General features: G+C 59.0%; 100 protein-coding genes and 3 pseudogenes (1 of these 103 running past the window's edge). 63 read left to right on the plus strand and 40 right to left on the minus strand.

The window, feature by feature from the left end:
• Positions 1–133: 133 nt before the first annotated feature.
• Positions 134–1,231 carry a polyamine ABC transporter substrate-binding protein gene (locus tag ACP3TY_RS14510; RefSeq protein ID WP_159812438.1) on the plus strand — a complete coding sequence of 366 codons (1,098 nt, stop codon included), beginning with the start codon at positions 134–136 and terminating at the stop codon, positions 1,229–1,231.
• Positions 1,232–1,476: 245 nt separating this feature from the next.
• Here the strand turns inward: ACP3TY_RS14510 and thpR are convergent, their stop codons facing one another.
• Positions 1,477–1,998: an RNA 2',3'-cyclic phosphodiesterase gene (gene thpR, locus ACP3TY_RS14515; protein WP_426617785.1), complete on the minus strand. Its 522-nt coding sequence runs from the start codon at positions 1,996–1,998 to the stop codon at positions 1,477–1,479.
• Between the two features lie 107 nt (positions 1,999–2,105).
• Between thpR and ACP3TY_RS14520 the strand changes: the two genes are divergently transcribed.
• Positions 2,106–2,300, plus strand: coding sequence for a hypothetical protein (locus ACP3TY_RS14520; RefSeq protein ID WP_426617786.1), 195 nt, complete (start codon positions 2,106–2,108; stop codon positions 2,298–2,300).
• 108 nt (positions 2,301–2,408) lie between these two features.
• Here ACP3TY_RS14520 and ACP3TY_RS14525 read toward each other — a convergent pair whose 3' ends face one another.
• Positions 2,409–2,762 carry a DUF1428 domain-containing protein gene (locus tag ACP3TY_RS14525; RefSeq protein ID WP_053119325.1) on the minus strand — a complete coding sequence of 118 codons (354 nt, stop codon included), beginning with the start codon at positions 2,760–2,762 and terminating at the stop codon, positions 2,409–2,411.
• 2 nt (positions 2,763–2,764) lie between these two features.
• Positions 2,765–3,847, minus strand: a complete 1,083-nt coding sequence (locus ACP3TY_RS14530) for a hypothetical protein (protein WP_426617787.1) — start codon at positions 3,845–3,847, stop codon at positions 2,765–2,767.
• Positions 3,848–4,131: 284 nt separating this feature from the next.
• Here ACP3TY_RS14530 and ACP3TY_RS14535 point away from each other — a divergent pair, with 284 nt between their 5' ends.
• Positions 4,132–4,404, plus strand: coding sequence for a hypothetical protein (locus ACP3TY_RS14535; protein WP_426617788.1), 273 nt, complete (start codon positions 4,132–4,134; stop codon positions 4,402–4,404).
• A gap of 38 nt (positions 4,405–4,442) precedes the next feature.
• Here the strand turns inward: ACP3TY_RS14535 and ACP3TY_RS14540 are convergent, their stop codons facing one another.
• Positions 4,443–4,646: a hypothetical protein gene (locus ACP3TY_RS14540; RefSeq protein ID WP_282358419.1), complete on the minus strand. Its 204-nt coding sequence runs from the start codon at positions 4,644–4,646 to the stop codon at positions 4,443–4,445.
• Positions 4,647–5,081: 435 nt separating this feature from the next.
• Here ACP3TY_RS14540 and paoA point away from each other — a divergent pair, with 435 nt between their 5' ends.
• The 3 genes from paoA to paoC are packed head-to-tail and all read left to right on the plus strand — an operon-like array spanning position 5,082 to position 8,850.
• Positions 5,082–5,705 carry an aldehyde dehydrogenase iron-sulfur subunit PaoA gene (gene paoA, locus ACP3TY_RS14545; protein WP_159812444.1) on the plus strand — a complete coding sequence of 208 codons (624 nt, stop codon included), beginning with the start codon at positions 5,082–5,084 and terminating at the stop codon, positions 5,703–5,705.
• Positions 5,702–6,655, plus strand: coding sequence for an FAD binding domain-containing protein (locus ACP3TY_RS14550; protein ID WP_426617789.1), 954 nt, complete (start codon positions 5,702–5,704; stop codon positions 6,653–6,655). The genes paoA and ACP3TY_RS14550 overlap by 4 nt, the downstream gene beginning before the upstream one ends.
• A complete protein-coding gene (paoC, locus tag ACP3TY_RS14555) occupies positions 6,652–8,850 on the plus strand; it encodes an aldehyde oxidoreductase molybdenum-binding subunit PaoC (RefSeq protein WP_426617790.1) in 2,199 nt (732 codons plus the stop codon). The genes ACP3TY_RS14550 and paoC overlap by 4 nt, the downstream gene beginning before the upstream one ends.
• A 112-nt stretch (positions 8,851–8,962) precedes the next feature.
• Here the strand turns inward: paoC and ACP3TY_RS14560 are convergent, their stop codons facing one another.
• Positions 8,963–9,439 (minus strand): (R)-mandelonitrile lyase, encoded by a 477-nt coding sequence (locus ACP3TY_RS14560; protein ID WP_212545966.1) that lies wholly within the window; start codon positions 9,437–9,439, stop codon positions 8,963–8,965.
• A 98-nt stretch (positions 9,440–9,537) separates the two neighbouring features.
• On the opposite strand from ACP3TY_RS14560, the gene ACP3TY_RS14565 reads away from it, so the two are divergent.
• On the plus strand, positions 9,538–10,431 hold the full coding sequence (locus ACP3TY_RS14565) for a LysR family transcriptional regulator (RefSeq protein ID WP_401239039.1): 894 nt from the start codon (positions 9,538–9,540) through the stop codon (positions 10,429–10,431).
• 145 nt (positions 10,432–10,576) lie between these two features.
• Here ACP3TY_RS14565 and ACP3TY_RS14570 read toward each other — a convergent pair whose 3' ends face one another.
• Complete coding sequence (locus tag ACP3TY_RS14570) at positions 10,577–11,521, minus strand: aldo/keto reductase (RefSeq protein ID WP_426617791.1); 945 nt, start codon at positions 11,519–11,521, stop codon at positions 10,577–10,579.
• Positions 11,522–11,633: 112 nt separating this feature from the next.
• Here ACP3TY_RS14570 and ACP3TY_RS14575 point away from each other — a divergent pair, with 112 nt between their 5' ends.
• A complete protein-coding gene (locus ACP3TY_RS14575; RefSeq protein WP_426617792.1) occupies positions 11,634–12,404 on the plus strand; it encodes an alpha/beta hydrolase in 771 nt (256 codons plus the stop codon).
• A gap of 215 nt (positions 12,405–12,619) precedes the next feature.
• Positions 12,620–13,483: a CAP domain-containing protein gene (locus tag ACP3TY_RS14580; RefSeq protein WP_426617793.1), complete on the plus strand. Its 864-nt coding sequence runs from the start codon at positions 12,620–12,622 to the stop codon at positions 13,481–13,483.
• 117 nt (positions 13,484–13,600) lie between these two features.
• Here the strand turns inward: ACP3TY_RS14580 and ACP3TY_RS14585 are convergent.
• A pseudogene (locus tag ACP3TY_RS14585) lies at positions 13,601–14,232 on the minus strand (PQQ-binding-like beta-propeller repeat protein).
• 30 nt (positions 14,233–14,262) lie between these two features.
• Positions 14,263–15,474, minus strand: coding sequence for a helix-turn-helix domain-containing protein (locus ACP3TY_RS14590; protein ID WP_426617794.1), 1,212 nt, complete (start codon positions 15,472–15,474; stop codon positions 14,263–14,265).
• A 690-nt stretch (positions 15,475–16,164) separates the two neighbouring features.
• On the opposite strand from ACP3TY_RS14590, the gene ACP3TY_RS14595 reads away from it, so the two are divergent.
• Positions 16,165–16,593 (plus strand): nuclear transport factor 2 family protein, encoded by a 429-nt coding sequence (locus ACP3TY_RS14595; RefSeq protein WP_159812453.1) that lies wholly within the window; start codon positions 16,165–16,167, stop codon positions 16,591–16,593.
• Between the two features lie 240 nt (positions 16,594–16,833).
• On the opposite strand, the gene mqo is transcribed toward ACP3TY_RS14595, so the two are convergent.
• The 3 genes and pseudogenes from mqo to ACP3TY_RS14610 all read right to left on the minus strand — a co-directional run.
• Positions 16,834–18,480, minus strand: coding sequence for a malate dehydrogenase (quinone) (gene mqo, locus ACP3TY_RS14600; protein ID WP_426617795.1), 1,647 nt, complete (start codon positions 18,478–18,480; stop codon positions 16,834–16,836).
• A gap of 509 nt (positions 18,481–18,989) precedes the next feature.
• Positions 18,990–19,853, minus strand: a complete 864-nt coding sequence (locus ACP3TY_RS14605) for a methyl-accepting chemotaxis protein (RefSeq protein WP_426620490.1) — start codon at positions 19,851–19,853, stop codon at positions 18,990–18,992.
• Positions 19,848–20,753, minus strand: a pseudogene (locus ACP3TY_RS14610) (MCP four helix bundle domain-containing protein); the annotation flags it as partial. The gene ACP3TY_RS14605 and the pseudogene ACP3TY_RS14610, both read right to left, overlap by 6 nt.
• Positions 20,754–20,850: 97 nt before the next feature.
• Between ACP3TY_RS14610 and sodC the strand changes: the two are divergent.
• The 3 genes from sodC (at position 20,851) to ACP3TY_RS14625 (ending at position 22,312) form a co-directional block, all read left to right on the plus strand.
• Entirely contained in the window at positions 20,851–21,372 is a 522-nt protein-coding gene (gene sodC, locus ACP3TY_RS14615) for a superoxide dismutase family protein (protein ID WP_159812454.1), read from the plus strand.
• 143 nt (positions 21,373–21,515) lie between these two features.
• Positions 21,516–21,830: a DUF2388 domain-containing protein gene (locus ACP3TY_RS14620; protein WP_053119287.1), complete on the plus strand. Its 315-nt coding sequence runs from the start codon at positions 21,516–21,518 to the stop codon at positions 21,828–21,830.
• Between the two features lie 80 nt (positions 21,831–21,910).
• A complete protein-coding gene (locus tag ACP3TY_RS14625) occupies positions 21,911–22,312 on the plus strand; it encodes a hypothetical protein (protein WP_426617796.1) in 402 nt (133 codons plus the stop codon).
• On the opposite strand, the gene ligD is transcribed toward ACP3TY_RS14625, so the two are convergent.
• Genes ligD through ACP3TY_RS14640 form a run of 3 tightly spaced genes read right to left on the minus strand, consistent with a single transcriptional unit; the run spans position 22,313 to position 27,275 of the window.
• Entirely contained in the window at positions 22,313–24,916 is a 2,604-nt protein-coding gene (gene ligD / locus ACP3TY_RS14630) for a DNA ligase D (protein WP_426617797.1), read from the minus strand. It abuts the gene before it with no gap.
• 17 nt (positions 24,917–24,933) lie between these two features.
• A complete protein-coding gene (locus tag ACP3TY_RS14635) occupies positions 24,934–25,887 on the minus strand; it encodes a methyltransferase (RefSeq protein ID WP_426617798.1) in 954 nt (317 codons plus the stop codon).
• Between the two features lie 11 nt (positions 25,888–25,898).
• A complete protein-coding gene (locus ACP3TY_RS14640) occupies positions 25,899–27,275 on the minus strand; it encodes an iron-containing redox enzyme family protein (protein ID WP_053119279.1) in 1,377 nt (458 codons plus the stop codon).
• Between the two features lie 401 nt (positions 27,276–27,676).
• Between ACP3TY_RS14640 and ACP3TY_RS14645 the strand changes: the two genes are divergently transcribed.
• The gene (locus ACP3TY_RS14645; RefSeq protein WP_426617799.1) at positions 27,677–28,135 is read left to right on the plus strand and encodes an REP-associated tyrosine transposase; all 459 of its coding nucleotides are present in this window, start codon (positions 27,677–27,679) and stop codon (positions 28,133–28,135) included.
• Positions 28,136–28,442: 307 nt separating this feature from the next.
• A complete protein-coding gene (locus ACP3TY_RS14650; RefSeq protein WP_426617800.1) occupies positions 28,443–29,438 on the plus strand; it encodes an IS110 family transposase in 996 nt (331 codons plus the stop codon).
• Positions 29,439–29,500: 62 nt separating this feature from the next.
• On the opposite strand, the gene ACP3TY_RS14655 is transcribed toward ACP3TY_RS14650, so the two are convergent.
• Positions 29,501–30,280, minus strand: a complete 780-nt coding sequence (locus ACP3TY_RS14655; protein ID WP_426617801.1) for a tellurite resistance TerB family protein — start codon at positions 30,278–30,280, stop codon at positions 29,501–29,503.
• A gap of 260 nt (positions 30,281–30,540) precedes the next feature.
• Between ACP3TY_RS14655 and pcsA the strand changes: the two genes are divergently transcribed.
• The gene (gene pcsA, locus ACP3TY_RS14660) at positions 30,541–31,263 is read left to right on the plus strand and encodes a phosphatidylcholine synthase (protein WP_053119275.1); all 723 of its coding nucleotides are present in this window, start codon (positions 30,541–30,543) and stop codon (positions 31,261–31,263) included.
• A gap of 140 nt (positions 31,264–31,403) precedes the next feature.
• Here pcsA and ACP3TY_RS14665 read toward each other — a convergent pair whose 3' ends face one another.
• Positions 31,404–32,216: a class I SAM-dependent methyltransferase gene (locus ACP3TY_RS14665; protein ID WP_426617802.1), complete on the minus strand. Its 813-nt coding sequence runs from the start codon at positions 32,214–32,216 to the stop codon at positions 31,404–31,406.
• Between the two features lie 240 nt (positions 32,217–32,456).
• Between ACP3TY_RS14665 and ACP3TY_RS14670 the strand changes: the two genes are divergently transcribed.
• The 3 genes from ACP3TY_RS14670 to ACP3TY_RS14680 all read left to right on the plus strand — a co-directional run bounded on the left by ACP3TY_RS14670 (position 32,457) and on the right by ACP3TY_RS14680 (position 35,117).
• Positions 32,457–32,918: a GNAT family N-acetyltransferase gene (locus tag ACP3TY_RS14670; protein ID WP_426617803.1), complete on the plus strand. Its 462-nt coding sequence runs from the start codon at positions 32,457–32,459 to the stop codon at positions 32,916–32,918.
• Between the two features lie 249 nt (positions 32,919–33,167).
• On the plus strand, positions 33,168–34,214 hold the full coding sequence (locus tag ACP3TY_RS14675) for a class I SAM-dependent methyltransferase (protein WP_426617804.1): 1,047 nt from the start codon (positions 33,168–33,170) through the stop codon (positions 34,212–34,214).
• 60 nt (positions 34,215–34,274) lie between these two features.
• Positions 34,275–35,117 (plus strand): NAD-dependent protein deacetylase, encoded by an 843-nt coding sequence (locus ACP3TY_RS14680; RefSeq protein WP_401239085.1) that lies wholly within the window; start codon positions 34,275–34,277, stop codon positions 35,115–35,117.
• A gap of 169 nt (positions 35,118–35,286) precedes the next feature.
• On the opposite strand, the gene ACP3TY_RS14685 is transcribed toward ACP3TY_RS14680, so the two are convergent.
• A complete protein-coding gene (locus ACP3TY_RS14685) occupies positions 35,287–36,171 on the minus strand; it encodes a LysR substrate-binding domain-containing protein (protein ID WP_426617805.1) in 885 nt (294 codons plus the stop codon).
• 267 nt (positions 36,172–36,438) lie between these two features.
• Here ACP3TY_RS14685 and ACP3TY_RS14690 point away from each other — a divergent pair, with 267 nt between their 5' ends.
• The 3 genes from ACP3TY_RS14690 to ACP3TY_RS14700 are packed head-to-tail and all read left to right on the plus strand — an operon-like array spanning position 36,439 to position 39,020.
• Positions 36,439–37,137 (plus strand): CoA transferase subunit A, encoded by a 699-nt coding sequence (locus tag ACP3TY_RS14690; RefSeq protein WP_053119263.1) that lies wholly within the window; start codon positions 36,439–36,441, stop codon positions 37,135–37,137.
• Positions 37,138–37,161: 24 nt separating this feature from the next.
• The gene (locus tag ACP3TY_RS14695; RefSeq protein ID WP_105709018.1) at positions 37,162–37,827 is read left to right on the plus strand and encodes a CoA transferase subunit B; all 666 of its coding nucleotides are present in this window, start codon (positions 37,162–37,164) and stop codon (positions 37,825–37,827) included.
• Positions 37,828–37,838: 11 nt separating this feature from the next.
• On the plus strand, positions 37,839–39,020 hold the full coding sequence (locus ACP3TY_RS14700) for an acetyl-CoA C-acetyltransferase (protein WP_212549166.1): 1,182 nt from the start codon (positions 37,839–37,841) through the stop codon (positions 39,018–39,020).
• A 226-nt stretch (positions 39,021–39,246) separates the two neighbouring features.
• Here the strand turns inward: ACP3TY_RS14700 and ACP3TY_RS14705 are convergent, their stop codons facing one another.
• The gene (locus tag ACP3TY_RS14705; protein WP_426617806.1) at positions 39,247–40,566 is read right to left on the minus strand and encodes an Nramp family divalent metal transporter; all 1,320 of its coding nucleotides are present in this window, start codon (positions 40,564–40,566) and stop codon (positions 39,247–39,249) included.
• Positions 40,567–40,678: 112 nt separating this feature from the next.
• On the minus strand, positions 40,679–41,215 hold the full coding sequence (locus tag ACP3TY_RS14710) for a chalcone isomerase family protein (protein ID WP_426617807.1): 537 nt from the start codon (positions 41,213–41,215) through the stop codon (positions 40,679–40,681).
• A 147-nt stretch (positions 41,216–41,362) separates the two neighbouring features.
• On the opposite strand from ACP3TY_RS14710, the gene ACP3TY_RS14715 reads away from it, so the two are divergent.
• Both ACP3TY_RS14715 and ACP3TY_RS14720 read left to right on the plus strand, forming a co-directional pair.
• On the plus strand, positions 41,363–42,145 hold the full coding sequence (locus ACP3TY_RS14715; RefSeq protein ID WP_426617808.1) for a hypothetical protein: 783 nt from the start codon (positions 41,363–41,365) through the stop codon (positions 42,143–42,145).
• 213 nt (positions 42,146–42,358) lie between these two features.
• Positions 42,359–42,922 (plus strand): hypothetical protein, encoded by a 564-nt coding sequence (locus tag ACP3TY_RS14720; protein WP_426617809.1) that lies wholly within the window; start codon positions 42,359–42,361, stop codon positions 42,920–42,922.
• Here the strand turns inward: ACP3TY_RS14720 and ACP3TY_RS14725 are convergent.
• The 4 genes from ACP3TY_RS14725 to ACP3TY_RS14740 form a co-directional block, all read right to left on the minus strand.
• On the minus strand, positions 42,912–43,628 hold the full coding sequence (locus ACP3TY_RS14725) for an alpha/beta hydrolase (protein WP_426617810.1): 717 nt from the start codon (positions 43,626–43,628) through the stop codon (positions 42,912–42,914). The two genes, ACP3TY_RS14720 and ACP3TY_RS14725, sit on opposite strands and share 11 nt — an antisense overlap.
• Positions 43,629–43,810: 182 nt before the next feature.
• Positions 43,811–44,923, minus strand: a complete 1,113-nt coding sequence (locus tag ACP3TY_RS14730; protein WP_426617811.1) for a succinylglutamate desuccinylase/aspartoacylase family protein — start codon at positions 44,921–44,923, stop codon at positions 43,811–43,813.
• A 182-nt stretch (positions 44,924–45,105) separates the two neighbouring features.
• The gene (locus ACP3TY_RS14735; RefSeq protein ID WP_053119245.1) at positions 45,106–45,885 is read right to left on the minus strand and encodes an ABC transporter substrate-binding protein; all 780 of its coding nucleotides are present in this window, start codon (positions 45,883–45,885) and stop codon (positions 45,106–45,108) included.
• Positions 45,886–46,224: 339 nt separating this feature from the next.
• The gene (locus tag ACP3TY_RS14740) at positions 46,225–46,653 is read right to left on the minus strand and encodes a rhodanese-like domain-containing protein (protein WP_426617812.1); all 429 of its coding nucleotides are present in this window, start codon (positions 46,651–46,653) and stop codon (positions 46,225–46,227) included.
• A gap of 101 nt (positions 46,654–46,754) precedes the next feature.
• Between ACP3TY_RS14740 and ftrA the strand changes: the two genes are divergently transcribed.
• Complete coding sequence (gene ftrA, locus ACP3TY_RS14745; RefSeq protein ID WP_426617813.1) at positions 46,755–47,729, plus strand: transcriptional regulator FtrA; 975 nt, start codon at positions 46,755–46,757, stop codon at positions 47,727–47,729.
• Between the two features lie 110 nt (positions 47,730–47,839).
• Here the strand turns inward: ftrA and cobF are convergent, their stop codons facing one another.
• Positions 47,840–48,595: a precorrin-6A synthase (deacetylating) gene (gene cobF, locus ACP3TY_RS14750; protein ID WP_053119239.1), complete on the minus strand. Its 756-nt coding sequence runs from the start codon at positions 48,593–48,595 to the stop codon at positions 47,840–47,842.
• Positions 48,595–49,164, minus strand: a complete 570-nt coding sequence (locus ACP3TY_RS14755; RefSeq protein WP_426617814.1) for a histidine phosphatase family protein — start codon at positions 49,162–49,164, stop codon at positions 48,595–48,597. The genes cobF and ACP3TY_RS14755 overlap by 1 nt, the downstream gene beginning before the upstream one ends.
• A gap of 329 nt (positions 49,165–49,493) precedes the next feature.
• Between ACP3TY_RS14755 and ACP3TY_RS14760 the strand changes: the two genes are divergently transcribed.
• From ACP3TY_RS14760 to ACP3TY_RS14795, 8 genes are all read left to right on the plus strand, one after another.
• Entirely contained in the window at positions 49,494–50,348 is an 855-nt protein-coding gene (locus ACP3TY_RS14760) for a MurR/RpiR family transcriptional regulator (protein WP_426617815.1), read from the plus strand.
• A gap of 2 nt (positions 50,349–50,350) precedes the next feature.
• Complete coding sequence (locus ACP3TY_RS14765) at positions 50,351–50,995, plus strand: isochorismatase family cysteine hydrolase (RefSeq protein ID WP_426617816.1); 645 nt, start codon at positions 50,351–50,353, stop codon at positions 50,993–50,995.
• On the plus strand, positions 50,992–52,323 hold the full coding sequence (locus ACP3TY_RS14770) for a glutamine synthetase (protein ID WP_426617817.1): 1,332 nt from the start codon (positions 50,992–50,994) through the stop codon (positions 52,321–52,323). The genes ACP3TY_RS14765 and ACP3TY_RS14770 overlap by 4 nt, the downstream gene beginning before the upstream one ends.
• Positions 52,307–53,059, plus strand: coding sequence for an N-formylglutamate amidohydrolase (locus ACP3TY_RS14775; RefSeq protein ID WP_426617818.1), 753 nt, complete (start codon positions 52,307–52,309; stop codon positions 53,057–53,059). Before ACP3TY_RS14770 ends, ACP3TY_RS14775 begins: the two co-directional genes overlap by 17 nt.
• A gap of 79 nt (positions 53,060–53,138) precedes the next feature.
• Positions 53,139–54,488: an APC family permease gene (locus ACP3TY_RS14780; protein WP_159812482.1), complete on the plus strand. Its 1,350-nt coding sequence runs from the start codon at positions 53,139–53,141 to the stop codon at positions 54,486–54,488.
• A 118-nt stretch (positions 54,489–54,606) separates the two neighbouring features.
• Positions 54,607–55,623, plus strand: a complete 1,017-nt coding sequence (locus ACP3TY_RS14785; protein WP_426617819.1) for an arginine N-succinyltransferase — start codon at positions 54,607–54,609, stop codon at positions 55,621–55,623.
• A gap of 34 nt (positions 55,624–55,657) precedes the next feature.
• Positions 55,658–56,692, plus strand: a complete 1,035-nt coding sequence (astA, locus tag ACP3TY_RS14790; protein WP_282358769.1) for an arginine N-succinyltransferase — start codon at positions 55,658–55,660, stop codon at positions 56,690–56,692.
• 402 nt (positions 56,693–57,094) lie between these two features.
• A complete protein-coding gene (locus tag ACP3TY_RS14795; RefSeq protein WP_053119221.1) occupies positions 57,095–57,964 on the plus strand; it encodes an isocitrate lyase/PEP mutase family protein in 870 nt (289 codons plus the stop codon).
• A gap of 161 nt (positions 57,965–58,125) precedes the next feature.
• Here ACP3TY_RS14795 and ACP3TY_RS14800 read toward each other — a convergent pair whose 3' ends face one another.
• Positions 58,126–59,199: a diguanylate cyclase gene (locus ACP3TY_RS14800; RefSeq protein ID WP_159812485.1), complete on the minus strand. Its 1,074-nt coding sequence runs from the start codon at positions 59,197–59,199 to the stop codon at positions 58,126–58,128.
• Positions 59,200–59,471: 272 nt separating this feature from the next.
• Here ACP3TY_RS14800 and ACP3TY_RS14805 point away from each other — a divergent pair, with 272 nt between their 5' ends.
• The 6 genes from ACP3TY_RS14805 (at position 59,472) to hglS (ending at position 67,298) form a co-directional block, all read left to right on the plus strand.
• Positions 59,472–60,926 (plus strand): flavin-containing monooxygenase, encoded by a 1,455-nt coding sequence (locus tag ACP3TY_RS14805; protein ID WP_426617820.1) that lies wholly within the window; start codon positions 59,472–59,474, stop codon positions 60,924–60,926.
• A 21-nt stretch (positions 60,927–60,947) separates the two neighbouring features.
• Positions 60,948–61,877 (plus strand): alpha/beta fold hydrolase, encoded by a 930-nt coding sequence (locus tag ACP3TY_RS14810; protein ID WP_212546123.1) that lies wholly within the window; start codon positions 60,948–60,950, stop codon positions 61,875–61,877.
• Positions 61,878–62,061: 184 nt separating this feature from the next.
• A complete protein-coding gene (glcD, locus tag ACP3TY_RS14815; protein WP_426617821.1) occupies positions 62,062–63,561 on the plus strand; it encodes a glycolate oxidase subunit GlcD in 1,500 nt (499 codons plus the stop codon).
• Positions 63,561–64,601 (plus strand): glycolate oxidase subunit GlcE, encoded by a 1,041-nt coding sequence (gene glcE / locus ACP3TY_RS14820; protein ID WP_426617822.1) that lies wholly within the window; start codon positions 63,561–63,563, stop codon positions 64,599–64,601. Before glcD ends, glcE begins: the two co-directional genes overlap by 1 nt.
• Before the next feature lie 2 nt (positions 64,602–64,603).
• Entirely contained in the window at positions 64,604–65,824 is a 1,221-nt protein-coding gene (glcF, locus tag ACP3TY_RS14825; RefSeq protein ID WP_426617823.1) for a glycolate oxidase subunit GlcF, read from the plus strand.
• Between the two features lie 88 nt (positions 65,825–65,912).
• Positions 65,913–67,298, plus strand: coding sequence for a 2-oxoadipate dioxygenase/decarboxylase HglS (gene hglS, locus ACP3TY_RS14830; protein ID WP_426617824.1), 1,386 nt, complete (start codon positions 65,913–65,915; stop codon positions 67,296–67,298).
• 92 nt (positions 67,299–67,390) lie between these two features.
• On the opposite strand, the gene ACP3TY_RS14835 is transcribed toward hglS, so the two are convergent.
• Positions 67,391–68,068 (minus strand): type 1 glutamine amidotransferase domain-containing protein, encoded by a 678-nt coding sequence (locus tag ACP3TY_RS14835; RefSeq protein ID WP_426617825.1) that lies wholly within the window; start codon positions 68,066–68,068, stop codon positions 67,391–67,393.
• Positions 68,069–68,478: 410 nt separating this feature from the next.
• Here ACP3TY_RS14835 and ACP3TY_RS14840 point away from each other — a divergent pair, with 410 nt between their 5' ends.
• The 9 genes and pseudogenes from ACP3TY_RS14840 (at position 68,479) to ACP3TY_RS14880 (ending at position 82,234) form a co-directional block, all read left to right on the plus strand.
• Entirely contained in the window at positions 68,479–68,994 is a 516-nt protein-coding gene (locus ACP3TY_RS14840) for an Hcp family type VI secretion system effector (RefSeq protein WP_007919523.1), read from the plus strand.
• A 91-nt stretch (positions 68,995–69,085) separates the two neighbouring features.
• Complete coding sequence (tssI, locus tag ACP3TY_RS14845; protein ID WP_426617826.1) at positions 69,086–71,128, plus strand: type VI secretion system tip protein TssI/VgrG; 2,043 nt, start codon at positions 69,086–69,088, stop codon at positions 71,126–71,128.
• Positions 71,121–72,020 carry a DUF4123 domain-containing protein gene (locus ACP3TY_RS14850; protein ID WP_426617827.1) on the plus strand — a complete coding sequence of 300 codons (900 nt, stop codon included), beginning with the start codon at positions 71,121–71,123 and terminating at the stop codon, positions 72,018–72,020. The genes tssI and ACP3TY_RS14850 overlap by 8 nt, the downstream gene beginning before the upstream one ends.
• Positions 72,017–75,337 (plus strand): toxin VasX, encoded by a 3,321-nt coding sequence (locus ACP3TY_RS14855; protein ID WP_426617828.1) that lies wholly within the window; start codon positions 72,017–72,019, stop codon positions 75,335–75,337. Before ACP3TY_RS14850 ends, ACP3TY_RS14855 begins: the two co-directional genes overlap by 4 nt.
• A 36-nt stretch (positions 75,338–75,373) precedes the next feature.
• Complete coding sequence (locus ACP3TY_RS14860) at positions 75,374–76,456, plus strand: DUF6708 domain-containing protein (protein WP_426617829.1); 1,083 nt, start codon at positions 75,374–75,376, stop codon at positions 76,454–76,456.
• 334 nt (positions 76,457–76,790) lie between these two features.
• Positions 76,791–77,486: a hypothetical protein gene (locus ACP3TY_RS14865; protein ID WP_426617830.1), complete on the plus strand. Its 696-nt coding sequence runs from the start codon at positions 76,791–76,793 to the stop codon at positions 77,484–77,486.
• Positions 77,422–79,380, plus strand: a pseudogene (locus tag ACP3TY_RS14870) (RHS repeat-associated core domain-containing protein); the annotation flags it as partial. The gene ACP3TY_RS14865 and the pseudogene ACP3TY_RS14870, both read left to right, overlap by 65 nt.
• Positions 79,381–79,763: 383 nt before the next feature.
• Positions 79,764–80,096 (plus strand): hypothetical protein, encoded by a 333-nt coding sequence (locus ACP3TY_RS14875; RefSeq protein ID WP_426617831.1) that lies wholly within the window; start codon positions 79,764–79,766, stop codon positions 80,094–80,096.
• Between the two features lie 1,310 nt (positions 80,097–81,406).
• Positions 81,407–82,234 carry a glycosyltransferase gene (locus tag ACP3TY_RS14880; RefSeq protein WP_426617832.1) on the plus strand — a complete coding sequence of 276 codons (828 nt, stop codon included), beginning with the start codon at positions 81,407–81,409 and terminating at the stop codon, positions 82,232–82,234.
• Between the two features lie 323 nt (positions 82,235–82,557).
• Here the strand turns inward: ACP3TY_RS14880 and ACP3TY_RS14885 are convergent, their stop codons facing one another.
• The 6 genes from ACP3TY_RS14885 to ACP3TY_RS14910 all read right to left on the minus strand — a co-directional run bounded on the left by ACP3TY_RS14885 (position 82,558) and on the right by ACP3TY_RS14910 (position 88,006).
• Positions 82,558–83,142 (minus strand): hypothetical protein, encoded by a 585-nt coding sequence (locus tag ACP3TY_RS14885; protein ID WP_426617833.1) that lies wholly within the window; start codon positions 83,140–83,142, stop codon positions 82,558–82,560.
• Positions 83,143–83,227: 85 nt separating this feature from the next.
• On the minus strand, positions 83,228–83,407 hold the full coding sequence (locus ACP3TY_RS14890) for a hypothetical protein (RefSeq protein ID WP_053119175.1): 180 nt from the start codon (positions 83,405–83,407) through the stop codon (positions 83,228–83,230).
• Positions 83,408–83,418: 11 nt separating this feature from the next.
• A complete protein-coding gene (locus ACP3TY_RS14895; protein WP_426617834.1) occupies positions 83,419–83,661 on the minus strand; it encodes a hypothetical protein in 243 nt (80 codons plus the stop codon).
• 166 nt (positions 83,662–83,827) lie between these two features.
• Positions 83,828–84,895: a lipocalin-like domain-containing protein gene (locus ACP3TY_RS14900; RefSeq protein ID WP_426617835.1), complete on the minus strand. Its 1,068-nt coding sequence runs from the start codon at positions 84,893–84,895 to the stop codon at positions 83,828–83,830.
• A complete protein-coding gene (locus ACP3TY_RS14905) occupies positions 84,885–87,356 on the minus strand; it encodes an ABC transporter permease (RefSeq protein ID WP_426617836.1) in 2,472 nt (823 codons plus the stop codon). Before ACP3TY_RS14905 ends, ACP3TY_RS14900 begins: the two co-directional genes overlap by 11 nt.
• Positions 87,353–88,006, minus strand: a complete 654-nt coding sequence (locus tag ACP3TY_RS14910) for an ABC transporter ATP-binding protein (protein WP_212546137.1) — start codon at positions 88,004–88,006, stop codon at positions 87,353–87,355. The genes ACP3TY_RS14905 and ACP3TY_RS14910 overlap by 4 nt, the downstream gene beginning before the upstream one ends.
• A gap of 138 nt (positions 88,007–88,144) precedes the next feature.
• On the opposite strand from ACP3TY_RS14910, the gene ACP3TY_RS14915 reads away from it, so the two are divergent.
• Complete coding sequence (locus tag ACP3TY_RS14915; RefSeq protein WP_426617837.1) at positions 88,145–90,127, plus strand: alkyl/aryl-sulfatase; 1,983 nt, start codon at positions 88,145–88,147, stop codon at positions 90,125–90,127.
• A gap of 84 nt (positions 90,128–90,211) precedes the next feature.
• On the opposite strand, the gene ACP3TY_RS14920 is transcribed toward ACP3TY_RS14915, so the two are convergent.
• The 5 genes from ACP3TY_RS14920 to ACP3TY_RS14940 form a co-directional block, all read right to left on the minus strand.
• Positions 90,212–91,588, minus strand: coding sequence for a DUF1254 domain-containing protein (locus tag ACP3TY_RS14920; RefSeq protein ID WP_426617838.1), 1,377 nt, complete (start codon positions 91,586–91,588; stop codon positions 90,212–90,214).
• Positions 91,585–92,934 (minus strand): DUF1254 domain-containing protein, encoded by a 1,350-nt coding sequence (locus ACP3TY_RS14925; protein WP_426617839.1) that lies wholly within the window; start codon positions 92,932–92,934, stop codon positions 91,585–91,587. The genes ACP3TY_RS14920 and ACP3TY_RS14925 overlap by 4 nt, the downstream gene beginning before the upstream one ends.
• A 131-nt stretch (positions 92,935–93,065) precedes the next feature.
• The gene (locus tag ACP3TY_RS14930; RefSeq protein ID WP_053119160.1) at positions 93,066–94,403 is read right to left on the minus strand and encodes a DUF1329 domain-containing protein; all 1,338 of its coding nucleotides are present in this window, start codon (positions 94,401–94,403) and stop codon (positions 93,066–93,068) included.
• A gap of 11 nt (positions 94,404–94,414) precedes the next feature.
• A complete protein-coding gene (locus ACP3TY_RS14935; RefSeq protein ID WP_212546142.1) occupies positions 94,415–96,241 on the minus strand; it encodes a DUF1302 domain-containing protein in 1,827 nt (608 codons plus the stop codon).
• Positions 96,242–96,339: 98 nt separating this feature from the next.
• Positions 96,340–97,170: an AraC family transcriptional regulator ligand-binding domain-containing protein gene (locus ACP3TY_RS14940; RefSeq protein WP_426617840.1), complete on the minus strand. Its 831-nt coding sequence runs from the start codon at positions 97,168–97,170 to the stop codon at positions 96,340–96,342.
• A gap of 108 nt (positions 97,171–97,278) precedes the next feature.
• On the opposite strand from ACP3TY_RS14940, the gene ACP3TY_RS14945 reads away from it, so the two are divergent.
• Positions 97,279–98,199, plus strand: a complete 921-nt coding sequence (locus ACP3TY_RS14945; protein ID WP_426617841.1) for a LysR family transcriptional regulator — start codon at positions 97,279–97,281, stop codon at positions 98,197–98,199.
• Between the two features lie 391 nt (positions 98,200–98,590).
• On the opposite strand, the gene ACP3TY_RS14950 is transcribed toward ACP3TY_RS14945, so the two are convergent.
• On the minus strand, positions 98,591–99,526 hold the full coding sequence (locus tag ACP3TY_RS14950; RefSeq protein WP_426617842.1) for a LysR family transcriptional regulator: 936 nt from the start codon (positions 99,524–99,526) through the stop codon (positions 98,591–98,593).
• A gap of 71 nt (positions 99,527–99,597) precedes the next feature.
• Here ACP3TY_RS14950 and ACP3TY_RS14955 point away from each other — a divergent pair, with 71 nt between their 5' ends.
• A complete protein-coding gene (locus ACP3TY_RS14955) occupies positions 99,598–100,614 on the plus strand; it encodes a helix-turn-helix domain-containing protein (RefSeq protein ID WP_053119149.1) in 1,017 nt (338 codons plus the stop codon).
• Positions 100,615–100,811: 197 nt separating this feature from the next.
• On the opposite strand, the gene ACP3TY_RS14960 is transcribed toward ACP3TY_RS14955, so the two are convergent.
• Positions 100,812–102,518, minus strand: a complete 1,707-nt coding sequence (locus ACP3TY_RS14960) for a sulfatase-like hydrolase/transferase (RefSeq protein WP_426617843.1) — start codon at positions 102,516–102,518, stop codon at positions 100,812–100,814.
• 390 nt (positions 102,519–102,908) lie between these two features.
• Between ACP3TY_RS14960 and ACP3TY_RS14965 the strand changes: the two genes are divergently transcribed.
• The 12 genes in view from ACP3TY_RS14965 to ACP3TY_RS15020 are tightly spaced (at most 21 nt apart) and all read left to right on the plus strand, a layout consistent with a single transcriptional unit that may run on beyond the window.
• Positions 102,909–104,261, plus strand: coding sequence for a UDP-glucose dehydrogenase family protein (locus ACP3TY_RS14965; protein ID WP_426617844.1), 1,353 nt, complete (start codon positions 102,909–102,911; stop codon positions 104,259–104,261).
• Complete coding sequence (locus ACP3TY_RS14970) at positions 104,258–105,295, plus strand: NAD-dependent epimerase (protein ID WP_426617845.1); 1,038 nt, start codon at positions 104,258–104,260, stop codon at positions 105,293–105,295. Before ACP3TY_RS14965 ends, ACP3TY_RS14970 begins: the two co-directional genes overlap by 4 nt.
• 18 nt (positions 105,296–105,313) lie before the next feature.
• Positions 105,314–106,060 (plus strand): sugar transferase, encoded by a 747-nt coding sequence (locus ACP3TY_RS14975; protein WP_053119140.1) that lies wholly within the window; start codon positions 105,314–105,316, stop codon positions 106,058–106,060.
• On the plus strand, positions 106,060–106,707 hold the full coding sequence (locus ACP3TY_RS14980; protein ID WP_426617846.1) for a CpsD/CapB family tyrosine-protein kinase: 648 nt from the start codon (positions 106,060–106,062) through the stop codon (positions 106,705–106,707). Before ACP3TY_RS14975 ends, ACP3TY_RS14980 begins: the two co-directional genes overlap by 1 nt.
• 21 nt (positions 106,708–106,728) lie before the next feature.
• A complete protein-coding gene (locus ACP3TY_RS14985) occupies positions 106,729–107,754 on the plus strand; it encodes a polysaccharide biosynthesis/export family protein (RefSeq protein ID WP_426617847.1) in 1,026 nt (341 codons plus the stop codon).
• Positions 107,755–107,770: 16 nt separating this feature from the next.
• The gene (locus ACP3TY_RS14990) at positions 107,771–109,363 is read left to right on the plus strand and encodes a GumC family protein (protein WP_426617848.1); all 1,593 of its coding nucleotides are present in this window, start codon (positions 107,771–107,773) and stop codon (positions 109,361–109,363) included.
• The gene (locus ACP3TY_RS14995) at positions 109,360–110,451 is read left to right on the plus strand and encodes a glycosyltransferase family 4 protein (protein ID WP_426617849.1); all 1,092 of its coding nucleotides are present in this window, start codon (positions 109,360–109,362) and stop codon (positions 110,449–110,451) included. Before ACP3TY_RS14990 ends, ACP3TY_RS14995 begins: the two co-directional genes overlap by 4 nt.
• Positions 110,448–111,818, plus strand: coding sequence for an O-antigen ligase family protein (locus tag ACP3TY_RS15000; protein WP_426617850.1), 1,371 nt, complete (start codon positions 110,448–110,450; stop codon positions 111,816–111,818). The genes ACP3TY_RS14995 and ACP3TY_RS15000 overlap by 4 nt, the downstream gene beginning before the upstream one ends.
• Complete coding sequence (locus ACP3TY_RS15005) at positions 111,815–112,783, plus strand: glycosyltransferase (RefSeq protein ID WP_400646246.1); 969 nt, start codon at positions 111,815–111,817, stop codon at positions 112,781–112,783. Before ACP3TY_RS15000 ends, ACP3TY_RS15005 begins: the two co-directional genes overlap by 4 nt.
• Entirely contained in the window at positions 112,776–113,912 is a 1,137-nt protein-coding gene (locus ACP3TY_RS15010; protein WP_426617851.1) for a glycosyltransferase, read from the plus strand. Before ACP3TY_RS15005 ends, ACP3TY_RS15010 begins: the two co-directional genes overlap by 8 nt.
• Before the next feature lie 13 nt (positions 113,913–113,925).
• A complete protein-coding gene (locus ACP3TY_RS15015) occupies positions 113,926–114,927 on the plus strand; it encodes a polysaccharide deacetylase family protein (RefSeq protein WP_426617852.1) in 1,002 nt (333 codons plus the stop codon).
• A protein-coding gene (locus ACP3TY_RS15020; RefSeq protein ID WP_053119195.1) for a lipopolysaccharide biosynthesis protein crosses the window boundary here: on the plus strand, positions 114,924–115,343 show its 5' end (the start). The gene runs 888 nt beyond the window's last position; the window shows 420 of its 1,308 coding nt (coding positions 1–420); its start codon is at positions 114,924–114,926; its stop codon lies off the right edge, out of view. Before ACP3TY_RS15015 ends, ACP3TY_RS15020 begins: the two co-directional genes overlap by 4 nt.

The raw sequence follows: 115,343 nt of genomic DNA on the forward strand, positions 1-115,343 counted from the left end.
ATCGCAGCCTCGTTTCACTCGACAGCTCCTACAAAAATGTAGTCAGCCCCTCGGTCAGTCCCCTCTCCCTCCGGGAGAGGGTCAGGGTGAGGGGGTTTTGCGTAATGTGAATAAAAAGAATGGAGTTGTACCGATGAAAATGTTTGGCAGGACTCTGCTGACACTGTCCTTAATGGGCGCAATCGTCATGGGCGCCCAGGCCAACGACAAGGTGCTGCGTGTTTACAACTGGTCCGATTACATCGCGCCGGACACCGTCAAGAAATTCGAAGACGAAACCGGCATCCGTGTGACCTATGACGTCTTCGACAGCAACGAGACCCTTGAGGCGCGCTTGCTGGCGGGCAAATCCGGTTACGACATCGTCGTGCCGTCCAACAGTTTCCTGGCCAAGCAGATCAAGGCTGGCGTCTATCAGACGCTGGACAAATCGAAGCTGCCGAACTGGAAGAATCTCAACCCGGTGCTGCTGAAAAACGCCGCCGCCAGTGATCCGGACAACGCTCATGCGTTCCCGTACATGTGGGGCTCGATCGGCATCGGTTTCAACCCGGCCAAGGTCAAGGAAGTGCTCGGCGCCAACGCCCCGACCAACTCCTGGGACTTGCTGTTCAAACCGGAAAACGCTGAAAAGCTCAAAGCCTGCGGCATCAGCTTCCTCGATTCGCCGACCGAAATGCTCCCGGCCGCCCTGCACTACCTGGGCTACCCGGTGAACGACAAGGACACCGCGCACATCGCTGAAGCCGAAGCGTTGTTCATGAAAATCCGCCCGTATGTGGCGTATTTCCATTCCTCGAAATACATCTCCGATCTGGCCAACGGCAACATTTGCGTGGCGGTCGGTTACTCGGGTGACGTGCTGCAGGCCAAGGCCCGCGCGGTGGAATCGGGCAACAACGTGGTCATCGACTACAGCATTCCCAAGGAAGGCGCCGGCAGCTTCTACGACATGGTCGCCATCCCGCGCGATGCCAGCAACGTCGACAACGCCTACCTGTTCATGAATTTCCTGATGCGCCCGGACATCATCGCCGAAGTCACCAACAGCATCGGCTACAGCAACGCCAACGCGGCGGCCACGCCACTGGTGGATGAAGCGATCCGCAACGACCCGGGCTCGTACCCGACAGACGCGGTGATGGCGACGTTGTACGCCGTGCCGGATCAACCGATTGCCACGCAGCGCATCATGACGCGCGGCTGGACCCGGGTGAAGCTCGGTAAATAACTGATACGCGCGATGATCGTTCCCACGCTCCGCGTGGGAACGCAGCCCGGGACGCTCTGCGTCCCAAAGCGTGACGCGGAGCGTCACAAGAGGCATTCCCACGCAGAGCGTAGGAACGATCAGTGTAAAAATTTCCCGTTCGCGCAGCGCCTTACCACCGCTGCAACCTCTCTATGAACGGCCTCACCTGGCTCCCTCGGCTCAGGTGAATTCTCAGGCGCCTTCGGGCGCCTTTTTTTGTCGCGTCAGGTCAGCGGCCAATCCTGCAAAACGCGATAACGGCCCTTGTGCGATTCAAACAAGGCAAAGCGTTCAGCTCGCAAAAAGAACTCCGGTGGCGTAGCGGCTTCCGGCTCCGGCGCGCGGTAGTCACGGGCCAACGTCAGGTGCGGGCGAAACTCGCGGGGCGTCTCTTCAAAACCGAAAGGCAACATCGCCTGTTCCAACGCGTAAACCAAGCGCAATAACGCCTGCGGTGCCTGCTCAGGCGCCAGCGACAACACGCCCGGACGATGCCAGACCTGCAAGCGATCCAGCGAAATCCTCAACGCCTCCCCGGGCGTGCGCACTTTGCTGGCGGCTTGGCAAACTTCATTGATCTGCGCCAACGGCACCGCTCCGAGAAACAACAGCGTCAGGTGAAAGTTATCGGCCGGCACCGGTTTGCCAGTGCGCAAACCCAACTCGCCGCGCCACTGAGCAATCGCCTTGCGCTGCACCGGCGGGCAATCGAGGGCGAAAAACAGTCGCTTCGCTTCATCGGTCATGGCCCTGCTCCCCTGTTCATGGTAATCCGCCGGATTCTACACAGCCTGAACTGACGACTCGCGACAGGCAGCTATAGTTCAAGGATTGCCATCAACCGGAGGCCGCCATGCGCGAGATCCTCAGCAAAGAGCCATGGTGGGCCCGACCGCCGAGTCCCGGGCAGGATGAAAAGGAACTGGAATGGGGCTGGCTGGTGCATTACAGCGAGGGTGAACCGCGTTTTGAATTCGTCCGCGAACGGCCAAGCGACGAAGAAATTCGCCAGCGCAAAAGCTGCCGAATCACCCCCTCACCCGAGTGACGATATCCCTGTAGGAGCTGCGGCACGCTGCGATCTTTTGATCTTGTTTTTAAAATCAAAATCAAAAGATCGCAGCGTGCCGCAGCTCCTACAGGGGATGGTGTGGGGTCAAGGTTCGAGGAGGTATTGGAAGCCGCCGTAGATCATGCGCTGGCCATCAAACGGCATCGGGTTGACGTCGGGTTGCATGCGCGGGTCTTCCATCATTTTTGCCATGCCGGCGTCGCGGGTGGCTTTGTCGGGCCAGATCAGCCAGCCAGACACCACGGTTTCGCCTTCTTTGAGTTTCACCGCCATAGGAAACGACGTGAGCTTGCCGTCCGGCACGTCATCGCCCCAGCATTCAGCCACGCTGAGCGCACCGTATTCCTTGAACAGTTTTGCCGCGATCACGCAGTGTTGTTTGTACTGTTCACGATTGGCAGTCGGCACAGGCGCCACGAAAATATCGATGTAAGCCATGATCATTCTCCTTGTACGTTGGGTTCGATCTGCTGAGTAGTCGAATCCGGCGGCTGCCATTCGACACGGTTCACGCCCAAGCCGACCGACGGTTCCTCCCGCGCACCCAGATTGCGTTCGACCTGACCGGCCATGTGCAGCGTGCCGGCCATGACGCCGGTCGTCGGGTTCTGCACCAGTTTCAGCCAGGCCTTATCAAAGGTGCTGCCGAGACTGTTGCGGATCAACGCTTCGCTGTCGGGGCGATCATTGGCCTGAATGATCGCGCGGATCCCCGCGACACCCACCGAAATCAGTCCACCGGCCAACTTCCCAGCGGCGGCTGCCACGGCACTGGCAGCTCCGCGCGGGGCCATCTCCGCTTCCATGCGCTGGCTCGCGCGTTTGGCCACCGGCGCCATGCCGGCGTCCGTCGAGGCAATCCCCTTGGCGCCGCCGTCGGTATGGATCTTGTCGATGAGCGCGGCATACGCCGGCAGCGTGTTCAGCGGTTCGCTGCTGATGACTTGATACAACGAAGCATCGCGCGCTGGCGGAGGGCCGAGCGCGATCGCCGGAATCTTCTGCAACCGCCCATTGAGCTGAGCAACCGGCACCCCATGACGCTGGGCGATGAGCGGCATCTGCTGGGCCATCAACTGCGCATAGAACGCCGTGGCCTGACCGAGAATCGCGTCCGGGTCGACCTCCACCGCCACCGGCGCCAGCACTTTTTTCTGATATTGCTCAAGCAGATACGCCGCCAGACGCTTGGCGGAAGCGTCCTGTTCGCCACCGGCACTGACGGTGTACCAACTGACCTTCATCGACAGCCATTCCTGCGTCCAGTAGCTGCTGAACCACGGGATGAAATTTTCTTCAGTTTGCTCATAGACGCGAATGCGCCAATGTTCCATCGAACCGCGGGCAAACAGCTTGACCTGCTCGGTGGCCTGCTGAGAGACGCTGACGATCTCGCGGTCGATCTGCTGCCAGGTTGCAGGCGAGACGAACACGGCTTTAGGCGCTGACACCGGGGCACGGGCCGACGTGGCGCAGCCGGCCAGCAGAAACAGTGCGGCGACGAGCAGCGCACGCAGGTTCACGGTGGTGGAGTCCTTTGAACAGGAAGAGGCAGATTTGAGTATAGGTGCGGGGGATGGCCGTTGGTCTGGTTGTGGCTGCACCGGCCTTTTCGCGAGCAGGCTCGCTCCCACATTTGAAATGCAATCCCCTGTGGGAGCGAGCCTGCTCGCGAAGAGGCCATCAGCAGCAACATATACCGCAACCATCACTGCCATCGATATCCACCATCGCCACGATTGCCTTCCGCCCACCGCCCATCAAAGGCACGATTGCCACATCCGAGACGCAACGAGGAGTTCACATCATGATTCACACCATCACACTCTCCGTGAGTTTCCCGGTGTTCGGCAGCAACTACTACGACCAGCAGTACGTGTCGCACAAGACGCAGGCGCTGGTGTTCAACGAAGCTTTCGAAGATCTGCTGATGCCCGCCGCGATCAATCACTTCAGCAATGAAGTGGTCGGCATCAACGATCAGTTCCGCTTTCTGAGCGACATTCTCGCCACCCATTTGCTGGACATCGAGGCCTCCGTGCCTACGCGATCCCGCGTCCAGGCGAGCGCTCACTTTTAACAACAAGGGCGTCCCACGGGACGCCCTTTTTCATTCAATCAATCATCATCGCGATCACGGTAGTAGCGACGGCCGTCGCGGTGATCATCGCGATCGTCCCAGCGCCGGTCATGGTCGTAATCACGGCCATGATCCCGGTCGTAGTGCCGGCCATGGCGATGGTCATCATCAAAATCCGCCACACAACCACCGAGCAAAACGGCGGCGGTCACGGTCAGCAATATCGTTGTAGCGCGCTTCATTCAACACTTCCCTAAAACCAAGGTCTTGACGACGGAATCGGCCACGCTGCCCACGCCTTCAGGACGCGGTGCGCGCAGCCGCAGATACGACCGGACAAAACCGTGTTGATTCAGTGGCCACTATCGACCGTTAGTCGGCCTGTCGGATCGGCGTAGCGCCCTTCGCGAGCAAGCTTTGCTCCTACAAAGCGCATCGCATCGCCGCTTTCCTTGCAGGAGCCGAGCTTGCTCGCGAAGAGGCCAGCCCCGTGACCGCAAAATCCAAACCCGCCAAAAGATTGCCGAACACCGCACATAACAGTCTGGCGCAAATCCAACAAAACCTTTCCCTCCCCCCCGCGGTCACTCCTTAACGAGACCGGCGATCACGCTGGCTGCCCGTTTGGGCCATTCGCAACCCCGCTGCCCTGATTGAGAGAGACAAGGAATCGAACCATGACGATTTCCCGACGCAGATTTTTAATCCTCGGCGCCGTGACCGCGACAGCCTTCGCGATGCCCCCGTTTATCAGCCTCAAGGCCTATGCGGCCAACCTGGAGCAACCCGCCATGAGCAAAGTGACGATTCAAGTCAACGGCAAACCCCAGGCGCTGGAGGTCGACAACCGCACCACTCTGCTCGACGCCCTGCGCGAACACCTGCACCTGACCGGCAGCAAAAAAGGCTGCGACCACGGCCAGTGCGGCGCCTGCACGGTGATTGCCGATGGTCGGCGGATCAACTCCTGCCTGACCCTGGCGGTGATGCACGAAGGCAGTGAAATCACCACCATCGAAGGCCTTGGCATGCCCGACCAGTTACACCCGATGCAAGCCGCGTTCATCAAGCACGACGGTTATCAGTGCGGCTATTGCACGCCCGGGCAAATCTGTTCGGCAGTGTCGGTGATCAAAGAAATTCGCGATGGCATTCCCAGCCATGTCAGCCCCAGCCTGACGGATTCCCCGCAACTGATCGCCAGTGAATTTCAGGAGCGCATGAGCGGCAACATCTGCCGCTGCGGTGCTTACTCGAACATCATCGAAGCCATGACTGAAGTCGCGGAGGTGCCGGCATGAGACCGTTCAATTACAGCCGCGCCGACTCCCCCGCTGCCGCTGCGCAAGCGGCGCAGATTGAAGGCGCCAAGTTCATTGCCGGCGGCACCAATCTGCTGGACTTGATGAAGCTCGACATCGAAACCCCGCTGCACCTGATCGACGTCAATCACTTGGGGCTGGATCAGATCGAAGCCACGCCCGAGGGTGGTTTGCGCATCGGCGCGCTGGTGCGCAACACCGATCTGGCTGCCGACAGCCGCGTGCGCAAGGATTACGCTTTGCTCTCACGCGCCTTACTCGCCGGCGCGTCCGGCCAGTTGCGCAACATGGCAACCACCGCCGGCAACTTGCTGCAACGCACACGCTGCCCGTACTTCTACGACACCAATCAGGCGTGCAACAAACGCCAGCCCGGCAGTGGTTGCGCAGCGATTGGCGGGGTCAGTCGGCAACTGGGGATCATCGGCGTCAGCGACGCCTGCATCGCCACGCACCCGAGTGACATGGCCATCGCCATGCGCGCCCTCGATGCACAGATCGAAACAGTGAAACCCGACGGCAGCACCCGCAGCATCGCCATGGCCGATTTTCATCAGTTGCCCGGCAACACGCCGAACATCGAAACCAGCCTCGCGCCCGGCGAATTCATCACCGCCGTGACCTTGCCCGCACCCGTCGGCGGCACGCACATTTATCACAAGGTGCGTGATCGCTCGTCGTACGCATTTGCGCTGGTCTCGGTCGGCCTGATTCTGCAAAAGGATGGCAGCGGCCGCATCGCTGTCGGCGGGATCGCGCCGAAACCGTGGCGCGTCGAAGCCGCGGAAGCGCTACTGCCCGACGGCGCGAAAGCCGTCAGCGCACGCCTGCTCGATGGCGCGACGCCGACCCACGACAACCAATTCAAACTGACCCTGGTCGAGCGCACGCTCGGTTCGGTGTTGGCGCAAGCGAGGGAAAAAGCATGAAATTCGACACGCCCGCCACCACCAACCCGATCGACCAGTTAAAGGTCATCGGCAAACCCACCGACCGCATCGAAGGCCCGCTGAAAACCAGCGGTCAGGCGCCGTATGCCTACGAGCAACACGAGGCAGTGGCCAATCAGGCTTACGGCTTCATGGTCGGCTCAGCCATTGCCAAAGGCCGGATCAACAACATCGACCTTGAAGACGCGAAAGCTGCGCCGGGCGTGCTGGCGATCGTCACTGCCGCCAACGCGGGCAAGCTCGGCAAGGGCAAATACAACGCCGCGCACCTGCTCGCCGGGCCGGAAATTCAACACTATCACCAGGCTGTCGCCTTGGTCGTTGCGGAGACTTTCGAACAGGCGCGCGCCGCCGCGCAAATGGTCAAGGTTGATTACGTGGCGGCCACTGGCGAGTTCGATCTGGCCAGCGTGCGCGACAAAGGCGTCGAGCCGAAAGAAGAGTTGCCAGACGTCAGCCACGGTGATTTCGCCAAGGCGTTCGAAGCCGCGCCGGTGCAGTTCGATCAGACCTACACGACGCCGGATCAGTCACACGCGATGATGGAGCCGCACGCCACATTGGCCGCGTGGAAAGGCGATGAGCTGACGCTGTGGACGTCCAATCAGATGATCGCCTGGAGCGTCGACGATATCGCCACCACCCTCGGTTTGCCGAAGGAAAAAGTCCGCCTGATTTCGCCGTACATTGGCGGCGGATTCGGCGGCAAACTGTTCATCCGCGCCGACTCCATCCTCGCTGCACTCGGCGCACGAATGGCTGGCAGACCGGTGAAAGTCGCCCTCGCCCGCCCGCAAATGGCCAACAACACCACCCACCGCCCCGCCACCATTCAGCGCATTCGCATGGGTGCGACGGCGGACGGCAAACTCACGGCAATCGCCCACGAAGGCTGGTCGGGCAACCTGGAGGACGGCAAAGTCGAGGTCGCGGCGCAGCCGAGTCAATTACTCTACGCCGCTGAAAATCGACTGGTCACGATGCGCCTCGCGCCGCTTGATCTACCCGAAGGCAATTCCATGCGCGCCCCCGGCGAAACGCCCGGGCTGATGGTGTTGGAAATCGCCATGGACGAAATGGCCGAGCAGCTGAAACTTGATCCAATCCAGTTCCGCATCCTCAACGACACTCAGGTCGATCCGGTGAAAACCGAGCGGCCGTTTTCCCAGCGCCGCTTGATCGAATGCCTGCAAACCGGCGCCGACAAGTTCGGCTGGAGCCAGCGCAATGCTCAGCCGGGCACCCGCCGCGAAGGTCGCTGGCTGATCGGCATGGGCGTGGCGGCGGCGATCCGTAACAACCTGCTGGTCAAATCGGGCGCGCGGGTGAAGCTGGAACGCGACGGCAAGGTCACCGTGGAAACCGACATGACCGACATCGGCACCGGCAGCTACACGATCATCGCGCAGACAGCCGCCGAGATGATGGGCGTGGGTTTGAAGGACGTGACGGTGCACTTGGGCGATTCGAGCTTCCCGGTTTCGTCGGGTTCTGGCGGCCAATTCGGCGCCAATTGCTCGACCGCCGGGGTGTATGCCGCATGCATGAAACTGCGCGAGGCCGTGGCGGGCAAGCTCGGGTTGGCGGCGGATCAGGCTGAGTTTGTCGACGGTGAAGTGCGCGTCGGCGACAAGCGTGTGCCGCTGCGTAATGCTGCGCAAAACGGCGTGTTGGTGGCCGAGGACAGCATCGAATTTGCCGACCTTGCCAAGCAATATCAGCAGTCGACGTTTGGTGCGCATTTCGTTGAGGTGGCTGTGGACGCGGCGACTGGCGAAATCCGCGTGCGGCGCATGCTCGCGGTGTGTGCGGCAGGACGGATTCTTAACCCGAAAGCGGCGCGCAGTCAGGTGATCGGCGCGATGACCATGGGCGTCGGTGCGGCGTTGATGGAAGAACTGTCGATCGACAAGAAGCTCGGTTTTTTTGTTAACCATGATCTGGCGGGATACGAAGTGCCGGTGCATGCCGACATTCCCCATCAGGAGGTGATTTTTCTTGATGAAACCGATCCGATTTCTTCGCCGATGAAGGCGAAAGGTGTCGGTGAGTTGGGCATTTGCGGGGTGAGTGCGGCGGTGGCGAATGCGATCTATAACGCCACGGGCGCGCGGGTGCGGGAGTATCCGATTACCCTCGACAAAATCCTGTCGTCACTCCCCGAAATGACCTAAACAAAACCCCTGTAGGAGCTGCCGAAGGCTGCGATCTTTTGACTTTGATTTTTAAAAGCAAGATCAAGAGATCGCAGCCTACGGCAGCTCCTACATGGATCACGGGGTAGTCTCAGTCGATCTGCGGGTATTGCTCAGCGCTCACCTGCTCCATCCACTCCACCACCTTGCCATCAAGCACTTCCGCAATCGCGATATGCGTCATCGCCGTGGTTGGCGCCGCCCCGTGCCAATGTTTGGCACCCGGCGCAATCCATACAGTATCCCCCGGGCGAATCTCGCGTACCGGTTGCCCCCATTCCTGCACGAAACCCACCCCAGCGGTGACGATCAATGTCTGCCCCAGTGGATGGGTGTGCCACGCCGTGCGCGCGCCCGGCTCGAATGTCACCGTCGCGCCACTGACCCGCGCTTCATCAGATCCCTTGAACGGTGCATCAACGCGCACGGTGCCGGTGAACCAATCCGCCGGGCCACGGGCCGAAGGTTGCGAGCCGTTGGGCGTAACGCTCACGCGAGGATTTTCATTGGCCTGCACTTCACCTGCCAACAGGGACAGGGTCAGAGCAGAAGCAGCAATCGGGTTCATGGCAAGTTCCTCCAGAGAATCAATGCCATCACTTTACCGACCCGCACTCTTCAGATAATCGACTAGAATTCGAAAAAACTTATGCGAGACACTCATCAATGCTTCGGGAAAACGCCACCGACCTGCTCGCCTTCCTCGCCGTGGCCCGCGAACGCAGCTTCACCAAAGCTGCCGCCAAGCTCGGCGTCTCGCAATCGGCGCTGAGCCACACCATTCGCGCCCTCGAGGCGCGCCTTGGCCTGCGCCTGTTGACGCGCACCACACGCAGCGTCTCGCCCACCGAGGCCGGCGAGCACCTGCTGCAAACCATCGGCCCGCGCTTCGAAGAGATCGAAGTGGAACTGGCGGCCCTGAGCAACTTGCGCGAAACCCCGGCGGGCAAAATCCGCATCAACGCCACTGACCATTCGCTGGACTGGCTGCTGCGCCCGGTACTCAAGGAGTTCCTGCCCAAGTACCCCGACATCGCCGTCGAAGTCAGCTGTGATTATGGTTTCGTCGACATCGCCGGCCAGGGCTTCGACGCCGGCATTCGGTTGGGCGAAGACGTTGCGCAAGGCATGATCGCCACGCGCATCGGCCCGGACATGCGCATGGCGGTGGTCGGCTCGCCCGCGTATTTCGCCCGCTGCCCCGCCCCGCAAACCCCGCGCGACCTGACCGACCACGCCTGCAACAACTTGCGCCTGCCCACCAACGGCGGGCTGTATAGCTGGGAGTTCGAGAAGGATGGCGAAAGCCTGAAGGTGCGAGTATCCGGGCAGATCACGTTGAACGGCGTCTACCCGTTACTTGATGCGGCGCTGGATGGGTTCGGTTTGAGCTACATCCCGGAGAACATTGTCGAGCCGTATCTGGCCGATGGTCGCTTGCAGCAAGTGCTTGAGGATTGGTGCCCGACATTCGCCGGGTATCACCTCTACTACCCGAGCCGGCGTCAGGCGGCACCGGCATTTGCGTTGTTGCTGGAGGCGTTGCGCTATCGCCCCTGACCCCAACCGCCAACCTGCTTTATGCAGGAGCAGAGCTTGCTCGCGAAGAGGCCATATCAGTCGATTTTTTCGCTGACTGATACACCGCTTTCGCGAGCAAGCTCGGCTCCTGCAAGATTCGTCGCAAGCTGGATATCGCCACGGACTAACCCACCAACGCAATTAACTGATGCCGCTGCGCGTCGGTGAGCATCGGCCCGAATCCGGCCCTGACGTTGTCGGCCATATAACGCGGATTGCTCGTCCCCGGAATCACACAGGTCACCGCCGGATGCGCCAGCAGAAACTTCAGCGCCAGTTGCGGCCAGCTGTTGACCTGGACGTCCGACACCCACGCCGGCAAAGGTTTGCCCTTGAGCCGGCCCAGCAAAGCACCGCCACCAAACGGCCGATTGCAGATCACCGCCACCCCGCGCTCACGGCACAGCGGCAGGATGCGTTTCTCCACACCTCGATCATCGAGGGCGTAGTTGATTTGTAGAAAATCCAGTTGCTCATTCTTCAACACCGCTTCGACTTCATCGTAAGCCGAGGACGTGTAATGGGTGATGCCGATGTAGCGGATGCGCCCCTGTTCTTTCCATTCGCGCAGGGTCGGCAGGTGGGTTTGCCAGTCGAGCAGGTTGTGGATCTGCATCAGGTCGATGCGTTCGGTGCGCAGCAGGCTGAACGACTGCTCCATCTGTGCGATGCCTTCCTCGCGCCCGCGTACCCACACCTTGGTCGCCAGAAACGCCGGCGAACGCGGTTCATGGATCGACAGCAGTTCGCCGGTGGTCTGCTCGGCGCGGCCATACATGGGTGAGCTGTCGATCACCGTGCCACCCTTGGTGAACAGCTCATCGAGCACCGCCGGCAGCTGCCGATAAGCCGGGTCGCCCGGCGCGACATCGAAACCGCGATACGTGCCCAGACCGACCAGGGGCAATGACTCGGAGCTGGAGGGGATGGCGCGGGTCTGCATGGCTTGGCCTCGGATAGTCGCGGGTGGCGCGGCAGTGGCCAACGCCCGATCAAAAGTGAAGACTGCCGAAACCCCGGCAGCCAGCGTGAGCAATCGGCGACGGGAGTAACCCTCAGTGTGGCTCATGCTGGTTCCCCTGCTGCGTGAATCTGTTGCATGTTGTGTGCGCAGACCGTCTGGCGAAATCGCTGGACTACACTGCGACTGCCGACTTCCTTACCCCGTTAAAAGTAGCCGAATGTCCCGAACCCTGATGTTACTCGTCGCATTGATCGTCGCTGTGTACCTGGTGCTGTGCGCGGCGCTGTTCGTTTTTCAGCGCTCGCTGATCTATTTTCCGCAGGCCGGCACGGTGGAGTCGGCGGAGTCACGGCTGAAATTGTCGATGGCGGATGCCGACGTCTGGGTGACCACCCGCGAGCGTGTCGGGCAGCGGGCGCTGATCTATTTCGGCGGCAATGCCGAGGATGTCTCGCACAACCTGCCGGAGTTCGCCGCGGCGTTCCCGGATTACGCACTGTACTTTCTGCACTATCGAGGGTTTGGTGGCAGCGGCGGCAAGCCTGCCGAGGAGGCAATTGCCGAGGATGCGCTGGCATTGTTTGATCAGGTGTACGCCAGCCATCCGCAGGTGGCGGTGATCGGGCGCAGTCTGGGTTCGGGCGTCGCGGTGCGTCTGGCCAGTCAACGGCCGGTGCAGAATTTGATTCTGGTGACGCCGTACAACAGCCTCGAAGAAGTCGCCGTGAAGCAATATCCGTGGGTGCCGGTGAAGTGGTTGCTCAAGGATCGTTATGAATCAGGCAAATACGCGGAGCATATTCGCGTGCCGACGTTGTTGCTGGCGGCGAGTGATGACGAAGTGATTGCGCGGGACAGTACCGAGCGGCTATTGAGGAATTTTCCCGAGGGGGTGGCGGTGCTTAAGGTGGTGCCGGATTCGGGGCATAACTCGATTTCCGAGCGGGGGGAGTATTTGCGGTGGATGGGCGATGTGTTGAATCGCTGAGTTTTGTGTTGGCGGGTCTGGCCTCTTCGCGAGCAAGCTTTGCTCCTACAAGGGCTTGAGCTCCACACAATGCCGTAGGAGCAGAGCTTGCTCGCGAAGGGGCCGGCCAAATCACATCAATACCCCAGAAAAAAACCACACCTGCCACCCTGAACCAAGTCCAAAAAGCCCAGTCCTACACGCGCCGCTTTTTCCTCTCCTGAGCCGTCCACTCCATGCGCCACACCGCCCACCCACTTCGTCTGGTTTCGCTGTGCCTGCTGCTTTCGCCTTTGTTTGCTCAATCCGCCCACGCCGGCGCCGAACGCCAACTGGTCGCGGCCATCAACGACTACCGCGCCCACCCGCAACGCTGCGACCGACGCCCCGCGCAGCGCCTGGCTCCGCTGGCGTTGAAAGATAATCTCGCGCTGCCCATCGGCTATGGCTCCGGCGGCGGCATGCGCGAGGCGCTGAAATCGTCCGGATATGCGGCGGTGACCGTGCGCAGCATCCGCATCGTCGGTGCAGAGGATGCCGACGAAGCCTTCGACCAGCTACAAGACCACTACTGCGGCGCATTGCTCGACAGTCAGTACGCCGACATCGGCATCAGCCGTTCGCGCAGTGAATGGCAAGTGGTGCTGGCGCGGCCGGTGCTCGACAACCGTGTCGGCGATAATCGTAGCGTCGGCAAAGCGCTGCTCGCCGAGGTCAATGCCGCTCGCGCCCGGCCACGGATGTGTGGGCGTCAACGCTTCGCTGCCGCCCGACCGCTGAGTTGGAACGCTGCGCTGGGCGCGGCCGCACAAGGGCACAGTAAGGCCATGGCTTATGGCAATTATTTTGCGCATCGTGATCCGGACGGTGATTTGCCGGCAGATCGCGCTAGAGCGGCGGGTTATCGTGGCCGGCAAATTGGTGAAAACATTGCCGCCGGACAGAGTTCGCCGGGCAAGGCGATGGCCGGGTGGCTGGCCAGTCCGGGGCATTGCGCCAATTTGATGAACCCGATGTTTACCCAGGTGGGAGCGGGTTTTGCCAGCGAGGCGCGTAGTGATGAAGGGGTTTACTGGACGATGCTGTTTGGTGCGCCTTGATTTTTGATTTAAAGCAAATGGCCCTTTCGCGAGCAGGCTCGCTCCCACAGTAGATCGGCGTACACAGGCCGAAGTGGGAGCGAGCCTGCTCGCGAAGAGGCCAGCAGTGTCACCTCATCACTTGGGCCGACGCACCGCCCGCACCCGCCCGCTATTACCACCGCCACAATAGAACCGATCCTTGCCATCCGCCTCCAGCCCCGACACGCCAGTCCCGTCGGGCATCGTCAGGCTTTCCAGTACCTCCCGTTACCCGGATCGATCCGCCGCAGTTCGCTCTCCTCGCCTTCCCACGTGCCATGCCACAGCGCGCCATCAACCCACGTCACGCCGGTGACAAAGCGGTTCGACTCCAGCGTGCGCAAAATCTCGCCGGTTTCCGGGTTGATCTGATGGATTTTACGGTCGCGATACTGACCAACCCATAACGAACCCTCAGCCCAGGCCATGCCGGAATCGTTGCCACCACCGGGTGCGGCGATGGTGTTGAGGATGCGCCCCGTGGCCGGGTCGATTTTGTGGATGTGGCGGTCGGCAATCTGGAACAGATGTTTGCCATCGAACGCGGTGCCGCCATCAGCGCCGACCTTGAGCGTGCGCACGGTTTCGCCGCTGGCCGGATCCAGCGCATTGAGTTGACCATCGCTGGCAAACCAGACTTGCTGACCGTCGAAGGTCACGCCGTGAATGCCGTCGATCCCTTCGAACGGGCCGTACTCGCGAAGGATTTCTGCGTTTGCGTGTTTCATGGGGGCTTCCTCGTGTTGGTTGAGACCAGCCTAGCCATTGCCCAGCGACACCGGGAGTAACAAGATCGTCGCGAAACCCGGCACCGGTGGCGTCATCCAGCGCCGTGATCGGCCCAGACCGAAGGACTGGATTTTGTTTTCCGAGGCCAGTGTCTCGAGCGCTCGTTGCACTTGGCGTTGACTGCTGCCCAATGCGAATGCCAGTGCTGAGCTCGACCACGCTTCGCCATCCGCGAGCAAGGCCAGCAGCGCCGCATGTTTGTCCTCGACCGGCAAGGTCAGCAGCGCCACCTCTTCGGCCACCAACGTAAACCCGCGAGGCGTGGCGCGGATGTTCGCCAGCGGTTGCAGCGCTGAGCGCAAGCGGCCGATTTCAACGCGTAGCCGTGCTCGGTGCGATTCATCGTTGAGTTGCAAACGGAAAGCCTTGGCAATCAGCGCCTCTCGCGAGACATCGCCCGGCCAGGCTTCGGCCAGCAGTCTGGCGAGACTGAATAAAATCGGTCGGCTGGCCAGCCCAACCGTCATGCCGGCGCCGCGCACGCTGTAGCGGCAGGCATCGATGACCAGCGCTTTTGAAGCGAACATGGTTTCTACTTCTGCGAGTTTCAGCGGCTGCTCTTTTCCGCTGATGATCAATCTGGCAACCGGCGCCTCAAGGATTTGCGCGGCGTGCTCGACTTCAACGCTCAACGCCTCAATGCCAGCCTCCCGCGCCGCGTGTTGCGCGCGAACCAGCGCCGCCTGCGCCCTGTGCGCCTGAACCCTGCGCAAGGCGATGCCCGCCGCCACCAGTTCATGGGCGGCACGCAAGGCTGGCGGAAGTGGTGCAGGATCCTGTTCAGCGAGCAACCGTTCAGCGTCATCCAGCTCACCGATCAACAACAATCGACGAATCTGCAAGTAACGCGCGTGCGCCGCGTTGAGCCGGTCACCGTGATCCTCCAGCAACCGACGCGCCGCCTCCAGCGCCTCCACCGGCCAGCCCAGATCGCGCGCCGCCAGCGCCACTTCGGCCTCGGCAACAAGACACCGCGCCCGCGACAGCGGCTCATTGCGACCGAACGCCTTCACCGCTCGCTCCAACAACGCCTTGGCACGCGGCAGATCACCCAACTGCGCCATGGCGATACCGCGCAACGCCAGCGCCGGCGGGTCTTCGCGCAGGGCGACGAAATTCAGTGCCGCCAACGGATCCCCCGCCGCAAGCGCACGGCTGGCGGCGGTGATCAGTGAGTCCATGGTGAATGACGCATGGCGGAGGTTCCCCCAAAGGTTAAGGACGACGCCGAACCTGTGGCGAGGGAGCTTGCTCCCGCTGGAGTGCGAGCGGCCCCCCGCTCTTCAGTTCAAAACAGGGCCTGCTGCGCAGTCCAGCGGGAGCAAGCTCCCTCGCCACAATGGATCGGGGCTCAGCCCTAAATAAAATTGGAGCTTCAGGGGAGTCTAATACCGGTCACTTGAGCTGTTCGGTTTTCTTTAAAAGTTCGAACAACCCCTTGGGGTTTGTTGCTGGATCGGGTCGTGAAAACTGTTCACAACGCGTTTCAAACCGGAGAAATTGTCGCGAGCACGCCGATCAGAATGGTCAGTGTCAGAAATCCACCCAGGAAAATCGCCATCTTGAACATAGAGCTCTCCTCAATGCAGGGTTTGCGGTGCACTGGACGCTTCGGAATGAAGGACTGCCGTGAGTGACCGCACTGCCGGGGTATTTTGAGCCGGTGACTGAACCGGTTACAGGGGCAGATAGAATCGAAAAAAGCGTATCAGATGACATCTGATCTGTAGGAGCTGCCGAAGGCTGCGATCTTTTGATCTGGATCCTTGAACATCAAGATCAAAAGATCGCAGCCTCGTTTCACTCGACAGCTCCTACAGGCTAGAGTGACTGCGGTCGTGCAAAAACAATAAAAACTCTGGGGTAAATCCATGTCCGAATTGAACCTGCAGCCCAACGTTGCCGAATCGCTGAACCGCTGGCACGAGATGATCCGCACCGGCAACTTGAGCGCCCTGCCCGAGTTGCTTGACGCCAAAGCCGTATTCCGCTCACCGATGGCGCACACGCCCTACCCCGGCGCGCCGGTGGTGTCGATGATCCTCAATACGGTGTTCGAGGTGTTTCAAGACTTTGAATATCACCGTGAGCTGGCGACGGCGGATGGTTTGAATGTGATTCTGGAGTTCAGCGCCAAGGTCGGAACGAAGGAACTGAAAGGCATCGACATGATTCGCTTTGATGAGCAGGGCAAGATTGTCGAGTTTGAAGTGATGGTGCGGCCGTTGAGCGGGTTGCAGGCGTTGGGCGAGGAAATGGGGCGGCGGCTTGGCGCTTATCTGGCCTCCGCGAAACCCTGACATCTGAACATCTGAACATCTGAACGTCTTAACGTCTTAACACCGAAACAATTCTGTAGGAGCTGCCGAAGGCTGCGATCTTTTGATTCTAAAACAAGATCAAAAGATCGCAGCCTTCGGCAGCTCCTACAGGGACTACAGGGAATACAGGGAATACAGGGAATACAGAGGGATATCGAGGGATAAAAAAAGCCCACTGACCGTCGCCGGTGCAGTGGGCTTTGTGTGTCAGGGGTCTAATTACAGAGCCATGTCACGTGCAGCGTTTTCCTTCGGTGCTTCAGCTTTTTCAGCCGCAGGCGCAGCCGGAGCAGCGACCTGACCGATCACTGGAGGCGTCGGCAGTTCGAGGATCTTGGCGGTGTAAGCCCATTCTTCAGCCACTTTCGCTGGATCGCTGTTCAGCTGAGTGCCGTAGCTTGGCACGATCTGGTGCAGCTTGGTTTGCCACTCTGGGCTAGCCACTTTGTCTTTGAAGACTTTCTGCAACACGCTCAGCATGATCGGTGCAGCGGTCGACGCGCCTGGCGATGCGCCTAGCAGGCCGGCGATGGAGCCGTCTTGTGCCGCAACGATTTCGGTGCCCAGTTTCAGCACGCCGCCAGCGGCTTCATCACGCTTGATGATTTGCACGCGTTGGCCGGCTTGCCACAGGCGCCAGTCTTCGGCTTTGGCGTTCGGGAAGTATTCCTTCAGCGCGTTCAGACGGTCTTCATCCGACAGCATCAGTTGGCCAGCGAGGTACTCGACCAGCGGGTATTCCTTGATGCCGACCTTGGTCATCGGCCAGATGTTGTGGGTGGTGGTGCTGGTCAGCAGGTCCAGGTACGAGCCTTCTTTGAGGAACTTGGTGCTGAAGGTCGCGAATGGGCCAAACAGGATAACGCGCTTGCCGTCCAGAACACGGGTGTCCAGGTGTGGAACCGACATCGGTGGCGCGCCAACCGAAGCTTTACCGTAGGCCTTGGCCAGGTGCTGTTCAGCGATGGTCGGGTTATCGGTCACCAGGAACGAGCCGCCTACCGGGAAGCCTGCGTATTCCTTGGCTTCAGGAATGCCCGACTTCTGCAACAGGTGCAGTGCACCACCGCCCGCGCCGATGAACACGAACTTGGCGTCGGTTTCGGTTTTGCTGCCGTCTTTCAAGTTTTTGTAGCTAACGCGCCAAGTGCCATCGGCATTCTTGGTGATGTCCTGCACTTCGCTCGACAGTTTCAGATCGAAGTTAGGCTTGGTTTGCAGGTGGGCAGCGAACTGGCGGGTGATTTCGCCGAAGTTCATGTCGGTACCCAGCGGACTCCAGGTGGCCGCGATTTTCTGGTTCGGGTCACGCCCTTCCATCATCAGCGGAACCCACTTCTTGATCACAGCCGGGTCTTCGGAGTACTGCATGCCGGCGAACAGCGGGCTCGCTTGCAGGGCTTCGTAGCGCTTTTTGAGGAACTTGATGTTGTCATCACCCCACACGAAGCTCATGTGCGGTGTGGTGTTGATGAACGAGCGAGGGTTCTTCAGAACGCCTTGCTGAACCTGCCAGGCCCAGAACTGACGGGACACCTGGAACGCTTCGTTGATCTCGACAGCTTTCGGGATCGTCACGTTGCCTTTGTCATCTTCCGGGGTGTAGTTCAGCTCAGCCAGAGCCGAGTGACCGGTACCGGCGTTGTTCCAGCCGTTGGAGCTTTCGAGGGCGACGCCGTCGAGGCGCTCGACCATTTCCATCGACCAGCTTGGCTCCAGCTCATTGATCCACACACCCAGGGTGGTGCTCATGATGCCGCCGCCGATCAACAGCACGTCGACTTTCTTTGCTTCTTCAGCATTGGCGGACGACATCCCCATCGCCAAAGCCAGCCCCAGCAGAGCTGTGTTCACTTTCTTAAACATCCGTAGCACCTATGATAAAACGCCTTCCGCCCGTCGCTGTTATCAGCATGCGATCCGCTTTGGTGACGCTCAGGCTGGCGTCGCAGATTCCGGCACACTGCAATTTTGACGGGTGGGCACACAAGGCCGACGTACCGCATCGACCTCAGTTAATGTCCCTTCTGAACTGGTTTCTTATCATTATTGGCATCAGCTACTTGAGCGACAGGGATTCCGTCAGCTCGCCACGCGGCAAGCAGACTGAATTAGGTCAAACCAAGTTGGCGCGAAGAATATCACGTCAGGACAAACCCGCGCGTCTGTTCCCGACTTGATAGTCCTTTTACGTTCAGGGACTTATCGGCTGGAGGGGGTTGAACATGAATCTTGGGGCGGGCATTTAAGTATTGGGGTGACTGGACGGGCCTCTTCGCGAGCAAGCTCTGCTCCTACGAAAAGCGGGTATCAACGATCCCCGTAGGAGCAAAGCTTGCTCGCGAAAGCGGCCGCTCAATCACTGCAAAACTCTGTTACAACCGAAACCGATCCACCGACTGCGCCAACTGCCCCGCCAGACTCGACAGCTCATCCGTAGTCGTCGCCGTCTGCCCGATCACCCGGCTATTGCCCTCGGACATCTCCGCAATCATCTCGACCTGATGAGCAATCTCGTTACTGGCCAAGCTCTGTTCACCAATCGTGCGGGTAATGTCATTGACCAACTGTGTGGTACTTAATGTGGCCTCCAGAATCTCCCGGATCGCCCTCTCCACCTCTGCCGTCACCGCCATGCCCTTGTCGACCTGCGCCACACCCGCTTCCATGCTGCTCACCGCCTCGCGGGTGCTGTGCTGAATGCGCGCGACCATCGCAGCAATTTCCTGGGTCGAGGCACTGGTGCGTGCCGCCAGACTGCGCACTTCATCCGCCACCACGGCAAAACCACGACCCTGTTCGCCCGCCCGCGCCGCTTCGATCGCAGCGTTAAGCGCCAGTAAATTGGTCTGGTCGGCGATGCTTTTGATCACTTGGATAATGTTGAAAATGCCTTCGGATTCCTGATCCAGCGTGCGGATCACTTGCGCCGACTGTTGCGCCGAACGAGCAATGTCGTCCATATCGCTGACCACTTGATGAATCACCCCGCCGCCCTCCTTCGCCAGGTTTTCTGCCTGATTGGCCATGCTCAGGGCGCGTTCGGCGTGGCGAGTGATTTCCTCGATACTCGCGGTCATCTGGCTGGCAGCAGCGGCCATGGTGCTGGCGGCGACGCTTTGTTGCTGGCTGCTGTCGGCGACTTGATGGCAGCCGTGGCTGAGTTGCTCGCTCATGCCGCTGACGCCGTGGGCGTTGCTACGCACCACGTCGATCATGTTGCGCAAATCGCGTTGCATGGTCGCCAGCGTGCGAATCAAAGCGCTCGCTTCGTCCTTGCCGGACGGCTCGGTGATAGGTTCACTGAGGTTGCCGTGGGCGATGCTTTCGGCGATGCGGCTGGCGGTTTTCAACGGCCCGAGAATGCTGCGGATCACCCAGCGCCCCTCGACCAAAAGCAGCAACAGCCCCGCCAGTAAGACCACGCCGAGGGCAATGTTGGCGTTGCGGATCGCGGCTTCGGTGCCAGCGCTGGTCTCACGGGTATTGGCTTCAATCAATTCACTCAACGCGGCCATCTGCGTTTCCAGCTGGCTGAACGCCGCATTGAACGTGCCCAGTTCCTGCTGCGCAGCGTCCGGGTTATCCAGCGCCAGGCCGACAATGCGTTCCCCGGCATTGATGTAAGTTTCAAGGCTCGGTTTGATCTGCTCCAGCGCCGATCGCAACGTCGGGTTGATCGGCAGTTTCAGGTTTTCTTCCAGCACTTCACGAAAATGCCGCGCATGCTCCTCGATCGAACTGCGTGCCTCGGCCGGCGTGCTGGTGCTTTTGCCCAGCCCCACCAACATTGCCGAATAGACGTCGGCACGCAGGGCGTCGTGCATCATGTCCGCTTCCATGTGGTTGCGCAGCGCGCTCATGCTCACCGCGTTGTCGCTCACCGCCGAAGCCATGTGCAGGTTACCGACGTAGCTGACCAGACTCACGAGCAATGCCGTCAGCAGACTGGTAACAATCAGCAACACTAAACGCAGTTTGATCGACACCGTGGGTTTCTCCTTGGGGGACGCCGGTAAAGGCCTGTCAGTCCTAGAGTTAAGCCTATTTGCGCCGGTCTGCCGCGCCAGAGCGTGTCGGCAGATGTCTGCGCGCAGGGCAACGGCGATAAAACTTTCAGTTTGAGCGGCAAGTCTCATTTTTCAACGCACGCGGACATGGCCTTCATCGCCGGTTAATGCCGGCAGGCTATTGAGTCCGTCGTTCTGAAAACTCATGCAGCACAAGGAAACGCTTATGAAACGCGCATTGTGGTTAGGTCTGCTCGGCACCTTCGCAATCGGCACTGCTCAGGCAGCGACGGAAAAAGTCGCGATCAATCTGGTCAGCGCCGACGGTGCACCGCAGGCGATCGGCTCGATTACCGTCAGTGAGACGCCGTATGGCCTGTTGTTTACCCCTGATCTGAAATCCCTGCCGGCCGGCGTGCACGGTTTTCACGTGCACGAAAACGGCAGTTGCGAGCCGGGCATGAAGGACGGCGTCAAAGGCGCGGCACTGGCAGCTGGCGGGCACTTCGATCCGCAGAAAACCGGCAAGCACCTCGGCCCATACGCAGACGGCCATCTCGGTGACCTGCCGGCGGTGTACGTGACCGCTGACGGTATCGCCAATTACCCGGTGCTGGCGCCGCGCCTGAAGAAAATCTCCGAGATCAAGGGCCACGCGCTGATGATTCACGCCGGTGGCGACAACCATTCCGACATGCCAAAACCTCTGGGTGGTGGCGGTGATCGCATGGCCTGTGGCGTGATTTGATAGAACTCGCGTCAAGACCGGGCACCCGCCATGGCGTGCCCGCGTCTGCAGAATTAACGCCTCACGGAACTCCCGCCCTCCGCGCACCTCTCACATTATGCAGTCCTTCCCTTTTTGCTTAGCGCTTGTGGAGGAACCCCGTCATGCGCAAGTTATTGCTCGTTTCTTCTTTACTCTTATGCCTGCCCGTCGGCTCCGCTATGGCCAAGGTCGATGCGGGGGATGTGGCCACTTCGGCCGGCGTTTCCGCTTCGCTGTACTCGACCTTCAAGGATCACAAAATGGTGATCCCGGCGCGTGACGACTTGTCTGCCTTTGTCGCCAGCGGCGGAGCCATTCGCGGGGTTTATCTTGAGTCGGTGTTGCAACAGGTTCGTCAGGAAAATCCCGGCATCAACGCCAGCGATGAAGACCTCGCCAACGCCATTCTGGTGCATTACGAAGGCCTGAATCAGTAGCCAGCACGGAGCAAGCAGCCGATGGATGGCCGCTGAAGGCGCATAGGCAAAACTGTCCGACGGCCTCTATGATGGAGGCCATGACGACGACTGCGCCTTTGCGCTCCCCCTGCCCACCCGGCGCCTGCGATTGCGGGCGCGACCCGTTGCTGGACACACCCGGTGCGGACTTGCGCATCCTGCGCCTGACCCGCGAGGAAGAAAAAGTCCTGCTCGCGCGCCTCGAAAAACTGAAAAACCTCGACGACCTCCGGCACCTGCAAAGACGCATGTTCGAGCAGTTGGGCATTCGCGTCGACGTCACACCGGGTTTTCACGAAGTGCGCACCATGCTCGGCATCGAGATCGAAATCGACGCGCTGCCGGGTCTGTGCCGTAAAACGCGCAAGTCGATTCCAACGGCGATTAGACGGGGCCTGAACAACAACCCCGAAATCGCTTTTGAATTGCTTAACGCCCACGACTTGCTGCGCGACACCTGATCACTTTTTCATGCCGACTCGTTTGCGCATCTCGGCGGTGATGCTCTGCCGGGTTTTCTTCATGTCAGCCCAAGGCTCATCGCCAACCTCGGCCAACCGTTCGTGGACGTTATGCACGTTCCATTGGTTGCCGCCCTTGATCTCCCCAACCTCTTCACGAAACAGCGGTACCGACACCGGTAGCCCTTCGCGCGTACGCGCCGAGTAAGTGCAGATGGTGGTGGCGCCGAGGCCGTTGCGCAGGTAGTCGATGAAGATCCGCCCGACACGGTTTTTCGGCCCGGACACCGCCGAAAATCGATCCGGCAACAGCTTGGCCATATGGCTGACGATCGCGTGGCTGAAATCCTTCACTTCATCCCAGCCGAGCTTGCGGGTGATCGGCACCACCAAGTGAATACCCTTGCCGCCACTGGTTTTCAGAAACGCTTTCAAGCCCAGTTCATCGAGCACGGTCAAGGTCAGCGCAGTGGCTTCGACCATGCTTTTCCATGGCAGCGCCGGATCAGGGTCGAGGTCGAGTACGAAGCGATCGGGTTTATCCAGATCCACCGTGGTTGCGTTCCAGGTGTGCAACTCGACCGTGCTCATCTGCACCGCGCCGATCAGCGCTTCAGCGTTGTTGATCAGCATCACCGGTTGGCCGGTGACGTCTTTGTCCAGCGTGCTGATGCCGGGGATCGCCAGGCGCTCAGCGTTCTTCTGGAAGAACAGTTCACCCGCAATGCCATCCGGCGCGCGCACCAGCGCCACCGGGCGATCCTTGAGTTGCGGCAGAATCCATTCGGCAACGCTGGTGTAGTACTCGGCCAGTTGCATTTTGGTCGTGCCGCTGACCGCGTCGATCACCCGATCAGGGTGAGTAATACGGACTTTGCCGTTGGCCAGACCGAGTTGCGACGGCGCAGTCTCAGCCTTTTCCGCGGGCACTTTTTTCGCCGGTTTTTTCCCAGGGCTTTTCGCTGCGGATTTCGTCTCTGAAGTCTTCACCGGTTTCGCTCGCTCCTCAGTAATGTCCTTGGCCGGTTTGTCATCGCGCAAACCATGGAACACGGCGTGGCGCACCGAGCCGTCCTTGGTCATTTCAGCGAAGGCGATTTCGGCCAGCAATTTCGGTTTGAGCCAGTGCACGCCTTTGGCCTCGAAACCGCTCGGCGGATTGACCACGGCAGCCTTCTTCACCTGCAACGGTTTCAGCTGCGCCAGAATGCTTTTCAGCGTCGCTTCGTTGAAGCCCGTGCCAACCTTGCCGGCGTAGCGCAATTCGCCGCTGTCGCGATCATGCAGACCGAGCAGCAAGGCACCGAAGGCACTGCGCGAACCTTTCGGATCGGTGTAGCCGACGACGACAAATTCCTGCCGATGCTTGCACTTCAGTTTGATCCAGTCACCGCTGCGTCGCGACACATAAGGCGAGCCGAGGCGTTTGCCGATCAGGCCTTCCATCTGCATCTGACAAGCGCTGTTGAGCAATGCATCCGGGGTTTCGTCGAAGGCTTCGGAATAGCGCAGCAGCGGATTTTTCTGCGCGCCGAGGATCGTCGCTAGCGCGGCTCGACGCTCTTCAACCGGCACCTCACGCAAGTCGACGCCGTTGAGATACGGCAGATCAAACAGGTAGTAGAGAATGTTGCCGCTGCGCCCAGCCTCGAAAGCATTTTGCAGCGCCTGAAAATCCGGCACGCCATGTTCGTTGGCGACGACCATTTCGCCGTCCAGCCAGGCCGATTCCAGACCCAGCGCGGCCAAGGCTTCGGCCTGTTGCGGCAACTTGTGCGTCCAATCGTGGCCGTTGCGGGTGAACAGTTGCACCTGGTCGTGATCGATCCGCGCCATGATCCGGTAGCCATCGAATTTGATTTCGTAGCTCCACTGCCCTTCAGGCGCGCTGTCGACCAGTGTGGCCAATTCGGGTTTGAGCTGCGCCGGCAGCTTGGCTTTATGCGCGCCCGTCAGCGTGCCGGTGGCTTTTTTGCGCGATTTGGCGGCGGGTTTCTTCACCGGTTTGCTTTGCTCGGCGGCGAGTTTCGGTTTGTCGACGAGGGTGCGTTCGCTCAACACGCTGTCCGGCTCAGCGACCAGAACGTCGTAATCATCCTGAGGCCGCGCCGCGCCGTCCTGATGTTTGATCAGGAACCACTGCTCCTTTTTTCCCGGCATGTGCGTGCGCACCAGATTCCAGATCCCGCCGAGTTTCTCGCCTTGCAGCTCGAACTTGAGCTTGCCTTTCGCGTAGGCCTGTTGCGGATCCTCCTGCGGAATCCACACGCCGCGATCCCAGACAATCACATCGCCCGCGCCGTAATGCCCTTCGGGAATGCTGCCCTCGAAGGTCGCGTAGTCCAGCGGATGATCCTCGACGTGCACCGCCAGGCGCTTGACCTTGGGATCCAGCGACGGCCCCTTCGGCACTGCCCAACTCTTCAACGCGCCATCGAGTTCCAGGCGAAAGTCATAATGCAGGTGCGAAGCGTCGTGCTTCTGGATGCAGAACTGCAAGGCGTGCTCGGCGGCGGTTTTGCGGCCCGAGCGTTTGACTGCCGCCGGTTCCGAGGTTGCCGAGAAATCGCGCATGCGGTTGTAGTCGTCGAGGTTCCTGTTCATCGTGCACCTGCCTGATTTCAGCCCATTCGGGTGACGGTCAACGCCACCACGGCGATCCGGTCGACCCGTTGATATCCGGGGTTCAGCAGCTCTTCGCCAAAGACATCCGGATCGATTTCACGGTACGTCCAGGCGAAGCGTTTTTCATCGAGTCGCGGCAGCACCGTGTCGAGGAATGGATCACGGCCATCGACCATCGCCACGCCGGTATAGAGCAGCAGCGAACCACCGGGAGCCAGCCTATTCAGCGCCTGCTCGACGATCCGTAGTGACAGTCCCGCGCCAAGTGTTCCGCCACCGTGGCGATAGGCGCGCTCCGCCGGATCGGCCATGTACGGCGGATTGGCGACGATCAGATCGAACTCGCCGTCGACGCCGTGCAACAGATCACTGGCGTGAACTTCAACGTTGGCGACTTCCGCCAGCGCCGCATTAATTGCAGTCAGGCGCAGCGCGGCGGGATTAATGTCCAGCGCCAGGACTTGCGCCTCGCGACGGGCTCGGGCGATCACGATCGCACCGACGCCCGCGCCACAACCGATGTCGACCGCGCGATGGATCGGGGCGAAGTTCTGTTGCAGATGAGCGTGGATCATCTGGGCGAAACGGTAGGTGTCGGGGCCGAAGAACACCGAGTCCGCCGCGTCGGTCGGGAACGCCGAATGCACGAACAACAGATCATCCAGGCTCGACCAGCGCACGCGACTTTTCAGCTGGCCTTCGTAGGTGTCGATGACTTGCGCCTCCTGTAACTGGCGCTGTTCGTCGGCGGAGAGCAAACCGGGTTCGAATGGCCGCGACCAGCCAAACACATCACGCAGGCTGTCAGCCATTTGCCCTTCGTCGCGCTGATTAACGCGCTGATGCGTCAGCGGCGTCGGGGTGATGAAACGGTAGCCATCGGCCTGAAGGCGCCGGCCCAGTTGCAGCAGCGCCAGATCATGGCTGCTGAATTGTTCTTCCTGACTCATTGAAAATTTCCTTACGGCTGGCGTGATTTGAGTTCGATGAATCGTCGGGTGGCGAGCAACCCGGCCGGGTGTGCATGGCGATCCGGGGCGAGCCACGGAATCAGCGTCGCGATTTGCGTGAGACCGTCCTGACCTTGCAACGCCGCGTTCAATTGCTGCACATCGGGATCCTGCTCGGGCACCGCGATCGATGCCGCCGTTTGAGGCCGGCGCCGAGCGACTTTCGGCTTTTCCGAAGATTTCCAATCGCCGGCAATCCAGTCATGCACCAGTTGTTTTTCATAGGCGTTGAACACGCCGAACATCGCCGCACCGTCACCCGCGATCAGTTGCCAAAAGCGGCTGTTCTGTGGGTCTTCGTTGCGTTTGATCCAGCCTTTGTCCTGCAGCGCTTGCATGAAGCCGGGCAATTGCTCAGGTGTCGACAGCCATTGATTGACGGTCTGGCCTTCAAAGCGGCAGTAGTCGGAATGCATGTGCTGGCCGAACGGCCGCTTGCGCTCAAGCATCGCCAACAATTCACGCTCAAGGTCGAAGCCTTCGATGATCGCGCGACTGCCCTGCCCCAGATCATTAAGGCGATAACCGAGCGATACACGACGCAGAAAATCGGCGCGATCAGCCTCCAGTGGCAACAGGTCGAGCACCGCCTGCACGGCTTTTTGCGCATGGCCGGTGCTGGCGTTGTCGATGGTCACGTGCAGAGTGAAATAATAGGGATCGATGCCCAGCTCGCTGAGTTCGTAACTAGTGATCAGCAGGTGCAATGGCAGCTGCTCGTAACCCAGGTTGTAGCCGATCACTTCTGGCAAGCAATCGACACCGGCGATGCCAAGCGCCAGTTGCAACGCGCCTTGCAGATAGTGTTCATCGGCGATCGCGGCGCTGTCCTGCAAGTCGTGTTCGGCAAGGAGTTTGCGGTAGATCACCACATGGTTTTGCGCGGGGTTGCCGTCGCCGAGTTCTTCCAGATAGGTGGTGAGCAAACCGGCGAAACGCGGATCCTGCCACTGCGCCAGCAAGCCATACAACCACGCGCCGTCGACCAGTTTGGTCGGCGCCACTGCTTGCAGAAAGTACAGCGCCTGCGCCTTGCAGGTGAAGAATTGCCGAGCCCCGCCGGCTTTACGTTGTTGCAGATATTCGGCGTATTGCTGCGCGACATCGGTGCAATGTTCGGCCACCCAGGCGTGCCACGTCGTCGGGTCTTGCGGCAGCGTATCCGGAAGTTGCCCGGCGTTTTGCAGTTGCTCGTGCAGGAATGACTGCGCCAACGCCTGCGGATTTTCATCCTTGAGCAACGCGTCATAAATGCAGCGGATATTCCCGGCAGGATTGATCGCCTGCGGCTGGGCAGGCGTGGAATGCAGGCGTGTCAGGACGGTCATGGCAGTTTTCTCGGTCGATTGGCAGGACGCTGTTCACGCGCCTCTACAGCAGCAGAGGCGTCGCGCCTGTGAAAAATTCAATCGACGTGAAAATTGCCCGGACGGACGGCCCTTTCGAAGCGTTTGCAGCCAATGAATCTCCTGCGACACCTGAAACCACTGAAACTGCTGAAACTGCCGAAATTGCCGAAATTATCTGTAGGAGCTGCCGAAGGCTGCGATCTTTTGATGTTGATTGTTTAGGATCAAAAGATCGCAGCCTTCGGCAGCTCCTACATGGGCAAACATCGTATTACGGGGTTAGATCTTGTAATTGGGGTTACATCGTGCAACGGGTTGGATTCGCGTTTGGGCGAGGGATGGCTAGGGTTCAAAGACGATGATTTTTGGAGGGCAAAGGAATGCCTGTTGCGGCAAAAGGATGTGGATTGAGGAAGGGGCGGTATTCGGAGTCAGGGCAGGTTTATCTGTTGACGGTGGTGGTTGATCAGCGTCGGCCGGTTTTTGCCGATTTTTCATTCGGACGGTTGTTGGTTGAACAATTACGCTTGGCAGAAGAATCAGGATCGGTTCAATCACTGGCATGGGTCGTCATGCCGGATCACTTGCATTGGCTGGTTGAGCTTAAACAAGGTTCATTGGCGCAACTGATGTGCCGCGTCAAATCGCGGAGTTGTCGTTCGATCAATCTCAGACGGGGCAGTCAGGGGCGGCTGTGGCAGCGTGGGTATTACGATCGGGCATTGCGGCGGGATGAGGATTTGAAAGCGGCTGCGCGGTATATCGTGATGAACCCTTTGCGGGCCGGGTTGGTTGCGCGGTTGGGGGATTATCCGTTGTGGGATGCGGTTTGGGTTTGAAAATCCAGATCAAAAGATCGCAGCCTTCGGCAGCTCCTTGTATGTTGCCCTCACACCAGTCAATTGAGATCTAGGCTCACTGGTGCGGACATACGAAGATGTTTTTCTGGGGGAGACCGATCGCTCCTAAAGGCAGGACTTGCTCCTGACCTTGTCTGTAGAGAGGTCCCCCCGCCTCATTGCCCACCACGAAGAGTATCGAGAAGCCGACGAGTCGGACTTCGCATTACAAGGTTGCAGTGGCATGAAGTTCGAGGTCAGGGGAACCAGGAAGCATTTTTAACCCAGTTCACTCGGAGTTGAAAGCATGAGCATGCATGTCGGTTTGGATGTGGGGTCTCGCACGACCGCCATGGGTTGGCGTAACGACGGTCGTTTTGCAGGCGCCTGCAACATCGACCAAACACCCGCAGGGCGTAAGGCGGCGATCAACAAGTTGCTCGAACTCAAGCCTTTATCCGTGGTGATGGAAGCCACCGGCATCTATTACCTGGATTTGGCCATGGAGCTCGCTGCGGCGGGTTTGCCCGTTTCGGTTATCAATCCGAAGAGCTTTCATAACTTCGCCAAGCTGATGCTGAAAAACAGCAAAACCGATGCAATCGATGCCCAATTGCTAGCTGAATACGGCGAGCGCATGAGCCCAAGATTGTGGACTCCACCTACAGCCATACAGCTGGAGTTGCGGGCTATCGGAAGGCATATCAATCGTCTGACATGTCATCGCACCCGAGCCAAGAACGAGCTGCATGCGCTGAAGGCTACTCAAACAACCCTGACGATGTTGATTGAAGACGAAGAAGAAGCCATTGAGGCCTTCGACAAGCGAATCGAGCGTTTCAGGCTCGCAGGCCGGGCACTGATCGACAATTGCCCGACGTTAAGCGCCCAGTTCGGGCACATGATCGCAGCGCCGGGGATGGGCGAAATTTCAGTATTTGCGGCACTGGCTGAATTGACGACTTTGCCGGTGACGCTTAAATCCGCGCAGGTCAGCCGACATGCAGGACTCGATGTGCGGCTTACGCAATCAGGTACCAGCATCGATAAACCTGGGCGGATAAGTAAGGGCGGAAACGCCTACCTACGCTCAGCGATGTATATGCCAGCGCTGACCGCCATTCGTTGCGACAGCAACGTGAAAGCCTTTTACGAAGCGCTGATCGGGCGAGGAAAGAGAAAGATGCAGGCGATCGTCGCCGTCATGCGCAAATACCTGACCGGTCTGTGGGCTTGCATGCAAGCCGGAGAAGATTTCGATACGGCCAAGCTTTTTAGCGCAAAAGACCTCGCAAAAGCTTGACCGTAAACAGAGTATCTACAGGGACAAATATACCCAATGTGCTGCGATCTTTTGACGTTGGCTTACGCCTGCCCTTTGGCCTGCTGCTCGAGATGCACCTGCAAATCCGGATCGATCTGCAACGCTGCTGCCAGTTCATCCAGATAGCTGCGTTCGGCATCCTGCTGGTCATCCACCAGCAACACGCTGGACAGATACATTTCGGCCGCGATGGCGGGGTCACCGTTTGCCGACTGGGCGACTTCACTGGCGTCCAGCGGTTTGGCGACTTCGGCGTCGAGCCATTGCTGCAATTGTGGATCGTCGGTGTGCTTGCCGATTTCTGCGCTGATCAGGTGTTTTTCCGATTCATCGATACGCCCGTCTGCCTTGGCCGCTGCGATCAAGGCGCGCAGCACTGCGTGGCTGTGTTCTTCGACGTCCGGGCCCGCGAGCAGGTTGGCCGTTTGTGGAATCTGTTGTGGCGCGGTGCTGGCCTGGCTGCGTTGCCAGGCTTGATACGCCTGAAACGCCATCATCCCCAGCGACGCCAGTGCCGCGTAATTGGTGCCGCCGCCGGAACGACTTTGCGTGCCGCCACCGCCGCCCAGCGCGCCTCCCAAGGCGCCGCCCAACCCACCACCGCCAGCCGAACCGCCGCCGAGCAATCCACCGAGCAAACCGCCCAGTCCGCCTAGACCACCGGCAGACCCGCCGCCGCTGGCCGCGCCCGAGCCGCCACCAAGCAGACCACCCAGCAAGCCCCCGAGCCCGCCCAGACCGCCACCGGCCGAGGCGTTACTTTGTTGTCCCGCCGAGGCCTGGCCTCGCAGCAGTTGTTCGAGTAAATCAGTGGTGTTCATGGCGTCATCCTCAGACATTGGCAGTGACTGCGTCTGGCAACTCTAGACCCCTGCAGCCATTGCGCCAGCACCGTTTGGCCGACACTCAAGGCCCTCGCCGGTTTGCCCCGGGAATTTTTCCATCGGCCAGCTAAGATTCAAGGGTGGTGAACCTTATCCCGGCCAGACCGGTCGATAGCTGCAACCCCGACCCGGTTTGCCGGCGCCCTTGCCACTCAAGGGTGATACCCGGCTTGCTTCACTTTCTGGAGAACGCCCCCGTGATATCGACCGTACACATCGCCAGGCTCAAAGCATGGGGCGCCCATGGTTTTACCGCGACCGGCGTGGTCACTGCTTTCCTTGCTACCCTCGCCCTATTGGAAAACCAGCCGACCCACTGCCTGATGTGGCTGGGCGTGGCGCTGATCGTCGACGGCCTCGACGGCGCCCTCGCGCGCAAGGTTAATGTGCAATCGGTGCTGCCGAGTTTCGACGGTTCGATCCTCGATCTGGTGATCGATTACCTGACCTACGTGTTTATCCCGGCGCTGTTCATCTATCGCTACATTCCGCTGCCGGATTACACCCTGCTGCTGACTGTGTCGCTGATTCTGGTGTCGTCACTGTTCTGCTTCTGCAACGTCAATATGAAGAGCAAGGACAACTACTTTGTCGGGTTTCCGGCAGCGTGGAATGTGGTTGCGTTGTGTTTGTACATCATCGGCCCTGGGCCTTGGATCACGTTTTTGACGGTGATCGGGCTGGCGCTGTTGACGGTGACTCGGATGAAATTTTTGCATCCATTCCGTGTGCGCCGGTTTATGCCGATCAACATTGCGGTGACGGCGATCTGGCTGCTGTGCAGCTTGTCGCTGGTGCTCAATCACCCGGTGATCAACCCGTTGGTGATGGGGTTGTGGTTGCTGATGTCGGCGTACTTTCTGGGGATCTGCATCTGGCGCACGGCGCTGGAATGGTTTGATCGGGCGCATCAGAAGTAGCACCTTAAACCCAACACCAAACCCTGTGGGAGCGAGCCTGCTCGCGAAAGCGATATGTCAGCAAAGAACTATTTAACTGACAGTCCGCTTTCGCGAGCAGGCTCGCTCCCACATGGCCTGCGTTGATCTAACAAATAAGTCTAGCGTTTGCTGATCACCACCTCCAGATACTCACTCGGCACCACCAGCGAATCCTCTCCTGCTCGATTCATACGATTGAGCAAATCCGCCAGATCACTTTCCAGCGCCTGCCCACTCTCCGGCGGCAGCGCGGCGAACGCCTTGTGCACCGGCCCGTACCAATGGCGGAAGATATCGATAAAGTGCGCCGCCGAGCGATAGCGGAAATTGAACTCGCGGCGTGTTACCTGCACGACAAAATCGTGATCATCGAAATGCTCATGCAGCCAAGCTTCCGCGCCCCAGTTCGACGGTGGCTGGGCGATCGCCGGGGGCGGCAGATGCCGGCCGAGGGTTTTGAACATCTGGCCGACGAAACCTTCCGGCGTCCAGTTGGCCAGGCCGATCCGTCCACCTCGGCGACAGACCCGACCCAGCTCAGCGGCCGCTTTGTCCTGATCCGGCGCAAACATCACGCCGAACGTCGACAGCACTGCGTCGTAACTCTCATCTTCGAACGGCAGATCCTCAGCGTCAGCGACTTGGAAGGTCACGTCGAGATGTTCGGCGCGCGCCCGATCCTGTCCACGCTCCAACAGCGCTGCTACGTAATCGGTGGACGTCACCAATGCGCCCCGCCGCGCCGCTGCCAGCGTGGCATTGCCGTTGCCGGCCGCGACGTCCAGCACCTCTTCATCGCAACGCAGATCACAGGCTTCGGCGAGGTTTTCACCGACGATTTGCAGGGTGGTGCCGATCACGGCGTAATCGCCACTGGCCCAGGCGACCTTCTGGCGTTCTTTCAAGGCAGTCAGATCAATCGGTGCAGTCATGAATTCGAGCTCCGCTGCGTTCTTGTTATGGACATGGGGAACCGGGCCGGCAGTGACCCCGCTCAATCACTATCGCGCCGCGTCTGCCTGGCGTCCCGGCCAATCGTCCGGCAACCCGTCAAAACCGCTGCTTTGCCGATGAATGGTGGAAATCTGTAAAGCCGCTGCAACAGCCTCGGGATTGCCAGCGACGGTGGATTGGTTTTTGATGCACGACCGCCTCTGGAACGGACTCGACCGATGTCACTGCAAATCGATTGGCTCGCACATCACATGCAACACAGCGACCGCTATGCCGAGTGGATTCATCAGCAATTTCACTACGAATATGCGCATCAGCCCTTGGCCGATTGGCAGCGTGAATTTGCTCAAGGGCAAAGCAACGGTGAATGGTCGTGCCTGATTGCTCTGGACGGCGAACGGCTGGTCGGCGGCGCAGCGTTGGCCCGCGATGATCTGGCCCATCGGCCGGATCTCGGCCCGTGGCTGGCGTGTGTATTCGTCAGCACCGAAGCGCGCGGGCAAGGCTTGGCGGAGCGTTTGATTGACGGGATTTGTCAGGAGGCGAAGGACTGCGGGTTTGCGCGCTTGTACCTGCACACGCAATCCAAGCAGGACTACTACGCCAAACGCGGCTGGCAAGTGATGGAACGCTTCCGCGCGTGGGACAGTGAACACGCGCTGATGGCCCGCGACCTCTAATACACACCCATTCCCCTGCAGGAGCTGACGAGTGACACGAGGCTGCGATCTTTTGATCTTAAAAATCAGCATCAAAATCAAAAGATCGCAGCCTCGTTTCACTCGCCAGCTCCTACACTCATTTATACCCAGTCGAGGGGGCCGCAGGGCGCAGCGAACGCCCTGCCCGAATCCCCGACCACCGCCCGGTGGCGCATGCCTCGACCGTCAACGCCGCCGGACTGTGATCCTGTTTCAGGAGCACACACAATGGACGAGGCCCGACTCAACGACTTCATGGGCAAACTGGTCAACGACATGGGCGGCGCGGCGATGCTGGCCAATGTCATCGTCGGCGAAGAGCTCGGGTTGTACCGGGCGATGGCCGACAGCCAACCAATCAGCCCCGAAGCCCTCGCCGCAAAAACCACCTGCAACCCACGTCTGGTGCGCGAATGGCTCAGCGCCCACGCGGCGTCCGGCTACATGGAGCACCTCAACGGCCAATTCCGTTTACCGGAAGAACAGGCACTGGCGCTGGCCGTGGAGGATTCGCCGGTATACGTCGCCGGCGGACTGGGCGTGGTGGCGTCGTTTTTCCACGACAAAGACAAACTGGTCAAAGCCATGCGCGGCAACGGCGCCCTGCCCTGGGGCGATCACCATCCGTGCATGTTCACCGGCACCGAGCGCTTCTTTCGGCCTGGCTATAAGGGTCACCTGATCGCCGAGTGGTTGCCGGCACTGGACGGCGTGGTCGCCAAACTGGAGGCCGGCGCTAAAGTCGCTGATGTCGGCTGCGGTCACGGCGCCTCGACGGTGATCATGGCGCAGGCGTTTCCCAATTCACGTTTCGTCGGTTTCGACTACCACGCGCCGTCGATCACCGTCGCCACTCAGCGCGCTGAAGAAGGTGGCGTCAGCAGTCGGACGACGTTTTTTCAGGGCACCGCGAAAAGTTACCCGGGCGATGACTATGACCTGATTTGCTATTTCGACTGCCTGCACGACATGGGCGACCCGGTCGGTGCTGCGCGACATGCCTACGATTCGTTGAAGGATGACGGCACGGTGCTGCTGGTCGAGCCATTCGCCAACGATACGCTGGACGACAACATCAACCCGGTCGGGCGGTTGTTTTACGCGGCGTCGACGTTTATTTGCACGCCGAATTCGTTGTCGCAGGAGGTGGGTTTGGGTCTCGGTGCGCAGGCTGGGGAATTGCGTTTGCGAAAGGTGTTTACCGAGGCAGGTTTCAGGCATTTTCGCCGTGCTACACAAACACCGTTCAACCTGATACTCGAGGCGCGTAAATAACCCAGCCAGAAAAGTCAGTGCTAACCTGCATGTCATCCTCCAGCCTTCGGAGCGCTTGCCATGCTCGACAGCCCGACCCGCGAACACCTCGACACGCTGCAACAGGCGATGGCCGATGGCGATTTTCTGGTACTGACCGGCGCCGGCATCAGCACGCCTTCGGGCATCCCCGATTACCGCGACAGCGACGGCGTGCGTCGGGGTCGGCAGCCGATGATGTATCAGGAGTTCCTCGCTGCGCCGGAATCACGCCGCCGCTACTGGGCGCGGGCGATGCTGGGTTGGCCGCGAGTGCGTCAGGCCCGGCCGAATCCTGCGCACGAGGCGCTGGCCACGTTACAAAGTCACGGGCGAATCAGCGGACTGATCACGCAAAACGTCGACACCCTGCACGATCAGGCCGGCAGTCACGATGTCATCGAACTGCACGGCAGCCTGCACCGAGTGTTGTGTCTGGATTGCGCCCAACGCAGCGAGCGCGACGCCATTCAGCAGGTGATGGAAGCGCAGAACCCGTACCTGGCCGGCGTCGATGCGGTACAGGCACCCGATGGCGATACCCTGCTCGACCCGGCGTTCGAAGCACGCTTTCAATCGCCGCGCTGCCCGCATTGCGACAGCGAACGGCTGAAACCGGATGTGGTGTTTTTCGGCGAAAACGTCGCGGCCCATACGGCGGCACGGGCGATGGCCGCAGCGGAAAGTGCTGCGGGTTTGTTGGTGGTGGGGTCGTCGTTGATGGCGTATTCGGCGTTTCGCTTGTGCCGGGTGATCGCGGATCGGGGCAAGCCGTTGATTGCGATTAACCTGGGCAAAACGCGGGCGGATGATTTGCTCGATCTGAAAATCGAAGCGTCTTGCGAACAGGTTTTGCCCCTGCTAACACAACATCTCACTCCCTGACACCGCATTTTCCCCTGTGGGAGCGGGCTTGCTCGCGAAAGCGTCCTGTCAGCCAAAATCCCCTTCACTGACACACCCCTGTAGGAGCTGCCGAAGGCTGCGATCTTTTGATCTTTAAAACCAAAATCAAAAGATCGCAGCCTTCGGCAGCTCCTACACAGGATGCGTTTCAGGCATAGTTTTCCTGCTGGAGGAGAATATCGAACAACGCCTGCGCCGCCGCCGAGCGTTCATTCCCCGGTTCCGTCAGCACGCCAATCGCCCGCTCAACCGAATCAATCAACGTCAAACAATGCGCGCCCAATTCCTGCATTTGCTCGGCACACAACGCCGGCACCGCGCTCACCCCCAACCCACTGGCCACCATGCGCCCCACCGTCGCCAGTTGATGACTCTCAAACTCCACCGGCAATTTCATACCGCGCGCTTGCAAGTGCTCTTCAAGCATCACCCGCACCGTCGAGGGTCGTTGCAAGGTAATGAACGGCTCCTGCAACAACGTTTGCCAATCGATCTCGCTAAGCCGGGCCAGCGGCGAATCCTTCGGCACCACGGCGACGAAGCGATCCATATACAGCGGCGTGAACGTCATCGAGGTGTTCTGCATCGGCTCGAACGCTACACCCAATTCCACCTGACGATCACGCACCATCTCCAGCACTTGCTCGTTGATCACGTCGTTGACCGTGACGTTGACGTTCGGATAGCGCGCACGAAACGTCTTGAGGATCGGCGGCAGCAAGTTGCCGGCAAACGACGGCATCGCCGCCAGCGTCACGCGCCCGCGTTGCAGGCTGAAGCGCTGGCGCATTTCGTCTTCGGCGTTGTCCCAATCGGCGATCAGCCGTCGCGCCAATGGCAGCAGCGATTCACCCTCCGGGGTCAGCGCGACGTTGCGTGTGTTGCGGCTGAACAGGCGCCCGCCCAAACCTTCTTCCAAAGCTTTGATGGTCAGGCTCAACGCCGATTGCGACAGGTGCAGCCGCTCGCAAGCCACGGCGAAACTGAGGCTCTGCGCCACGGCGAGAAAGGCGCGGATCTGCTTAATGGTCATAATAAAACCTCTGAGCATGAAACCCGATGCATGATCGTTCCCTCGCTCCGCGTGGGAATGCAGCCCCGTAACGCTCTGCGTCACTGGACGCGGAGCGTCCATGGAGGCGCTACCACGCGGAGCGTGGTAACGATCAGCCATAACGTGGTGATTATTGAGCTTTATCAATCAATCAACCTTAAAAATCAACTTAACAAATATATCCCCCAGCGCGACACTCCAACCATTCGGCTAGCCAGCCGCCCGCAAATAATAAAAGAGGTGCATATGGCAGGTTTCGACAAGCGCGTGAGTTCTTACGAGGAAGCCCTGGCCGGGCTTGAGGACGGCATGACCGTCATCGCCGGCGGCTTTGGTCTGTGCGGCATTCCGGAAAACCTGATCGCCGAGATCAAACGCAAGGGCACCCGCGACCTCACCGTCGTTTCCAACAACTGCGGCGTCGACGGTTTCGGCCTTGGCGTGCTGCTCACCGATCGCCAGATCAGCAAAGTCATCGCCTCCTACGTCGGCGAAAACAAGCTGTTCGAAGAGCAACTGCTCAAAGGCGAAATCGAAGTCATCCTGACCCCGCAAGGCACCCTCGCTGAAAAAATGCGCGCGGGCGGAGCCGGCATCCCGGCCTTCTTCACCGCCACCGGCGTCGGCACTCCCGTCGCCGATGGCAAGGAAGTGCGTGAGTTCAAGGGTCGCAAGTACCTGATGGAAGAGTCCATTACCGGCGACTTCGCCATCGTCAAAGGCTGGAAAGCCGACCATTTCGGTAACGTCGTTTACCGTCACACCGCGCAGAACTTCAACCCGCTGGCCGCCACCGCCGGCAAGATCACTGTGGTCGAAGTCGAAGAAATCGTCGAACCCGGCGAGCTGGATCCGACGCAGATTCACACCCCGGGCATCTACGTCGATCGGGTCATTTGCGGCACGTTCGAAAAACGCATCGAACAGCGCACCATCCGCAAATAATTCAGGCTGACGGAGAATAACAACATGGCACTTACCCGCGAACAAATGGCTCAGCGCGTCGCCCGCGAAATGCAGGACGGCTTCTACGTGAACCTCGGTATCGGCATTCCGACCCTGGTCGCCAACTACATTCCTGAAGGCATGGAAGTCATGCTGCAATCGGAAAACGGCCTGCTCGGCATGGGCCCGTTTCCGACTGAAGAAACCATCGATGCCGACATGATCAACGCCGGCAAACAGACCGTGACGGCACGCATCGGCGCGTCGATTTTCAACTCCGCCGAATCCTTCGCGATGATCCGCGGTGGCCACGTCGACCTGACCGTGCTTGGCGCGTTTGAAGTCGACGTCGAAGGCAACATCGCCTCGTGGATGATCCCTGGCAAACTGGTCAAGGGCATGGGCGGCGCGATGGATTTGGTGGCCGGAGCCGACAACATCATCGTGATCATGACCCACGCATCGAAAGATGGTGAGTCCAAGCTGCTGTCCAAATGCAGCCTGCCGCTGACCGGCGCCGGTTGCATCAAGCGTGTGCTGACCGACCTCGCCTATCTGGAAATCGAAAATGGCGCTTTTGTCCTCAAGGAACGCGCACCTGGCGTCAGCGTCGAGGAAATCGTCGCCAAAACCGCTGGTAAACTGATCGTCCCGGATCACGTACCGGAAATGCAGTTCGCTGCCGAGTGAGGAATTCGAAAATGCAAGACGTCGTCATTGTTGCCGCCACGCGTACCGCGATCGGCAGTTTCCAGGGTGCCCTGGCCAGCGTTTCTGCGGTGGATCTGGGCGCGGCGGTGATCCGCCAGTTGCTCGAACAAACCGGTCTGGACGGTGCCCAAGTTGATGAAGTGATCATGGGCCAGGTGTTGACCGCCGGCGCAGGTCAAAACCCCGCGCGTCAGTCGGCGATCAAGGCTGGCCTGCCGCACGCGGTACCGGCGCTGACCCTGAACAAAGTCTGCGGTTCGGGCCTCAAGGCCCTGCACCTCGGCGCGCAAGCAATCCGTTGCGGCGACGCGGACGTGATCATCGCCGGCGGCCAGGAAAACATGAGCCTGTCCAACTATGTAATGCCGGGCGCCCGCACCGGTCTGCGCATGGGCCACGCGCAAATCGTCGACACCATGATCAGCGATGGTCTGTGGGATGCGTTCAACGATTACCACATGGGCATCACTGCCGAGAACCTCGTCGACAAATACGAAATCAGCCGCGAGCAGCAAGACGCCTTTGCTGCCGCGTCCCAGCAGAAAGCTGCCGCCGCCATTGAGGCCGGTCGCTTTGTCGATGAAATCACGCCGATCCTGATTCCACAGCGCAAAGGCGATCCGCTGGCGTTCAAGGTCGACGAGCAGCCACGCGGCGACACCACCGCTGAATCGCTGGCGAAACTGCGTCCGGCGTTCAAAAAGGACGGCAGTGTCACCGCCGGCAACGCTTCGTCGCTGAACGACGGTGCTGCCGCTGTGATCCTGATGAGCGCGGAAAAAGCCAAAGCCTTGGGTTTGCCAGTACTGGCGAAAATCGCTGCTTACGCCAACGCCGGCGTTGACCCGGCGATCATGGGCATCGGCCCGGTATCGGCGACTCGCCGCTGCCTGGACAAGGCTGGCTGGAACATCGACCAGCTCGACCTGATCGAGGCCAACGAAGCGTTCGCTGCACAGTCGCTGGCGGTGGCCAAGGATCTGCAATGGGATCTGAGCAAGGTCAACGTCAACGGCGGCGCCATTGCGCTGGGCCACCCGATCGGCGCATCGGGCTGCCGCGTGCTGGTGACGCTGCTGCATGAAATGATCAAGCGTGATGCGAAAAAGGGTCTGGCGACCTTGTGCATTGGCGGCGGTCAGGGCGTGGCATTGGCGCTGGAACGCGCGTAAGCAAGAGTTCAACGGCAGGCGGCGGATCCACGACATCCGTTGGTTGCTGGCAACAAAAAACCCGGTGCAGCGTTGGTTGCACCGGGTCTTTTTTTGTCTGTTCAAAATCTGCGCTGAATGTTCTGGCCCCTTCGCGAGCAAGCTGGGCTCCTACAGGATCGGGTTCACACATCCAATGTAGGAGCAAGGCTTGCCCGCGATGGGGCCAGCTCAAACACCTCAAAACTCAGCCAGCCAACTGCAGGATCAACCAGGCATTCGCCCCACTGATCACCGCAAACAACCCCCACGCCAACACCCTTGTCGGCCACCGATTCACAAACGGCCCCATCAGCTGTTTGTCATTGGTCATGCGAATCAGCGGATACAGCGCAAACGGCAGCTGCAAACTCAGCACCACCTGACTCATCACCAGCAGTTTCCCCACCGCGTTATCGCCCATCAACCACACGCCAATAAACGCCGGAATCAGCGCCAGTCCGCGCGTGATCAAGCGCCGCTGCCAGCACGGAATCCGCAGATTGAGATAACCCTCCATGATCACCTGCCCGGCGATGGTGCCGGTAAAGGTCGAACTCTGCCCCGACGCCAGCAGCGCCACGCCGAATAACACGCTGGCCAGCGCGCCACCGACCAGCGGGTCGAGCAAGTGATAGGCGTCTTGAATGTCGACCACGTCGGTGTGCCCGGACTGGTGAAACGCCGCTGCCGCGAGAATCAGAATCGCCGCGTTGACCAGCAACGCCAGCGCCAGCGAACCGATGGTGTCGATGCGCGCCAGTTTCACCGCGTCCTGCTTGCTCGCCAGATCCTTGCCGATCATCCGGGTCTGCACGATCGAGGTGTGCAGGTAGAGGTTATGCGGCATCACCGTCGCGCCGAGTATGCCGATCGCCAGGTACAAAGGCGCAGCGTCGCTGATTGCCGACAGCGACGGTTTGAAGCCTTGGAAAACGTCAGGCCAGTACGGTTTGATTAGCACCAGCTCAACGAAGAAACACACGCCAATGGTCGCGACCAGCACCAACATGATCGCTTCCAGTCGGCGAAATCCACGGTTCTGCAGGGCCAGCACCAGCAGCGTGTCGAACGCGGTAAGGGCAATGCCGAAGGTCAGCGAACAACCGAGCAGCAGGTGAAACGCCAGTGCGCATCCGAGCACTTCGGCGAGGTCGGTGGCGATGATAGAAATCTCCGCCAATATCCACTGCAAGCGCGCGGTCGGTGTGCTGTAGCGTTCGCGGGACAACTGCGCCAGATCGCGGCCGGTGGCGATGCCCAGCCGCGAACACAAACATTGCACAACCATGCCCGCCAGACTCGCCAGCAACACCACGAACAACAGGCTGTAGCCGAAGCGCGAACCGGCTTCGATCGCAGTCGCCCAGTTGCCCGGATCCATGTAGCCGATCGACACCAATAGACCGGGGCCGGCGAAACGCAGTACGCGTTTGAAGAAGGGGGCGTTGGGGTCGACCGCGACACTGCCGGCCACTTCCGGCGGGCAAAACGGCGCTGTGGCGATTTTGGGCACACTGAATTTCACGCACACATCCAGAAACAAGTCGGAAAGACGCAGCTTAGACGTTTCAGCGGTTACGTTGAAGATCAAAAGATCGCAGCCTGCGGCAGCTCCTACAGGTGCGATCTTTTGATCTTCATCGACCCACGCCCAACAACTGCTCGCGCAATTCGGGACTGCGTGTGCGCGGATCCAGCCAGATGTCGAAAAACGCCCGGGCGAACTGCGGATCATCGATCTCATGCTGCAACTGTTGCCCGACAAAAAACCGCGCGCCCTGCCCCGGCAAGTACACACCAGTGATCCGCGTGCCGGCCTGCACATCGACGAAGGATTGCTGCATCTGAATCTGCCAACCGGCAAGCTGCGCCGGGCTGACACGGTGCCCTCCGAGACGTTTGATTTCGTCGACACTGGCCTTGACCAGATCATCGCGAGAAATGGTGCGGCGGTAAATCAGCTCGAGCGCGAAGGGTTGACCTTCCGCCAGCGGTCGCGCGGCACTCCACAATCGCGCGTTGTAGACATCGAAACCGAACACACTGAAATCACCGGTGCCGATGATTTGCGCACCGGGCACGGCGTCCTGCCAATTGGCCCAGGTCGGCGTGAGCAACAAGGCCCACAAGCCTATGCCGCAGCATCCACGTAACACCTTCGGTGTCCTGTTCATCGCGGCATCGACTCCGGCAAGCCCTGATAACCAGAGCATAGTCGGCTATCCGCTCAAGCACTTTGTATACAATTTTTGTACAACGATGCAGCAATCCGCGTTCGTCGATGCTAACGTGAGCGTCTCTCACTCGACGGAGCCACCTGCGTGCTGATCCTCAAACTGCTGCTGATTCCCGGTTTTCTCTTGCTGATTTCTTTGGCGGGCAAGCGCTGGGGGCCGAGCGTGGCCGGGTGGCTGTCGGGGTTGCCGGTGGTGGTCGGGCCGATTCTATTTTTCCTCGCCATCGAACAGGGGCCGCAATTTGCCGCACATTCGGCGGTGGCGGCGTTGTCGGCAATGTTCGCGATGATCGCTTTCTGCATTACCTATGCGCAGGTCGCGCAACGGGCGAACTGGCCATGGGCGCTGGCGATATCGATGACGGTCTGGGCTGTGTTGGCGCTGGTGCTGTCGCTGATTCCACCGTCGCTGCCGTTTTCGGTGGTGGCGGCGGCGGTTGCCCTGCTCGCCTCGCCTTATTTGTTTCCTGACGCGCAGCCTGTGCTGAACGGTACGGCACCGAAGTCAGACAAGTTGATCTGGCGGATGATTGCCGGCGCGGCGTTGACGCTGGTGGTGACGATGCTTGCCAGCACCGTCGGTGAACGCTGGAGCGGTTTGCTCGCGGTGTTCCCGGTGCTTGGCAGTGTGATGGCGGTGTTTTCCCAGCAGACGCGCGGGCCGGCGTTTACAGCGGCATTGCTGCGCGCGACGGCGACGGGGATGTATTCGTTTTCGGCGTTTTGTCTGGTGTCGGCGCTGACGTTGCCGAGCATGGGCTTGAGTGGGTTTGCGGTGGGTGTGGCGGTTTCAGTGGCGATGCTTGGCGTTACCCGCAAGCTGCTGGCAAAACCTCCTTCCTCTAAAACGCCCCAACCTCAAAGTTGAAACTGTCCCTGTGGTGAGGGGATTTATCCCCGTTCGGCTGCGCAACAGTCGTAAAAAAGATGGGCGCGCTGCGCACGCCAGCGGGGATAAATCCCCTCGCCACAAGGTGCATACCCGACCTCAGGAGGCGGGTTCAGACGAGCCGGGCTGGAGTGCCAGGCCTCTGCATGGGATGATCGCCCGCCTAAGCGCGACCATCCCTTGGAGATTCGAATGTCACTGTTGAGCAAAAAAGCCGTTGTCCTTTTACTCGCGGCAGTCGCCGGCCTCGGCGCCATCAACGCTCAAGCGGCCAAGGCCAAAGAAACCGCCAGCGCTGAGAAAGTCTCGATGCTCGACGGCAAGTTCACCTTCGTCCTGCCCAAAGGCTTTGTCGCCGACCCGTTGCCGACCAGCCCGACGGGCGCCAAGGGCACGATGTACACCAACCAGACGACGAAAACCGTGGTCATCGCCGCCGAAAACCTGATTCCCGAAGGCAACAACGTCAAGGACAACGACAGCGCGTTCCTCGACGGCACCGTGTCGGACTTCATCGACGCTCAGCGTAAGGCGCTGCCGGACTTCAACAAGCTCAGCGAGAAAAGTCTGACGCAGAAAGGCACCGGCCTCGGCCTGCGTCAGGTCGACAGCACCGCCACTCAAGGCGGCGGCCAGACCCGCAACACCACGTTGATGGCCGGCTCCGGCACGCACATGGCGCTGGTTCAGGTGATTTCCCGGGTCAGCGACAAGGCCGGCCACGACAAGCTGATCAAGACCATCCTCAAGGATTGAGCTGCTGCAACCAGCCGTTCAGATCCCGCAGTTCGGCCGCACTGATGCTGTGGCCAACGCCGGGATAGGCGTGAAATTGTGGTTTGTAGTCGAGCTTCTCCAGCATGGCTTTGGCTTCGGTGCCGTCGTGGTACGGCACTCGATCATCGGCAGTACCGTGGCCGATGAAGATGCTCAGCGGCAGCGGCTGTTGTTCGGCTTTGAGCTCCGCTTTCAACACCGGCAACAAGCGCCCGCTCAACGCCGCGATACCGCCAACAGCTGCCGGCGGTCGCAAGCCCACTTCGTAGGTCATCATCGCGCCCTGACTGAAACCGATCAGGTACACCTTGTCCGGGGTGGTGTGATACTTCTTCGACGCTTGCGCGACAAAATCCCGCAGTTTCTGGCCGCTGACCTTCAGATCATCGGTCTCGCCGTTGTAGGCACCTTCGCCTTTCTTGCGAAACCATTGATAACGTCCTTCGCCCAACGACAACGGAGCCTGCACTGACAGGTAGTTGTACTGCGCTGGCAGCTGGAATTTCATGCCGATCAGATCAGCTTCGTTACTGCCGTAACCGTGCAGGAAAATCACCAGCGGACGCGACTCGGCGTCGGCGTGAACCTGTTCGATGTACTTGAGCGGCAGATCGGATTGCAGCGAGGTTTGAGCCTGAACGGCGGTGGACGCCAGCAGGGTCAACAGAGCAAACGCCTTCAACATAGAGCCTTCCTTCACAGAGTGTCGGGTTCGGGGGGGAGCCTAACATTCCTCGGTGAGGGATCGAAATTCAGTGGTGTTGTTGATGGCGCCTTCGCGGGCAAGCCTTGCTCCTACAAGTTCGGCGTAGGTCTTGTGGGAGCAAGGCTTGCCCGCGAAGAGGCCGGAAAATTCCGCGAAAATTTTCAGTCGTTAGTCAATTTCCCGGTACGAAACGCTACCCGCCCCGCCACTTTCGCCTGCCAGATCCCAGGCTCCGTATAACGCCCGCGATCAATCGCAAACAACACGCCACTGGTGCCGGCGCATACGGTGGTCACGCGATCCTGCAACGGATCCACCACCTCAAACAGCGCATCGCCCTTCTCCACCCATTCACCCGCATTGCGCAGGAAACTCACCACACCGTGATGCGGCGCAAACAGATATTCGGTGCCTTCAAACGGCAGGCCTTCGCAACACTCGCTCGGCGCGGCCGGCCATTCGCCGCTGATGAAACCCTGCTCGGCAAGGAAACCCAGAATCGCCTCGCAATTGGCTTGGGCCTGATCGACGCGGGTGTCGCCCATGCTACCCAGCTCCAGCGTGGTCGCGAGGTTCGCAGCGGGAATCGCCGCATCCGGGAAGGCCCGCGCCAAACGCAACCACGGCGTCGAACAGGATTCGTCAAACGAACTGCCGCCCGAGTCCTCACACAACAACGCCACGCCCGCCTTCAAACGAGCGGCCAGCGATTGCCACTGCGGCCAGTGTTGCGGCAACGCATATAGGTGAATCGCAGCATCAAAATCACAATGCAGATCGAGGGTGATGTCGGCATCGCAAGCGTGACGCAGCAGCAAGCGGTGCATCGCTTCCAGTTGCGAAGCCGGGGCTGGCAGCTTATCGAACACCTGAAGCATCGTCTGACGGATCAGCGCGACGTTGGCCTCGGCATCGGCGCCAAGACGCTCGCCGATCATCGCCGCGACCGGCGCGCTCAGTTCAACGAACGCGCGGTTGAAATTCTTGCCGCTGCCCAGCTCGAAGCGGCCCATGTGCGCACCTTGCAGGTGCTGATCGAGCCCGATCGGGTTGGCCACCGGCACCAGCTCGATTACGCCTTGCAGGCGACCTTGCTGTTCAAGTTCATTGAGGCGTTGCTTGAGTTCCCACGCGGTGCGCATGCCCGGCAGTTCATCGGCGTGCAGGCTGGCCTGGATGTACACCTTGCGCGTGCCTGCGCCGTAGCGAAACACGCTGAGGGAGCGCTCGCTGCCCAAGTGGCTCCAGGGCAGAACATGATCGATGCGTTGCATGGGAAAACTCCGATGTTTCTGTAGGAGCTGCCGCAGGCTGCGATCTTTTGATACTCAAAAACAAGATCAAAAGATCGCAGCCTGCGGCAGCTCCTACATTAGAAATGTGTGGTGCAGGATAAATCATGGGCGCAAAAAAAGTGGCCACCGCGCAAACGGGGCCACTTTTTTCTTACGGCGTATTAATGACCGTAAACATCAAAGTCGAAGTACTTGTCCTGGACTTTCTTGTACTCGCCATTGGCGCGGATTTCGGTGATGGCTTTGTTGAATTGCTCAGCCAGGGCGGTATCGCCCTTGCGCACGGCAATGCCAGCGCCGCCGCCGAAGTACTTGGCGTCTTCGTAGGTCGGGCCAACGAATTCAAAACCTTTGCCGGCATCGGTTTTCAGGAAACCGTCGCTGAGGTTGACCGAGTCGGCCAGCATCGCGTCAAGACGACCAGAAACGATGTCGAGGTTGGCCTCCTGCTGCGAGCCGTAACGCACCAGGTCGATCCCGGCCGGCACCAGCACTTCAGTGGCGTAACGGTCATGGGTGCTGGCACGCAGCACGCCGACTTTCTTGCCTTTGAGCTCGGTCAGCGGATCCTTGACGCCGGAGCCTTCCTTCATCACGAAGCGGGCCGGGGTGTGGTAGTACTTGATGGTGAAATCGACGTTCTTCTTGCGGTCGTCGGTGATGGTCATCGACGACAGAATCGCATCAATCTTCTTCACTTTCAGCGCCGGGATCAGGCCATCGAACTCTTGCTCAACCCACGTACATTTAACTTTCATCTGCGCGCACAGCGCATCGCCGATGTCCACGTCGAAACCGGTGAGTTTGCCGTCAGGGGTTTTCATCGAGAATGGCGGGTAACCGGCTTCGATACCGATGCGGATCGGTTTGGCGTCTTCGGCCACAGCGGTCAGGGACAACATCGACAGTGCCAGGGCACCGAACATCACTAGCTTCTTCATTTATAACTCCTGTGTGCGGAGGCTTTTATTGGCAGCTTTCGATTCAGCGTTCGGTCATGGCCATTTAGCAGCAAAAACCGAAGAGGCCGGCAGTCTATGGCGGCGCGCACAGGGTAAATTGTGTTTAAGCGACAAATACTTACAGAAGATCGGCGAGTCGATTGACCGAGATCAAAGGCTGCGCCGTCGTGGTGCGGAGGCTGTAGGACAAGTCCTTTTTCAGAGCAGAAATCTCACAAATTCCCTGTAGGAGCTGCCGAAGGCTGCGATCTTTTGATCTGGTTTTTTTAGAAGCAGGATCAAAAGATCGCAGCCTTCGGCAGCTCCTACATTGGATATTTAGCAGGCGCAGTTGATGGGGGTGTTGGCGGGTTGCGCCACGCTTAGTGCAAACCCTTCATCCAGCCAACCCGTCACGCCGCCGATCATTTCCTTGACCGGGTAGCCCAACGCCGCCAGTTTCACCGCGGCCTTATTGGCGCCGTTGCAATGCGGGCCGGCGCAATACACCACAAACAATGTGTTGCTCGGGTAGCCCGCCAAACCCTGAGCCGTCAGCAGCCGTGTCGGAATGTTGATCGCCCCCGCCACATGCCCGCGCTCAAAGGCCAGCGGCCCACGCACGTCGACCAGCACAAAATCGATCTCCCCCGCCTCTTGGCTGCTGAACACGTCGGAACAATCGGTTTCGAAGGTCAGACGGTTGCTGAAATGCATCAAGGCAATCGCCGAGGGTGCGGCAGGAATGTCGCGAACCAGGCTGGTCATGGGTATTGCTCCTACGTCTGATGGGGTGTGAACAGACTTTATCGAGCCGGCGCAAATCGCTACAGTGGCGCACAAGACACTCACCGGGAATTTTCCGCCAAATGCCTACTTCACCAGGACTGGTCGCGATTCTGGCCTACGACGGCCTCTGTACCTTCGAGTTCGGCATCGCCGTGGAGATTTTCGGACTGGCGCGGCCGGAGTTCGAATTCCCGTGGTACGAGCACGCGATTGCCGCCGTCGATCAAGGCCCGATGCGTGCAATGGGCGGGATTCAAGTGCTGGCCGATGGTGGCCTGGAGCTGCTCGCCGAGGCGCGCACCATCATCATTCCCGGTTGGCGCGACCGCAATGCAGCGGTGCCGCCGGCCCTGATCGAGGCGTTGCGTCAGGCTCACGCACGCGGTGCGCGACTGCTGTCGATCTGCTCTGGCGTGTTTGTGCTGGCGGCCACTGGCTTGCTCGACGGCCACGGCGCCACCACGCATTGGCGCTACACCACGGAACTGGCGCAGCGCTTTCCGGCGATTGAAGTCGATCCGGACGTGCTTTACGTCGACTCCGGCCAGTTGATCACCTCGGCGGGCAGTGCGGCAGGGATCGATGCCTGCCTGCATTTGGTGGCGCGGGACTTTGGTACTCAGGTCGCCAATTCGGTGGCGAGAAGATTGGTGATGTCGCCGCAGCGCACCGGTGGTCAGGCGCAATTCATTCCAACGCCGGTCAGCGCAACGCCACGCAATGATTTGTCACGGGTGATGCAATGGGCGCGCGAGCGTTTGCATGAGCCGCTGGAAGTGGGTGATCTGGCCAGCGAAGCGGCGATGAGTGAGCGCACGTTTCTGCGGCGTTTTACCGAGGCCAGTGGGCAGTCGCCGAAGGCGTGGTTGCAGCATGAACGGCTGGCGCGGGCGCGGGAGTTGCTTGAGAGTACGCCGCACAATACCGATCAGATTGCGTTGCGCTGCGGGTATCGATCGGTGGAGAGCTTTCGCGTGGCGTTTCGCAGCGTGGTCGGGGTGCCGCCGTCGGTGTATCGGGAGCGGTTTGGGCATGGGGTCAATGCCAGTTCTTGAGGTGTTTTTGAATATGCCTTCGCGGGCAAGCCTTGCTCCTACAAGGATCACCGCGATCCCTTGTAGGAGCAAGGCTTGCCCGCGAAGAGGCCCGCCCGACCAGCGAAGACCTAAGGCTTGCGCAACAAATAGGTATCCATAATCCACCCATGCTCAGCCCGCGCCGCCTTGCGCACGCGCTCTATCTCGTCAGCCACTTCCCCCAACTTGCCGCTGATCAAAATTTCATCCGGCGTGCCCAGATAAGCGCCCCAGTAAATCTGCGTCTGTGGATCCGCCACATGATGGTAGGAATCTTCCGCATCAAGCATCACCACCAGACTGTCAGTGTCACTCACCTTCCCCGCCGCCAAACGCCGGCCGGTGGTGATTTCGATGGAGCGCCCGATGGTGTTCAACGGCACCTTGTGCTGCGCCGCCAGCGCCTGAACGCTGGTGATGCCCGGAATCACCTCAAATTCGAACTCGCAGCGGCCCTCGGCCAGAATCGATTGCAGAATACGCACGGTGCTGTCGTACAACGCCGGATCGCCCCAGACGAGGAAACCGCCACATTGGCCGTCGGATAATTCTTCATTGATCATCCGTTCGAAGGTCTGCTGCTTGGCCTGGTTCAAATCCACCACTGCCGAGGTGTAATCGACGTCGCCACGCTCGCGTTCCGGGCAATGCGCTTCGGCGAAGCGGTAGTCGGGATCGGTAATGTAGCGATCGCAGATCTCCCGGCGCAGGTCGATCAGCTTGTCCTTGCTCTGGCCCTTGTCCATCAGGAAGAACACGTCGACCTGATTCAGCGCTTTCACCGCTTGCATGGTGATGTAGTCGGGATTGCCGGCGCCGATGCCGATGACCAATAGTTGTTTCATCAAAATCTTTCCTCAAGGTCGATACCCGGCAAACGCAAACGCCAGATACCGTTAAATCGTAATTCGACCGCCGCCAGCGGTTCGACGTCTATCGCGTTGAAGGCTGCGCCCTGCACCACCTGCATCAGCGCCGCGCGCACGATGTAGGGGTGAGTCACCGCGACGATATGGCCAGGCGTCGCTTTCAATTCGTCCAGCCATTTCGCCATACGCACAGAGACCTCAACCACCGATTCGCCGCCATGCGGTGCGGCACTCGGGTCTGCCAGCCAGGTTTGCAGCGCTTCGCCTTCCTTATGTTGCAGCTCCTTGATCGACTGACCGTGCCAGCGACCCCAATCGCAATCGCGCAGTGCCTCGTCGATCTGCGCGTTTGCGCCAAACCACGCAGCGGTCTGCTGTGTGCGTAATTCCGGCCCGCACAGAATACGGGACGCCGTGGCATATCGATCAGCCAGCAAGTCGGACGCCGCCAGCGGATTTTCAACAGGTTCGTTTGTAGGAAAACACGCCAATTTCTGTGCGACGGTTCGAGCATGGCAAATCAGAGTCAACCGGGTGGTTTGCACAGGGGATCACTCACTCGAAGGGTCTGAAATGGACTAATGCAATCTTCGCGGGCGGCAATTGTGCCGTAAACAGGGGCTTAGCGGGCAACTCGCTGTTCAGGCAGTGACGATCCGCGTCAGCAAATATCGGTAATGTCTGACACAACAATGGGCAATGGACTACAAGCCAAGTCGACCACCGCGTAGACCCTGTTACACGGGCGTTTCGTACCTGTTTCACAGCTTGGCCAACCCACGAAAAATTCGCTAGACATGTAAGCTCAGTTACATAAATACTGTTTTGGCGAATTGTGAAGCAAATTCGACAAACCCATCCAGCAGGAGCCCGGATGCCCCCTCTCAGAGACCTGATCACCGATCCCGGCCTGGATCTTACGCCGTCGGAGCGCAAAGTCGTTCGCGCCTTGCTCGATCAGTACCCGCGCAATGGTCTGGGGCCGATGGCACGTCTGGCCGATCATGCCGGCGTCAGTGATCCGACCATCGTCCGTCTGGTGAAAAAACTCGGGTTTGGCAGTTACGCCGAATTCCAGGACGCCCTCCTCAGCGACATGGATCATCGCCTGCGCTCACCGCGCACGCTGTTGCAGCCTCGCGCACAGCAAAACAAGGACGACGCCTGGAGCCATTACCTGGCCGACAGCCATCGATTGCTGGTCGAAACCCAATCGCTGACCCAACCCGAAGACGTGCGCATCCTGACCGACTGGCTGCTCGACGCGCGGCATCAGGTGTATTGCTTTGGCGGCCGTTTCAGCAGCCTGATGGCGACTTACCTGCTCAATCACTTGCGTCTGCTGCGCCCCGGCTGCTTTGCGCTGGAAGACAACGCGCAATTGCCCGACAGGCTGTTCGACCTGCAACGTCAGGACGTCGTCCTGCTGTTCGACTATCGCCGCTATCAGACGCAAGCGCTGCGCGTGGCCACCGCTGCGAAAACCAACAACGCACGGGTGGTGCTGCTCACCGACATTTATGCCTCGCCGCTGCGCGAACTGGCCGACTTGATCATCAGCGCCCCGGTCGAATCAGCCTCGCCGTTCGACACCATGGTGCCGGCGCTGGCCCAGGTCGAGGCGCTGATCGCCTGCCTGACCTTACGCACTGACAACCTCGCCGATCGCCTGGACGGCATCGACGCTTTGCGCAACGACTTCGCCACCCACTTGCTGGAGGATAAATAAGGATGTTCAGCCTTCCCCACCGCTCGCCGCGGGACTTGCCATTTGTCACCGACCACACCGCGCTGTTGCTGGTGGACATGCAGCGTGCCTGGCTCGAACCGCAGTTCGATCCGCACCTCAACGATCCGGACGCCGAGTACTTCCTGACCCGAACGCATATGCAGGTGGTGCCCAATCAACGGCGCTTGCTCAGTGCCTTTCGTGAAGCGCAGCAGAACGTGCTGCACACCATTATCGAAAGCCTCACCGCCGATGGTCGCGACCGTTCACTTGACCACAAACTTTCGGACATGCACCTGCCCAAGGGCAGCGTGCAGGCGCGGATCATCGAAGACCTGACGCCGGTAGAAAACGAAATCGTTCTGCCGAAAACTTCGTCCGGCGTGTTCAACTCGACCAACATCGACTACGTGCTGCGCAACCTCGAAACCCGCCACCTGATCATCACCGGCATCGTCACCGATCAATGCGTCGACATGGCCGTGCGCGATGCTGCCGATCGCGGTTATCTGGTCACGCTGGTCGAAGACGCCTGCGCCACTTACAGCGCCGAACGGCACAACGCCTGCCTGAACGCGATCAAAGGTTATTGCTGGATCACCGACACCCAAACCGTACTCGGCCGGTTGCAGGAGATGCAGCCATGAGTGCGCGCCTGACGCCGCTGCCGATGACCACCATCGTCACCACTGACTTGATCGGCATCACCCGTGGCCGCTCGTTTCCCACCGATGAGCTTGAGCATTATCAAGCGGCGGGTTGCGGCTGGGTGCCGGCCAACAGTGCGTTGACGCCACAGGACATCATCGCCTCGACCAATCCATGGGGCGCTTATGGCGACTTGCGGCTGATCCCGGATCTGAGCAGCCGCGTCACCGTCAGCAATGGCCCGGACACGAGTGCGCCAGCGCTGGACTTCATTCACGGCGATATCCGCGAGACCGATGGTCGCCCGTGGGGCGCCTGCCCGCGCACATTATTGCGCGATGAAATCGAACGTTATCGCGATGAGTTGGGCTTGCAGGTCAACGCCGCGTTTGAACACGAATTCAACCTTCACGCAGGTGTAGCCGAACACTTGGCGTTCTCCCTCGAAGCCCAGCGTCAAGGTGCCGAATTCGGTGGCTGGTTACTCAGCGCGCTGCGTGCTGGCGGCGTCGAGCCGGAAATGTTCCTGCCCGAATACGGCAAGCATCAATACGAAATCACCTGCCGTCCGACGCTCGGCGTAGCGGCCGCAGACCGCGCGGTCAACGTGCGCGAGATCACCCGGGAGATCGCCCGGCAAATGGGCCTCGACCTGAGTTTCGCGCCGAAGACCGCGGCGGACGCGGTGTGCAACGGCGTACATCTGCACGTCAGCCTGCTCGATCTGGGCGGTCAGCCGATGCTGTACGACGCTGGTACAAGCAACGGTCTGTCGAGCATCGGTCAGCATTGGGCCGCAGGAATCCTGCACTACTTGCCAGCGCTGTGTGCGTTCACCGCGCCAACGCCGGTTTCGTATGAGCGTTTGCAGCCACATCACTGGAGCGCGTCCTATGCCTGCCTCGGCCAACAAAACCGTGAAGCGGCGTTGCGCATCTGCCCGACCGTGACTCTCGGCGGCAAATCCGTGGCCCACCAGTTCAACCTCGAATTCCGCGCCATGGACGCCACTGCCTCGCCGCATCTGGCCATGGCCGCCTTGTTGATCGCCGGACGTTTGGGCATCGAACAGCGTCTGGCGCTGAACGCGATCACCGACGAAATTCCCGATTCACTCAACGACGAGCAACGCAAGGCTCGGGGCATTGTCGCCCTGCCCGCCTCGCTGGCCCAGGCACTGGATTGCCTGCGCAACAGTGCAGCCTTCAACGAATGGCTGCCCAAGCCGTTACTCGACACATACCACGCCCTTAAAACCGAGGAACTGGCGCTGACGGAACAGCTCTCGCCCGCTGACCTGTGTGAGCACTATGCACGCCTGTACTGAATCCGCCGAGCTGGGGTTGTTTACCCGACCGGTCTACAACCTGAGCCGCGCCGACTCGACGCATCCTTTGATTCTGGTGTGCGAGCACGCCAGCCGCTACATCCCCGAGGCCCTGAACAATCTGGGCCTGGATGATGCCGCCGCACGTGAACACATCGCCTGGGACATTGGCGCACTGCAACTGGCCGAGCAATTGTCGGAACAACTTGGCGCAACACTGTTGAGCGCAAACTATTCACGGTTGCTGATAGACCTGAATCGCCCACGCCATGCGCCGGACAGCATTCCGGCACAGAGCGAGATTTATCAGATTCCGGGTAACCGCGAGCTCGACGAAGCCACGCGCGAATACCGGCGTCAGACACTGTTCAAGCCGTTTCATGCACGCTTGCAGACCTTGATCGATGAACGCGTTGCAAAGGGTCAACCGGTGCGCGTGGTGGGGATTCACAGTTTCACCCCGGTGTATTACGGCCAGCCACGACCACTGGAAATTGGCGTTCTGTTCGGTCAAGCAAAGGAGTACGCGCAACGTCTGCTCGATGGCCTCGGCGAACATCCGCTGAAAGTCGCGGGCAATCAGCCGTACAAGATTGATCCACTGGGTGACATGACCGTGCCCGTACACGGCGATGCGCGGGGCCTCGACTCGGTGCTGATCGAGGTGCGCAACGATTTGCTGCGCAGCCCCGAAGCCGTATCGCGCTGGGCCGGATACCTCGCGCCATTGCTGTAACGAAAGACCGCTGAAGCTGTAAACGATGGACCGACATAACAACTAAAACGACCGATTGGCTGACAAGGAGTTGCGCTTCATGGAAATTGAAGAATTCGGCTACAAGCAAGAGTTGAAACGGAGCCTGACGCTCACCGACCTGGTGGTGTACGGGATGATCTTCATGATCCCCATCGCCCCGTTCGGCGTGTATGGCTACGTTAACGCCGAGGCACCGGGGATGGTGCCGCTGGCGTACATCATTGGCATGGTGGCAATGCTGTTCACCGCGCTGAGCTACGGCAGTATGGCCAAGGCTTTTCCGATTGCCGGCTCGGTGTATTCCTACGCGCAACGCGGCCTCAATCAACACGTCGGCTTCATCGCTGGCTGGCTGATGCTGCTCGACTATCTACTGATTCCACCGCTGCTGTATGTGTACGCGGCGATGGCACTCAACCATTTGTATCCGGACATTCCGAAAGTCGGCTTCATTCTGGCGTTCCTGGTCAGCGCGACTTTCGTCAACCTGCGCGGCATCACCTTCACGGCGCGGATGAACATCATTTTTCTGCTGGCGCAGTTGGTCGTGCTGGGCATTTTCCTGTTCTACGCGTGGACGGCCTTGCACAACGGTGGCGGTAACGGCGAGCTGACCCTGGCGCCGCTGTACAACCCGGAAACCTTCAACTTCGCCCTGCTGATGCAAGCGGTATCGATTGCCGTGCTGTCGTTCCTCGGCTTCGACGCGATCTCGACGCTCGCCGAGGAAATCAAAGGTGATCCGGGCAAAAGCGTCGGCAAAGCCGCACTGATCACGCTGATCGTGATGGGGGTGATTTTCGTCGCGCAAACCTGGATTGCCACCGATCTGGCAGCCGGTATGGGCTTCAAATCCGCCGACACCGCATTCTATGAAATCGCCGAAATCGCCGCTGGCAGCTGGCTGGCAACCGTCACCGGCGTAGCGACTGCATTGGCGTGGGGCGTTGCTGTGGCGATCACCTCGCAAGCCGCCGTGTCGCGTCTGCTGTTTGGCATGGCCCGCGACGGCAAACTGCCGAAAGTACTGGCCAAGGTGCACCCGAAACACAACACGCCGTACTTGAGTATCTATCTCGTGGCCGTGCTGTCGCTGCTGATCTGCTACCTGTTCATCAATTCGGTCGACACCCTGACCTCGCTGGTCAACTTCGGCGCACTCAGCGGTTTCATGCTGCTGCACCTGACCGTGATCAACTACTACTGGCGTCGGCAGAAGTCCGGCCAGGTTATACGTCACCTGATCTGCCCGGTGATCGGCTTCATCATCGTCGCGGCCATCATGTACAACATGGGCGTCGATGCACAAAAACTCGGCCTGATCTGGATCGCGCTGGGGCTGGTGTACCTGTTCTTTCTCAACAAACTCGGCGCCAGCACCGCATTGCCCGATCCGAGCAATGGCTGACATAAAAAAGGGCGGCGTCTGACAACAAATCAGGCGACCGCTGATTTCGCGCGTGGAAACCGACAGTGATAGTCAGGTTCGGCGAATTCGCCGAATCTTTTGATACAGGAGTACATCCATGCTGGTCTTACGCCCAGTCGAGATAACCGACCTGCCTCAGTTGCAACAATTGGCCCGCGACAGTCTGGTGGGCGTGACCTCCCTGCCGGATGACAGCGAACGGTTGCGCGAGAAAATCGCCGCGTCCTGCGCTTCGTTTGATCGCGATGCGAGCGCGCACGGCCCGGAGAATTACTTTTTCGTGCTCGAAGATATGGATAACCGGCGCCTCGTCGGTTGCTCCGAGATTGTCTCGACGGCGGGTTTTGATGAACCGTTCTACAGCCTGCGCAATCGCCACTTCACCAGTGCCTCGCGCGAGCTGAACATCGAACACGGCGTGCCTGCGTTGTCGCTGTGCCACGACCTCAACGATCACACCTTGCTGCGCGGTTTCCACATCGACGCGGCGCTGGAGCGCACGCCATTTTCTGAATTGCTCTCGCGAGCGCGGCTGCTGTTTATCGCCGCTCATTTGCAACGTTTTGCCGAGGCAGTGATTACCGAAATCGTCGGATACAGCGATGCGGACGGCAACTCGCCATTCTGGGATGCACTGGGCAAGCATTTTTTCGACTTGCCCTACGTTGAAGCCGAGCGCCTGTGCGGGTTGCAGAGCCGGCGCTTTCTCGCCGAACTGATGCCGCAATACCCGATTTACGTGCCGATGCTGCCGTTGGCGGCACAGGAATGTATCGGTCGCATCCACCCTGACGGTCAGGAGGCCTTCGATATTCTTCAGCGCGAAGGCTTCGAGACCAACAGCTACATCGACCTGTTCGATGCTGGCCCGACGCTGTATGCGCGCATGGCGAACATTCGCTCGATCGCCCATAGCCAGACCGCGCCAGTTCAATCACAACCACAGATCGATGCGCGTGGCCGTTATCTGCTGAGCAATGACGCGCTGCACGGTTACCGCGCGATTGTCGCCGAACTGGATTATCAGCCAGGGCAACCACTGGCCCTCACCCCGGCCCTGTGCGCCGCATTGAACGTGAGCGAAGGCAGCCCGATCCGGCTGATTGCCCTGTGAACCGCCCGAACAGGCGCGTAAAAGGAGTTACCGCATGATTGTCCGCCCGGTCAAAGTCAGCGACCTGCCTGCGTTGATGACGCTGGTTCAACAGGCCGGCCCAGGGTTCACCACCCTGCCGGCCAACGAAGATCGCCTGGCGCACCGGGTGCGCTGGGCGCAACGTGCGTTCGCCGAACAGGTGGAACGCGCCGACGCCGACTATCTGTTCGTGCTCGAAGACGATGACCAGCGGGTGATCGGCGTCAGCGCGATGTCGGGTGCGGTCGGTTTGCGCGAGCCCTGGTACAACTATCGCGTTGGTTTGACTGTGAGTTCGGCACCGGATCTGGGGATTCAGCGGCAGATTCCGACGCTGTTCCTCAACAACGAACTGACCGGGCAATCGGAGCTGTGTTCGCTGTTCCTGCGCCATGATCAGCGCACCGGCAGCAATGGACGATTGTTGTCGTTGGGGCGTTTGCTGTTCGTCGCCGAGTTTCCGCATCTGTTTGGCGAAAGGATGATCGCCGAACTACGCGGCAGCGCTGATGAGCAGGGTTGTTCGCCGTTCTGGGACAGTCTGGGGCGACACTTTTTCCAGATGGATTTCACCCATGCCGACCACTTGTCCGGCTTGGGCAACAAATCGTTCATCGCCGAACTGATGCCGCGTCAGCCGCTGTACACCTGCCTGCTCACCGAACAGGCGCAGGCTGCAATCGGTCAGGCGCACCCGAATACCGAGCCGGCGCTGAAGATTCTTCAAGCCGAAGGATTTGCGCACAAAGGTTACATCGACATTTTTGACGGCGGCCCGGTGATTGAGGCGCCGATCCGCAACATCCGCACCGTGCGCGACAGCCTGGAACTGACCCTGAGCCTTGGCACGCCAGATGAGCAGGCGCCGTTGTGGCTGATCCACAACCGTCGTCTGGAAAACTGCCGCATCACCGTCGCCCGTGGTCGCCGCGTCGGCAGCAGCCTGGTGGTTGATCGCCTCACGGCGCAACGTTTGCAACTGCAACCGGGCAATTCGGTACGCGCGGTGATGCTGCCGAATCAACAGCAGCAGGCTGTCGCTGCTTAACCCCTCACTGCATTCGCGTGCGTATGAAGATCACCTGTACCCAGGAGACCCCTGTGGCGAGGGGATTTATCCCCGATGGGCTGCGAAGCGGCCCCAAAACAGCCACCTCATTTATCCAGACATACCGCATTTGCCGGTCTTACGACTGCTTCGCATCCGATCGGGGATAAATCCCCTCGCCACAGTTATCTCCACTCCTCAAAAATCTCCTCACTTCCGAAATTGCCTGAGCACAGACAAATCCCCTCCCAACAGGTGATACCTTTCAGCAAACGGCTCCCCGCCTGACCAGCCGCGCAAATTCGTCATGATCCTTGACCCATTCGCGTGATAGCCTTTTAAACCTTCGGCGTTGACACATTTGCTCAAGCCTTTCCATTCCTTTGTATTGGTGGAACTCGTATGTCCAGGCTTTCTCATCAAGATTTGCGCCGTAACTTCCGTCAGTTGCTGGCCTCCGACACTTGCTACCACACAGCATCGGTGTTCGACCCGATGTCGGCCCGCATCGCCGCTGACCTGGGTTTTGAAGTGGGGATTCTCGGTGGTTCCGTGGCCTCGTTGCAGGTGCTCGGTGCCCCTGACTTTGCCCTGATCACCCTGAGCGAGTTCGCCGAACAGGCCACCCGTATCGGCCGCGTTGCGCAATTGCCGGTAATCGCCGACGCCGACCACGGCTACGGCAACGCCCTCAACGTGATGCGCACCATCGTCGAACTGGAGCGCGCCGGTGTCGCCGCCCTGACCATCGAAGACACCTTGCTGCCCGCGCAATTTGGCCGCAAATCCACCGACCTGATCACCGTCGCCGAAGGCGTCGGCAAAATTCGCGCGGCACTGGAAGCCCGGGTCGACACGGAAATGGCGATCATCGCGCGCACCAACGCCGGCATCCTGCCCAACCAGGAAATCATCAGCCGCACCAAGCAATACCAAGCGGCGGGCGCTGACGGCATCTGCATGGTTGGCATTCAAGACTTCGATCAACTGGAACAGATCGCCGAACACCTGACCGTGCCGCTGATGCTGGTCACCTACGGCAACCCGGCGCTGCGCGACGACAAGCGTCTGGCCGAGCTCGGCGTGCGCGTGACCATCGACGGTCATGGCGCGTACTTTGCGGCGATCAAAGCGACGTACGACAGCCTGCGCGAACAGCGGCAGATTTTCACTCAGGCATCGGATCTGAGCGCGACCGAATTGACGCACACCTATACCCAGCCTGAGGAATACATCCTGTGGGCTAAGGAATACATGAGTGTCAAAGAGTAAAGCGCTGCCCCCTTCGCGAGCAGGCTCGCTCCCACATTGGAATGCGGTCAACTGTAGGAGTGAGCCTGCTCGCGAAGGCGGCGTGTCAGGTACAATTTGAGCGTCTGCCCCACCGCATTCGCGAGCAAGCCCGCTCCCACAAGGGTAATGCGCTGCAGCAATCAGACCGAATCAAGCAACTCGTGTCGCGGTTTGCTATCGCAATTGCAGATCACCCGATTGCGCCCGCCCGCCTTCGCTTCATACAGCGCCTGATCGGCATCATTGAGCCAACGGGTCGCGTCGGCATGCGCGGGGTCGTACGCCGCCAGGCCGATACTCAAACTGACCTTCAGCGCCGGATTCTGCTCATAAACCATCGTGGCAAAACGCTCGCGCAACGCTTCCATCGCCTGCGCGGCATTGAACAGCGGCAAGTCCGGAAGAATCACACAGAACTCATCACCGCCATAACGCCCGGCGACATCAGTGGAGCGCAGGTTCTGTTTGAGCATTTTGCTCAACTGCCGCAACACAATATCCCCCGCCACATGGCCGTAGGTGTCGTTGATCGACTTGAAATGATCGATATCGATCAAGGCAATCGCCGCGCCCTGAGTTTGCCGCTTGCAACGTTGAAACATGCTGTCCAGTTGATCCTTCCAGGCGCCGTGATTGAGCAGCCCGGTAAGGCTGTCGGTGCGGCTCAGGGCCAGCAGTTCGCGTTTGTGCTGTCCCAGCGTGTAGGCCTGACGGAAACAGATCCAGCCTAACGCTAGCGGATACAGCATCAGCAGCGGCAAGCAGGCGTAAAGTTGTGTGGGAGAAGTCACAGCAACAAATGCCGGGGCAAACACCACAAGACCAACGCCAACCCCGAGAATCTGCGCCGCCAGGCCTGCCAGCAGAAAACGCACCCCGCCGATGGCGACGTTGTTCATGGCCATCATCGAAACGGTGGTGGCGCTGGGCAGCGGATTGAAATGCATCGCCGCGACCCAAAAGCCGCCGAAAAAGGCATCGATCAATAAATTACGGTGTTCCGCGTGATACGGCGTGGGTGAGCGTCGCGCCCATTGAAACGCCAGATGCGGCCAGACGGCCCCGTTGATCAACATCACCGCCCACACCCAGGCCGGCGGATCGAGCGGATACATCGCCACACTGACGCAAACGAGCCCCAGCGCCAGCCCAATGGTGCGCGATGTATAAAGCCTCCTGGCCAATGAAAGTCCTTTTCCCCCGGTGTTTCCCATAAGGGCCTCGATGACTCGACGGAACCTGCGCACAGCATTGAATAGATGTGCTGGGAGTCTATCAGGGCAACGTTAAATAGCCATCACCGGCCAGCGGCCACAAAACGGCAACAACACACTCCCGTAGGAGCTGCGGCACGCTGCGATCTTTTGATCCTGGCTCTGACAATCAAAAGATCGCAGCCTCGTTTCACTCGACAGCTCCTACAGGCCGAATATTTGGCTATACATGAAAGGAGCAAAACGGAAAAACAACTATAAGAAGGAGGCCCATGCGCAGTTATCAAGTGTTGATCATCGGCAGCGGTTTTGGCGGCCAGTGCGCGGCGGTCAATTTGCTCAAGGCCGGGATCGACGATTTTCGCATGCTGGAGCGACGCGATTTTTTCGGCGGCACCTGGTGCCAGAACACCTACCCCGGCGCAGCGGTGGATGTGCCGTCACCGCTGTACTCCCTGTCGTTTGCACCGTATCGCTGGTCGCAGATGTTTGCCGGGCAAGCCGAATTACAGCGTTACACCGAACACGTGATCGACCAATTCAACCTCCGCGAGCGCGTGGAACTGCAGGCGAATGTCGAGCGTGTCGAGTGGGGTGAGCTGGAAAAACGCTGGACGGTTTACACCAGCGCCAAAGGCATGTATTACGCGCAGTTCCTGATCAATGCCAGCGGCCCGCTGAGCCAACCGGTGATCCCACACTTTGCGGGGCAGGATCGCTTTCAGGGCAAGACATTTCATACAAACAATTGGGATCACGACTACGACTATCGCGGTAAACGCGTCGCCATCATTGGCAGCGGTGCGAGCGCGGCGCAGGTGATTCCGGCGATTGCTCCGGAGGTCGAGCAACTACACGTTTTCCAGCGCACGCCGCACTGGGTATTACCCCGCGCGGATCGCGTTTTCGGGCCGCTTCAACGTTGGCTGCTCGGCATCAAACCCGCCTACAAGCTGCTGAGATGGCTGATTTACTGGCAATTCGAAACCCGGGTCATCGCTTTCAAATACTCGAAACCAGCGATTCATCTGGTGCAGAAGCAAGCTCTCAAGTTTCTCAAACGCCAGGTGCCTGACCCGGTGCTGCGCGAAAAACTCACGCCCGACTTCACCATCGGTTGCAAACGGGTGTTGGTCTCCAGCACCTATTACCCGGCGCTGACTCGCCCCAACGTGACGCTGCACAGCCGCGAACATGGCATCGCCTCAATCAATGAAAGCGGAATCAACACGGTTGATGGCCAACACATCGATGTGGATCTGATCGTCTGGTCGACCGGTTACGACGCCACCGACGGCGTTATTTCCTACCCCGTCAGCGGCAAAAACGCTGTGCAACTCAGAGATGTCTGGGCCGAATATCCCCGCGCGTACCTCGGCACCAGCCTGCCGGACTTTCCCAACCTGTTTATCGTCACCGGGCCGAACACCGGCATTGGCCATACATCGGCGCTGTTCATCATCGAATCGCAGATGAACTACATCATCGACTGCATAAGAACGCTCAAAACCAAAGGTTTGCGCAGCATCGAAGTGCGCCCCGAAGCGGAACGTACCTACACTGAGATGATCCATCGGGAGATGGAGCGCACGGTCTGGAAGTCCGGCGGTTGCCACAGTTGGTATCAAAGCAAGAGCGGTCATGTGATCGCGATGTTTCCCGGCTTCAGTTTCAGCTATTACCGGTTGACCCGGGCGCTGAAACCGGCCGACCACATTCTGTCCTGAACACGTAAAAGGAAGACGTCGATGCTTTTGCTGTTTGTCGCCCTCGCAGTATTCGTGGCCTGGAGCTGGTTGAGTTACCCGGCGGTCGGCCATTGGTTGTACGACCTGAACATGGCCATCGAGGCCAAGTTGTACAAGTTGCACAAAATCGAAGTGCCGATCGCCGAGATGACGGTGTCGACCTGGCAGGGTGGGCCTTATGAAGCGTCCAGCGCGATCCTGATGTTGCACGGCTACAGCGCCGACAAAAATTTGTGGCTGCGCTTCGCCCGGCATTTTGTCCGGCAGTATCGAGTGATCATTCCGGATCTGGCCGGCCATGGCGAAACTGGCTTCAAGGCGGGCGGTGGTTACGACATTCCGCTGCAAGCCAAACGCATGATTCAGTTGCTCGACGTCTGCGGTGTGGAGAAAGTCCATGTGATCGGCAACTCGATGGGCGGCTACATTGCGGCGTGGCTGGCGGCGACGTACCCGGATCGCATCGCCTCGGTGGCGTTGATTGACCCGGCCGGCGTCACGGCACCGCAGGCCAGCGACATGGAACGGCATCTGGCGCGGGGGCATAACCCGTTTCTGATCAATTCCCGCGAAGAGTTCAAAAACTTCTACGCGATGACCATGGAATCGCCGCCGTGGGTGCCGAAACTGGTGCTCGACGCGATCGCTCAGCGCTATGAACAAAATCGCGATGACCTCGAAGAAATCTTCCGCGACTTCCGCGCCAGCCCGCCGATGGAACCGAAACTCGCTGACATCAAATGCCCGGCGCTATTGCTCTGGGGGCGCAAGGACCGGCTGATCGACGTCAGCAGCGTGCCGGTCTGGAGCAAGGGCATCGCCAATTTGCGCGTGGACGTGTGGGATAACGTCGGGCACATGCCGATGGTCGAACAGCCGTCGAATACCGCGCGGTTGTATCGGGAGTTTTTGGGTAATCAACGCGCATGAATGTAATCAACCCATTCCTGTGGCGAGGGGATTTATCCCCGTTGGGCTGCGAAGCGGCCCCAGCTCTTCCATTGAGGGGTATCAGACACACCGGACTCTCAGGATTGGGGCCGCTGCGCGACCCAACGGGGATAAATCCCCTCGCCACAGGGGAAAGTGTTCATCCAAGGAGCTGGGGGGTGAGATGAACATTCTTTATGACGAACGCCTCGACGGTGCGCTGCCGGACGTTAATAAAGTCCAACTGTTGAAAACCCTGCAACAAGCCATCCCCGATCTCGACATTTTGTGGCGCGAAGAAGAACTCAAACCCTACGAATGCGACGGCCTCTCCGCCTACCGCACCACACCCATGCTGGTCGCCCTGCCCCGGCGAATCGAGCAAGTGCAAACCCTGCTCAAACTCTGCAACCAGCACAACGTCCCCGTGGTCGCTCGCGGCGCCGGCACCGGCTTATCCGGTGGCGCCTTGCCGCTGGAAAAAGGCCTGCTGCTGGTCATGGCACGCTTCAACAACATCCTGTACATCGACCCCACCGCCCGTACCGCGCGGGTTCAACCCGGGGTGCGCAATCTGGCGATTTCCCAGGCTGCTGCGCCGTTTGGTTTGTATTACGCGCCGGATCCATCCTCGCAAATCGCCTGTTCCATCGGCGGCAACGTCGCCGAAAACGCTGGCGGCGTGCATTGCCTCAAATACGGCCTGACCGTGCACAACCTGCTGAAAATCGAAGTGCTGACCATCGAAGGCGAACGCCTGACCCTCGGCTCCGACGCCCTCGACTCGCCAGGTTTCGACCTGCTCGCGCTGTTCACCGGTTCCGAAGGTTTGCTCGGGATCATTACCGAAGTCACGGTCAAACTGCTGCCCAAACCGCAAGTGGCGAAAGTGCTGCTGGCCAGTTTCGATTCGGTGGAAAAGGCTGGCCGCGCGGTCGCTGAAATCATCGCGGCGGGGATCATTCCCGGCGGCCTGGAAATGATGGACAACCTCGCCATTCGCGCCGCTGAAGACTTTATCCACGCCGGTTATCCGGTGGATGCCGAGGCGATTCTGCTGTGTGAACTCGACGGCGTCGAAGCCGACGTCCACGACGATTGCCAACGCGTGCGCGAGGTCATGAATCTGGCCGGCGCCACCGAAGTGCGCCAGGCCCGCGACGAGGCTGAGCGCGTGCGTTTCTGGGCCGGACGCAAAAATGCCTTCCCGGCGATCGGTCGGCTGTCACCCGATTATTACTGCATGGACGGCACCATCCCGCGCCGCGAATTGCCCGGCGTTTTGCAAGGTATCGCCCGCCTCGGCGAAGAATACGGCTTGCGCGTGGCCAACGTGTTCCATGCCGGCGATGGCAACATGCACCCGCTGATCCTGTTCGACGCCAACCAACCCGGCGAACTGCATCGCGCCGAAGCCTTGGGCGGCAAAATTCTCGAACTGTGCGTGCAGGTCGGCGGCAGCATCACCGGCGAACACGGTGTCGGCCGCGAGAAAATCAATCAGATGTGCGCGCAATTCAACAGCGAAGAACTGAGCCTGTTTCACGCGGTAAAAGCCGCGTTCGACCCGAAAGGCCTGCTCAACCCCGGCAAAAACATTCCGACGCTGCACCGTTGCGCCGAATTCGGTGCGATGCACATTCACGCCGGGCAACTGCCCTTCCCCGAACTGGAGCGTTTCTGATGGCTGACGTCGACGCCTTGCTCGATCAGGTCAACGAAGCGCGGGCCAATGCCACACCGCTGAAAATCCAGGGTGGCAACAGCAAGGCGTTTCTCGGTCGCGAGGTGGCCGGTGAAGTGCTCGACACCCGCGCGCATCGCGGCATCGTGGCTTACGACCCCACCGAACTGGTGATCACTGCGCGCGCCGGCACGCCGTTTTCCGAACTGCTCGCGACGCTGGATGAAAATGGGCAAATGCTGCCATGCGAACCGCCGTCGTTCGCCGACAGCGCCACGGTCGGCGGAATGATCGCGACAGGATTGTCCGGGCCTCGGCGACCGTGGTCGGGGTCTGTGCGGGATTTCGTGCTTGGCACGCGCGTTATCACCGGCCTCGGTCAGCATTTGCGTTTCGGCGGTGAAGTGATGAAAAACGTTGCCGGATATGACCTGTCGCGGCTGATGGCCGGCAGTTTCGGCTGCCTCGGTGTGCTCACCGAGGTCTCGCTGAAAGTCCTGCCCAAACCCCGCCAATGCCTGAGCATTCGCCTCGATATCGACTGTGCACGGGCACTGGCCAAACTGGCCGAGTGGGGCCAGCAACCGTTGCCGATCAGCGCCGCGTGTCACGATGGCGAAAGCCTTTATCTGCGTCTTGAGGGCGGCGAAGGCTCGGTGACCGCAGCGCATCAACGCCTCGGTGGCGAAGCGTTGGACTCGTCGTTTTGGCGTGATTTGAATGAGCAGCGCCTGAGCTTTTTCGACGAAGGCCAGCCGCTGTGGCGCCTGTCGCTGCCAAACAATCTCGGGCCGCTGGACTTGCCCGGCGAGCAACTGATCGACTGGGCCGGCGCGCAACGCTGGCTGAAATCCTCCAGCGCCGACATTCATGCCCTCGCCCAGTCACTCGGTGGCCATGCGACCTGCTTCACCCATGGTGCCAGCGAATCACCGCTTCAGCCTTTGCCCGCGACATTGCTGCGCTATCACCGCCAGCTAAAAGCGCAACTCGACCCGCAAGGGCTGTTCAATCCCGGGCGGATGTACGCGGAGTTCTAGCCATGCAAACCACCCTCAGCGAACAATCGCGACAGTTGCCCCGCGCCGCCGAGGCGGAAAAAATCCTGCGCACCTGTGTGCATTGCGGTTTCTGTAACGCGACGTGCCCGACCTATCAATTGCTCGGCGACGAACTCGACGGCCCGCGCGGGCGCATCTACCTGATCAAGCAGGTGCTCGAGGGCGCGCCGCCAACCGCGCAGACACAACTGCATCTGGATCGCTGCCTGTCGTGCCGCAACTGCGAAACCACCTGCCCGTCCGGCGTCGACTATCACAACTTGCTCGACATCGGTCGCGCGGTGGTCGACCACGCGGTGCCGCGCCCGGCCGCTCAACGTCTATTGCGCGAAGGCCTACGCGCATTGGCGCCGAATCCGCGACTGTTCAAAGGACTGCTGCGAGTGGGCACAACGTTTCGCCCGCTGCTGCCGCGCTTGCTTGAGAGCAAACTGCCGCAGCATCTGTTGGTCAACGGTTCGCGCCCTGCCCCTCGGCATGCTCGCCGTGTGTTGTTGCTCGAAGGCTGCGTGCAACCGGGTTTGTCGCCGAACACCAACGACGCGACGGCGCGGGTGCTGGATCGCTTGGGCATCAGCGTCACGCCGGTGGCCGAGGCCGGTTGTTGCGGTGCGCTGGATTATCACCTCGACGCCCAAGCCAAAGGCCTCGCCCGCGCCCGACAGAACATCGACGCGTGGTGGCCACATCTGCAAAACGGCGCCGAAGCAATTGTGCAAACGGCCAGCGGCTGCGGCGCGTTCATCAAGGATTACGGGCATTTGCTCGCGGACGATCCGGTCTACGCGGCGAAAGCGCAGCGCATCAGCGAAATGACTTTGGATCTGGTGCAGATCCTCGCCGAGCAACCGCTGGAGCAAGTGTGCGCCGCCAGCGAACGACGCATCGCCGTGCATTGCCCGTGCACCTTGCAGCACGCGTTGAAACTCGGCGGCACCGTGGAAGCAGTCTTGTCCCGCATCGGTTTCAACCTCACCGCTGTCCCCGATGGCCATTTGTGCTGCGGTTCAGCAGGGGCTTACTCATTGACCCAACCGGTGCTGGCCCGGCAACTGCGCGACAACCGCCTCAATGCGCTGGAGAGCGGCCGTCCTGAGCTGATCGTCACCTCAAACATTGGCTGCCAAAGCCACTTGGCCAGCGCCGGCCGCACGCCAGTCATGCACTGGATCGAACTGGTGGATCAGTCGTTGGCAGAATGAAGTTCGTAGGATTCTTCGTTTGCCGACGTAGGCGAAGGCTGCGATCTTTTCATCTATCCAATACGTGACCGTGGCAGGAATTTTTTTCATGACCGTGCAGCCGTTCGTCAGCCCCGACCTGATCCGCCAACGCTTCTCCAAAGCGATGTCCGACATGTACCGAGAAGAAGTGCCGCTGTACGGCGCGCTGATGGAATTGGTCGAACAGACTAATCGCAGCGTTCTTGACCGGGACACGCAAATTGCCCGGCAACTGGAAAGTACCGGCGAAATCGAACGACTGGACATGGAACGCCACGGTGCCATCCGCGTCGGCAAGGCGACCGAACTGGCCACCCTCGCCCGCCTGTTTGCGGTAATGGGCATGCAACCAGTGGGTTATTACGATCTGACGCCGGCGGGTGTGCCGGTGCATTCCACGGCGTTTCGCGCGGTGCATGAGGATTCGCTGCAAGTCAGTCCGTTCCGGGTCTTCACGTCGTTGCTGCGACTGGAATTGATCAACGATCCCGAGCTGCGCACCTTCGCTGAATCCGTGCTGGCCAAGCGTTCGATCTTTACCCCTACGGCGTTGCGTCTGATTTCCCAAGCAGAAACCGCTGGCGGACTGACGGAAAGCGAAGCACAGGAATTTGTCCTACAGGCATTGGAGACCTTTCGCTGGCATCACAGCGCAACCGTTACCGCCGCGCAGTATCAGACGCTCAGCGCTCAACATCGATTGATCGCCGACGTGGTCGCCTTCAAAGGCCCGCACATCAACCATCTGACCCCGCGCACGCTGGACATCGACCGTGTGCAAGAGCAAATGCCCACCCATGGCATCACCCCGAAAGCCGTGATCGAAGGCCCGCCGCGCAGGCAGTGCCCGATCCTGCTGCGCCAGACCAGTTTCAAAGCGCTGGATGAGCCAATCGCCTTCACCGACCAAGACGAAACCCAAGGCAGCCACAGCGCGCGATTCGGCGAAATCGAACAGCGCGGTGCAGCACTCACACCCAAGGGGCGCGCACTGTATGACTTACTGTTGAATGCTGCTCGCGATGAACTGGGGGACTTCCCCAACGAAGCCAACGCCGCACACTACAACGCGCTGATGACTCAGCACTTTGGCGAATTTCCTGACAGCGTCGAGGGCATGCGCGAACAAGAGCTGGCGTATTTTCGCTATTTCGCTACGGAAAAAGGACTGGCGGCGGGAGGACTTGCCGACGCGTCACTGGAGCAATTACTGCGCGATGGCTACGTGAAGGCAGAACCGCTGGTGTACGAAGATTTCCTGCCGGTTAGCGCTGCGGGGATTTTTCAGTCGAACCTTGGCGATGCCGCGCAAACGCACTATGGCGAGCATTCCAACCGACAAGCGTTCGAACAGGCACTGGGCCGCTCGACCATCGACGAGTTGGGCTTATATGCCGAAACCCAAAAGCGCTCAATTGATGAGAGCCTGGCCGCACTTTCGGGTAACCGCTGAAAAGATCGCAGCCTGCGGCAGCTCCTACATTAGGGTGTGGATTCCCCTGTAGGAGCTGCCGAAGGCTGCGATCTTTTGATCTTAAAAAAACCTCAGCGCAATCTTGAAAGCAACGCAAACGCCGTCTCTTCCGAAGAAGCCGGATTCTGCCCCGTCAGCAACAACCCATCCTCACGGGTGTAAACCGACCAATCCGGCCCTTTCGAAAAAATCCCGCCCTTGGCCTTCAACTCATCTTCAACCAAAAACGGCACCACATTCGTCAACTGCACCGCTTCCTCTTCACTGTTGGTAAACCCAGTCACCTGCTTGCCCTTGACCAGCGGTTCACCGTCCGGACCTTTGGCATGGCGCAACACGCCCGGCGCATGACACACCGCCGCCACCGGTTTACCCGCGTTATAAAACGCCTCGATCAACGCGATGGAATGACGATCCTCGGCCAGATCCCACAGCGGCCCATGACCGCCCGGGTAAAACACCGCATCGAAATCCGCCGCTTTCACAGAGTCCAGCGTCACCGTCGAAGCCAGCGCCGACTGCGCCGCAGAATCCTTGCGAAATCGCCCGGTCGCTTCAGTCTGCGCGTCCGGCTCGTCGCTCTTGGGATCCAGCGGCGGCTGACCACCCTTGGGCGAGGCCAGTGTCAGCTGCGCGCCGGCATCCTTGAACACGTAATACGGGGCAGCGAACTCCTCCAGCCAGAAGCCGGTTTTCTTGCCGGTGTCGCCCAATTGATCGTGGGAGGTCAGAACCATCAGAATTTTCATGTCGTTCGGTCTCACTCGGTTTGAGGAATTTTCAGACGCAGGTCTGCGGGTGTGAGTGATTGACCCTCAGTAACGCAGGATCGTTTCAAATGAGCGGGTGATGGCATCAGGCCTTGATGCGCAAGAAGTTGCGCACTTGTTGATGATCCGCGGCCATCAATCCCGCTACACACCAGAGGCGACAAGGGCTTCAGGCGAGTGCGCAAGAAGTTGCGCACCACTGCGCAACTTCTTGCGCACATTCGCCATGAATCACCGTAAGTCATCCTGAATTCAGCTCTGCGCATTAGCGAACTCCCCGGTTTCACTGGCTCTAAAACCTGTTGGCACGCTCCTTGATAACTGTCAGGCACCCACCGGGCGTTTTCGCCTCCGGGCACCTAAACTTTATTCCGCAAGGAGAGCACCCCATGGCAACACCAGCGTACATGTCGGTTACCGGCGAAAAACAAGGCCTGATCACTGCCGGCGCCTTCACCGCCGACTCCGTTGGCAACACCTATCAGGAAGGCCACGAAGACCAGGTTATGGTTCAGGCTTTCAGCCACGACGTGATCATCCCGCGTGACCCACAATCCGGTCAGCCAACCGGTCAGCGCGTTCACAAGCCAGTTGTGATCACCAAGGTCTACGACAAGGCTTCGCCTCTGCTGCAAGCTGCTCTGACCTCCGGCGAGCGCATGAGCGAAATCGTTATCCAGTGGTTCCGTACTTCTGCTCAAGGTACCCAAGAGCACTACTACACCACCAAACTGGAAGACGCGATCATCGTCGCCATCAACAACAAAATGCACAACTGCCAGGATCCAGGCAACTCGCACTTCACCCACCTGGAAGAAGTGCAGTTCACCTACCGCAAAATCACCTGGACCCACGAAGTATCCGGTACTTCGGGTTCCGATGACTGGCGTGCTCCAGTCGTTTAATTACGGCTGATTGTTACAAGCATCGGCCAGCTCTGCTGGTCGATGTTGTTTTCGCAACTCCAGATTTTTGTGACAGCACGAGGAACAAGGGATGTTCGCGCCGGCCAATGAAACCCACTTTGCCCTGACCATCGAAGGTCTTTCCGCTGACTTTCAGGTGTTTACCCTGCAAGGCCGGGAAGCCATCAGCCAGCCTTTTGTCTTCGAGGTGGAGCTGGTCAGTGAGCAGCCGTCGCTGGATCTCGAAACCCTGCTGCACAAACCGGCCTTTCTGCAACTGTCGCCCGACGGCAGCGGCATTCACGGCCAGATCTACCGCGCCGCGCAAGGCGATTCCGGCAAACGCCTGACTCGCTACTCCGTGACCCTGCGTCCGCAACTCGCGTACCTCGCGCACCGCATCAACCAGCGCATCTTCCAGAACCTTACAGTGCCGAAAATCATCGGCATGGTGCTTGAAGAGCACGGTATCCAAGGCAACGCCTACGAATTCAAGACCGGTTCGATTTATCCCGAGCGCATTTACTGCGTGCAATACGATGAATCGGATCTGCATTTCATCCAGCGCCTGTGCGAAGAAGAAGGCATTCACTACCACTTCCAGCACAGCGCCACGGGCCACAAACTGCTGTTCGGCGATGACCAGACGATATTCCCGAAACTAGCGCCCGTGGCCTATCAGCAAGACTCCGGCATGGTCGCCAGCGATCCGGTAATCAAACGCTTCGACCTGCGCCTGGAAACCCGCACCAGCCGCACCACCCGCCGCGATTACGACTTCGAAAAACCGCGCCTCACCCTCGAAAGCGAAAACCGTGGCGACGCCCTGCCTGACCTCGAAGACTACGACTACCCAGGCCGTTTCATTGACCGCGAGCGCGGCAAACACCTGGCCAAACGCGCCCTCGAACGCCATCGCAGCGACTTCCAGCTCGCCGAAGGCAAAAGCGATCAGCCATTGCTGGTCAGCGGCCACTTTCTCGCGCTGACGCAACACCCGAAAGCCAAATGGAATGACCTCTGGCTGCTCACCGAAGTCCTCCACGAAGGCAAGCAGCCGCAAGTGCTGGAAGAGTCGGTGACCAGCGACACCACCGCGCTGAAAGACGATTTCCATCAGGGTTACCGCAACCGCTTTCAGGCCACGCCGTGGGACGTACCGAACCGCCCGCCGCTGAACCACCCGAAACCGCGCATCCTCGGCAGTCAGAGCGCCGTGGTCACTGGGCCCAAAGGGGAAGAGATCCACTGCGACGAATACGGCCGCGTCAAAGTGCAATTCCACTGGGATCGCGAAGGCCTGGCTGACGACAAAACCAGCTGCTGGCTGCGCGTCTCCAGCGCTTGGGCCGGCGCGCAATACGGTGGCATCGCCATCCCGCGCATCGGCATGGAAGTGCTGGTCACCTTCCTTGAAGGCGACCCCGATCAACCGCTGATCAGCGGCTGCCTGTACCACAAGGAAAACACCGTCCCGTATGAGCTGCCGGCGAACAAAACCCGCAGCACGTTCAAGACCCTCAGTTCTATGGGCGGTGGCGGCTACAACGAACTGCGCATCGAAGACAAAAAAGGTCAGGAACAGATCTTCCTGCACGCCCAGCGCGACTGGGACGAGAACATCGAGCACGACCAGAAAATCCGCGTCGGCAACGAGCGCCACGACACCGTCGAGCAAAACAGCTACAGCGAATTCAAAGCCGAAGAACACCACACCGTCTACGCCGACCGCAAAGTCGAAGCGCGCGCCAACGACCACCTCACCGTGGGCGTCAACCAGCACATCAAAATCGGCACCGGCCAATTCATCGACGCCGGCCAGGAAATCCACCTCAGCAGCGGCATGAAAGTCGTGCTCGAAGCCGGCGCCGAACTGACCCTCATCGGCGGTGGCAGCTTCATCAAAATCGACGCCGGCGGCGTGACCATGAGCGGCCCGGTGATCAACATGAACTCGGGTGGTAGCCCGGGGAGCGGCACGGGTGCGGCGCCGTTGTTGCCGGGGCCGTTGAAGCAGGCGGATACCGATAAGGCTGGGCAGTTGCTGGTGCCGGCGCAGCGGCAAGCGTTGATGCAGAAGAAGCCGATTTGTGCGGTGTGCGAGAAAGCCAAATTGGAGGCACAGAATGCTTAAGTCGGAATTTTCATTGGAAAACGGCCTCCCCCAAGGCCTTCCATGGAATGGCACGGTAGGTTTACTGCTTGATGGTGTCAGCGTTGAGAAGCTTCCGCAGCACCTGTATCAGTGGACGGAAAACCCCGAGTTCGAGCCGCTTTATCTTGGGACTCGTTGGGCAGAGCTGGGCGATATCTCCCCATGCCTCGTGCAAATAAAAGCACAGAATAATCCGGTCCTAACCCGGTTCTTGAACGCATCGCGTCAGGAATGGGGGCACTTGGTGTTTAGCGATCAATCATGGGATCAACTGGTCGCACACTTTCGCTGGCTCACCAGCGTCATGCACCCACTGGGTGAGGAAGTGTTGTTGCGCATCGCGGATCCGGCCGTAACCCATGCACTGCTCGCTCACGCAGAAACCATCAAGGATCCGACCCTATTCGGCCCCTGCAAACAAATCGTCACTGCCGATGCCGCACTGGATTGCTGGTACATAAACAATAGGCCGGGCAACGCTCCCGAGCCCGACCACAGCAAGCGCTATCGATTGAGCGAAGCACAACTCAGTCAACTGGACGAGGTGAACTTTCGCAATGTTGTGATGCGTCTCGATGCACACATGCAAGAATATTTTCCAAGCTATCAGGCACAGTCGACCCCACAGCAACGCTGGGAACACCTGCATGGGCTGGCGTCGACCTCCTATGATCGCGGCTTCAACACCGAACTCGATATCACCCTCTACGCCAACATTCACGGGTTCCTTGGCGAGCGAGCACTGGAAGAACATCCGGACCTGGACGCCATACTCAAAACCCCGTCGGAACAAACGCCCGCACAAAGACTCGAAAAGGTCGCTGATATTGCCCAGGAACGGGCAGCAACATTGAACAGGAGCCAAGGATGACAACGCCAACATCGACCGGTAAAAGCCCGAACAACGCTGCAAAAAGCCGGGATGACGGCAAGTGTGCCATGGGCGGCTGCTCGTTGATGAAGGCAAAAATCCAGCTCATCCCACTGCGTTACGGCCTCGTTGAACGACTCGACCCGTCAAGCGCGCTGACCATGCCGTACAAAACCACTTCTCGCCCACTAGGCATTCGATTGATGCGTGACGGCTGGCTCTACGTCATCGTCGACAAGAAGCCTGAAGCCGTAATGCACGAATACCGAATCCAGAACGGCATCGTGACCCAACTGCTGTGGGAAAAGAGCGAAATCACCGCCAACAAACGTGAAAGCAACGTGGGCGAAGCCGTGTTGGTCTTCCCGCGTTTGAGCAAACTCTACGTCAACTACTCCGAGGTGCAATGGACCGCCGCGAAATGCGCGCAGGTCATCAAGCACAAGTCTGAACGTGAGTACTTCATGCAGAAGGTCGATCTCACCAATGCAGACCCTGAGAAAGGCGCAGCTCATCTACTGACGCCAAGTCAGGCGGAAAAGTGGATTGCGGAGGTTTCGGAGCAGCCGAGTAAAGAGCCGACGGTTACGGGTGCCAAACCTGAGGAAAGTCAGGACTATCTCTGGGAGCAAGCGTCGCACTTCAAGAAAACTCAGTTGGGCACACTCAAAAAGCAAGTCAAGGCGGAACATGAGCGTGACCATCTGTACTTGGTCTTACAGGATGACCTGGGCGTGTTACGCGATCTCGCTGAGCATCAGGACTTGGTCACTGGCTGGATCAGCGACTGGAGCGACGCTGAGGCCAATCAAAAGAAGTATGTGTTTGGTTGCTACATAGAATCGTTGTACACCGTAACAGGCGAAACCATTCTGAATGCCGCCCAAGGCGACCCTCGTTTTGTCAAACTCAAGGACGAAACAAGCGAAGAGCAGCGGCAATCGATCGTCGACTACGTCAACGTAAAAAATCAAACCCAGTATTCAGGCGCTGGTACGCATCGTGGGGCTATTGCAGCTTCAAAGTCGCGGATGCGTACGAGTCTTGGACCGTTGTATTCCAGGTACGAAGACCTGATCGAGACCATCGAAGACAACGCGGATGACGCGCTCGACGGCGCGAAGATGGGACAACAGGGCATCAACGATCTGATCGATCGGCCAGCTATGGAAGCCTTCCTGAAACAGCAACGCGCCCAACTCAATCGCTGGAACAAACGTCTAGATCTGATCAGTAACGATCGCGCGAATCTAATCTGTGAAGAACGCTTCCAACGTTCAGCCTGGTATTTTGACCCCAAATTTGGCGATCAACTCGACACAACTCTCGCTACTGAATATGCCTGTATGAGAGACATTTGCCGGACAGATAAAGCGACTGAAAAGCTTGCCGATCTGCTCGAGAAACAGCCGGGTTTCACCGTACCAACCTTCTTCACATTGAGTTTGACTGATCAGAAGGACATGCACTCCAAGGTCACATCATTCATCAAGTCCCTGCGCGATACCTATATGGTCAAGGACGACTATCAGGGCGCCCAAGCACTCAGCGGAAAATTTGGCAATTTGCTCACTCAGAATCTCGCAGCAGCAATGCAATTGAGTGAAAACGGCATTGTGCTAGGTCAGTTGCGCAACACAGCGTACGAGCCGGCAAAGCAGTTGCGCCTGGCAGGAGCGCTGGATGAGGCTATGCAAGCGCTACGCAATGGACAACCGCTAGATCCGGCAAAAGTATTGCGCCGAATTCCTGGCTCGGCCTGGATAGATGTTCTTCGTGCCTTTGGTAAGGGAGGTATTACATTAGAGTTTGCCTCTGCGAATCAAATTGCTGCGTTCAAAGCTGATATGGCCAAACTGACAGATCTGCGCCAGCAAATGACCTCGCTGAAAAATCAGATTCGGCAAACCCTGGCTGATGAACGTAAAGGAAGGTCACCAAAAGGCGGTTATAAAACCTTGGTAGCTCGCCGCAAAGCCATTCAACAGACTGTCGCTCCCCTTGAAGGGCGGATAGCTCAGGCCATGAGTCCTGTTGGTGACGGACCTGGCAAGGCTGCCTTCAAGATTAAAGGGCTTAACAATGCTCAGGTGCTTGAGTTCGAGCGGATGGCCGATGACTATCGGCTCAAGCGTCCTTCCAAGGGAATAAGCAAGGCGGTTTTCGCATCAGCTGGAGGGGATTTGTTTTCTTCAGCTGCAGCGGTTCTGCAAATCATCAGCTTTACGACTGTTTATGGTGAATTTGCTAGAAAAAAAGAGGCGGATTTCTCCGATAAGTTGGCTGTAGCAAATGCTCTTTTTTCAATGCTTGGGGGGACAATCGCCGCGGCCCAAGGAATTGCCATTACTGGCCTTTCTGTCGCAATTGAAAACTATGCGAGTGCCGCAGCTAAAATCGGATTAGCCTCCAAGTTAGGCAAAATTACAGGCGTATTGGGGCCTTTTTCATACCTTTTTGGCGCTATTGCCGCAGGCACTGGTTTGTATGGTGAAAAAGGGTCTGCCGCAAGGTGGACCGAAGCTTTACGGTCAGGCGATGGCGCCAAACTAGCTGGGGCTAGCATGACGCTGGTTGGAGACTCCGGCCAACTAGTTGTCAATGGCTGGGCGACCGCACGAACAGTTCAATACACTTCTGAAGCTATGACGAATGTAAGCCAGGCGCGCGCTCTTGCGTGGGTTACGACTGGTGGTAAGTTGCTCAGCGTCGCCGCTCGTGCCAACCTGATTGGCCTAGTCCTAACAGGACTCCAATTAGGTGGTGAATGGCTGTACAACCGTAATAATAAGACCGAACTGGATAAATGGCTGCTCAAGGGTCCTTGGGGCAAGCAGAGCGAAAACCGAAGTCTTGCAGAGGAGCGTTTAATGTTAGCAGATATTACTGCCGCTCCGCAGATAGCCCTACAACAAGTAGACAGCAAGCCCATGGCCGTCTTGAGCATGCCGGGGATGACAGCCAATGATCTAGAAGATGTCAATCTCGGCCTCAGTGCTTACTGGCTAACTAACCAACAGCGCAATGACTGGGAAGCGTGGAGCGAACCATTACTGTATCAACTCAATCTGCTAGGTGCTCCGGGCGAACCTCTTAAGCTCGGCTTAGAAATATTCCAACACGAAGCTAACGCCCAACATGGCCTTGCCGTCGTTTTACGCTACCACTCCGTAGCCGGTGATAAATCTTTCCGAGAGAAGCGATTCGAAACCACGACCCTAAACGCGCAGAATGGCAAGCTGCTTCAATCAGTATCTGTGTTAAGGACGCGCACCACGAATGCTCCTTGGTTGCTAGTAACTAGCGACTCCCTGTAGTTACCTAAACCGCCTACATTTTTTCGGTTGAATTGCATGCCATCCAAACCTGAACAGCAAGTCGAACTTGACCTCAAAAATCACCGCCCCACGGCGGGTGAAACTCGTCGTTTTGCCACAGGCGAAGCATTATTTTTCTCACCGCTGCCAGTTCCGACCGGACAAATCCCAATGGATCTCGGCGGAAGTTTTATTGAAGTCAACGACACATATCTGGACTTGGGTAGCAGCAATCTCACCAAGTCTTTCCAAACACGATTAGCTGTAGCACTCCCAACAGTCGTAGTTATCGTTTGTCTATTTGGTCTCCCAACATTGATGGGCTTCGCAGCATTCATAAACCCATTCGGCAGAAGCTTCTGGTTTTATTTCAACGATTTTTTTGAGTTCGGAATATCACTAGCGCTCTGGTGTGGAGGGGGAGCAGCGCTGATTGGCCTGTACGCGATTATCAGCACCACAAGGAACAAAGCCCGCGCCAGACCCATCCGATTTAACCGCCAACGCCGAGAGGTCTGTTACTTCCCGAATGGCTCCGACGAAGCCGTGATCCAGCCTTGGGAAGACACAGTTGCGTGGATCTCTGTCAGCACCGGATTCATTGGAGTAGGCGTAATCAGTAGCTACACCTTTGGCATGGCCATAGATAATCCCAAGGCCGATACGGTGCACTTTTTCACACAGGAGGTCATGACTCCTGTTCATGGACTAGGCAAATGGGAAGCCATACGTGCCTACATGGAAAAAGGACCGGAGTTCTGCCCTGCTAAAGCACCCTACGAGGGTCGCCACACCTTCGATAAAGAACGACAAGACATGCACGAGGAATACCAGCACAGCGAACGTTCCGTATTAGGAGTTTGCTGGTGGTACTTGACACACCTGATCACTTGGTGGCGTTTTCCGTATTGGGTAGCAGAATGGGATCATCGTTTCAACATGAAATCTCTGCCTGAATCCATTGCTGAGTGGTCCAAACCTCTTCCACCTGAACAATGGGGCAAGCCAAGCCCAGCGCTTAAAGAGCAAAGCGCGAAAATCGAAAAAGCCTTTGCTCAAGGGCAGGATTTTATGACGTACTTCAAGGCAAACCTAAACGAAAGCAAGGCAGAAGAATGAAAAAACAGCTGAGCTATATAGTAGCCAGAAATCAGATAGCCCGATAACCGTCAGGTCAAGTCTGAGCTTTTACAAAAATGAAAAACAAAAGAGGATGGTTCATTTTCAAAAAAAATAATTCCGCCCCTTTTTCGAGCCTTATTTTATTTCTATCCAACATATGGATATAGACGGTCAAGCGGGTTTCTCAGCGAACGAAATAAACCGATCAAGCATTCATTGTGACCACCGACACGCTGACTGTGCTCGAATCATCAAAACCAGCCGGGCAAACCTAATCCCTTCAATAAATGAGGAATCCAGCGACGATCTAAATCTCAAGAAAATACGGCCCGTGGCTGGTGAGAAGCGTAAATTCGCGACAGGTGAGGCATTATTCTTCTGCCCGTTTCCGATACCAACGGGCAACGTCCCCATGGATTTGGGTGGAAGCTTTGTTGAGGTAAATGACACATTCCTCGACCTAGGCAGTAGTAATTTCGGCAAGGCTTTCCAAGCGAGGGCAATGATTGGGCTCGGGATGATGTTTATTTTTTCATGCCTGATTATTTTGCCTTTGCTTGCAGGATCTACTACCTGGGGCTCCCCATTTTCCGAGTCCTTTTGGGACATAACTGCAGGCATGTTCGATTTCGGTGTGACCTTTAGTATTTGGGGTGGAGGAATAGCTGCGCTGTTGGGTATTTACGTTATCTTGAGCACTACCAGAGCGAAGTCGCGCACCCGTCCAATTAGATTCAACCGCCAACGTCGTGAAGCCTTTTTCTTTCCCGAAGGTTCTGACCTCCCCGTCATTCAACCATGGGAAGAGATAGCATCTTGGCTTTCGATCAGTACAGGTGTTGCTGGAGTAGGCGTAACAAGCGCCTATACATTTGGTATGGCGTTCAACGATTCCAAAGCTGACGCAGTGCATTTTGTGAGACAAGGCGTGATGACTCCTGCCCATGCCTTGGGTAAGTGGGAACCGTCAGGGCGATATAACGCAGCAAATCGATCCCGACGGAAATGCCACGCTCTACAGCTATGACGGTCAGGGACGCCTGCTGGAGATTCGCCATCCGGACGGCAGCCTTCACCAACTTGGCTGGAACAACCTCGGATAATTGCTGGAAGAGCGACTCCCCGATGGCGGCCAACGCAAGTACCGTTACGACGCGCTGGGTCGACAGATCACCCGGCAGGAAGAGTCCGGCGCCATCACCCAATATCAGTGGGACGCCGCTAACCGACTCGCACAGCTGACACTGCCAGGTGGTGCAACGCGGGCTTTCACCTATAACGCTTATGGCAATGTCACCGCTGAACGCGATGAGCTCGGCCGCATCACCCGTTACGAATACGCTGATAATCTGCATCTGGTCAGCCGGCGAATCAATCCCGACGGCAGCCAACTGCGCTATCGCTATGACAACTCGCGCCTGCTGCTGACTGAAATCGAAAACGAGCGCGGCGAGCATTACCACCTCGACTATTACGCCAATGGTCTGATCCAGCAAGAAACCAGCTTCGATGGTCGTCGTACGGCTTACGAGTACGATCTCAATGGCCAACTGCTGAAGAAAATCGAGTTTGGTGACGATGGCAGCGAACTGATCACCGAATACCAACGCGATGCCGCCGGACGACTGTTGGTCAAAACCCTGGCCGATGGCGAGGAAGTTCACTACAGCTACGACGCCCTCGGTCGACTCGTAAGCGTCGATGACGGCCATTGGCCGCTCGCCTACAAATACGACCTGCAAGACCGCCTCATCGAAGAACACCAAGGCTGGGGTACCCTGCGCTACGAGTACGACAGCGTCGGCCAGCTCAAACACTGCCGCCTCCCTGACGGCAGCAAACTGGATTACCGTCACCAGCCTGGTGGGCAACTCAGCACCATCGATCTCAATGGCTCACGCCTGACCGCTCACCAATTCAGCGCCGGTCGCGAACAACAGCGCCAGCAAGGTCTGCTGCTCAGCCAATACCAGTACGATGAACAGGGTCGCCTGCAAGCACACAGTGTTGGTCAAAGAGACAAAAACCTGTTCCAGCGTCGTTATAACTATGACGCCAACGGCAACCTAGCCGGTATCGACGACAGCCGCAAAGGTAACCGTAGCTACCACTACGACCCGCTTGACCGACTGATCAGCGTGCGCGGTGCCACACCAGAAAGCTTCGCCCATGACCCGGCAGGTAACCTGCTTGGCCAGAGCAATGAAGGTACGGCCAACCTGGCCAACGTCAAAGGCAACCGCCTGCTGATGCAGGGTGATCGTCATTACGAGTACGACGTGTATGGCAACCTAAGTCGCGAGCGACGTGGCACAGGACAGAAACTTGTCACCGAATACCGTTACGACTGTCAGCACCGCTTTATCGGCACGAGCCTGCCGGGCGGCCGCAGCGCAGCCTACAAGTACGATGCCTTCGGTCGACGTATAGAAAAAACTGTCGACGGTCGTACCACTGAGTTTTTGTGGCAAGGCGAACGCCTGATCGCCGAGAGCGCTGAGAACCGCTACCGCAGCTACATCTACGAACCGGGCACCTTCCGCCCGCTGGCTATGCTTGACGGCGAAGGCCCGCGCAAGGCCACGCCTTTTTACTGTCAACTCGATCACCTTGGCACCCCGCAGGAACTCACCGATTACAGCGGCGAGATCATGTGGTCAGCGAAGTACCGACCTTACGGCAACCTCGCCGCGTTGGACGTCAGCGAAATCGATAACCCGTTGCGGTTCCAGGGTCAGTATTTCGATGCGGAGACAGGGTTACATTACAACCGCCACCGCTACTACAATCCGGGGACTGGACGGTTTCTGACGCCGGATCCGATTAAGCTTGCGGGTGGGTTGAATAGCTACCAGTACTTGCCTAACCCTACGGGGTGGGTGGATCCGCTGGGGCTGACCACTACAAAAGCTCAGTGCCCTAAAAAGAAAATAGCTGTTAACCATAAGCCAAGTGGTGATCTAGACTGGAATGGCGTTGACAAAAATGGCCTGAGTCGAGCGGATCATGTAGAGCGGCATGGTGTTGACGATCCAACTCGAAACGTTCCACACGGAGTTTTTGCGGAATAACCTATTTCGGCAACTGAGAACGCGTGGGCAATTGCAAAACGCAATGGCATAGCTCCATACGTAGAACAACCCGGCAATGGCAATTGGATCTACGATGTGCCTTATCCAAATGCTGGTTTTAAAGGTGGCAAACCTGGCGCAACAGACGGCCATCCGGTATTGAATTCCATTAGAATTGTTGTCAAAGCAAATACGAACAATGTAGTTACAGCGTTCCCAATGTGAGTTACAAAATGAAAAAAATATTCTACACAGCAGAAGCCTATATCAGCACGTACGCCCAAGGCACCGACCTTGTGATAATAAAATCAGCAGACGGCACTCTGTATGGTGCTTCATTTGAATTTGACATATGCACAAAGGATATTATTAAAGCCGCGATCGGTAAAAATGAAACATTCAACGAGGATAACTCAAAGTTTACAGAAGCCGAATGGGTAGAATACACTGACGATATCGGAACTGTACCGGCAAGCTGGCCAGACATTACCACAACCGCACTTCCAGATATAATATTAGGATACCAACTCGAAGGCGAAGCAACTATCCACCACTTCGAGAGTTAAAAGCCAGAACACACCTAGGTTTATTTCCAGAAATCAAAATAGCAGCCCAACGATACACAGCGCTGCTTTAACCATAACCACCCTTTCTCCACGCTAGAACATGACGAACGAAAAAATTGGGGAGAGTAGTGCGATGTATTTTCTTAGAGAGCAACAACATCAATCCCGAATTACCCACGTCTCCGTGGAATTGCGATCCATCCGATGGATCAAGCGAAAAATCAAAATTATATGTAGCTAATGGAAAAATAGAAAAGTTGTTCTAATCGCAGCTTTACCCCTTGAATAGTTCTCGCTTCCTGTTTCTCATAGCTGCCCCCATAATCTATCCAGAGGAAAATAAAGCATGGACATTAAGGAGACAATCAATCTTGGCGGAGTAATAACCCTAGATAACTTGTCCGACCTCAGCGGATCTGACATATCACTCATCACAGACGAATTAAGAGAGATCTTTTACAAGCATCTCTACCACAAGAGCAGATAATAGACATTGGGTGGTATCCAGAATCCGATAAAAACGGAGCCTTTATAATTCCGCTTATCTCAAATCAAAATTGGGGGTCACCCACTCAGAGCGAAACTGCGAGAAGCTGAATTAATCTCGATGAAGCATTAAAAAATATACTAGCAAAAACAGATAAACAGTGACTTAGTAATCCATTAGCACACAAAACAAGACGGATTTATTTCCTACAGAACGAAGACGACCCCGCACCCTTCTATCCATGCAATCTATCCGCAGAAATAATGTTAAAACAAAAGACCAATACTTAAAGGAACGGCGCCTTAGAAGCTCTAAGGAACATAGAATTCATCTTAATTTCTCTGCAAAATGGAATCTACTATTGCGACAAACCAATAGAAGACTACCAAAAAGCCACAACTGCGTTCATTGACGACGAAAAGATCACTCAACGCCTTGCCAAAGTAAGAAAGGTCATTAGCGAAAATTTTGATCCTACACTTGGAGAGGATGGCATGGATGCATAGAGCGTCACATGGAAGGAGTTGAATTCTGGAAACCTTGAGTTCCTGTTGCCTACAACATGAAAAGATTATGCATTTTTTTTAAGCTAGATCACCCAGCTATCACTATCGGAGTATGAATAGTCATCCAGTGGATCGGGTTGTTCAATTCGTAGATCCTGCCGCTTCCCTCACGTTGTGCATCGCGGCTTCACCGGTCTCACCCAACACACCCCGCCCCCTTCCTTAACCCCAAAATTAAGGTTCACCTAAGGTTCCATCGTTACCATCCCGCCCCATGAACCACTGTCGCCCATGAGTCGCGGATGAGACCTTCTGATATGAAAGCCTTAGATTTTCCAGCCCAGCAGCAGGCGAATTTCAGCGTTGTGCTGGTGAATTACAAGACGCCGGACTTGACCAAAATGTGCCTTGAGCTGCTGCGTGAGCACGCTCAGGAGCAGCGCATTCCGGTGTGGGTGGTGGACAACGACTCCGCAGACGCCAGTCTCGATTACCTGCGTACGCTCGACTGGATCAATCTGATCGAGCGCCCTTCTGTGAAAGGTGAAGCCGGTCATATCGCGCATGGCAAGGCGCTGGATCTGGTGCTGGACAAGGTTGAAACCGATTATCTGTTTCTGTTACACACCGATACCTTTGTTTATGACAAAGAGGTGTTTGCGATGATGATGCGCGAGTGCGCGAATAATCCGGAGATCGCCGCCGTCGGTTGTGTCGAGCAAATCAATCGCGGGATGCTCAGAGAGACATGGCGATTAACTTCGCGTTTCTGCAAGCATTATGTCCGTCGCGCTAAAACTCAGTTGGGTTTGAAAACCAAAGAGCCGAAGCCGTATCGGGAAACTCATCTGAAGAGTTTCTGCACGTTGTGGAATGCTCGTCTGGCCAAATCTCATGGTTTGCACTTTTGCATGGATGATCGGGTGCCTGGATATACGCTGCAGGATCGCATGGTGAGCTTGGGCTATGGCATCAAGTTTCTGTCGCCAGGCAAGATCTTCAGCTATCTGGATCACATCCAGTCAGGCACGGTCGCGGCCGCAGGCACCTACGGCAAGGATCATCGGCGTACGAAAATGTACGAGGCGTCGATCAAGCGTCTTGAACAGCAGCGAGGCAAGGCCGGGATGCAAGCATCGGCATAATTTAAAGACACAAAAACGGGCGACTATTCAGTCGCCCTTTTTTGTTGCCGAATTTTGTATACATACGTTTCGATTAAAGTGTTCGCCCAGTGTTATGGCCTGGCAATCCATGCACCGGTAAAGAGCCCTGACACTGGGCGAACGGAAGGGATTTTAATTGAAGTTGGCGCTTATGTCGTCATGAAGAATTGTGAAATTTATGTACTGGAAAGTTAAAAACTCTGTCACTCGGATATTTACCGGCAAACTTCCTACAGAGTCTTTTATATGATTGTTCTCATACACAAAGCTGTACAAGAACAATCATTCTGTAGAGTTAATACTCAGCTTTCATGCTGACTGGTCACTTTTAATATATCGGTGTAAGTGACGACGACGCTCTGCCCTACTTTCAAATCTTTCAATTTCGCCTGAATCTCAGGCTTTTTCACGTCGAGTGTTTTCGATTGGCCCGACGGGTTTTCCAGGGTTACCTGATTCTTCTTCAAATCAATTTTGGTGATTTTCAGCTGTACCTGAACCTGACGAAACGCTTCGCCGCCGGGGTTATCGGTGCCCGGCGCCTTGCGCAGTTCGCCGGTGCGTTCGGTCGTGCCAGGCAGACCTTTATCCACATCGGTATCCAGGTAAGCGGCGACAGAACGCTGGACTTGGACTTTGACCAGATCACCGACCTTGAGGTTGGCGAGGTTTTTTGCCTTATCGGTGAGTTGTACGTGAACCTGACGGCCTTCCGCGCCTTCGAGCACAACCTGATGGTTGGCGGGATCGACGGAGATGACTTTGGTGGTGACCTGATCCGCTTCGATGGTGGCGGACAGCGGAATATCGGCGGCAAATGCTCCGAAGCTGGTGGCGGACAGTACGGTTGCGAGGGTGATGGCTTTGGCCAGTGCGTGGAGCTTCATAAGCAATACTTTCCCTGTGATGAATGGCAGCCACCGTCGCCAAAACGTTTTTGGCGACGGATGTCCGATTGAGCATAGACGCTGTTCAGGGCTTGGTTTGAGATTGTTTTGCGGTGTCTTGCGCGGTGGATTCGCCGCTGGGGGTGCCTTTGCCGTGGCTTTGGCGCTGCTTGGGATCAGTGGGGCGCAGGGCGTCGTTGTCGCGCTCGGTTTCGCCGGCGGGACGCGGTTCGTCGGGGTGTTCGCTGGGAGTGATGGGTTTCATGGTGGGTGTCCTCAGGCTTCGGGGTCGTCGAGTTCGCGGGCGACGTTGATGGCGGGCGAATCCTTGTGCAGGTCTGCGGCCTTGGCGCGGAGGATCTGCCATTGCTCAAGGTCGATGGCGCCTTGGCCGAGCAGGTCGTCGGCGATGCGTTGCAGATCCAGGTAGTGAGCGTCGGGGGATTGCTGCCAGTAGGTTTCGTCGTCGAACAGACGCTGCCAAGTGGTGAGGTCTGGAAGTTGCAGGTCGTCGCTCATGATCAATCCTCGACAGGTTTCTCTTTAGAGGACACCACAGCAACCTGAGTTCAAACCGATCCGTGTAGGAGCTGCCGGAGGCTGCGATCTTTTGATTGTTTAGCCAGCGAGATCAAAAGATCGCAGCCTTCGGCAGCTCCTACAGGGGTTTGTGGTGTTTGGATAATTAGTAGCCGGTCATTTCCAGGTAGCCCTGGCCTGGGTGACTGCCAGTGATGTTCACCGGGCCTTCCCAGTAGGGGATGCGCAGGTTCATCCACGCTTTGGGGTTGAGCGCGTTGATCTGGATGTCGAGGTGTTTGTCGGGGATGCTGATCACCCAGCGGATCGGCATTTTGCGCCCGGCGACGTTGGCGGTGTCTTGCGGTGTGAGGGTGATCTGCTCGCCGCTCAGGGTTTGCGTCTGGCCGTCGGCGGCGATCCAGGTGCCGGTCAGGTATGGCGCGCCATCCTTCTGGCGGGTGCGAAAGAGCATGACCTTTTCACCGCTGTCCAGATGCAACGAGAGCCAGTCCCAGCCCGTCTGGTTGGCGCTCAGCGGTTGGCTGCTCCACTCGCGATCCAGCCACGCCGGGCCGCTGACGGTGTAGGTCTGCCCGTCGATCTGCAACGTACCGTTGGCCTGAAAAAACGGCTGACTGTAGTAATACGACGCCTGCCCTTCTGCGGATTTGCGGCTGAAGCCCTTCTCACCCTGCAACACCAATGGCCGACTGGAGGTGAGGTGCAGTTGATAGGCGAAATCTCTGTCGCGAGCGCTGAGCTGTAGATCGCTCAAGGGATCGGCAGCCTGACTGCTAAACCGCCAATCATCGATCCACGCGTCAAACGGCGCCACGCGAACGCCGGCCTGGCCCACGCCACCGCGTGCATAACGTTCGGCGGCGTGATGTGCAGACGCCGACGTCACCGCCGCATGCCCCAGCCAGATCACCTGATTGCTCCAACCCGACTGCTCCGGCACGGGTTTCAGGGCGCTGCGAAACAACGTCCATTGCACGCCGAACCGATTGCCCTGCTGATCCTTGAGATTGGCGGTGACGTACCACCACTCGATGCGAAATCCATCATGCGCGCCGTGATCCGCCGGAAAACTGAACACCCGCCCCGGCACCACCGCCGTGTACGCCTCGGCTTTATCGCCCATCCCGGCAAAGCCCTTCTGCTCAGGCGCCGGTTGATCGCAACCGCCGAGCAGCAGCGCGAGCATCAGCACCAGGCGGTTAATCCTCATGGGCAAACGTCCTCAACAAATCCGCCGGTTGCGTGCGGTACAGCGAATACAGCGGCCATGCTGACGCCAATAATGTCGCCAGCAACGCCAGCCCCATCAGTTGCAGCAGTTGCCACGGGAACACCCGCAACGGCAGGCGCCAGCCAAATGCCTGCACATTGATCACCGCGTCCAGGCACCACGCCAGCGCAATCCCCAACGGCAACGCCAACACCAGCGTGAGCACCGCCAGCAGCCAGGTTTGACCGAGGTTGAGCAGCATCAACTGTTTGCGCGTCACGCCCAACGCCCACAGCGGCGCGAGTTGACCGAGGCGACTCTGACTCTGGGTCAGCAGGCTGATAAACAGCGCCACGCCAGCGACCGCGAGGGTCAGACTGTTCAGCGCCGCCGTCGCCGCGAAGGTGCGTTCGAACACTTGAACCGACCAGCCCTTGAGCCGCGCCTGATCGACGATGCGGCTGTCATCCAGCTGAAACCGCGTCTGCAACGCGCTCAACAATGTTGGAATATTTTTCGGCTCGATACGCAGGTTAAAGCGGTTCGGCGTCAGTTGCGGCCAGCCGCGCAATAGGTGATTGACGTTGACCAGCAGGTGCCCTTTCGGATTGCCGTAATCGGCGTAGATGCCGACGATGCGCGGCGACCATGGGCCGTTGGGCGTGGGGATCGTCAGGTGCTGGCCGGCCTGCAGTTTCAGGCGACGAGCGAGTTGTTCGCTGAGCATCACCGCATCGTCCGTCGCCAGATGGCCCCACGGATCGCTGCCGCTGGAATCGAGCAACGGCCAGTGCTCGCGATAATGCGGGTGATCGATCACGCCAAAGACATCCGCCGGCCAGCCTTGCAGCGTCACCGACACCTGCCAGTTGGGCAGCACCGCTGCGACGTTCGGCTGTTGCCGCAGCCAGCTGTACATTTCTCGGGACTGCGCCGGATTGCTCGGATTGATATAGAGCTCGGCGCTCAGACGTTGTTCGAGCCAATCGTTGAAGGTCTGGCGAAAACCCGAGGTCATGCTGCCGGCGCCGATGTTGGCGGCGAGGGCCAACAGCAACGCCATCAGCGCCAGACTCAGCGCCGGCAATTGCTGCCGGCAGTCGGCGAGAAACCACTGACCGAGCACCGAACGACTGCGCCCGAGCAATTGGTTGAGGATCGCGCTGAGCAGCACCGGCAACGCCAGCGCGGCGCCGAGCAGCAGCCCGGCCATCAACACAAAGCCACTCGCCAGGCTGTCACCCCAGATCAACGCAGCCAGTGCAATCGCAAGCAGCACTGCCGCCAGCCAACCTTGCCGACGCAACCAGCGCGCATATTGCTGATGCCAGGCTTGCGGATCGGCCACGGCCAACAGTGGCAATCGTGCCGCGCGCAGCAGGCTGTTGCCGCCGGCGAGCAAGGCGCCGAACAGGCTTAAACCGATGCCGCTGAACCACCACCAAGGGCTCAGGCGCAACTGCCCCGCCACTTCCGCGCCGTACAAACCGCGCAGGCTGGCGGCGACATCCGGCAGCAGCACGCTGGCCAGCCAATAGCCGCTGATCACGCCGAACACTCCGCCGATCAGCGCCAGCACGCCCAACTCAACGATCAGGCAGAGGATCAACATTCGCGCGCTGACACCACAGGCGCGCAACGTACGCAGCAGGCCTCGACGCTGCTCCAATGCGAGGCCAATCGCCGCGTGGACGATAAACAAACCGACCAGAAACGAGAGGAATCCCAAGGCATCCAGGTTGAGATGAAAGCTCTCGGTCAGCCGCGCCAGATTGTTTTCCTCGCCGCTGCTTTTCAGCTGCAACTGGCCTTTGAATGAGGCCGGCAAATCAGCGTGAAAATCCTTGGGCAGCAACAGCCGTGACAGTTGCCCCGGCTGTTCGAGCAGGATTTGCGCGATGCCGATGTCGACCAGCAACACACCGGGCGCCATGTCCTTTTGCACCCGCAGCGGCGGCAATGCCAGGCCGTTAACCGTCTGCGGCGTGGCGCCCTCTGCGAGGTTCAAGGCCTGCAGAGTATCCGGGGAAATCCATGTGCTGCCGGGCGGCGAGAAGAACTCGACGATGCGCTCGATCGGCATGGCCTGCCCGGCCACCGCCGAGTCCGTCGGCAGCGATACCGGCTCGATGCCCATCAATTGCAGCCGCTGATTTTCGTGATCCTTGAGGATCAAACGGCCCTGCAACAGCGGCGACACCGGCCAACCCTGTCGACGCAGATCGACAAACCATTGCTGAGTGAACGTTGCGCCGCTCGGCGTGCTCAGGCTGGCCTGCGGTTCGCCGCCGATCATCTGGCTGGCGCGGGCGTAGCTGTCGCGGGCCTGACTGTTCAGCGCTTCGACGCCGGTCAGCAAACTGGTCGCCAGCCACAATCCGGTCAGCACACTGAAAAACTGCACCGGATGGCGCCGCCAATGGCTGAGCAGCGCGCGCAGGGTCTGGCGAAAAACCATCACGTCAGCCGACCTTTGGACAGCACCACGCGCTGCGCCAATTGCGCTGCGACCCGCTGACTGTGAGTAACCATCAACAAAGTGGTCGGCGTGTCATCGAGCAATTCGAGCAACAGCCGCAGGACTTCATCGCTGGTCGCTTCGTCGAGGCTACCAGTGGGTTCATCGGCCAGCAGCAATTTCGGCTGCGACGCCAGCGCCCGGCCCAACGCGACGCGCTGTTGCTGGCCACCCGAAAGCTGTTCTGGATAGCGTTTGAGCAGATCGCCAAGGCCTAAGCGCTGCACAAGATGCGCCTGCCAGCGCGGTTCATGACGCCCGGCGAGTCGCGCCTGAAACGCCAGATTGTCCTCAACGCGCAAACTGCCGATCAGGTTGAACTGCTGGAACACCAGACCGATTTCCGTACGCCGCCAGTTCGCCAGTTGCGCCTCGTTCATCTCCTCCAGCCGATGCTCGCCGCTGCGGATGCTGCCGCGATCGACCTTGTCCAGACCGGCCACCAGGTGCAGCAAAGTGCTTTTGCCACTGCCCGATTCGCCCATCAGCGCCAGGCTGCTGCCAGCCTCCAGCGTCAGGTCGACGCCTTGCAGCACCGGCAAGGAGCCCTGGGGGGTGGCGTAGCTTTTGAAGACGTTGCGAACCTCAAGCATGGCAAAACCTGATCAATGAACCTGCGCCAAGGATAGCGGCCCTGAATGGTTTTTGTCCGTTGACGATCACCGCCGCGCCAGAGCGCCGCCCTACCCTCTGAAACTGGTTCACCCATAACGATAAAAACCGGAGACGCCATGCAACGTTTCACTTTGAGCCCCCGCGGCCTGTTGGCCTGCCTGATCACCGCGTGTCTGAGCCAGTCGGTGCTCGCCGCCGACGCGCCCGTCGCCCCCGTCGCCCCCAGCGCACAGACCATCGCCAGCAACGCCGCTGTTGTGAAGCAACTGCCCTTCAGCGACCGCACCGATTTCGAATCCATCAGCAAAGGCCTGATCGCGCCGTTCAAGGGTCAGATCAAGGACGCCAGCGGCAAGGTCATCTGGGACGTGCAGGCCTACGACTTCCTCGCCAAGGATCAAGCGCCGGAGTCGGTAAACCCGAGCCTGTGGCGTCTGGCCCAGCTCAATGCGCACGCCGGTCTGTTTGAAGTCAGCCCGAAGTTGTATCAGGTGCGCGGCCTCGATCTCGCCAACATGACCATCATCGAAGGTGACGACGGGCTGATCATCATCGACCCGCTGACCATGGCCGAAACCGCCAAAGCGGCGCTGGATCTGTACTACGCCAACCGTCCGCACAAACCGGTGGTCGCCGTCATTTACAGCCACACCCACGTCGACCATTTCGGCGGCGTGCGCGGGGTGATCGACGAGGCGGATGTGAAGGCCGGCAAGGTCAAGGTGTTCGCCCCGGCCGGGTTTATGGAGCACGTGATGAGCGAAAACGTGATGGCCGGCAACGCCATGAGCCGTCGCGCGCAGTACCAGTTCGGCAGCCTGTTGCCGCGCGGTGAAAACGGTCAGGTCGATGCCGGTCTGGGCAAGAGTTCGCCAACCGGCGGCACGGTCACGCTGATCCCGCCGACGGATTTGATCACCAAGGAACTGGAAACCCGCACCATCGCTGGCATTCAATTCGAGTTCCAGCTGACGCCGGGCACCGAAGCGCCGGCGGAAATGAACATGTATCTGCCGGAGTTGAAAGCCCTGTGCATGGCCGAAAACGCCACGCAAATGATGCACAACGTCCTCACCCCGCGCGGCGCGCAAGTGCGTGACGCCAAGGCCTGGTCGCAATACCTCGACGACAGCCTGGCGCGCTACGGCGACAAGGCTGACGTGCTGTTCGCCCAACACAACTGGCCGACTTGGGGTGGCGAGCGGATTCGCACGTTCCTTGCCGATCAGCGCGACATGTACGCGTTCCTCAATGACCGCACCTTGCACCTGCTCAACCAGGGCCTGACGCCACAGGAAATCGCCGATACCATCACCAAACTGCCGGGCTCGCTCGACCAGAAGTGGTACACCCGTGGCTACTACGGTTCGCTGAGTTTCAACACCCGCGCGGTGTATCAGCGCTACATGGGTTTCTACGACGGCAACCCGGCCAACCTCAATCCGCTGCCGCCGGTGGACACCGCCAAACGCACGGTCGAGGCCATGGGCGGCGGCGCGGCAGTGCTCGATAAAATGCGCAAAGCCATGGCCAGCGGTGACTATCGCTGGGCGGCACAGTTGGGCAATCAGTTGTTATTCGCCGAGCCGGACAACGCCGACGCACACAAAGCGCAGGCCGAGACGCTGGAGCAATTGGGTTATCAAAGCGAGAACGCCACCTGGCGCAACATGTACCTGACTGGCGCGATGGAACTGCGCAACGGCGTGCCGCCCCATGCGGGCACGTCGGTGTCGGTGGACATGGTGCGGGCGATGAGCCCGGAAATGTTCTTTGATTATCTGGCGGTGCGGCTGGACAGCGACAAGGCTGTGAATCATGACCTGACGTTGAACTGGACGTTCGAGGACTTGCAGAAAGACTTTAATCTGACCTTGCGCAACGGTGTGCTGACGCATCGGGCCGGGCTCAATCCAGCGGCGGATGCGAGTGTCAGTTTAAGCAAAGACACGCTGGAGAAGATCAGCCTCAAGCAACTGGATTTCCCGACGGCGATGCAGAAAGGCTTGATCAAGTTGCAGGGGAACGGGAAAAAACTGGGCGAGTTGATGGGCAGCCTGGATACGTTTGGGCCGCAGTTCAATATCGTTACGCCTTAAGGTCAAAAGATCGCAGCCTTCGGCAGCTCCTACAGGTGATTGCATTCCTCTGTAGGAGCTGCCGAAGGCTGCGATCTTTTGCTTCTAAATAACCTCAACCACCGGCATCCGCCACTTCTGCTCAACCACTTCTTGCTTCGGCCCGTACAAGCGCAAAATCACGTTAAACGCGCCGTTCTGCGGCGTCGGCAGCCAATTACTCTCCTGCCCCGCCCCCGGCGAATTCGCCTGCATCCATAACGTCAGCCCACCATCCGCATCGCGCTGCAATTGATCGCGACTGCTCAAACAATACCGATCAAGCGGATTCGCCACCAACTGCCGATCCGGCAAGTCATACAACGTCAGCGACCAGAACTCACTGGCCGGCGGCAATTGCCCCGGTGCAAAACGCAGGCGATAACGCCGGCCGCCCTGCAACGGCTGACTCTGATTATCCAGACGGCTACCGGTGTAAAACGCCTCCTCAACACTGTTGCCGTAAATCCCCAGATACGCCCCGACCGCGCGATTCAGATAATTGCCATGCATCGCCTCACGGTTACCAAACAGGCCAAGCGTGGAGCGTGTTTGCGCGGCGGTCTGTTGCAACTGCGCTTGCGCCTGTTTGATTCCGGCGGCGATCGCTTGCTGCCTCTCGACAAGCAGCGCGGCGAAGTCAAAAGCCTGCCCCGGCACAATGCCGATCCGTGCGAAGCGTTCGCGCAATGCTTGTTCTGCAGGCTGAGTCGGGCACAGCGCGAGGATCTGATTAAGCACTGCGATAAACGACGGCCCCAACCCGGTTTTGCTCTCCCACGCCGGCCAGTCAATCGCCGGCGCGGCCAGCGGGCCCGGGCTGCCGCTGTATTCATGCAACCCACGCAAACGGTATTGCTGCTGCAATGCGCGCACTGCCGGCATGTCGTCGGCGTTCTTCAATCCGGTACGCCCGAGCAGCATGACAATCTCAGTTTCGCTGCGCAGCACGGCTTTGATGCCCTTCGGCGTCGGCCCCTGCCAGTTCGGCCCGGCGATCAGATAATCCCCCGCCTCGCGTCCGGTGCTGAGCACGCCGACATAGGCAAAGTTATGCGTGTACTGATCGACCAGTTGATGCACGTAATAACGATCGGCATCCACCGCCGGCACGCTCAACACTTGCGGCTCAGTGCGCAGATCGAGCCAGGCCCAGGAGTAAGGCGTGTCGTTGTTCGGCGTGACGATTTCGCGATTGGCCGGGGTGTAGAGCTGGCTGTAATGGCGAAAACGATTGAAGCCGCCGACGTACTCCGCCGCGCTCGGATCAAGCAGTTGTTTTTCCATCGTCTGGTAATGCATCAGCATCGGAAAAGCGTAGATCCACGCCTCTTGCGCGACCGCTTGGGTTTCATCGGCCAGCAACCAGCGCGGCATCATCAGCCCGCCTCCGAGCACACTCATACCGCCCAACATCTGGCGACGATTGATCGTCAGACTCATGGCTCGACCCTCGCAATCGTCGGCAACTGATAACTGCCATCCAGCGCAGCGGCTTTCGGCAGGTACAAACGCAGCAGCAGGTTGAACGGGCCTTGTGGCGTCGGCAGCCAGTTGCCTTGCTCGGCCTGTGCCGGCGCGTCCGGTTGCAGCAGCAGCGTGAGGCCGCCGTCGGCGTCGTAGTGCAAATCGGCGCTGCGATCGCCCAAGGCGTAACGCCCGATGGCATTGCTCGCCAGCAATTGGGTTTTGCCGTCGTACAGGGTCAGTGACCAAAAGGCGTGCACCGGCGGTAACTGCCCGGCGGGGAAATGCAGACGATAGGTCTGGCGACCGTCGAGCAACTGGCCTTCGGCATCGTGCAGGGCCATCGGGTAAACCGCTTCGACCGCGTCGTTGGCGTAGATGTAGCGCCAGGCGACGGCAGCGCGGGTCAGGTCATCGTCAGCGAATTTGCCAATGTTGGTCGGTGATGGAAACCAGCCGTTCTGATCTTTCGACAGTTGGCTGGAGGCCGCGCGAACCTGCTCGCGGCCGGCTTCAGCGCCTTCTGCGATGGCTTGGCGAAGGTTGTCGGCCGGGGCGAACGCGCTGCCGGGCAGAACGCCAATCGCGGCGAATCGAGCGAGTTTGGCCTGCTCGCTGGGCGTCCATTGATGCAGCGGTGCCAAGGCATTAAAGGTGTTGAACAGGGCCTGCGCTTCGCCGTGTTTGGTGTCCAGATACGTCGGCAGATGCAACGGCGCAGGTGCGTCAGGTGCAACGCTGTTGGTGGCGCGGGACAACGGCTGCAGGGCATAACCCATCAGCACTTTGGCGGCGTCTTTTTGATCGGCCTCGCCTTTGACTTCGGTGCGCCCAAGCAAAAACACCACGCGACTTGGCGAACGAATCACGCCGTTGAAACCCGTCGGCGCTGCACCCTTCCAGTCCGGCCCGACAATCAGATAACGCCCGGCCTGATTGCCGGTGGCGCGGGTGCCGATGTAGTCGAGGTTGTCGGTGCGCAGGTCGACCAACTGGAAGCTGTAGTAGCGATCCTCGATCGCCGGCACTTGCAGCACCATCGGCTCGGCGCGCAGGTCGAGCAAGGCGCGAGAATAGAAGGTGTCGTTGTTCGGCGAGACGACTTTGTTGTCTTGCGGGCCGAGCAGACGCGGTTCGCTGTAGAGGCGATTGAACGGCAGTTTGGCATTGATCGCGGTGAGCACTTTGTCGTGTTCGACGGTGGCGTAGGCGAAGACGTAAGCCTCTTGTGCGAGGGCTTTGGCCTGGCTCACATCAAGGTCAGCGGCGTGAACGGTGCCGAGGCTGGCGCCGACCGCTAGAGCACAAATCCAGTGACGCATAAACAATCTCCAGACAGAAAACAAATCCCCTGTAGGAGCTGCCGAAGGCTGCGATCTTTTGATCTTGAAAAACCACATCAAAAGATCGCAGCCTTCGGCAGCTCCTACAGGGGTTGTGTGATGGTGAGAGGTTATTTAGCCCAACGCCGCAGATCCGACGGGGTGTAGTCGTCGGTCTTCGCCGCGAACCCGACGCGCATTGGCTGGGTCTCTTCGTTGGCCAGGCCGCCGGCGTAATAGCGCCCGGCAATCAGGTCGTAGGACGTCTCCAGCACGTTGTAGGTGAAGCCATGGTCGTACTGCTGAATCGCGTGCAATTCACCGCTGCGCCACAACTCGCCACGGCTGTCGTACTGATCGGACTGAGCAATCTGCCAACTGTCTTCGTCCACATAAAACCGGCGTTTGGCGTAGATGTGCCGGGCGTTTGGCTTGAGCGTGGCTTCCACCACCCACACCCGGTGTTTCTCGTAGCGCGCCAGATCCTGATTGATGTGATTGGGCTTGATCACCTCGTCGTATTTGAGCGCGTGGCTGCCGATCTTGTAGCTGTTGTAGGGGATGAACAGCTCCTGTTTGCCAATCAGCTTCCAGTCGAAACGATCCGGCGCGCCGTTGTAGCCGTCGATGTTGTCGGCGGTGATCAGGCCGTTGCTGTAGCGCGCGCTGTTGTCGTAAGCGATCATCGGCGCGCGACGCACCCGGCGTTGCCCCGGCAGGTATTGCCAGGCCGAACGCGGCTCGGCGACCTGGTCGATCGGTTCGTGCACCAGCACCGCTTCACCGGACAAACGTGCCGGCTCAAGCACGCGGCTCTTGAACAGGAACAGCGTATTGGCGCCCGGTTCCAGCCCGGAAACCGTGTCGGCAAAGTTGATCAGCGACTGGTTGCGCACATAACTGGTCGCGCCGTTTTCGCGCACCAATGCCGAGCTGCTGATGCGCTCGTAACTGCCGCCGCGATAGCGGGTCATGTGGTTCCACATCACTTCCAGACCTTCGGTCGGCAGCGGGAATGGAATGCCGCGCGCATAGTCGTGCAAGCCGTTGCCGCCGTCAGCCATGCTGGTTTTCGCGACGTTGCCGCGACTTTGTTCCAGCACATCTTTAGGCAGATTGGCGCTGCGATGAGTCGGGTAGATGTTCATCTTGTAGCTGTCCGGGTAGCGCTTGAACAACGCGATCTGCCCGGGGCTGAGAAACTTCTGATACTGCGCCAGATTCTGCGCAGTGACAGTGAACAACGGTTTTTCCGCCGCATACGGATCGCTGTAACTGCCCTTGCTGTCGACGGTGCCGGCGTTGCTCGCCAGACCACCGCTCCACGCCGGAATACTGCCGTCGGCATTCGCGGCCATCTCCGAGCCCATCGGCGTCAACGTTTTGCCCAGCGGTGCCGGATCGTTACCTTTGGCTTGCGCCAGTCCGACGCTGCAGGCCAGCGCCAGTACACACAATTGCAGTCGCATGAGGGATCTCCTTAGAAGTCGGCCTTGAAGCTGACCGAGGCAAAATCGCGGTCATCGAGGGTGCTGTAATCGTTGGAACCGAAGAACGTGTTGTAAGCCAGTTCAACGCTGTAATCGTTCATGTAGACGCCGGTCAGGCTGAGGCCGAGGGCTTGCTGACCTTCCTGAAACGGCCCTTGCGGATCGTAGGAATAGCCCGAGACGTCATGGCGCCAGTTGACTGCCGGAATCAAATTGATCCCCGGCAACACGTCGCTGTATTCAAGGCTCGCGCGCAGGCGATAACCCCACGACCACTCGGTGGCGAAACCTTTGTCGGTGCAGTACTGATTGGTCACGCCCGACGCCACGGTGTTGCACGCTGAGCCATTGCGCGGGGCGCTGCGACCGAACGCGGCGTTGCGGCCCAGACGTTCGTCGCCGAGGTCGTCGATGTGTACGACGCCGGCCTCGCCGAACAGACTCAAACGCGTGGCGCCGAGGATATTGTCAAAAGCCTGCGTCGCCGAACCGGTCATCTGCCACACGCCTTTGCGCACCCAGCCGTCGTAGCGGCTGCCGGCATTGGTGTTGAAACCCGGCGGCAGATCGACCCACGAATTACCACCCGGCCCGGAGATCACCGCGACGTTGATGTCCGGCGCATTGATCGCCAGCGGCATGTTTGGCCGATAGCTCAACTCACCCGCGAGCGAGATGCCGCTGATCGGCTCAACACCGTTGAGGCTGATGCCGTACAGGTGAATGTTCTCCGGAAATGCCGCTGCGTAGCTCGGCGCCTGGATGCCGCCGGGAAAGGTGCCGGGCAGCGAGGTGTTGCGCGCATCGAGGGTGAAATACGGCAGCCGCGAGTGATAGTTGATGTAGTAGATCGCCGCTTCGGCATCGTTCAACGCCGGGATCATATTGCGCAGAGCGAAGCCGAACTGGCCGTTGTCCGACGGCGATTCGTTGCCGCGCGAATAAGCGTACAAACCGGCGGCTTGCATCTGTTGATCGGTCTGCACCTGGCTCAGGTACAGCGGCCCGCAACCCTTCTGGATCGCATCGCTGGAAGCGAAAAAAGTCCCGCAACCGTCGAGTGCGCTTTCGCGCCAGTTGTACTGATAAAAGCCTTCGAGGTTGAGAGTGTCGGACAGGCCGAAGCTGAACGAGATCATCTCCACCGGCAACTGGCCTTCTTTGATTTCCACCCCGGGACGGTTGAAGGCGGAAATGTCCAACGGGTTGATCACGTTGATGCCGTTCTGGATCAGCAGCGATTCGCCCCACGACAACACCTGATTGCCGACCTTGACGTTCAGCGGGTGATCGGCGATCTGGAAGTCCTTCCAGACGTAAGCGTCGAGGGTTTTGAAACCCTGAAACTTGCTCAGGTCATCCCAACCCGAATCGTCGAAATCCTTGAAGCGGCCATTGCGGGTTTCGTAGGCGTGGTCGTACCAGTATTTGAAACGAATGAACGCGCCCTGCCCTTGGCCATCGAGACTGAAATCGGTCAGGCCTTTGAAGTTCTGCGAGATCGGATCGCCCTTCTCGAAGTTCAGCCGGTTATCGTCGGCGCTGACGCTGGTGCCATTGGCGCGCACGCCTTGTGCTTGCAAGGCGTTGGCACGGGTCATCAGGCTTTTGTCGGGGTTCTGCGTCGACCAGCTGCTGCCCAGGGTCAGGGTGGTTTTGGTCGATAGGCTCCAGTCTTCGTTGAGGTCGAAACTGGTGGCGTAGCCGGGGCTCGACAGTGCGGCGAGAATCGCCAGGGTCAGGGGTTGCGTACGGGGGTGGCCACGCCGGGCAAGTCGCGGACGGACTTGGGGCGTAACCGAGCTTTTTCTTATCATTATTGGGCTCCGGTCAGGTTTGCTCAGCACTGACACGGTGCCCAACCCTCAGCGCTGACACACAAGCGATGGCTGACAAAAACCAATCATCGGCGTGCTTACAGCGGATTGAGGCGGAATTGCTTCGGCGTGATGCCGAACTGTTTGCGGAAGGCGCGGATGAAGTTGCTCGGCTGGCGATAACCGAGCCGTTCGGCGATGCGTTCGATCGGTTGATCACCAGCGGTCAGCCAGTGCCGCGCCAGTTCCAGGCTGTCGTTGCGACTCGGCGCGGAGGATTCGGTTTGCCAGTGGCGAAGCATGCTCTGGTGCAGAAACGGATTGGCGCCGAGCAGTGGTTCTTCGAGGGTTGAGCGCTTCAGAGTCAGGCGCGGATGAGCGCCTTGTTCAACACGAATGCCGTTGTTGTGCAGCCAGTGTCCGGCGGCTTGCGCTGGGCACAAGGTGACGCCGACGAACACTGCATCGGGCGTCTTGCCCAATCGCCGGGCGATGTTGCGCACCAAGGTAATCGTTGCTGCATCGAGGCCAAAGTGATGGGCCTGGCCCTGCACCGGTCGCAGGTGCAAATGCGCGTCATCGCCTGACGCCTGCAACTCGACCGCGACGTAATTGGTCACGCGCGGCGCAAACGCCACAAAGCAATCGAGGCTGGCGCGCAACGTCGGCGCCGAGTCGAGCAGAATGTTCAGGCCTTGCAGACACGTGGTCGCCAGACCGTTGACCAATTCACAACCGAACGTCGGCGCGGCCCCGGCCTGCTCGCATTCAAACCATAGTTTCTCGACCGCGTGCGCGGGGATTTGCTGGTCGTGACCGTCGAGAGCCGATGCGCAGATTCCGGCCCGTGCCAGCAGGGTTTGCGGGCACAGGCCAGACTGTTCGGCGTGGCCGAGAATGGTGCGGGTGAAGGCGCTGGAAGCGAACATGGGATGCGACATAGCGACGTTTACCGAGGGACAGGCGTGTACTTATGCCAGTCAACGTGCTATCGATCCAATGCATTAAAAGTATCCGCAGAATGCAGGAGACGCATGATGGATTTACGCCAGCTTCGCCACCTCGTGGCCCTCGCCGACTACCGCAATTTTGGCCGCGCGGCGGAAGCGATCAACCTCAGCCAACCGGCTTTTAGCCGCAGCATTCAGACGCTGGAACGTGACCTCGATTGCGAACTGGTCGAGCGCAGCAGCCGCGAGTTTCGCCTCACTGGCCAGGGTGAACTGGTGCTGCAGCATGCGCGGCGTTTGCTCGCGGGCAGTCAGGCGTTGCACAACGAATTGACCCAGTACAACGGCCTCACCGGCGGCGAACTGCAATTCGGTTGCGGGCCGTACCCGGCGCAGGTGCTGGTGCCGGAAGCGCTGGCGGAATTCATTCAGGCGCACCCGGCGATTCGCACGCGTTTTCATCAGGGTGACTGGCAGCAATTGTCGCTGTGGTTGCGTGAGCAGCAGATCGAATTTCTGGTGGCGGATGCGCGCTATTTCGTCGGCGATCCGCAGTATCACGTGCAATTGCTGCGCACGCGACCGGGGCGGTTTTTCTGCCGGGCCGGGCATCCGCTGGCCGGGCAGAAGGGTTTGAAGTTGCGCGCGCTGCTGGATTATCCAGTGGTGGGCACGCGGATTCCGCCGATGATTCGCAAGATCCTCGCGGATATTCTGGGCGAACCGGATTTCAATCCGAGCGTGGAATGCGCGCAGTTTGATGCGATTCAACGGGTGGTGTTGCGCTCTGATGCGATTGGTCTGGCGACGCTTGAGGCGTTGCGGGAGCAGGTCGATCAAGGGCTGATTCATCTGCTCGATTTCATCGACGTGCCGCGCAACGACCCGGCGCTGCAATTGGGATACGGCATCGTCAGCCGCGTCGGCTACTCCATGACCCCGGCGGCGCGGGCGATGGTTGACGCGATCCTCAGCGTCGACCAACGCCTGCTCGCGGCCAACCACTAATTCAACGTCGATCTCCTTTTCGTGCACCTGTAGGAGCTGCCGAAGGCTGCGATCTTTTGATCTGTTTTTCAAGATCAAGATCAAAAGATCGCAGCCTTCGGCAGCTCCTACAGTTGATCGCATTCCGGCAGGAGAATGTGGGAGCGAGCCTGCTCGCGAAGAGGCCGGCACATTCAACCTCGCGCTGCCAGACATACCGCTTTCGCGAGCAGGCTCGCTCCCACAGGGGATTGCATTCCGGCAGAAAGAACACAGTCGAATGTGGGAGCGAGCCTGCTCGCGAAGAGGCCGGCACATTCAACATCGCGCTGCCAGACATACCGCTTTCGCGAGCAGGCTCGCTCCTACAGTTGATCGCATTCTTGCATTAAGAAAACTGGAGGCTGCCCCACTATCGTGAGCCCGCGCGCTCCCACAAGTGCTGGGTTTTCGCGGGGATTTGCTGGGTCTCGCCGAGGGCATTGAGCAAACAATGCATGGCCTCTTCGCGACTGCGCTCGAAGCGGTATCGCGCTTCGATGTACAGCGCCAGTTTCAGCTCCACCGCATCCTCCAGTGGCAGCGGCGCTTGCTGCAAACCCAATGCGCTGGCGACCCGACTTGGCAAACTCAAGCCAAACGGTTGACGATCCGCAATCAGCTTCGCTGCCAGGGTACTTTGTGTGGTCACCGCGATCGTACGGCGCAGTCCTTTAAGCCCCAGTTGCAAATCCACCGGACTCAAGCCGTCCCTTCGGCTCGACACCTGAATCTGCGGCTGCTGCAAATATGCCTGCAAGGTGCGCGGCGGCTCTTTCAACGCAGCACCGTAAGCAAACACATAGTGATCCGCCGCCAGCGTACGTTTATGCAAACCGCTTAACCCGGCCAACGGCTGATCAATGTCGATGAGAATATCCAGCTTGCCACTGGCCAGTTCCTGCAACGCATCACGTCGGCGCGGCTGGAAATAGCGCACTTGCCAATCGGCATGCGGCGCTTCAAGCAGCGCATCCAGCAGCACCGGTTGCAGGCAATCCAGGCAACTGATGCGCAGCAACGGGTTGTTCTGCCGTGCCGCCGGGATCATCCGCAACCCATCACGCAACGACTCCAGCGCCGCACGCACATAGTCCGCCAGCCGATGCGCGACCAGCGTCGGCGTCACGCCCAGACGACTCTTGATAAACAGCGGATCGCCGCACAATTCACGCAGGCGCCGCAGCGCGTTGCTCATCGCCGGTTGCGACAGGCTCATCACATCGGCGGCGCGGGTGACGCTGCGCTGTTGGTAGATCGCGTCGAAGGCAAGCAACAGGTTGAGGTCGAGCTGGCGTAAATCAAGCATGGTCTTGCTCCGGCAAATCGCTTAACGTCGGCCAGCCTAACCAGTGTCCCGAATCAAGCGGTGAGCCCTACATGACAAAAATCAATCAGCCGCCCGCCAACGCCTTTTACGCGCCGACCCTGCTGCCGGCCATCGAAGAACTGCTCGCGCGCGGCATCCCGCAGGACGCCATCGAAGCGCAATTTCATCGCAGCCTGTTCGATTTGCGCACGCCGTTCATGCGCATTCCGCTGGTGCTGTCGCGACGCTTCTGGGCGTTCGCGCTAGAGCAGACCGGCGACCCGCTGATCGGTCTGGCGGCGGGACGGCGCTTTGTCTCGACGGCCACCAATGGCCTGACCTATCTGTTCGATGTCGCGGTGTCGCTGGAAAGTGCCTGCGCTTATTTCGTGCGCTTCTTCCCTTTCTTCAACGGCCATTTCCACGCGCAGATTGTGCGTGAGGATGACCGCGTGGAATTACGTCTGGTCGAAACCGGCAGCCTGCGCGCGGCGGCGCCGATTGCCGATTACATTCTGGTCAGCCTGTGCAGCATGTTGCGGCGCAAATTGCTCGCCAGCGGTTTGGGGCGTGATCCTGTTGTAGGCGTGACGCTGCTTTCGGCGAGTAGCGAGGAACATGAGCGCGCCTTTCGGGCGCCGGTGCTGGGCGAGCAGGCTTATCTGGCGATTCGGCTGGATCCACAGCTGTTTGTCGCGGCGCTGACGCCGGGCAATCAGGGGCTGGAACAGACGCTGGTGGAGTTGCTGGAGCAAACGCGGCGTAACAGCGAATCGACGTTGCTGGAGCAGCTCAGCGATTACTTGATCGAGGATCTCGCAGCGGCGGACTGGAAGCAGTTTTGTGCGGCGCAGCATTTGATCGAACGCACGGCAGCGCGACGCTTGAAGGCGTTGGGTTGGAGTTTTTCCGAATTGCTGGATGAGTATCGGCGCTATCGGGCTGAGGATTTATTGCAGGCCGGAGAGCTGGAGTTGGTCGAGGTGTCGGATCGGTTGGGGTATAGCGATGTGCAGAGTTTCAACCGCGCGTGTTTGAGATGGTTGGGGTGTGCGCCGGGGGTTTATCGGGCTCGCTGGCAAAATTGAAAAGCCAGATCAAAAGATCGCAGCCTTCGGCAGCTCCTACATGGAAATGCGCTCTCCTGTAGGAGCTGCCGAAGGCTGCGATCTTTCAAGGCTGCCGACCTCAGAATGCTGTTCAAGGCCTGAGTTCGACTCGGTCTTTTAAGTCGGTGCAGCGCCCACAAACACCTCGGTCAGTCCCCTCTCCCTCCGGGAGAGGGTTAGGGTGAGGGCTGCCCCGCCGCCACACTCGCCGGCGCCTGCGTCGGCGTGACAATGCTCCCCAAATCAATATGCTTCCACTCCGGCTTCGCCCCCAGCCGCGCATTAAACCGGTAGTTAAACGTGAACTCATCGCCCGTCGCCACGCTCAGCGGCTTGCCATACACCGCCTCAACCCCTGCCAGGTCATACCCCATCAACTGCAACAGCGTCGGGAAAATGTTGTAGTGGCTGGAGCGATCCTTGTTCTCCGCCAACTGCGCGGACCAGTTCAGCGTTTTCAGATCGCTGCCCTGTATCACCACCAGCGGCACCAGCCCCTCCTCCTCCACCGGATCGCCGCCGCAATGGGTGTTCAACCCGGGATTGCCGCGCTCATGCAAATCCTGGCCATGATCAGACGTATAAATCAGCAACGCATTGTTCAGATTGGCCTGCGCAAACACCCGCGCAAAAAACTCGCCGACGTTCCACAGCACGGTGTTCTTGTAGGCATTACGGTACAGCACCCAATCATCGGGCTGGCCATTGAAACCGGTGCGCTCACCAGTATCCGCCACCTCGGTGAACTGACCGCGCGGCAACGTCGGGCGGTACGCCATGAATGCATCGGGGTATTTGTCGTGCACCGGAAAATGCGCGCCGACCTTGTTGATCACCACCAGCTCCGCTTTGTCGTCGTTGAGCAGCTCGATCAGCTTCGCCGCAGCCGCCATGTCGCGGTCGCGCACGCTGGTCTTGTCGAATTGCACAAATTCGTCGATGTCCTTTTTCTCGGTGTCGGTCATCAGGTTCTGCAGATTGCCGCTGGTGCGCTGAGCGTCGATGTACACCGTGCGCAAACCGGCCTTTTTCGCGTACTGCCAGATCGACGGCAGCGTGCTGTTGATGCGCATGTAATCAGCGCGGGTGCCGCCGTAGCGCAGGGTGACGTTGGTGTCGGCGCTGCAATTGGCGATGGACGCGGCGTAGCCATAATTGAAAATGTCGACGCCAGCATGCGCCTGCTTGAGGTTGCTGTGCACGCCGAACGGCGCGTTGATGTCGAGGTAATTGCCGGAGATGCTTTCGTCGATGATCAGCACGATGTCATGGCCGACCGGTTGCGAGGCGCGCGCCAGCGTCACTGGTTCACGCGGGCCGACGGTGTTGTGCAGCGCCTCATAGGCAAACAGGTTCAGATAGGCCAGCGGCGTGTACATGATCGGCAAGCCACGGGCGCCCTCGCCCGCGCGTAAAAACAGCACGGCGCTGAGCAGCAAAACCCCACAAATCGGCGCGGCCACGCGCAAGGCGTTCGGCACCACCAGCGCATGCCGAGGTTTCAGGCCGATGCCGAACAGTAACAACAGCCCACTGAGCACCCCGCGCAGGATCGCGTCGCGGTACTGATACGCCGCCTCCTGAATGAAGCCACCGGAATAGACCAGCGAGACGAAGCTGCTGTAGTTCAGGTAATCCGCGGTAACGCGGGTATAGACATCAAAAAACACCGCCGAGGCAAACATTGCCAATGCGAATAGATGTCGTATGAGTGTCTGGCGTATATAGGCCGTTAGATATAACGCTAAAGTAAGCGCCAAAAACATCGCGCCAAAAAGAAGTACAGGAAAACCGAGGCCGATAGCATTTAACCGCTCAATGTAATATTCGCAATAAAGCAGCAGATAAATAATTAAAAGCAGTTCTTTCAGGTATCGAAACATGGCTTTTCCGGTCACGCGAAACGGCAAAGGGTCAAGGTTTTGTCGGTCAAAAACTGACACTAGCACCCGGCCATCAAAGCGCAAGAAATGGCTGACTTTTCCCTAAAGCGTCAAAAAAACGTTGACTCAAATCTGACACACTCCAGTTGCTGCAAGCCTCTAATTTCGCGGCCTGCGACCGTTTATCGCATTAATGGAATTGTGAAAAAAGCGTCAAGAACGGGACAAATCCAGCAATAGCAAGCACTTGATGGCCATTCGCCCCCAAAAATGGGCCTGTTATACAGGTGCAACATGTCATTTTGCTGACACGCTTTTCTCACCCTGCGCTATACCCCTTTTGACAGTCTCATTTCGAACTCTTTCCACCGTCTTACGAGGCACGCCAATATGGACGTGAGCGTATTTGGTACGGGCTATGTTGGCCTGATACAAGCAGCAGCACTTGCCGATGTTGGACACCGCGTTTTATGCGTGGATATTGATCCGAATAAAATCAAGCAACTGCAACAAGCAGTTCCTCCGATTAGTGAACCGGGTTTGTCCAGCACCCTGGAAGAAAACATTAAGGCCGGGCGCTTATTGTTCAGCACCCAGGCCAGTGATGCGGTTGAACACGCTGAGCTGATCTTCATCGCCGTGGGCACGCCGGCCGATGAGGATGGCTCTGCTGACCTGAGCCACGTGCTCAACGTCGCCCGGCAAATCGCCTCGTTCATGGAGGCTGATCGCACGCTGATCATCAAATCGACGGTGCCGGTCGGCACGGCGGATCAGGTGCTCGCCGCAGCCAACAGTGAACTGCAGCGACGCGACAAAACCGCTTTGAACGTGCGCGTGGTCTCCAACCCTGAGTTCCTTAAGGAAGGCAGCGCCCTCGCCGACTGCATGCGCCCTGACCGGATCATCGTCGGTACCCGCGACGAAGCGGCCCGCGAGCAGATGAGCGAGTTGTACGCGCCGTTCTGCCGCAACCACGAAAAATTGATGTTCATGGACAACCGCAGCGCCGAGCTGACCAAGTACGCCGCCAACGCGATGCTCGCCACGCGTATCAGCTTCATGAACGAGCTGGCCAACCTCACCGAACTGCTCGGCGCCGATATCGAAGCCGTGCGCAAAGGCATCGGCTCCGACCCACGCATCGGTTACCACTTTATCTATCCGGGCTGCGGCTTCGGTGGTTCGTGCTTTCCCAAGGATCTGCGCGCCCTGCTGCACACCGCCGAACACAACGGCATGCCGCTGAAATTGCTGCGCAGCGTCACCGACGTCAACGACCTGCAGCGGCACATCCTGTTCAGCAAACTCAAAGCACAGTTCCCGCAAGGGCTGGCCGGCAAGTCCATTGCGATCTGGGGCCTGGCGTTCAAACCGAATACCGATGACATGCGCGAAGCCCCGAGCCGTTATCTGATGGATGCACTGTGGGCCGAAGGCGCCAGCGTGCAGGCTTACGACCCGGAAGCGATGTCCGAATGCCGACGCATCTACGGCTACCGCAACGATTTGCACCTGTGCGCCACCCGCGACGACACCCTTGAAGACGCCGATGCATTGGTGATCTGCACCGAGTGGAAAAACTTCCGCGTGGTCGATTTCGAATTGCTCGCCGAAAAGCTGCGCTCGAAAGTCATCATCGATGGCCGCAACCTCTACAACCCGGAACACGTCGCCGCCGCCGGCCTGCATTACAGCGGCATCGGCCTGCGCCATATCGCCCCCGAAGGACCACGGCCATGAAGGTGTTGGTCACCGGTGCGGCCGGTTTCATTGGCGCTCATTGCGTATTGCGGCTGATGCGCGACGGCCACTCGGTGGTCGGCCTGGATAATTTCAACAGCTACTACGACCCGCAACTCAAGCACGACCGCGTGCAATGGGTGCGTGAGCAGGTCGGCGATTTCCAGCTCGCGACGGTTGATCTGGCCGATGCCTCGGCCATCGAAGCGCTGTTTGTCCGTGAACGCCCGCAAGTGGTGATTCACCTCGCGGCGCAGGCCGGAGTGCGTTATTCGCTGGAAAATCCACGGGCGTATCTGGACAGCAACCTCAATGGTTTCCTCAACATTCTGGAGAGCTGCCGGCATCACCCGGTCGAGCACTTGATCTACGCCTCGTCGAGTTCGGTGTACGGCGCCAACCAGCACACGCCCTACTCCGTGAAGGACGGCGTCAATCATCCGCTGTCGCTGTACGCCGCCACTAAAAAAGCCAATGAACTGATGGCGCACAGCTACAGCCATCTATTCGGCATTCCCTGTACCGGCCTGCGCTTTTTCACCGTGTACGGCCCTTGGGGCCGGCCAGACATGTCGCCGATCCAGTTCGCCCGGGCGATCAGCGAAGGCGAGCCACTGAAGCTGTTCAATTACGGCGAGCATCAACGCGACTTCACCTACATCGACGACATCATCGAAAGCATTGCCCGTCTCACCGATCGCCCACCACAAACGCAACCGCTGTGGGATCGCGAGCAGCCTGACCCGGCCAGCAGCATGGCGCCGTGGCGGCTGTTCAACATCGGCGGGCAACACCCGGTCGAGCTGAAAACCTATCTGGCGCTGATGGAAAAACACCTCGGCCAGAACGCCATTGTCGAGCTGCTGCCGCTACAACCGGGCGACGTGCTCAACACCTGTGCCGACGCCAGCGATCTGGCCCAGGCCACCGGGTTCCAGCCACGCATAGAGCTGGACGAAGGACTTGGACGCTTCATCGCATGGTTTCGCGATTACTACCCGACTGCCTATCGCCCACGCGCCGCTCGCGGCTGAACATCAGCGGAGGACTTTATGACTGGACATGAAAAAGGTGTACCGATCCAACAACTGCAGCGTGATAAACGCATGGATCCGGAGCAGCGAATGCGCCTCGATGCAGCGATTCATCGTCAGGGCCGTGGCTGGTTCACCGGCCGTGACGGCGGTCGCCCATGGCAACTGTCGCGCACCAACCGCGTGGTCGCTTGCCTCGGTGCGCTGATGATTCTGCTGCTGATTTCGCCGCTGCTGCTCGGGCTGGCGCTGGCCATCAAGTACTCCAGCAAAGGCCCGGTGATGTTCGTGCAGAAACGCACCGGTTATCGCGGTCGCAAGTTCGGCATGTACAAATTCCGCACCATGGTCGCCAACGCCGAAGAATTGAAAGAGTCGCTGCGCCACCTGAACAAGCACGGTGCCGACGCCATCGACTTCAAGATTGATCAGGATCCACGCATCACCGGTATCGGCGGTTTTCTGCGGCGCACCAGCCTCGATGAACTGCCCAACCTGATCAATGTAGTGACCGGCGACATGCGCCTGGTCGGCCCGCGTCCGACCTCGTTCAACGCCTATCGCTACAAGGACAGTCACCTCGCCCGTCTGGCGATTTATCCCGGAATGACCGGCCTCTGGCAGATCTCCGGGCGCAGCAACATCGACTTCGACCAGCGCGTTGAGTTGGACCTCAGCTACATCGCCGAGCAGAGCCTTTTGCTTGATCTGAAGATTCTGTTGAAAACCCCCTTCAAAGTATTCAGCGGCCACGGAGCAAGCTAATGGACGGTTCAACCAACAAAAGCCTGAGCATTGCCAACCCCAGCGAATCGAACCTGACCTCGACCGTGCTGGATCTTGATCTGCGGATCCTGTTCCTGACCGCCGCCAACCCGGGCGCCGGCACCACCACCAGTGCGTTGGCGCTGGCCAGCCAGTTGGCGCAAATGAGCAGCGGCCAGGTGCTGTTGGTCGACGCCAGCCAGTCGGCGAGCAATCTGACGCAGCAGCTGAACCTGAGCAAAGAGCGCGGCCTGCGTGACTTGCTGTTCAACCCGGACAACCCGCCGCTGCTGCAGGACTGCGTGGTGCAGGTCTCAAGCCTGCCGTTCCACGTACTGCCGAATGGCCGGCCGATCCGCACCATGGAGCACCTGACCGCCGAGCGTCTGAGCCCGTTGCTTGATCAACTGGGCAGCCAGTATCGCTTCGTCGTGATCGACGGCGACGCGGTGTATTCCGCCGCCGACACCCTGGTGATCAGCACTCAGGTCGATGGCGTGGTGTTCGTGGTGCGCGCTGAAGACACCCGCTGGGAAGTCGCTCAGGCCGCCGTGCAACGGCTGACGCAGGCTGGCGCGAATGTGGTCGGCAGCGTGTTCAACCGGCGCAAGTACTACATGCCCAAATGGCTTTACAAAAACCTGTAAGCAACCGCGAAGGATGACGCCATGAACGCCAAAATTCTTGTCCTGCTGTTGCTGCCGCTTGCGGGTTGCTCCAGCAATTCTGAAACGCAAAACATGCCGGTGAATATCCTCACCGCCGCGCCGGCCAACGCCCAAGCGACGGATATGCCGAAGATCGAGCAGACCCTGCGCCCGCAGGATGTGCTCGACGTGATCTTCCATATCAGCACCAGCGGCTCGGACGCTTACCGCGTACAGTCGGGTGACCAGATCGGCCTGAACTTCACCGCCGCCAGCCAGCTCAACGGCAATCAATTGGTGCTGCCGGATGGCAGCATCGAACTGCCGGGCGCCAACACTTCGGTGAAAATCGCCGGGCTGACCAGTGATCAGGCTCGCGAAGAAATCCAGCGTGCCTATCAGCGCAAACAGCTGTTCCAGCCCAATCGCAATCAATTGACCGTGCAGATCATCAGCCCGCTGACCAATGAGCAAAACCTGAAAAGCGCGCTGAATCACCCGGCCACCGGCATGAGCCGCGAGATCACCGTCGGCACTGACGGCTACGCGAGTTTCCCGGAAATCGGTGCTGTGCCGCTGCAAGGCATGACCGTCAATCAACTGGAAACCTTCCTCAACAAGAAGTACGCGCAACTGCCGGGCCGGATGACCGTGGACGTGCTGCTGAAGTCCACCGCCGGCAACGAAATCTATGTGCTCGGCGAAGTCGGCCAACCGGGTTCCTACCCGATCCGCCGGCCGGTCTCGGTGCTTGAAGCGCTGACCCTGGCTCGTGGCACTAACGTCAAGGCACGCCTTGACTCGGTGGTGATCATGCGCCGCAACGGCAATCAGGTGCAGGCCGTGCGTTACGACGTCGAGAAAGCCTTGTCGGGCGAGGCGCCACAAATCGCCTACCTGCAACCGGACGACATGCTCTACGTGCCGAAAACCAAACTGGCCAGCGCCGGCGAACTCGCCCGTCAACTGGCCGACGTGGTGCTGTTCCAGGGCGTCGGGTTCAGCTTCGGCTACCGCGTCGACAACAAAGACAGTGACAGCAACTAACTCTCAGGTGACCGACATGAATCCAAAGGAAAACTACCTGCACGAGTTCTTCAGGATCTTCTTCGCCAACAAGCAATTGGTGAAACGGGTCTTCCTGATCTTTGCAGTGATCGCCCTGCTCGTGCCGCTGTTGCTCAAACAGAGCTTCGATATCACCGCGCAGGTGATCGTGCAGTCGAAAAAACTCTCTCAGGGTGACGCCACCACGTCGCTCACCGTGGACAACGCCACGTTCATTCCACCGTCGCTGGCGGACATGGAAACCGAGAGCAATATCCTCCGTTCGCCGGCGCTGATCCGCCAGACCATCAGCGAACTGCGCGACAAGGGCGAATACACGCCTTCGCCGGGTATGTTCAGCAAACTGGTGGCCGATCCGTTCAAGCGCTACGTCAGTTCGCCGCTGCGCCAGTACGTGATCAACCCGGTGCGCAACATGCTCGGGCTGGAGACCGATCCGGTGCGTGACACCGCGCTCGACGCCCTGACCCAGCAAGCCATCGACAGCTTGAAAATCGAAACGCTGCCAGGTTCCAACGTGATCTCGATCATCTACAGCTTCCCTGATCCGCATCAGGGCACGACGTTTGTCGCCGCCCTCTTGCAGAACTATCTGGTGAGCCGTCAGGCCCTGCAATCAATCGACTTGCCGCAGTCGTTCTATGAGTCGAAAAAGCAGCTCTACCAAGTGCGTCTTGATGGCCTGGAAGGTAACCGTCAGGCCTTGCTCGAAAGCGTCGGCGCGTCGGATCCGAAGGAAGAAATCACCTTCCGCCTCAACGCGATCAACACCGAAGAACAAGCGCTCAACCTGTATCAGGATCGCCTGCTGCAGAGCCAGCGCTGGCTCGAATACCTGAAAACCGCACTGGCGGCCGCGAGCACTAACAAGCTCAACGACTACACCTTCCCCTACACCTTCACCACCACCGTCGACAACGTGGCGTTCGAAGATCGGGAGATCAAACAGATGGGCGAGCAACTGACCACTCAGGTCAGCCGCTACATGAATGATCTGGCGGTGTTCCAGCCTGGCAGCGAGCCGATGCTGCTGACCCGCGAGCAAATCGCCCGCACCCGTAGCCAGTTCCTCAAAGTGGTGAGCAACCGCATTCAGGAACGCACCAACGATCTGGCGGTGGTCAAGCAGGTGATCGATCAGAAAACCGCGCGCATCGCCCAGTTCAAGAACCGCATCCACGAGTTGCAGCAGACTCAGAGCAAGCTACGGCAGATGGACACCGAGATTGATGCGCTGCACGCCGCGTTTTCAACCTACGCCCAGCGGTTCGCCGAAAGCAGCACCACCCGTTCGCTCAGCGACGACCTGTCCAACGCCCGGGTGCTCAGCCCGCCGTTCGAACCGACCGAAGCGGCGTTCCCGAAACCGGGCCTGATCATTCCATTCGGCATGCTCACCGGGTTGCTGTTGGCGATTGCCTTCGTCTACGTGCGTGAGTTCTTCGATCACCGCTTCAAACACCCGGCGCAAATCAGCCACGAGCTGGGCATTCCGGTGCTGTTGGTGATCAACGACCAGAACGTGCTGCCGAGCAATCCGCACAAGAACTGGACCGTGCCAAGCTTCCTGCACTGGGTGCGCAATTGAGCAGCGCATCCGCCCCGAATGCCGCGCTGCCGATCATTCATTTGCTCAGCAGCGGCGGTTTCTATGGGGCCGAGCGCATGTTGCTGGATCATTGTCTGGCGACGCCGGGGCAGCATCAGGTGCTGTTCCTCGACGCGCCAGCAGAACTGATCGCGCGCTTTCGCGAGGCCGGGGTGGACTGTCGCGGTTGTGCCGGACTAGCGGAATTACTGCAGCACTTGCGTCAGCGTCGCGCGGAAAAACCGTTGCTCAATACGCACAATTTCAAAGGGCTGTTGTTCGGTTGGGTTGGCGCAACGCTGTTGCGCCTGCCGTTGGTGATCACCCAACACGGTTTCACACCGCGCAGCCGCAAGCAGAAGTTTTACACCTGGCTCAGCCTGCAACTGTGCCGCACGGCGTCGGTGGATCGGGTGGTCTGCGTGGCGGAAAGCATCGCCACGCTGCACCGTGAGGCCAGCGTGCGCGCGGATAAATTGCAGGTCATTCCCAACGGTTTGCCGGCGGCTGCGGCCATGATTCCCGATGCCGATCGGCAACGCTGGCTGGCCGGTTACGTTGGCCGGTTGAGCAGCGAGAAAGGCCCGGATCTGTTTCTCGACGCGCTGATTCCGCTGTGTCACCAGCATCCGCAACTGGACGCAGTGATGCTCGGCGACGGCCCGGAACGCGAGGCGTTGCAGGCGCGGATCGACAACGCCGGATTGCAGCAACGCATTCGTTTGCCGGGTTATCAGACGGCGATGCAACCGTGGTGGCAGCAACTCGATGCGCTGGTGATCAGCTCGCGTACCGAAGGTACACCGATGATTTTGCTCGAAGCCATGCAGGCCGGGGTGCCGGTGGTGGCGTTCGGTGTCGGCGGGATTCCCGACGTGCTGGAACACCGGCACAACGGTTTGCTCGCCACACCCGCCGATTGCGCCGACCTCAGCCGTCAGCTCGACACCTTGCTGAGCGAGCCGAAACTGGCCCGGCAACTGCGTGACAACGCAAAACGCACGCAACAGGATCGCTACGACCTCAAGGCCCTGGCCGAACGCTGGTCGCAGCTGTACATCCGCACGGCACGGGAGGCACGCGCATGATTTTCCCGCTCTCGATCGTCAGTTTGCTCGGTCTGGTCTGCATCGCTTTGCTGGCCAGCCCTTATCCGTTTCTGGCGCCGGGAGTGGTGCTCGGCCTGGTCGGTTTTGCGGTGCTGTACCGCAAGCCGACCTGGGGCCTGCTCGGTATCGCTGCACTGGTGCCGTTCGAGGGTTTCTTCAAGGACAGTTCGTTTTCCGGGAGTAAATTGCTCGGTGCCGGGCTGGCGGTGATTTTGATGCTGCAACTGGCGCTGCATCAAATTCCTTCGGAGCGCCTGCGCAGCAATATCTGGCGCTACCTGATCTGGTTCATGGTTCTGTACTTTTTGAGCATGCTCAACACCGATGATCTGGGCATGTCACTAGGGCATCTGCGTGAACTCAGCGTCGGCCTGATTCTGTTTGTCATTACCCTGTTGATCGGTCGCGACCTTAATCTCGACCTGTTCGCCCGCCTCGTCACCCTCGCCGTCAGCACCACCTGTGCGATGGCGATGTTCTCGGCCAAATTCCAGGATCAGGGCCGCGCGGCGGGCCTGCTCGAAGACCCCAACGCTTTCGCCATGCTGATTGCCTTCGCGGTGCCGATGGGTTTGCTGCTGGTGATTCGTAGCCCGAATACCCTGCACCGGTTGTTCTGGGGCGGTTGCTGCCTGCTGTTGCTGGGCGGCATGACCAAAACCGAATCGCGCTCCGGGCTGGTGGTGTTGGCGCTGAGCTTGTTGATCGGCTGCTGGCATTACCGTTCGCAACTGACCCACATTCGTCCACGGCACTTGGGTTTTGCCATGCTCGGCGCGGCCATTGTGATTCCCCTGGCGATCTACGCGATGCCGGCCGGTTACATGGCGCGCATCCAGTCCTTGAGTATTCTCAGCGCCGGTTCCAAGGCGCAGGACGAATCCCTCGGCCGCCGCGCTTCGTACATCGTCGTTGGCAGCCAGATGATCCGCGAGAACCCACTGCTCGGCTCCGGCCCCGGCACCTTCCCGCTGCATTACGCGACCACCGGTTACGCCAAGGCCTTTTCCGCCAACCGCAAAATCGGCGACTTGTACCGTCGCGCGCACAACACCTACCTGGAGATTTTCAGTGAACTCGGGGTGCCTGCCGGGTTGTTGTTTGTCGGCATGCTTGCCCTCGGTCTGTACAACCTGATTCGCGCGCGGGCGGCGTGGATGCTGCGCCGCGATGCGTATCAGGCGGATCTGATGACGCACCTCGGCGTGAGTTTTCTGTCGCTGACGCTGTTCCTGATGTTCCTCAGCGCACCGAACCAGAAATACGTGTGGATCATGCTCGCGCTGACCAGTGTCCTGCGTCTGAAAGCCCAGCAAGCGCCGCTGACCACGGAGGCCAGAGCATGAGCCGAATCAGTATCGTCATTCCGATGTTCAACGAAGCCCGGCACATTGGTCGCACGCTGCTCGCTGCGCAAAAAGCCGCGCACGCGGCTGATATCGAGTGCGAACTGATCGTGGTCGACAACGGTTCGACCGATGAAGGCCCGCACATCGCCCGCCAGTTTGGCGCGACAGTGTTGGTCTTGCCGGGCTTGTTGATCGGCGCGTTGCGCAATCGCGGCACCGCGGTCGCCAGCGGTGAATGGCTGGCGTTTATCGATGCCGACATTGAAATGCCGGAAGACTGGTTGAAGCCGCTGTTCGAATTGGAAGCTAGCGGCCAGGCCGATGTCTTTGCGTTGGATCTGCACACCCCCGCCGAGGCGCCGTGGTACGCCACCGCGTGGCAGCGGCGCACCTTGCGCGTGTCGTCGCAGACTTCGCACGCCGTCGACTGGCTGCCCAGCGCAAACCTGTTGATGCGCCGGCGCTGGTTCGACAAGGTCGGTGGCTTCAACGAAACCCTGCGCACCGGCGAGGACAAGGAATTCACGTTGCGCCTGCATGAACAGGGCGCGCGGTTGCTGTCGATCAACAACAGCGTCGCCCTGCACTGGGGTTACGAGATGAACTGGCGCGAGTGGATGGGCAAGGAATTGTGGCGTCAGGGCAGTCACCTGCAACTGCTGCGTACCCACGGTTTCAGCCTGCGCCTGCTGCGTTTTCCGATGCTATCGCTGTTCGTATGGTTGCTGGATTTTCTGGCGATTTCGGCGCTGCTTGATGGCTTCCCGCATCACGCGGCGATCATGGTCGCCATCACCAGCCTGCCGGGTCTGGTGCTCAGCCTGCGCCAGAGCGCCAAACACCACGATATAGGCCTGACCCTGCAATTGTGGGGCCTGCACTGGGTGCGTCTGCACCTGGCCGGCGCCGCGTTTATTTTGAGTCTGTGTCATTGGAACGCCAGGAGGCCTGCCCGTGGCTGAATTCATTTTCTGGATGTGCCTGTTGCTACCGGTCTACGCCTACGTCGGCTACCCGCTGCTGCTGACGCTGGTCGCGCCGCTGTTTCCGGCCTGGCGGCACACTCCGGCGCCGCCGCTGAATGTCAGTATTGTGATCGCCGCACACAATGAGGCGCGGCATATCGAGCACAAGTTGCGCACGTTGCTGGCGCAGGACTATCAGCCAGCAAACCTGCAAATCATTCTCGCCAGCGACGGTTCGACCGACGACACCGTGGCTTGCGCACACAAAGTCGTTGACCCGCGCATCACCGTCCTCGACCTGCCGCGCCAGGGCAAAGCGGCGACGCTGAATGCCGGCGTAGCGCTGAGCACTGGCGACATTCTGGTGTTCACCGACGCTGACAACCAATGGTCACGGGAAACCCTCGGCTACCTGCTCGCACCGTTGAATGATCCGCAAGTCGGCGGTTGCGCCGGGCACATGGTGATTCCGGTCACCGGTGGTGGTTTGAGCGTCGGCGACAGTCTCTATCGGCATTACGAAGGCTGGTTGCGCCGGGTCGAGAACCGCACCGGTTGCATGGTCTCCGCCGACGGCGCCCTGCTCGCCTTGCGCCGCGAGTTGTTCCAGAACGTGCCGGCCGAGGTTAACGACGATTTCTTTATCAGCACCTGCGCACCGGTGGCGCACAAACGCATCGTCTATGTGCCGGAAGCGCAGGTGATCGACCACGGTGTCGATGAAGCGGACAAACAATTCCGGCGCCGTCAGCGCGTTACCGTCGGCGGTTTGCAAAGCCTTGCGCAACGTCGCGAGCTGCTCAATCCGCTGAAATATGGCCTGTATTCGATCGCGCTGATCAGCCACAAACTGATCCGCCGACTGGCGCCGATCCTCTTGTTGCCACTGCTGCTGAGCAACTTCTGGCTGTGGCAAGAACACGGTTTCTACCGCCTCGCCCTGATCGCGCAACTGATCGGCTACGCCATCGCGATTGCCGGGCTGCTGGATTCGCAACACCGTTTGCCAAAACCCTTCCGCCTCGCTGCGTTTCTGCTGGTCACCCTCGCCGGGATGAGTCTCGGCCTGTGGCAGTTCCTGCGCGGTCAGCGGTATGCCCAGTGGAATCCCGAACAGAACCGTTAAAAGGACTGAAGCCATGGCGATCAAACAACTGCTAAAACGCACCAGTGGCTGGCTCTATCTCAACTCGTCGATGGGCCGCAACCAGTTGCACGGCGCCGGGGTGATTCTGATGCTGCACCGGGTGCTGGCCAACGACCGCGCGGCCAACCTGCCGCACCGCAATGAATTGTGCGTAGGGCCGAAAGCGTTCGAGCATTTGCTGGTGTGGCTGCGCAAGCATTTCGATTGCGTACCGTTGATGGAAATTCTTCAGCCCAATTCGCTGCGCAGCGAGCGCCCGCGCGTAGCGCTGACCTTTGATGATGGCTGGCGCGACAACGCGGTCAACGCCTTCCCGCTGCTGCAAAAACATCAGGTGCCGGCGAGCATTTTCCTCTCCACCGATTTCATTGGCAGCCGTCAGCGTTTCTGGTGGGAAAGCCTCGGCGAAACCCTGTGGGGCAGCCACGGCGAAAAGGCGCGGATGCATTTGATCGAGTGCCTGCAAATGATGCATCACCCCTTGCCGGTGATGCTCGATGACATCGATGTCGACCGCCGCAGCCTGGCGTTGCTGCATTACCTGCAAGGGCTGAAGTCGCTTGACCCGAAGGAGCTGGAAAAGCTCACCGACGAATGCCCAACGGAATCGCAACCGCAAGCGCTGGACTGGCATCAAGTCCGCGCGCTGGAAGCTTCGGGACTGGTGCGTTTCGGCCCGCACGGCGCCAGTCACGCCATCCTCACCGGCCTTGATGATCAGCGCCTGAACGAAGAAATCAGCCGCAGCCGCGATGCCTTGTACAACGGCTGCAACCGGCCACTGCCGGTGTATTGCTACCCCAACGGCGACAACGATGAACGCGTGCGCGAGCAGATCGCCAATCACGATTATCCGTTCGCGCTCGGCACCGGCACCGGTATCTATCGCGGCGAAGGCGAACCGTTGAACCTGCCGCGTTTCGGCGTCAGTCAGCGCACCGCGCGCAATCCGGAATTGTTGTCGTGGCGGATTTTTCGCGGGGCGCGGCCATGAGCCGAGGCACCTACCTCAAACATCTGGCGCTGAGCATGGGCACCAAACTGGCGATGATCGCCCTGCGTTTGCTGCGCAACGTGCTGCTTGCGCGGATTCTCGGCCCGAGTGAGCGCGGCTTGTTTGCGCTGCTCAGCACCCTGCCGGATTTGATCAGCGCCGCCACCAGTGGCGGGCTCAATTCGGCGGTGGGTTTTCAGGCGGCCAAGCAGCGGCCGATGGGTTTGTTGCTGAGTCAGGTGTTGGTGTTTGGCTGTTTGCTGGCGGCGCTGCTGACCTTGCTGGTCGTGGCGCTGGTACGGGAATTCGGCAGTGAACTGGATGTGACGATGCAGCTCGGTTTGCTCGCCTGGCTGTTGCTGCTGGCGGTGCCGCTCACCGTGTTGAAAAGCGGTTTGCTGACGTTGCACAACGCC

The sequence above is a fragment of the Pseudomonas rustica genome (assembly GCF_049959085.1).
In the GTDB taxonomy this organism is placed as follows: Bacteria; Pseudomonadota; Gammaproteobacteria; order Pseudomonadales; family Pseudomonadaceae; genus Aquipseudomonas; species Aquipseudomonas rustica.

What these genes read in the sequence shown, in the direction of transcription:
- ACP3TY_RS14795 (WP_053119221.1), top strand. Translation starts at nt 57,095, where the DNA reads ATGTCCAGGCTTTCTCATCAAGATTTGCGCCGTAACTTCCGTCAGTTG.
- ACP3TY_RS14510 (WP_159812438.1), top strand. Translation starts at nt 134, where the DNA reads ATGAAAATGTTTGGCAGGACTCTGCTGACACTGTCCTTAATGGGCGCA.
- ACP3TY_RS14735 (WP_053119245.1), bottom strand. Translation starts at nt 45,885, where the DNA reads ATGAAGAAGCTAGTGATGTTCGGTGCCCTGGCACTGTCGATGTTGTCC.
- ACP3TY_RS14645 (WP_426617799.1), top strand. Translation starts at nt 27,677, where the DNA reads ATGCCTGTTGCGGCAAAAGGATGTGGATTGAGGAAGGGGCGGTATTCG.
- paoA (WP_159812444.1), top strand. Translation starts at nt 5,082, where the DNA reads ATGACGATTTCCCGACGCAGATTTTTAATCCTCGGCGCCGTGACCGCG.
- ACP3TY_RS14685 (WP_426617805.1), bottom strand. Translation starts at nt 36,171, where the DNA reads ATGACCATTAAGCAGATCCGCGCCTTTCTCGCCGTGGCGCAGAGCCTC.
- ACP3TY_RS14985 (WP_426617847.1), top strand. Translation starts at nt 106,729, where the DNA reads ATGAACGCCAAAATTCTTGTCCTGCTGTTGCTGCCGCTTGCGGGTTGC.
- ACP3TY_RS14930 (WP_053119160.1), bottom strand. Translation starts at nt 94,403, where the DNA reads ATGCGACTGCAATTGTGTGTACTGGCGCTGGCCTGCAGCGTCGGACTG.
- ACP3TY_RS14535 (WP_426617788.1), top strand. Translation starts at nt 4,132, where the DNA reads ATGATTCACACCATCACACTCTCCGTGAGTTTCCCGGTGTTCGGCAGC.
- ACP3TY_RS14620 (WP_053119287.1), top strand. Translation starts at nt 21,516, where the DNA reads ATGCGCAAGTTATTGCTCGTTTCTTCTTTACTCTTATGCCTGCCCGTC.
- mqo (WP_426617795.1), bottom strand. Translation starts at nt 18,480, where the DNA reads ATGTTTAAGAAAGTGAACACAGCTCTGCTGGGGCTGGCTTTGGCGATG.
- ACP3TY_RS14670 (WP_426617803.1), top strand. Translation starts at nt 32,457, where the DNA reads ATGTCACTGCAAATCGATTGGCTCGCACATCACATGCAACACAGCGAC.
- ACP3TY_RS14565 (WP_401239039.1), top strand. Translation starts at nt 9,538, where the DNA reads ATGCTTCGGGAAAACGCCACCGACCTGCTCGCCTTCCTCGCCGTGGCC.
- tssI (WP_426617826.1), top strand. Translation starts at nt 69,086, where the DNA reads ATGTTCGCGCCGGCCAATGAAACCCACTTTGCCCTGACCATCGAAGGT.
- ACP3TY_RS14635 (WP_426617798.1), bottom strand. Translation starts at nt 25,887, where the DNA reads ATGAGTCAGGAAGAACAATTCAGCAGCCATGATCTGGCGCTGCTGCAA.
- ACP3TY_RS14965 (WP_426617844.1), top strand. Translation starts at nt 102,909, where the DNA reads ATGGACGTGAGCGTATTTGGTACGGGCTATGTTGGCCTGATACAAGCA.
- ACP3TY_RS14810 (WP_212546123.1), top strand. Translation starts at nt 60,948, where the DNA reads ATGCTTTTGCTGTTTGTCGCCCTCGCAGTATTCGTGGCCTGGAGCTGG.
- ACP3TY_RS14950 (WP_426617842.1), bottom strand. Translation starts at nt 99,526, where the DNA reads ATGCTTGATTTACGCCAGCTCGACCTCAACCTGTTGCTTGCCTTCGAC.
- ACP3TY_RS14840 (WP_007919523.1), top strand. Translation starts at nt 68,479, where the DNA reads ATGGCAACACCAGCGTACATGTCGGTTACCGGCGAAAAACAAGGCCTG.
- ACP3TY_RS14690 (WP_053119263.1), top strand. Translation starts at nt 36,439, where the DNA reads ATGGCAGGTTTCGACAAGCGCGTGAGTTCTTACGAGGAAGCCCTGGCC.
- ACP3TY_RS14695 (WP_105709018.1), top strand. Translation starts at nt 37,162, where the DNA reads ATGGCACTTACCCGCGAACAAATGGCTCAGCGCGTCGCCCGCGAAATG.
- ACP3TY_RS14875 (WP_426617831.1), top strand. Translation starts at nt 79,764, where the DNA reads ATGAAAAAAATATTCTACACAGCAGAAGCCTATATCAGCACGTACGCC.
- astA (WP_282358769.1), top strand. Translation starts at nt 55,658, where the DNA reads ATGATTGTCCGCCCGGTCAAAGTCAGCGACCTGCCTGCGTTGATGACG.
- ACP3TY_RS14990 (WP_426617848.1), top strand. Translation starts at nt 107,771, where the DNA reads ATGAATCCAAAGGAAAACTACCTGCACGAGTTCTTCAGGATCTTCTTC.
- ACP3TY_RS14590 (WP_426617794.1), bottom strand. Translation starts at nt 15,474, where the DNA reads ATGGACTCACTGATCACCGCCGCCAGCCGTGCGCTTGCGGCGGGGGAT.
- ACP3TY_RS15015 (WP_426617852.1), top strand. Translation starts at nt 113,926, where the DNA reads ATGGCGATCAAACAACTGCTAAAACGCACCAGTGGCTGGCTCTATCTC.
- ftrA (WP_426617813.1), top strand. Translation starts at nt 46,755, where the DNA reads ATGCCTACTTCACCAGGACTGGTCGCGATTCTGGCCTACGACGGCCTC.
- ACP3TY_RS14625 (WP_426617796.1), top strand. Translation starts at nt 21,911, where the DNA reads ATGACGACGACTGCGCCTTTGCGCTCCCCCTGCCCACCCGGCGCCTGC.
- hglS (WP_426617824.1), top strand. Translation starts at nt 65,913, where the DNA reads ATGACCGTGCAGCCGTTCGTCAGCCCCGACCTGATCCGCCAACGCTTC.
- ACP3TY_RS14890 (WP_053119175.1), bottom strand. Translation starts at nt 83,407, where the DNA reads ATGAAACCCATCACTCCCAGCGAACACCCCGACGAACCGCGTCCCGCC.
- ACP3TY_RS14520 (WP_426617786.1), top strand. Translation starts at nt 2,106, where the DNA reads ATGCGCGAGATCCTCAGCAAAGAGCCATGGTGGGCCCGACCGCCGAGT.
- ACP3TY_RS14575 (WP_426617792.1), top strand. Translation starts at nt 11,634, where the DNA reads ATGTCCCGAACCCTGATGTTACTCGTCGCATTGATCGTCGCTGTGTAC.
- ACP3TY_RS14730 (WP_426617811.1), bottom strand. Translation starts at nt 44,923, where the DNA reads ATGCAACGCATCGATCATGTTCTGCCCTGGAGCCACTTGGGCAGCGAG.
- glcF (WP_426617823.1), top strand. Translation starts at nt 64,604, where the DNA reads ATGCAAACCACCCTCAGCGAACAATCGCGACAGTTGCCCCGCGCCGCC.
- ACP3TY_RS14720 (WP_426617809.1), top strand. Translation starts at nt 42,359, where the DNA reads ATGTCACTGTTGAGCAAAAAAGCCGTTGTCCTTTTACTCGCGGCAGTC.
- ACP3TY_RS14765 (WP_426617816.1), top strand. Translation starts at nt 50,351, where the DNA reads ATGTTCAGCCTTCCCCACCGCTCGCCGCGGGACTTGCCATTTGTCACC.
- ACP3TY_RS14540 (WP_282358419.1), bottom strand. Translation starts at nt 4,646, where the DNA reads ATGAAGCGCGCTACAACGATATTGCTGACCGTGACCGCCGCCGTTTTG.
- ACP3TY_RS14550 (WP_426617789.1), top strand. Translation starts at nt 5,702, where the DNA reads ATGAGACCGTTCAATTACAGCCGCGCCGACTCCCCCGCTGCCGCTGCG.
- glcD (WP_426617821.1), top strand. Translation starts at nt 62,062, where the DNA reads ATGAACATTCTTTATGACGAACGCCTCGACGGTGCGCTGCCGGACGTT.
- thpR (WP_426617785.1), bottom strand. Translation starts at nt 1,998, where the DNA reads ATGACCGATGAAGCGAAGCGACTGTTTTTCGCCCTCGATTGCCCGCCG.
- ACP3TY_RS14945 (WP_426617841.1), top strand. Translation starts at nt 97,279, where the DNA reads ATGGATTTACGCCAGCTTCGCCACCTCGTGGCCCTCGCCGACTACCGC.
- ACP3TY_RS14980 (WP_426617846.1), top strand. Translation starts at nt 106,060, where the DNA reads ATGGACGGTTCAACCAACAAAAGCCTGAGCATTGCCAACCCCAGCGAA.
- ACP3TY_RS14935 (WP_212546142.1), bottom strand. Translation starts at nt 96,241, where the DNA reads ATGATAAGAAAAAGCTCGGTTACGCCCCAAGTCCGTCCGCGACTTGCC.
- ACP3TY_RS14970 (WP_426617845.1), top strand. Translation starts at nt 104,258, where the DNA reads ATGAAGGTGTTGGTCACCGGTGCGGCCGGTTTCATTGGCGCTCATTGC.
- ACP3TY_RS14700 (WP_212549166.1), top strand. Translation starts at nt 37,839, where the DNA reads ATGCAAGACGTCGTCATTGTTGCCGCCACGCGTACCGCGATCGGCAGT.
- ACP3TY_RS14775 (WP_426617818.1), top strand. Translation starts at nt 52,307, where the DNA reads ATGCACGCCTGTACTGAATCCGCCGAGCTGGGGTTGTTTACCCGACCG.
- sodC (WP_159812454.1), top strand. Translation starts at nt 20,851, where the DNA reads ATGAAACGCGCATTGTGGTTAGGTCTGCTCGGCACCTTCGCAATCGGC.
- ACP3TY_RS14525 (WP_053119325.1), bottom strand. Translation starts at nt 2,762, where the DNA reads ATGGCTTACATCGATATTTTCGTGGCGCCTGTGCCGACTGCCAATCGT.
- ACP3TY_RS14675 (WP_426617804.1), top strand. Translation starts at nt 33,168, where the DNA reads ATGGACGAGGCCCGACTCAACGACTTCATGGGCAAACTGGTCAACGAC.
- ACP3TY_RS14855 (WP_426617828.1), top strand. Translation starts at nt 72,017, where the DNA reads ATGACAACGCCAACATCGACCGGTAAAAGCCCGAACAACGCTGCAAAA.
- ACP3TY_RS14800 (WP_159812485.1), bottom strand. Translation starts at nt 59,199, where the DNA reads ATGGGAAACACCGGGGGAAAAGGACTTTCATTGGCCAGGAGGCTTTAT.
- ACP3TY_RS14910 (WP_212546137.1), bottom strand. Translation starts at nt 88,006, where the DNA reads ATGCTTGAGGTTCGCAACGTCTTCAAAAGCTACGCCACCCCCCAGGGC.
- ACP3TY_RS14760 (WP_426617815.1), top strand. Translation starts at nt 49,494, where the DNA reads ATGCCCCCTCTCAGAGACCTGATCACCGATCCCGGCCTGGATCTTACG.
- ACP3TY_RS15000 (WP_426617850.1), top strand. Translation starts at nt 110,448, where the DNA reads ATGATTTTCCCGCTCTCGATCGTCAGTTTGCTCGGTCTGGTCTGCATC.
- ACP3TY_RS14560 (WP_212545966.1), bottom strand. Translation starts at nt 9,439, where the DNA reads ATGAACCCGATTGCTGCTTCTGCTCTGACCCTGTCCCTGTTGGCAGGT.
- ACP3TY_RS14960 (WP_426617843.1), bottom strand. Translation starts at nt 102,518, where the DNA reads ATGTTTCGATACCTGAAAGAACTGCTTTTAATTATTTATCTGCTGCTT.
- ACP3TY_RS14680 (WP_401239085.1), top strand. Translation starts at nt 34,275, where the DNA reads ATGCTCGACAGCCCGACCCGCGAACACCTCGACACGCTGCAACAGGCG.
- ACP3TY_RS14595 (WP_159812453.1), top strand. Translation starts at nt 16,165, where the DNA reads ATGTCCGAATTGAACCTGCAGCCCAACGTTGCCGAATCGCTGAACCGC.
- ACP3TY_RS15005 (WP_400646246.1), top strand. Translation starts at nt 111,815, where the DNA reads ATGAGCCGAATCAGTATCGTCATTCCGATGTTCAACGAAGCCCGGCAC.
- ACP3TY_RS14780 (WP_159812482.1), top strand. Translation starts at nt 53,139, where the DNA reads ATGGAAATTGAAGAATTCGGCTACAAGCAAGAGTTGAAACGGAGCCTG.
- ACP3TY_RS14900 (WP_426617835.1), bottom strand. Translation starts at nt 84,895, where the DNA reads ATGAGGATTAACCGCCTGGTGCTGATGCTCGCGCTGCTGCTCGGCGGT.
- ACP3TY_RS14655 (WP_426617801.1), bottom strand. Translation starts at nt 30,280, where the DNA reads ATGAACACCACTGATTTACTCGAACAACTGCTGCGAGGCCAGGCCTCG.
- ACP3TY_RS14850 (WP_426617827.1), top strand. Translation starts at nt 71,121, where the DNA reads ATGCTTAAGTCGGAATTTTCATTGGAAAACGGCCTCCCCCAAGGCCTT.
- ACP3TY_RS14975 (WP_053119140.1), top strand. Translation starts at nt 105,314, where the DNA reads ATGACTGGACATGAAAAAGGTGTACCGATCCAACAACTGCAGCGTGAT.
- ACP3TY_RS14710 (WP_426617807.1), bottom strand. Translation starts at nt 41,215, where the DNA reads ATGAACAGGACACCGAAGGTGTTACGTGGATGCTGCGGCATAGGCTTG.
- ACP3TY_RS14580 (WP_426617793.1), top strand. Translation starts at nt 12,620, where the DNA reads ATGCGCCACACCGCCCACCCACTTCGTCTGGTTTCGCTGTGCCTGCTG.
- glcE (WP_426617822.1), top strand. Translation starts at nt 63,561, where the DNA reads ATGGCTGACGTCGACGCCTTGCTCGATCAGGTCAACGAAGCGCGGGCC.
- ACP3TY_RS14920 (WP_426617838.1), bottom strand. Translation starts at nt 91,588, where the DNA reads ATGAGTCTGACGATCAATCGTCGCCAGATGTTGGGCGGTATGAGTGTG.
- ACP3TY_RS14805 (WP_426617820.1), top strand. Translation starts at nt 59,472, where the DNA reads ATGCGCAGTTATCAAGTGTTGATCATCGGCAGCGGTTTTGGCGGCCAG.
- ACP3TY_RS14740 (WP_426617812.1), bottom strand. Translation starts at nt 46,653, where the DNA reads ATGACCAGCCTGGTTCGCGACATTCCTGCCGCACCCTCGGCGATTGCC.
- ACP3TY_RS14925 (WP_426617839.1), bottom strand. Translation starts at nt 92,934, where the DNA reads ATGCGTCACTGGATTTGTGCTCTAGCGGTCGGCGCCAGCCTCGGCACC.
- ACP3TY_RS14725 (WP_426617810.1), bottom strand. Translation starts at nt 43,628, where the DNA reads ATGTTGAAGGCGTTTGCTCTGTTGACCCTGCTGGCGTCCACCGCCGTT.
- ACP3TY_RS14955 (WP_053119149.1), top strand. Translation starts at nt 99,598, where the DNA reads ATGACAAAAATCAATCAGCCGCCCGCCAACGCCTTTTACGCGCCGACC.
- ACP3TY_RS14605 (WP_426620490.1), bottom strand. Translation starts at nt 19,853, where the DNA reads ATGCAACGCGATTTGCGCAACATGATCGACGTGGTGCGTAGCAACGCC.
- ACP3TY_RS14570 (WP_426617791.1), bottom strand. Translation starts at nt 11,521, where the DNA reads ATGAGCCACACTGAGGGTTACTCCCGTCGCCGATTGCTCACGCTGGCT.
- ligD (WP_426617797.1), bottom strand. Translation starts at nt 24,916, where the DNA reads ATGAACAGGAACCTCGACGACTACAACCGCATGCGCGATTTCTCGGCA.
- paoC (WP_426617790.1), top strand. Translation starts at nt 6,652, where the DNA reads ATGAAATTCGACACGCCCGCCACCACCAACCCGATCGACCAGTTAAAG.
- ACP3TY_RS14665 (WP_426617802.1), bottom strand. Translation starts at nt 32,216, where the DNA reads ATGACTGCACCGATTGATCTGACTGCCTTGAAAGAACGCCAGAAGGTC.
- ACP3TY_RS14835 (WP_426617825.1), bottom strand. Translation starts at nt 68,068, where the DNA reads ATGAAAATTCTGATGGTTCTGACCTCCCACGATCAATTGGGCGACACC.
- ACP3TY_RS14880 (WP_426617832.1), top strand. Translation starts at nt 81,407, where the DNA reads ATGAAAGCCTTAGATTTTCCAGCCCAGCAGCAGGCGAATTTCAGCGTT.
- cobF (WP_053119239.1), bottom strand. Translation starts at nt 48,595, where the DNA reads ATGAAACAACTATTGGTCATCGGCATCGGCGCCGGCAATCCCGACTAC.
- ACP3TY_RS14895 (WP_426617834.1), bottom strand. Translation starts at nt 83,661, where the DNA reads ATGAGCGACGACCTGCAACTTCCAGACCTCACCACTTGGCAGCGTCTG.
- ACP3TY_RS14860 (WP_426617829.1), top strand. Translation starts at nt 75,374, where the DNA reads ATGCCATCCAAACCTGAACAGCAAGTCGAACTTGACCTCAAAAATCAC.
- ACP3TY_RS14885 (WP_426617833.1), bottom strand. Translation starts at nt 83,142, where the DNA reads ATGAAGCTCCACGCACTGGCCAAAGCCATCACCCTCGCAACCGTACTG.
- ACP3TY_RS14640 (WP_053119279.1), bottom strand. Translation starts at nt 27,275, where the DNA reads ATGACCGTCCTGACACGCCTGCATTCCACGCCTGCCCAGCCGCAGGCG.
- ACP3TY_RS14940 (WP_426617840.1), bottom strand. Translation starts at nt 97,170, where the DNA reads ATGTTCGCTTCCAGCGCCTTCACCCGCACCATTCTCGGCCACGCCGAA.
- ACP3TY_RS14785 (WP_426617819.1), top strand. Translation starts at nt 54,607, where the DNA reads ATGCTGGTCTTACGCCCAGTCGAGATAACCGACCTGCCTCAGTTGCAA.
- ACP3TY_RS14915 (WP_426617837.1), top strand. Translation starts at nt 88,145, where the DNA reads ATGCAACGTTTCACTTTGAGCCCCCGCGGCCTGTTGGCCTGCCTGATC.
- ACP3TY_RS14650 (WP_426617800.1), top strand. Translation starts at nt 28,443, where the DNA reads ATGAGCATGCATGTCGGTTTGGATGTGGGGTCTCGCACGACCGCCATG.
- ACP3TY_RS14770 (WP_426617817.1), top strand. Translation starts at nt 50,992, where the DNA reads ATGAGTGCGCGCCTGACGCCGCTGCCGATGACCACCATCGTCACCACT.